Annotated in this window: 76 protein-coding genes; 26 read left to right on the top strand and 50 right to left on the bottom strand. The window is 58.5% G+C overall.

All coding sequences use genetic code 11. The features are described from left to right. The first annotated feature begins 505 nt into the window (after positions 1–505). Positions 506–2,542, top strand: a complete 2,037-nt coding sequence (uvrB, locus tag ABD937_RS23055) for an excinuclease ABC subunit UvrB (protein WP_345258401.1) — start codon at positions 506–508, stop codon at positions 2,540–2,542. Positions 2,543–2,682: 140 nt separating this feature from the next. On the opposite strand, the gene ABD937_RS23050 is transcribed toward uvrB, so the two are convergent. From ABD937_RS23050 to ABD937_RS23040, 3 genes are all read right to left on the bottom strand, one after another. Next, entirely contained in the window at positions 2,683–3,555 is an 873-nt protein-coding gene (locus tag ABD937_RS23050) for a hypothetical protein (RefSeq protein ID WP_345258400.1), read from the bottom strand. 256 nt (positions 3,556–3,811) lie between these two features. Then, on the bottom strand, positions 3,812–3,994 hold the full coding sequence (locus ABD937_RS23045) for a Thivi_2564 family membrane protein (RefSeq protein ID WP_345258399.1): 183 nt from the start codon (positions 3,992–3,994) through the stop codon (positions 3,812–3,814). 196 nt (positions 3,995–4,190) lie between these two features. Continuing rightward, the gene (locus ABD937_RS23040; protein ID WP_345258397.1) at positions 4,191–4,844 is read right to left on the bottom strand and encodes an alpha/beta fold hydrolase; all 654 of its coding nucleotides are present in this window, start codon (positions 4,842–4,844) and stop codon (positions 4,191–4,193) included. Positions 4,845–4,996: 152 nt separating this feature from the next. Here ABD937_RS23040 and ABD937_RS23035 point away from each other — a divergent pair, with 152 nt between their 5' ends. After that, positions 4,997–5,824 carry a DUF3667 domain-containing protein gene (locus ABD937_RS23035; protein ID WP_345258396.1) on the top strand — a complete coding sequence of 276 codons (828 nt, stop codon included), beginning with the start codon at positions 4,997–4,999 and terminating at the stop codon, positions 5,822–5,824. A gap of 114 nt (positions 5,825–5,938) precedes the next feature. Here the strand turns inward: ABD937_RS23035 and ABD937_RS23030 are convergent, their stop codons facing one another. The 22 genes from ABD937_RS23030 to ABD937_RS22925 form a co-directional block, all read right to left on the bottom strand. Further along, positions 5,939–6,745, bottom strand: a complete 807-nt coding sequence (locus ABD937_RS23030) for a class I SAM-dependent methyltransferase (RefSeq protein WP_345258395.1) — start codon at positions 6,743–6,745, stop codon at positions 5,939–5,941. Positions 6,746–6,858: 113 nt separating this feature from the next. Beyond that, complete coding sequence (locus ABD937_RS23025; protein WP_345258393.1) at positions 6,859–7,542, bottom strand: hypothetical protein; 684 nt, start codon at positions 7,540–7,542, stop codon at positions 6,859–6,861. Positions 7,543–7,892: 350 nt separating this feature from the next. Beyond that, positions 7,893–8,648: a hypothetical protein gene (locus tag ABD937_RS23020; RefSeq protein WP_345258392.1), complete on the bottom strand. Its 756-nt coding sequence runs from the start codon at positions 8,646–8,648 to the stop codon at positions 7,893–7,895. Positions 8,649–8,671: 23 nt separating this feature from the next. Beyond that, positions 8,672–9,169, bottom strand: a complete 498-nt coding sequence (locus ABD937_RS23015; RefSeq protein WP_345258390.1) for a hypothetical protein — start codon at positions 9,167–9,169, stop codon at positions 8,672–8,674. A 50-nt stretch (positions 9,170–9,219) separates the two neighbouring features. Next, positions 9,220–9,645 carry a hypothetical protein gene (locus ABD937_RS23010; protein WP_345258389.1) on the bottom strand — a complete coding sequence of 142 codons (426 nt, stop codon included), beginning with the start codon at positions 9,643–9,645 and terminating at the stop codon, positions 9,220–9,222. A gap of 98 nt (positions 9,646–9,743) precedes the next feature. Then, positions 9,744–10,091 carry a penicillin acylase family protein gene (locus tag ABD937_RS23005; protein WP_345258388.1) on the bottom strand — a complete coding sequence of 116 codons (348 nt, stop codon included), beginning with the start codon at positions 10,089–10,091 and terminating at the stop codon, positions 9,744–9,746. 104 nt (positions 10,092–10,195) lie between these two features. Further along, positions 10,196–10,597, bottom strand: a complete 402-nt coding sequence (locus tag ABD937_RS23000) for a hypothetical protein (RefSeq protein ID WP_345258386.1) — start codon at positions 10,595–10,597, stop codon at positions 10,196–10,198. Positions 10,598–10,857: 260 nt separating this feature from the next. Continuing rightward, on the bottom strand, positions 10,858–11,880 hold the full coding sequence (locus tag ABD937_RS22995; RefSeq protein WP_345258385.1) for a WD40/YVTN/BNR-like repeat-containing protein: 1,023 nt from the start codon (positions 11,878–11,880) through the stop codon (positions 10,858–10,860). A gap of 95 nt (positions 11,881–11,975) precedes the next feature. Next, positions 11,976–13,211 carry a DUF418 domain-containing protein gene (locus tag ABD937_RS22990; protein ID WP_345258384.1) on the bottom strand — a complete coding sequence of 412 codons (1,236 nt, stop codon included), beginning with the start codon at positions 13,209–13,211 and terminating at the stop codon, positions 11,976–11,978. A 52-nt stretch (positions 13,212–13,263) separates the two neighbouring features. Then, positions 13,264–13,734 (bottom strand): hypothetical protein, encoded by a 471-nt coding sequence (locus tag ABD937_RS22985; RefSeq protein ID WP_345258382.1) that lies wholly within the window; start codon positions 13,732–13,734, stop codon positions 13,264–13,266. A 115-nt stretch (positions 13,735–13,849) separates the two neighbouring features. After that, positions 13,850–14,470 (bottom strand): hypothetical protein, encoded by a 621-nt coding sequence (locus ABD937_RS22980; protein ID WP_345258381.1) that lies wholly within the window; start codon positions 14,468–14,470, stop codon positions 13,850–13,852. Positions 14,471–14,472: 2 nt separating this feature from the next. Further along, positions 14,473–14,802, bottom strand: coding sequence for a hypothetical protein (locus ABD937_RS22975; RefSeq protein WP_345258380.1), 330 nt, complete (start codon positions 14,800–14,802; stop codon positions 14,473–14,475). Positions 14,803–14,839: 37 nt separating this feature from the next. Next, a complete protein-coding gene (locus ABD937_RS22970) occupies positions 14,840–15,370 on the bottom strand; it encodes a dihydrofolate reductase family protein (RefSeq protein WP_345258379.1) in 531 nt (176 codons plus the stop codon). A 45-nt stretch (positions 15,371–15,415) separates the two neighbouring features. Beyond that, complete coding sequence (locus ABD937_RS22965; protein ID WP_345258378.1) at positions 15,416–15,934, bottom strand: hypothetical protein; 519 nt, start codon at positions 15,932–15,934, stop codon at positions 15,416–15,418. Positions 15,935–16,212: 278 nt separating this feature from the next. Next, positions 16,213–17,097 carry a CE1 family esterase gene (locus ABD937_RS22960; protein ID WP_345258376.1) on the bottom strand — a complete coding sequence of 295 codons (885 nt, stop codon included), beginning with the start codon at positions 17,095–17,097 and terminating at the stop codon, positions 16,213–16,215. 116 nt (positions 17,098–17,213) lie between these two features. Then, positions 17,214–17,648, bottom strand: coding sequence for a hypothetical protein (locus ABD937_RS22955; RefSeq protein ID WP_345258375.1), 435 nt, complete (start codon positions 17,646–17,648; stop codon positions 17,214–17,216). Positions 17,649–17,792: 144 nt separating this feature from the next. Beyond that, positions 17,793–18,359: a hypothetical protein gene (locus ABD937_RS22950; RefSeq protein ID WP_345258374.1), complete on the bottom strand. Its 567-nt coding sequence runs from the start codon at positions 18,357–18,359 to the stop codon at positions 17,793–17,795. A 345-nt stretch (positions 18,360–18,704) separates the two neighbouring features. Further along, a complete protein-coding gene (locus tag ABD937_RS22945; protein WP_345258373.1) occupies positions 18,705–19,142 on the bottom strand; it encodes a hypothetical protein in 438 nt (145 codons plus the stop codon). 11 nt (positions 19,143–19,153) lie between these two features. Beyond that, complete coding sequence (locus ABD937_RS22940) at positions 19,154–19,792, bottom strand: hypothetical protein (RefSeq protein ID WP_345258372.1); 639 nt, start codon at positions 19,790–19,792, stop codon at positions 19,154–19,156. A 36-nt stretch (positions 19,793–19,828) separates the two neighbouring features. Next, positions 19,829–20,059 carry a hypothetical protein gene (locus ABD937_RS22935; RefSeq protein ID WP_345258371.1) on the bottom strand — a complete coding sequence of 77 codons (231 nt, stop codon included), beginning with the start codon at positions 20,057–20,059 and terminating at the stop codon, positions 19,829–19,831. 56 nt (positions 20,060–20,115) lie between these two features. Continuing rightward, complete coding sequence (locus ABD937_RS22930; protein WP_345258370.1) at positions 20,116–20,391, bottom strand: hypothetical protein; 276 nt, start codon at positions 20,389–20,391, stop codon at positions 20,116–20,118. A 688-nt stretch (positions 20,392–21,079) separates the two neighbouring features. After that, entirely contained in the window at positions 21,080–21,556 is a 477-nt protein-coding gene (locus ABD937_RS22925) for a hypothetical protein (RefSeq protein WP_345258368.1), read from the bottom strand. 316 nt (positions 21,557–21,872) lie between these two features. Between ABD937_RS22925 and ABD937_RS22920 the strand changes: the two genes are divergently transcribed. Then, complete coding sequence (locus ABD937_RS22920; RefSeq protein ID WP_345258367.1) at positions 21,873–22,490, top strand: DUF4142 domain-containing protein; 618 nt, start codon at positions 21,873–21,875, stop codon at positions 22,488–22,490. Positions 22,491–22,815: 325 nt separating this feature from the next. Here the strand turns inward: ABD937_RS22920 and ABD937_RS22915 are convergent, their stop codons facing one another. The 4 genes from ABD937_RS22915 to ABD937_RS22900 all read right to left on the bottom strand — a co-directional run bounded on the left by ABD937_RS22915 (position 22,816) and on the right by ABD937_RS22900 (position 26,008). Further along, positions 22,816–23,535, bottom strand: coding sequence for a hypothetical protein (locus ABD937_RS22915; protein WP_345258366.1), 720 nt, complete (start codon positions 23,533–23,535; stop codon positions 22,816–22,818). Between the two features lie 192 nt (positions 23,536–23,727). Beyond that, the gene (locus ABD937_RS22910; RefSeq protein ID WP_345258364.1) at positions 23,728–24,435 is read right to left on the bottom strand and encodes a DUF4397 domain-containing protein; all 708 of its coding nucleotides are present in this window, start codon (positions 24,433–24,435) and stop codon (positions 23,728–23,730) included. Between the two features lie 171 nt (positions 24,436–24,606). Further along, positions 24,607–25,113, bottom strand: a complete 507-nt coding sequence (locus ABD937_RS22905) for a carboxypeptidase-like regulatory domain-containing protein (protein ID WP_345258362.1) — start codon at positions 25,111–25,113, stop codon at positions 24,607–24,609. A gap of 94 nt (positions 25,114–25,207) precedes the next feature. Continuing rightward, positions 25,208–26,008 (bottom strand): class I SAM-dependent methyltransferase, encoded by an 801-nt coding sequence (locus ABD937_RS22900; protein WP_345258361.1) that lies wholly within the window; start codon positions 26,006–26,008, stop codon positions 25,208–25,210. A 340-nt stretch (positions 26,009–26,348) separates the two neighbouring features. Between ABD937_RS22900 and ABD937_RS22895 the strand changes: the two genes are divergently transcribed. Next, complete coding sequence (locus ABD937_RS22895; RefSeq protein ID WP_345258360.1) at positions 26,349–26,516, top strand: hypothetical protein; 168 nt, start codon at positions 26,349–26,351, stop codon at positions 26,514–26,516. A gap of 153 nt (positions 26,517–26,669) precedes the next feature. Here the strand turns inward: ABD937_RS22895 and ABD937_RS22890 are convergent, their stop codons facing one another. Continuing rightward, positions 26,670–27,200, bottom strand: coding sequence for a four helix bundle protein (locus ABD937_RS22890; RefSeq protein ID WP_345258359.1), 531 nt, complete (start codon positions 27,198–27,200; stop codon positions 26,670–26,672). A gap of 47 nt (positions 27,201–27,247) precedes the next feature. On the opposite strand from ABD937_RS22890, the gene polA reads away from it, so the two are divergent. The 6 genes from polA (at position 27,248) to ABD937_RS22860 (ending at position 34,683) form a co-directional block, all read left to right on the top strand. Next, a complete protein-coding gene (gene polA, locus ABD937_RS22885) occupies positions 27,248–30,055 on the top strand; it encodes a DNA polymerase I (protein ID WP_345258357.1) in 2,808 nt (935 codons plus the stop codon). 85 nt (positions 30,056–30,140) lie between these two features. Continuing rightward, positions 30,141–30,785 (top strand): DsbA family protein, encoded by a 645-nt coding sequence (locus ABD937_RS22880; protein WP_345258356.1) that lies wholly within the window; start codon positions 30,141–30,143, stop codon positions 30,783–30,785. A 331-nt stretch (positions 30,786–31,116) separates the two neighbouring features. Next, positions 31,117–31,464 carry a phage holin family protein gene (locus ABD937_RS22875; RefSeq protein ID WP_345258354.1) on the top strand — a complete coding sequence of 116 codons (348 nt, stop codon included), beginning with the start codon at positions 31,117–31,119 and terminating at the stop codon, positions 31,462–31,464. Positions 31,465–31,714: 250 nt separating this feature from the next. Beyond that, entirely contained in the window at positions 31,715–33,700 is a 1,986-nt protein-coding gene (locus ABD937_RS22870) for an alpha-ketoacid dehydrogenase subunit alpha/beta (RefSeq protein WP_345258353.1), read from the top strand. A 120-nt stretch (positions 33,701–33,820) separates the two neighbouring features. Continuing rightward, positions 33,821–33,979 carry a hypothetical protein gene (locus ABD937_RS22865; RefSeq protein WP_345258352.1) on the top strand — a complete coding sequence of 53 codons (159 nt, stop codon included), beginning with the start codon at positions 33,821–33,823 and terminating at the stop codon, positions 33,977–33,979. A 152-nt stretch (positions 33,980–34,131) separates the two neighbouring features. Then, entirely contained in the window at positions 34,132–34,683 is a 552-nt protein-coding gene (locus tag ABD937_RS22860; RefSeq protein ID WP_345258351.1) for a DUF4269 domain-containing protein, read from the top strand. Positions 34,684–34,799: 116 nt separating this feature from the next. Here the strand turns inward: ABD937_RS22860 and ABD937_RS22855 are convergent, their stop codons facing one another. The 4 genes from ABD937_RS22855 to ABD937_RS22840 form a co-directional block, all read right to left on the bottom strand. Then, positions 34,800–35,345 carry a hypothetical protein gene (locus tag ABD937_RS22855; protein ID WP_345258350.1) on the bottom strand — a complete coding sequence of 182 codons (546 nt, stop codon included), beginning with the start codon at positions 35,343–35,345 and terminating at the stop codon, positions 34,800–34,802. Between the two features lie 200 nt (positions 35,346–35,545). Then, a complete protein-coding gene (locus ABD937_RS22850; protein WP_345258349.1) occupies positions 35,546–35,941 on the bottom strand; it encodes a response regulator in 396 nt (131 codons plus the stop codon). 473 nt (positions 35,942–36,414) lie between these two features. Continuing rightward, positions 36,415–36,612, bottom strand: coding sequence for a hypothetical protein (locus tag ABD937_RS22845; protein ID WP_345258348.1), 198 nt, complete (start codon positions 36,610–36,612; stop codon positions 36,415–36,417). Positions 36,613–37,633: 1,021 nt separating this feature from the next. Beyond that, positions 37,634–38,494: a MerR family transcriptional regulator gene (locus ABD937_RS22840; RefSeq protein ID WP_345258346.1), complete on the bottom strand. Its 861-nt coding sequence runs from the start codon at positions 38,492–38,494 to the stop codon at positions 37,634–37,636. A gap of 258 nt (positions 38,495–38,752) precedes the next feature. On the opposite strand from ABD937_RS22840, the gene ABD937_RS22835 reads away from it, so the two are divergent. From ABD937_RS22835 to ABD937_RS22825, 3 genes are all read left to right on the top strand, one after another. Next, on the top strand, positions 38,753–39,868 hold the full coding sequence (locus ABD937_RS22835) for an alpha/beta hydrolase (RefSeq protein ID WP_345258345.1): 1,116 nt from the start codon (positions 38,753–38,755) through the stop codon (positions 39,866–39,868). Positions 39,869–40,189: 321 nt separating this feature from the next. Continuing rightward, entirely contained in the window at positions 40,190–40,591 is a 402-nt protein-coding gene (locus ABD937_RS22830) for a response regulator (RefSeq protein WP_345258344.1), read from the top strand. 100 nt (positions 40,592–40,691) lie between these two features. Further along, the gene (locus ABD937_RS22825) at positions 40,692–41,252 is read left to right on the top strand and encodes a DNA/RNA non-specific endonuclease (protein ID WP_345258343.1); all 561 of its coding nucleotides are present in this window, start codon (positions 40,692–40,694) and stop codon (positions 41,250–41,252) included. A gap of 169 nt (positions 41,253–41,421) precedes the next feature. Here ABD937_RS22825 and ABD937_RS22820 read toward each other — a convergent pair whose 3' ends face one another. Both ABD937_RS22820 and ABD937_RS22815 read right to left on the bottom strand, forming a co-directional pair. Then, positions 41,422–42,096 carry an AbiV family abortive infection protein gene (locus ABD937_RS22820; RefSeq protein WP_345258341.1) on the bottom strand — a complete coding sequence of 225 codons (675 nt, stop codon included), beginning with the start codon at positions 42,094–42,096 and terminating at the stop codon, positions 41,422–41,424. A 1-nt stretch (position 42,097) separates the two neighbouring features. Beyond that, on the bottom strand, positions 42,098–42,328 hold the full coding sequence (locus ABD937_RS22815) for a hypothetical protein (RefSeq protein ID WP_345258340.1): 231 nt from the start codon (positions 42,326–42,328) through the stop codon (positions 42,098–42,100). Between the two features lie 260 nt (positions 42,329–42,588). On the opposite strand from ABD937_RS22815, the gene ABD937_RS22810 reads away from it, so the two are divergent. Then, the gene (locus ABD937_RS22810) at positions 42,589–45,804 is read left to right on the top strand and encodes an N-6 DNA methylase (RefSeq protein WP_345258339.1); all 3,216 of its coding nucleotides are present in this window, start codon (positions 42,589–42,591) and stop codon (positions 45,802–45,804) included. 545 nt (positions 45,805–46,349) lie between these two features. Here ABD937_RS22810 and ABD937_RS22805 read toward each other — a convergent pair. Then, positions 46,350–47,081, bottom strand: a complete 732-nt coding sequence (locus ABD937_RS22805; protein WP_345258338.1) for a PKD domain-containing protein — start codon at positions 47,079–47,081, stop codon at positions 46,350–46,352. 382 nt (positions 47,082–47,463) lie between these two features. On the opposite strand from ABD937_RS22805, the gene ABD937_RS22800 reads away from it, so the two are divergent. Together ABD937_RS22800 and ABD937_RS22795 are read left to right on the top strand one after the other, a co-directional pair. After that, positions 47,464–48,096, top strand: coding sequence for a hypothetical protein (locus tag ABD937_RS22800; RefSeq protein ID WP_345258336.1), 633 nt, complete (start codon positions 47,464–47,466; stop codon positions 48,094–48,096). Between the two features lie 641 nt (positions 48,097–48,737). Further along, positions 48,738–49,070: a hypothetical protein gene (locus tag ABD937_RS22795; protein WP_345258335.1), complete on the top strand. Its 333-nt coding sequence runs from the start codon at positions 48,738–48,740 to the stop codon at positions 49,068–49,070. Positions 49,071–49,155: 85 nt separating this feature from the next. Here the strand turns inward: ABD937_RS22795 and ABD937_RS22790 are convergent, their stop codons facing one another. The 5 genes from ABD937_RS22790 to ABD937_RS22770 all read right to left on the bottom strand — a co-directional run bounded on the left by ABD937_RS22790 (position 49,156) and on the right by ABD937_RS22770 (position 54,711). After that, positions 49,156–50,022, bottom strand: coding sequence for an IS1 family transposase (locus ABD937_RS22790; RefSeq protein ID WP_345258334.1), 867 nt, complete (start codon positions 50,020–50,022; stop codon positions 49,156–49,158). 584 nt (positions 50,023–50,606) lie between these two features. Then, positions 50,607–51,497: a hypothetical protein gene (locus ABD937_RS22785; protein ID WP_345258332.1), complete on the bottom strand. Its 891-nt coding sequence runs from the start codon at positions 51,495–51,497 to the stop codon at positions 50,607–50,609. A gap of 193 nt (positions 51,498–51,690) precedes the next feature. Then, entirely contained in the window at positions 51,691–51,936 is a 246-nt protein-coding gene (locus ABD937_RS22780; RefSeq protein WP_345258331.1) for a hypothetical protein, read from the bottom strand. A gap of 359 nt (positions 51,937–52,295) precedes the next feature. Continuing rightward, entirely contained in the window at positions 52,296–53,468 is a 1,173-nt protein-coding gene (locus ABD937_RS22775; RefSeq protein WP_345258330.1) for a dipeptidase, read from the bottom strand. 508 nt (positions 53,469–53,976) lie between these two features. After that, complete coding sequence (locus ABD937_RS22770) at positions 53,977–54,711, bottom strand: carboxypeptidase-like regulatory domain-containing protein (protein ID WP_345258328.1); 735 nt, start codon at positions 54,709–54,711, stop codon at positions 53,977–53,979. A 511-nt stretch (positions 54,712–55,222) separates the two neighbouring features. Here ABD937_RS22770 and ABD937_RS22765 point away from each other — a divergent pair. From ABD937_RS22765 to ABD937_RS22755, 3 genes are all read left to right on the top strand, one after another. Beyond that, positions 55,223–55,996, top strand: coding sequence for an inositol monophosphatase family protein (locus ABD937_RS22765; protein WP_345258327.1), 774 nt, complete (start codon positions 55,223–55,225; stop codon positions 55,994–55,996). Positions 55,997–56,490: 494 nt separating this feature from the next. After that, a complete protein-coding gene (gene thiL, locus ABD937_RS22760) occupies positions 56,491–57,534 on the top strand; it encodes a thiamine-phosphate kinase (RefSeq protein ID WP_345258326.1) in 1,044 nt (347 codons plus the stop codon). A gap of 131 nt (positions 57,535–57,665) precedes the next feature. Then, positions 57,666–59,177: a S41 family peptidase gene (locus ABD937_RS22755; RefSeq protein WP_345258325.1), complete on the top strand. Its 1,512-nt coding sequence runs from the start codon at positions 57,666–57,668 to the stop codon at positions 59,175–59,177. A 654-nt stretch (positions 59,178–59,831) separates the two neighbouring features. Here ABD937_RS22755 and ABD937_RS22750 read toward each other — a convergent pair. Next, positions 59,832–60,629 (bottom strand): amidohydrolase, encoded by a 798-nt coding sequence (locus ABD937_RS22750; protein ID WP_345258323.1) that lies wholly within the window; start codon positions 60,627–60,629, stop codon positions 59,832–59,834. 38 nt (positions 60,630–60,667) lie between these two features. Continuing rightward, a complete protein-coding gene (locus ABD937_RS22745) occupies positions 60,668–63,622 on the bottom strand; it encodes a VIT domain-containing protein (protein ID WP_345258322.1) in 2,955 nt (984 codons plus the stop codon). Positions 63,623–63,691: 69 nt separating this feature from the next. Here ABD937_RS22745 and ABD937_RS22740 point away from each other — a divergent pair, with 69 nt between their 5' ends. Then, positions 63,692–64,195 carry a DUF1801 domain-containing protein gene (locus tag ABD937_RS22740; protein ID WP_345258321.1) on the top strand — a complete coding sequence of 168 codons (504 nt, stop codon included), beginning with the start codon at positions 63,692–63,694 and terminating at the stop codon, positions 64,193–64,195. A 516-nt stretch (positions 64,196–64,711) separates the two neighbouring features. On the opposite strand, the gene ABD937_RS22735 is transcribed toward ABD937_RS22740, so the two are convergent. From ABD937_RS22735 to ABD937_RS22715, 5 genes are all read right to left on the bottom strand, one after another. Beyond that, positions 64,712–65,185, bottom strand: coding sequence for a regulatory protein RecX (locus ABD937_RS22735; RefSeq protein WP_345258319.1), 474 nt, complete (start codon positions 65,183–65,185; stop codon positions 64,712–64,714). A 147-nt stretch (positions 65,186–65,332) separates the two neighbouring features. Then, positions 65,333–67,801, bottom strand: a complete 2,469-nt coding sequence (locus tag ABD937_RS22730; RefSeq protein WP_345258318.1) for an Ig-like domain-containing protein — start codon at positions 67,799–67,801, stop codon at positions 65,333–65,335. 196 nt (positions 67,802–67,997) lie between these two features. Next, positions 67,998–71,534, bottom strand: a complete 3,537-nt coding sequence (locus ABD937_RS22725) for a PKD domain-containing protein (protein WP_345258317.1) — start codon at positions 71,532–71,534, stop codon at positions 67,998–68,000. A gap of 226 nt (positions 71,535–71,760) precedes the next feature. Beyond that, the gene (locus ABD937_RS22720; protein ID WP_345258316.1) at positions 71,761–72,864 is read right to left on the bottom strand and encodes a trypsin-like peptidase domain-containing protein; all 1,104 of its coding nucleotides are present in this window, start codon (positions 72,862–72,864) and stop codon (positions 71,761–71,763) included. Between the two features lie 183 nt (positions 72,865–73,047). Continuing rightward, entirely contained in the window at positions 73,048–74,400 is a 1,353-nt protein-coding gene (locus ABD937_RS22715) for a type III secretion system chaperone family protein (protein WP_345258314.1), read from the bottom strand. Between the two features lie 381 nt (positions 74,401–74,781). On the opposite strand from ABD937_RS22715, the gene dnaN reads away from it, so the two are divergent. Both dnaN and ABD937_RS22705 read left to right on the top strand, forming a co-directional pair. Next, positions 74,782–75,897, top strand: a complete 1,116-nt coding sequence (gene dnaN, locus ABD937_RS22710) for a DNA polymerase III subunit beta (protein WP_345258313.1) — start codon at positions 74,782–74,784, stop codon at positions 75,895–75,897. 421 nt (positions 75,898–76,318) lie between these two features. Then, a complete protein-coding gene (locus ABD937_RS22705; protein WP_345258312.1) occupies positions 76,319–76,717 on the top strand; it encodes a putative signal transducing protein in 399 nt (132 codons plus the stop codon). Positions 76,718–77,469: 752 nt separating this feature from the next. On the opposite strand, the gene recA is transcribed toward ABD937_RS22705, so the two are convergent. Beyond that, positions 77,470–78,471, bottom strand: coding sequence for a recombinase RecA (gene recA, locus ABD937_RS22700; protein WP_345258311.1), 1,002 nt, complete (start codon positions 78,469–78,471; stop codon positions 77,470–77,472). Positions 78,472–78,669: 198 nt separating this feature from the next. On the opposite strand from recA, the gene ABD937_RS22695 reads away from it, so the two are divergent. The 4 genes from ABD937_RS22695 to ABD937_RS22680 all read left to right on the top strand — a co-directional run. Further along, positions 78,670–79,272: a YdeI/OmpD-associated family protein gene (locus ABD937_RS22695; RefSeq protein ID WP_345258310.1), complete on the top strand. Its 603-nt coding sequence runs from the start codon at positions 78,670–78,672 to the stop codon at positions 79,270–79,272. 60 nt (positions 79,273–79,332) lie between these two features. Beyond that, positions 79,333–79,902 (top strand): hypothetical protein, encoded by a 570-nt coding sequence (locus ABD937_RS22690; protein ID WP_345258308.1) that lies wholly within the window; start codon positions 79,333–79,335, stop codon positions 79,900–79,902. Between the two features lie 142 nt (positions 79,903–80,044). Beyond that, positions 80,045–80,518, top strand: a complete 474-nt coding sequence (locus ABD937_RS22685; RefSeq protein ID WP_345258307.1) for a DUF4920 domain-containing protein — start codon at positions 80,045–80,047, stop codon at positions 80,516–80,518. A gap of 633 nt (positions 80,519–81,151) precedes the next feature. Then, on the top strand, positions 81,152–81,460 hold a 309-nt coding region (locus ABD937_RS22680), incomplete at its 3' end, for an IS110 family transposase (protein WP_345258306.1).

The raw sequence follows: 81,460 nt of genomic DNA, 5'->3' as shown, positions 1-81,460 counted from the left end.
CCCGACACGCAGTTCAATCAACCCTTATCCTAAAATCCAAATCCTTTTGAATAACCCTCCAAACAACCCGAACTGTCAGATCAACTCCTAACTATTACAGCTCTCCTTCCTTCCTGTCCGGCGTCAGCCCCCTCTGTTATTCGCGTACTCATGTACTCAAGTACTCAAGTATTCCCCCTCCTCCCCTTCCCCTCCTCCCTCCCCCCTGCAGGCGACAGCCCCCTCAAGTATTCAATTGCTCATGTACTCAATTGCTCAAGTATTCCACCTCCTACCATCACCCCTCCTCATCCGGCGTCAGCCTCCCTCTGTTCCTCAATTGCTCATGTACTCAATTATTCAAGTATTCCACCTCCTACCCTCACCCCTCCTCCCCCCTGCAGGCGTCAGCGTCCTCAGGTATTCAAATGCTCATGTACTCAATTATTCAAGTACTCCTCCTCTCCCCTTGTTAAACTCGCTCCTCCTCCCTCCGCAACGCTAATTCCTTTAGTATCTTTACGGCATGCCCTTTCAACTTCAGGCTCCCTACCAGCCCGCCGGCGACCAGCCAACGGCCATCAAACAACTAACGGAAGGCGTGCTGGCCGGCGACACGCACCAGGTGCTCCTCGGCGTCACCGGCTCCGGCAAGACCTTCACCATGGCCAACGTCATCCAGAACGTGCAGAAGCCGACCCTCGTACTCACGCACAACAAGACCCTCGTGGCCCAGCTCTATGGCGAGTTCCGGCAGTTCTTCCCGGATAACGCGGTGGAATATTTCGTGTCGTATTACGACTACTACCAGCCCGAGGCCTACCTGCCCACTACGGATACCTATATCGAGAAGGACCTCAACATCAACGAGGAGCTCGACAAGCTGCGCCTCCGCGCCACCACCTCCCTCCTCTCGGGGCGCCGCGACATCATCGTGGTTGCTTCCGTATCGTGTATCTACGGTATGGGTAACCCCACCGACTACGAGAGCGGCATCATCCGGATCCAAAAGGGCGAGCGCAAGTCGCGGCAAAGCTTCCTCCACGACCTCGTCTCCTCGCTTTATACCCGCACCACCATCGAGTTCAACCGCGGCACCTTCCGCGTCAAGGGCGATACCGTCGACATCAACCTCCCCTACCTCGACGTCGGCTACCGCGTCACCTTCTTCGGCGATGAGATCGAGTCCATCGAAAGCATCGACGTGCAGACCTCCAAGCGCATCGGCTCCTTCGACAACTGCGCCATCTTCCCCGCCAACCTCTACGTGGCCCCGAAAGACATTATGCGCGACGTCATCTACGAGATCCAGGACGAGCTCGCGGCGCAGGTGGAATACTTCAAGAGCGTCGGCAAGTTCATCGAGGCGCAGCGCATTAAGGAGCGCGTGGAATACGACCTCGAGATGATCCGCGAGCTCGGCTTCTGCAACGGCATCGAGAACTACTCGCGCTTCTTCGACCGCCGCAAGCCGGGTACGCGTCCCTTCTGTTTATTAGATTACTTCCCGAAAGACTTTCTCTGCCTCCTCGACGAGAGCCACCAGACGGTGCCGCAGATCTCCGGCATGTACGGCGGCGACCGCAGCCGCAAGCTCACCCTCGTCGACTTCGGCTTCCGCCTCCCCTCCGCCCTCGACAACCGCCCGCTCAACTTCCACGAGTTCGAGAAGCTCGCGCACCAGGTGATCTACGTGAGCGCTACGCCGGGTGATTATGAACTGGAGCAGACCGGCGGCGTGGTGGTGGAGCAGGTGGTACGCCCCACGGGCCTGCTGGAGCCGCCCATCGAGATCCGCCCCTCCGTAAACCAGATCGACGACCTGCTCGAGGAGATCGACAAGCGCGTGAAGAAGGGCGACCGCGTGCTCGTGACCACCCTCACGAAGCGCATGGCCGAGGAGATGGATAAGTACCTCGCTAAGATCGACATCAAGTCGCGCTACATCCACTCCGACGTGGACACGCTCGAGCGTATCGAGATCCTGCGGCAGCTGCGCCTCGGCACCATCGACGTGCTCGTGGGCGTGAACCTGCTCCGCGAAGGCCTCGACCTCCCCGAAGTGTCGCTGGTCGCGATCCTGGACGCCGACAAGGAAGGCTTTCTCCGCAACGAGCGCTCGCTCACGCAGACCGCCGGCCGCGCGGCGCGGAACTCCGAGGGCCTCGTCATCTTCTATGCCGACACGATCACCGAGTCGATGCAGCGTACGATCGACGAAACGAGCCGCCGCCGCGAGAAGCAGGTGGCCTACAACCTGAAGCACGGCATCACGCCCACCACGGTGCGCAAGTCGATCGAGCAGGTGATGGCGCAGACCTCGGTGCTCGACATCAAGGGCTACGACGAAAACTCCCCGCTGGCCGTGCCCGAGATCCCGGTGTCGAAGGCCGCCGACGACGGCTCCGAATACCAGACGATCCCCCAGCTCGAAAAGGCCATCAACAAAACGAAGAAGGACATGGAGAAGGCCGCCCGCGACATGGACTTCATGGAAGCCGCCCGCCTCCGCGACGAGATGTTCTCGATGCAGAAGCAACTGGAAAGCATGAAAGTGAAATAGCAATGTGCTAATGGGGTAATGTGCTAATGGGGTAATCCTGCATGCTGCGGTACAGGTTGTGCTGATGTTCATGAGTTAATTAGCTGATAGGCAGATCAGCGCAAAGCCGCCCGGAGTTCCGGCGGCTTTTTCGTGTGCGGTCATCGCTTTGCGTGTGGTACCCGGGGATAACCCCACCAGGCAGCCTCCCGGTGGGCGATACGCTCCCCCGCTAACAAAGGCCCGAGCAGCCATGCAGCCAGCGCTGGCGACAGGTAGCTTCCATGTGCCTTGATGACCTGGCCACCGGCGTAGATCGATAGGGAGAAGGCGGGGTTATACAGGCTTTCTGGATCCAGCGGGGTTTCGAACACCGGACCGGCTTCCAGGCGGCGAATCAGCTCCTGCTCCCGGGCCGGCGTCATGCGGATCTCGTCTGTGCCCTGGACGGTGGCCGCGTGCCCGGCACTGTCGCGTATATAGTAGCGGCTCAGGCTGTAGGAAAAAACAAGCGGCTTGCCGCGCGTGAAAAAGAGCAGCTTGCTGCCGCCCGTCGAATCGCCTGCGATCATATAATGAAGGTGAAGGGAATCCAGCTGCTGCCAGTTGATGCGGTACCAGGTCACCACTTCGTTACTTCCGCCGCCAATGAACTGCACCGGGCCTTTGGAGCGCAGGTGCGGCGTGCCGGTGCGCAGCAGCGTGTCGTGGAAAGGTGCATCCATAGGATCATTCGGGAACCAGGGTTTCGGACGCTTCGTACTGTCCGGCTCGAACCGCAGCTCGTGAGCGCCGGCAACGTACCGGCCTGTAGTCAGGTGCTCGGTGGAGTAATCGCCCTGGTCGTTGAGTCGGTAATACCGGAAGCGGCCGGCAGTATCCAGTTGCAGCACCTCATTGAGGGTACAGCAGTTGTCGTATCCGATATCGTCGCGAATGAGCGCCACGTACGTACCGGCGATCAGGCTGCGCTGGGCTTCGGCAAGGCCAGCAGAAGCACACAGCACAAGGATCAGGAAAACAAAGCGGGCCATCGTCAGGGGCGGTTGGTCTTTTAAAGATACGCCTGCCGAACCGTATCCACCGGAAAAGCCGCCCTTGATACCACCGGCATTCCCTTGGCTGGTGAGGTGGAACGAGGATGCGTGCGCGCCGGATACTGATCCGGGAGCCCTTGCCCCGGAGGGGCAATATGCCGGTAACCCCGGGCTTCAGCCCGGGGGTCAGGGACGCACGCGGAACAGCCGCCCCCTCGCAGGAGGAGACGTACCTACCGGCAAGGCCTATGCGCTAGAGGCCGGGTGTGGCGCCGCCCCAGATGCCAAAGGCCTTGAGCAGCCAGAGGATGACGCAGATGATCACCACCACGTTGAGGATGGTCTTGATGGTACCCTGCATCGGGATGAAGCGGTTGATGAGCCAGAGCACGACGCCGACCACGACCAGTACGATAACGATGTTGATGAGACTCATAGATGGCTTTTCATCCACCCATGCAAAGAGCGCGCCTGAGCAATGTGCTAATGTGCTGATGGGGTAATGGGGTAATGGAGGGAAAAGGTTTTGGGGGTTCTCGGGTTTTAGGGGTTCTCGGGTTTTAGGGGTTGGCTGGCGCACGCAACCTATCTGAACTCCTCTGAACCATCAACCTTCCAAAACCCTAAGAACCTTAAAAACCTCCCAGAACCTTTTCGAGCGCGGCGGAAACTTCCGCCGCGTGGGTAACGAGGCACAAGTGGCCGGCTCCCTCGATGCGGTGGTGTACCTCCGGCAGGTTGCGGATCGGGATGAGGTGGTCGTTGGAGCCGTGGATGCGTACGAGGCCGGGCGGCTCCGCCTCGTTGGTCCAGTCGAGGATGGCGCGGAGCGACCACTTGAAGTGACCGGGGTCGGCGTCGCCCTGCATGGCCCGAACGAGGTCGCGGGCAGTATCATCGTAAGCGCCGAGCAGCCAGAAGTGGATGGGTGTCGGCTGCTTCAGGAGGATGCCCGGGAAGAGCGCGTCGGCATGCAGGCGCCCGAGGGCGCGCTCATAGGCCGCAAGCTGACGGCGGGCCGTGGCGCTCGAGATGAGGATGGTGCGCGCTGCCGGCAGCACCTGCGCGATCTCGGTGGCCACCATGCCGCCCATCGAAAGCCCCACCAGCGCAAAGGGCGCGCTGCGGTCGATGCGCTCGGCCATCCGCAGCGCATACTGCCGGAGGTCTTCGCCCTGCTCCTGCGGGATCCAGTCGAGGTACACGATGCGGGCGCCTTCGGGGAAACGGAGCCGCCCGAACACGCGGTGGTCGGCGCCAAGGCCGGGAATCAGGTAAAGGGTCATTGGGTGCAAGGTAATGGGGGAATACGAACAAGGTTCAGGAGAGTTCAGGAAGGTTCAGTGAGGTTGGCTGGCGCCGGCAACCTTCCTGAACCCTTCTAAACCTTTCTGAACCTCCCAAAACTCCTACCTTGCCGGCTGCTAAACCAACTGACGTGCACGAATCGCCTGCCACCTGCCTCAATTGCGCTGCCCCGCTGTCGCCCGATTACACGTATTGCCCGGCCTGCAGCCAGCGCACGCGCCTGCACCGGCTGTCGCTGCACGAGATCGCCCATGAGGCCTGGCACTACTTCACCCATGCCGACCGGAGCATCCTCTCCCTGGTACGCAACCTCGCCACCCGCACCGGCGCCGTGGCCCGCAGGTACGTCGACGGCCGGCGCAAGGCAACCTTTCCGCCCCTCAACTTCTTCCTGATCGTGGGTACCCTTTTCGTGCTCGTGGCTTCTACCATCGCCCCGAAGCCCAGCTTCGACGTGCTGAAGGCGCACCCGGAGGTAGCCGCCATCACCGACTCGGTGAAGCAGGCGAAGTACATCATGGTCTACGAGCGGCAGCACCGCGTGATCACGTTCATGAGCAAGTACTCCAACGTGGTGAGCATGGTGGCGGTGCCGCTCACGACGCTGCTGTTCTGGCTGTTTTACCGGAAGGGCCGCTACAATTACGCCGAGCACCTCGTGGCAGGGCTCTTCATGGTCGGCTTCACCAACCTCGTGTATGCCTTGCTGATGGTGCCGGTAGCGGCGCTGCTGGGCGTGCGGCTGGGCGGCAGCGGGTCGCTGCCCCTGGTGTCGCTGCACCTGTGCCTGCAGGTGGCCTACGGCGCCGTTTTCTACTACTACTTTATCAACCGGCGCGGCGCCGGCGCCGCCTGTAAGGCCGCCTTCGTATCGCTGGCCGCCACGGCTTTCTGGTTCTTTCTCTCCGGCACCGCTATCGGCATCTATATCGCCACCGGCTTCAAAGCGCTGCGATGAAATAATGTGGTAATGTGCTGATGGGTTAATGTGCTAATGGCTGGCGCCAGCAACCTTCCTGAACCTCCTAAACCTTCCTGAACCCTCCTAAACCTTCTAAACCCCCTAAACCCCCTAAACCTTCCTCTTCCTCCCCCAAACCTGGAACACGCGTGGCAGGCTGATGATGCTGTTGGGGTCGGCGGTGAAGGCCTTCAGCTCGTCGAGGGTGGCCTGGAGTTCGCTTTGCGTGGCGAGGCCCTGGCGGAGCACGGCGCCGGAGATCTTGTCGAGCGTATAATAGCCCATCCACTTGCCGGGACCTTCGTGAAAGGCCGGCTGCGTTACCGAAAAGCCGATGTCCTCGAGACCGGCGTCGTGGAATAACCGGAACAGCCGCAGCCCGATGTCGGGGTCCTGCCCGTTGTTGCGGGCGGCCCTTACAAACAGCTCGAGGTAACGGGTAAACGCGCTGCTGGCGGGCGCGCAGTAGTGGCCGGAGAAATCGATGTCCTCCACGAGCACGAGCCCGCCGGGGCGGGCGGCACGGGCCATGCGTTTCAGCGTGTCGGGCGGATCGGTGAGGTGCGAGAGCAGGAAGCGCGCGTACACGACATCGAACTGTTGGTGGAGGTCCAGTGCCGTGGCGTCGGCGGTTTCAAAGCGGATGTTCGTGAGCCCTGCCTCCGCTGCATCCTGCCTGGCGAGCTCGAGCACGGTGGCGTCGAAGTCGGCGCCGGTAACGTTGCGGGCCAATTCACTTTGCGCTACGGCAATCGCCACGGTGCCGCCGCCGCAGCCGAGGTCGAGGAAGTGCCCGATCGGCTCCGGGTGCAGGCGCTGCAGGAGGCTCAGCGTTCCGGGATTGAGCACGTTGCCGAGCACCGCGAGGCGCTCTTTGCCTTCGGCGCCGCCGGCGATGATGTAGTTGGAGTGGGTCATGGAGGAGAGCACCTGTTTCGATGCCCGCGTCAAGGTAAGCACTCCGGCGTAAAGAAGGGAAGTATGGCAGCCGATTGTGAACATCACCCAACAACGGAGTCGCCGCAAAGCGGTCAGACGATGTGGAACCACTGTGGGTCCGGCACCTCGTTCCGCAGTACGTTACCGAGGGCATCAGCCAGCAGGCCTTCACAAACGCTGAAAAACGAAGCGATCGACATGTGGCCGCAGTCCTGTGCCACTTCGTCCCAAAACAACGTGTAATGCAAGATCCCCGGCTCCATCAGGGCTGTTGAAAAGGCTTGCGCCTCCCGTGTGGCGAGTGCACCGTGCAGCGCTCCCGGGTAAAGCGAAACAAGGGTTACCGATGCGCCGGCACCAGCAATGGCGGGGAGCACGCCGGGTCCCCAGCTGCGGGTGAGGGGAGCGGAGAGGTCGGCCAACACAATCAATTGATCCACCCCTTGGAGTTCAGACAGCACGGAGGTCAGGTGCGCTTCCCGCTCGGTATGCAACAAGCGTTGGTAATCCGGGCGGAATCGAATGATGTCCGCCGTTTCAGTGTACTGGTATTTGTCGGCGCCAAAGCGCACCGCTACGGCCGGCTCCTCAATAAAAAAGCTGTGGTCGGTGAAGAATGTGGGTGCGTCTTCATCCACTTTCTCTTCGGGTATTTCCAGCTTTTGAACTACCGACCAGCAATCCAGCACACAAAATTTCCAGTCGGAATGAAGCGGCTCCCATGCCTTCAGCGGAGCCTTGCTGCTGTTGCCAAAGCCTAATACTACTTTCGTCATGATACGATCAGGGCTGCACTTTGTTTTTGGGCTCGATCCTGTTTTCACACACAGCAGGCAAACCGTCCATTTCGGTCTTGAGCTGATTCACTGCGGCGGGAAATGCCTGAAGCGATTGATTCGATCTCTTCGTATTAAAAATAAAGAAAGCCGGGCGTGTAGCCCGGCTTTCCTGTTCATCCTTCCGTCACCGCCTTCTTTCTCGGCGTATGATCCACTATCAGCCCGAAGTCGCGGAGCTTCTACGGGTTCTTGGCATACACGCCGCCTGATAAACTCCGACTCTTAGTAACGGCGCCTAGGATGCCGCGGAGGAACCGGTTCCGCTCGGCATGGAGCGCCTCGGCCTTTTACTCTTCGTCCCGATCCCGGTTCACCACCAGCGGCTTGTAGTTCTTGTACCGCACATACTGCGCTTCCTCCTTCGGATCGCGGAAGATCACGGTTTCGTTGCCCCGCGCGTCGTACTCGCTCACGGTAAGCCCACCGCCCAGGTCCACGCTCGCAAACCGCTGCAGGCTGTCGCGGCGCAGGCGGAGAAAGAAGGTCGTGCTGGCGCCGTGCAGCGCAAAGGCGTCGAGGCAGCGGAGGTCGCGGTTGTAGCGCAGGTTGGGATAGTCGTCCGAATTCTTTACATAGGTCAGCGTATCGCGGCCGGGATGGTACACGAAGAGCCGGCGTACCTCGTTGCCGCCCCGCGCCGCCACGGCCGACACGTAGCTAAGGTCTTTATGACCGTCGCCGGTCAGGTCTTCAAGCCGGACCGCCGCCGGCAGCACATCGTCTTTCGGAAACACGTACTCGTTCACGAGGCGCCACCGGCGTCCCTCCCTGCGGAAGTAGCGGAGCACCACGAAATGACTGTCGGGCAGCAGGAAGTGCGTGAACCCGATCTTGCTGCGCCCCGGCCGTCCTACCGTGCTGCTATCCGCCAGCTGCTCCGCGATCGTGTCGGTTACATACTCGTCTGCCAGGCCCGGATAGGGCTGCTGCACCGGGCTGTCGGCCGGCGGCGGCACGGCAGGGAGCGGCGGCACGCGCGGCACCTCGCGGCAGGCAAGGAGCCCTCCGCAGAGAAGGCAGCAAAGCAGGAGTGCGGTACGCATAGACCCTTAAAAGGTACGAATACCTACAGCAGCTTGTAGAGCACAACGCCCCATACGACAGCCAGCGTCAGCAGGTTGACCACGTTGGCCAGGCGCGGCACGGGCACCACCGCGGAGAGGCGGCGGTTGTCGAGAACGCTCACCAGCGTCACCAGCGTAAACCAGGCGGCGATGGCCCAAAGCGCCACCGGTTGCCGTACGAAGCAAAGCGCGATCAGCAGCGCCATATTGATGGCTTGCAGCGGGCGCTGCGCCGCCAGGAACCGGCTTTGACGGATCACCGGGCCAACCCTTCCGAGCGCAGCCCGCAGGGCATCGGGGTCGCTCATGTCGGCCGGAATGCGGATCTCCGGCAATGTCGTGGACGTGTCGATCAGGTAGCCGCCACTGCGGTACTGCAGGATATAGCGCACATAGGGCGCTTCTACCCGCACCGGGCGGCCCGTGTGTTCGGTTACCAGTGTGCTTCCGTCGATGCCGATCCGGAAATCACCGCTGCGGTTCTGAAAGGCCTGGGTCATAAATTCCCTCAAGGTTACCGCATTTCTACGATACGGGGGGCGCCGTTCGGTTACTCCGGCTTCGCGGCAGCCCTACGGAGCACTACCTTGAACTCCGGCGCCTGATACCGTCGCCCGTCCACTTCGATGTTGATGTTGTAAAACATCAGCCATCCCCAATCGCCGATCCTATTGAAGAACGCCGGGTATTTCATCGGGTCGGCCTTCGGACCGCAAACCGTCACATCGACGATGTCGCAGCCGTCACAGTCTTTCATCACCGTAAAGCCGATCACCTTCGCCTTGCCCGGCGATCCGAGCTCGATGCCCTTGCGGAGGTACGCAGCATCCATCGTGGCGCTGTCGCGGAAGGGCAGGCCCTTGAGGTAGATCGGGTAGTTAATGGGCTTCAGGTCATGGCGGGAGCAGGAATCAGGACGCTGACCCGCGGCGCTCATCCCGCATGGGCCGATCGCTAACAGAAGGATCCATTTCATCATCCGGGAGTACGCATTTATCGAAAGCATCAGAAAAAAGGTGGTTACAAAAGGTTGACCCCGGGCTACAGGGTGGTTCGGTAAAGAGCCGGCGCCCGCTACCGCGCCCCGTGCCCCGGATGATAGCTCCGCACCGCGCGCTGCTGCACCTCCTCCCGGTAAAACGGTGCCTCCTTGAATTTCCCTTCGGCATAGCGCGGCGCCTGGTCGAAGTAGTGGGGCGAGGCGGGGTCGCCGCTCTGGCCGTAGGGGAAGATGGAGCGCACGCGCAGCTTCGGGCCTAGCTCCACCACCGCCACGTAGGTATTGCCGCTCGTGCCGTAGCCGTTGCGGGTGCCGTTGCGTGCCGCCGAGTAGGCGAAGAGCGAGCCCATAAAGCCGGGCATCGCTGAAGCGCTCGCCCGGGCGAAGGCTGGCAGCAGCAGGGTGAGGGCGAGCAGGCGCAACAGGTGGTTTTGGTTTCCGGTGCAGCAGGAAGATACGAAGAAGGCCGGAAGTACCTACGGGCGCCAGACAGGAATCCGGTAGCCTCTAAGTCCGGGAAACACTCCTACGGAGCTGCATGCACCCCCTCCCTTGGGGAGGGGGCCGGGGGGTGGGCCGGGTGGGCCAGCACATTGAACCCGAAGAGCCCGAGCAAGGCCAAGACCCAGATGGTGAACAGCAGCAGGCAGCGCGTCAGGGGCCAGCGGGCCACGGGGCGCCGTTCGGCGTAGGTGTCTTTCCAGCGGAACTCGCCGAGCGCGAGCAGCACCGCGATCGGGATGAACCCGAAGGGGGCGAGCTGGAAGGCGCTCCGCAGCACGTCGGGACGCAGTGCCGCCGGCAGCACGGCCCAGCAAAGGGCCTTCACCACCGCCGTGAGCACGCTCATCACCGTCATGGCCAGCAGCACCCAGCCGGGGAAGGGTGTGCGGAAGATCCGGTAAGAGAGGGCGAGGAGGAAACGCATTTCGAATGTGCTAATGGGGTAATGGGGTAATGTGCTAATGGGGTAATGGGGCTCTGCCCGCTATTGTCCTCCTGAGGGGAGCGGAGGGGCAGGGGCGCAAAGTAATTCAGTAACAAGCAGCTGCAGCCGTTAGTTGCCTATATGACAAACCGCCCCGGAGGGGCGGCCTGTCTGTAATACCTGGGCTTCAGCCCTGGGGCGGAGGGGCAACGGGTAGCTACCCGCGGACTGCTGCCCGGGGACTCCCTGGCGATAGGTGCTCAGGGCTGCTGGAAGCGGAGCATCGTGCCGTTGAGGCCGCAGGCCCAGCCGTGCTGCGGGTCGGTGAAGTGCAGCTCGACGAGGGGTTGCGCCGTACGGGCCACGAGCGTCCAGGTGGCGCCGCCATCGGAGGTGCGGAAGATCTTGTTCTGCACGGATACATAGCCGTTCTGCGCGTCGAAGAAATACAGGTCGGCGAGGCCGCTCTGGCTGGCAGTAATGCCCGGAAGCGACAGCGGGATGCGGGTGCTGCCGCCGTCGGTGGTCTTGAATACAAAGGAGCCGACCGTAAAAAAGCCCGTTTGCCCGTCGGGGAGGAAGTGGACGCCGCCGGCCGTGCCGCCGATATTCGATACGCGGGTCCAGGTGACGCCGCCATCGGTGGTCTGGTGTAGTCCGTCGAGGCGCGAGATCCAGCCGCGGTTCGCATCGAGGAAGAACAGGGCCGCGTTGTCGGGGATGTTGCTGGCGAAGCGGTGGACCGTATCGAAGGTGACGCCGCCGTCGGCGGAGCGCCAGAAGTGCTGCTGGCTGGCGGCGTAGCTGTGCGTGGCCGAAATGAAGAATACGTCGCGGAAACTGGGATTGCCGCCGCCGGTAGCCACCTGCGCGGTGCGCACGGACGAGCCGGGGTTGATGGTGCGGGTGAGTTCGTTCGACAGGTCGGCCACCACCGCCAGGCCGTTCCAGGCACCGATGTTGACGAAGGGGCGCGTGCTGCCGCCGGGCACGGTCACCGGCGTCCAGCTGCGCCCGCCGTTGCCCGAGTAGAAGATACCCATGTCGCTGCAGGTATAGCCCCGTAGCGAGTCGGTGAAGAAGACGTCGGCCAGGTTCCCGCCAAGGCCTGTGGACTGGCGGCTCCAGCCGGCGCTGAGCGTGTCGCCGGAGGCCGGGTTGTTGCCGCCACCGCCGGGCGGGTTCGGGTTGTTGGGATCTTGGGGGCTGTCGTCGTCGTTGCGGGAGCAGGCAAGGAGGGCCAGCGACAGGAGCGCGGTGGCAAGGAAGGTGCGCAGGTTCATGGTCGGTGTGGGTGTTTTGATTACCGTAATGATACGGAAAATCAAGTTCAGAAAGACTCAGGAGGGTGGATGGGCCCTGCCGGTGTTCCCGGGCTTCAGCCCAGCGCCACGCGGCGGAGCGGGAGGCGGCGGCCGTAGGTGAGCTGCCGCCACACCCACTCGAGCGGGCCGAAGTCGAAATAGCGGAACCACAGGTGGCTCCACGCCACCTGGAGGCAGAAGAAGGCCACGGCCACCGGCAGGAACACCGAGGGGCCCACCTTGCCACCCAGGCCGGCCCCGATGCCGTAGTAGAGCGCCACGCCGAAGGCCGACTGCGCGATGTAGTTGGTGAGCGCCATGCGGCCCACGGGGCGCAGCAGCCGCAGCAGCGGGGCCTCCGGGCGGCGTGCGTACCACAGCGCGAAGGCGGCGGCGTAGGCCAGCGCAAGCGGCGCGGTGTTCAACGCATACGTGAGCGTGTCGAGAAGACCGGCGGCGGCGGGAAGGCTGCGGCCGTCGCCCTCGGCCCAGGCATGGGCGGCGCCGGCCGGGAGGCCAAGGAGGAGGCCGAAGCGCAGCACCCTCCGGAACAGTGCCGTGTGGGCCTTCGGCTCCGCGTAGATGCGGTTGCGCCCGGCCCAGAGGCCCAGCAGGAAGAGGGCCAGCACTTTGGGCGCGCGGTTGCTGTCGAGGCGCAGCTGCAGGCTCCACCAGAAGCCGGAGCGGTTCCAGGTAAGCAGGTCGCCGTAGCGGTCATGCTCCAATGCCCACTGCCCTACGTTGGCCTCGGTAATGCCTGCGGCCGCATCCTGCGCCTTCGCGCGTTCGAGCGCCCAGCCCGACAGGTTCCAGCGCCCCTCCGTCAGCACCTTGACGGCATCGAACAGGAGCGGCGAAAGCAGCAGCAGCGCCGCCGTAAGCAGGAGCGTGCGGTCGGAGCAGCGGCGGAACAGGGGCAGGAAGGCGCCTAACACGGCATAGAAAAGCAGGATGTCGCCATCCCACAGCAGCAGCGTATGCGCTATCCCGAAGGCCGCGAGCACGGCGAGCCGCCGGTAGAAATACCGGAGGCCGCGGCCGCTGGCGCCGTTCCGCTCAAAGAAGATGATGGCGAAGCCCAGCCCGAACAGCAGGGAGAACAGCGAGTAGAACTTGCCGTCGATGAAGGTGAAGTGGAAGAAGCGCGCCCAGGTGTCGGTGACGGCCGTGGGCAGGGCCGCCTGCGCTGCCGGAGGCTGGAAGATGTAGAGCGACAGCACCGCTGCGTTGGCGATGCAGATGCCCAGCAGGGCAAAGCCGCGGAGGATGTCGGGCAGGTCGGCGCGGGGGCCGGGAGCGGGTGGGGGCATAAGCAGGGGTTGAGGCCGAACATCAAGGTACGAAATAGTGCCGGCCGCGCGCTTAGCCGTCGATGAGCAGCGAGTCGGGCGTGCCGTCGGTAAGCTCGAAGGTGGCCCAGTGGTGGATGGACCGCACCACGTAGCAAAGCGACCATTGCACCGGTCCGTCGCTCACCGCCGGCAGCGTGATCGTCTCGAGCTCCAGCTCGCGGTCGAAGTCCCGGATGGGCCCGGCCTCCCAATCGGCGAGCTGCTCATCGAGCAGGGGAATCAGCTTCGCCTTCAGGCTGTCGTAACCGGCTTCGAGGCTGCGGAAAAAAGCGCGTTGGGCCTCCGAGGGACCATCCGGCCCGGCCTCCATCGTTACTTCCACCGGCCGGCCGGCAAAGCGGGTGCGGCATTCGAGATAGCGGTCGCCCGGCTGCCGCGCGTCGAAAAAGGTCATCGTGCCGAACAGGGCGTCCTCGATCACTGGTCGTTGCTTTTTCCTGAAGAGTCCGAAGAAGGCCATGGTGAAACTTGTAGGGTTCAAAATAATGGTCGGGTGCTGCCGGTCCGGCTTTGCCCCGAACGCCGCGTCAATCCGGGTCGCCCAGGTAGTAGTACGGTACCCGTCTTCCCGCTAACTGGAAATTTATCGCGCTACGTTACCAGAACTTCCACCAGGGCTTGCCTGCCGTGGCGGTAGGGACGGCCGTGGGCACTGGGGGGAGGGGTTGTGGGCCATGAAGCTTCAGGTGGCGGAGCGTGGTCCACGGGGACGCCTCATCGATTTCCAATTCAAGACCGAAGTGGCGGCAATAAGCTTCGATGGCGTCATAGTCGAAGATGTAGCCGTGCGCCGTTTCGATGCCGGGCTCAGGGCCTTCAAAGGGCAGGGGGGCGCCGGCATTGACTTCGTCGGAATCGTCGCTCGAGCAGATCGCGATCTCCCGCAACTGCTCGCCCTTCTCGTAAAGCGCGAAGTAATAAGAGCTCGCGGTGCTCTGCGCCTGTACCACAATCACGCGCGTGGCAAGGTCGCGGGAAAGGGAGATGCCCCATTCGTCAAGGACCTCGAAGCTGTTGTGCGGCACTGCCGTCCAGCCCGGACCGGCGCGCCCCACCGCCAGGTGCGTCGGTGGCTCGGACGAGAAGGCCCGGAACGTACCGAGGTCATGGGGGTAAGGGCCGGTGCTCACGCCGAGTCCCGGTACGAGGTCGCTGATCGCTGCTACCACGCGGTCGGTGTCGTCGGTTGCTACGTATAAAGCGGTCCAGGTAGACATGGTCAGTTGTTTTTGTTGCGGGCCTTTTTCGATTCGATAAGATAGTGTTGCCACACGTCTCTCTGAAGTATACGGTTCAGCCGGTTGGGGGGATACTGATCGTGATCGGCCAGCAATAGTCCGGTAATCTCTGGTTCTTCGTTGCGGATCGCTTCGCGCAAATACATGCTGCTTCGTTCAAAGGCTTCGGGAAACATACCATGAGCCTGAAGGGTATCGAATTCGAAGTATTTGTGTGCCAACGATCGAAACTCGGGAAAGGAGTATTCGGAAAACAGGTCGCCCGCCGATTTCTCAGAATCGCGGATCGCGATCAGAACTTGTTTTTGCATAAGCAATATTGTGGTCTTCCAAAGTAAGCCCTCCCGATCACTCCACCAATGCGCTCTTTTTCACCCGGTAGCGCAGCACCACGAGGCCCGTATCGTAAGCCTGCGTGCCGGTGAGCTCCAGGTGCAATCGCTCTTTGATGCCGCGGAAGAGGGGCGTGCCGCCGCCGAGCAGGATGGGGTGCACCGCCAGCTGCAGCTCGTCTACGAGGCCCAGCTTCAGGAGGGAAGCCGTGAGCGCGGCGCCGCCGAAGAGCCAGAGGTCCTTGCCCGGCTCCGAGCGGATGCGGGCCACCTCGGTGGCCGTGTCGCCCCGCAGCAGCGTGGCGCCGTCGCGTACTTCGGTGAGCGTGCGCGAGAACACGTATTCCTTCATGCGCGGCAGGCCGCCGTTGTCGGGCATCGTGCACATCAGCTCGTAGGTCTTGCGGCCCATCAGCCAGCTGTCCACACGCGCCAGCAGCTCGTTGAGGCCATAGTCCTGGTCGGTAAGGCACCAGTCGTATTCGCCCTTGGGCCCTTCGATGTAGCCGTCGAGCGACACGGCAAGATTGAGGATGATGGAGCGCATCGGAAGAAATTGTAGGCCCTAATGTACGGCATGCAGGGAACGCGATCAGCGCAGGTATTGCGCAACGTCCTTCAGCGGAAACGTTATGATGGCGCCGCCCACTGCCCGGCAGGCCATCGGCACGTCCCATTCCACCGAGAACCAGATCGCGCCGTCATGAAAGGAGATGGCGAGGTCGTTCATCCCGTAGCGGGGCGGCGCCGCAACGCCTTCCATGCAATCGCGGGTGTTGCTGTCGGCCCGGAAGCCCTCCCATTCCTCCCGGATGCCGCGGTTGATACGCGCCAGCAGCTCGCCCTGCCGCCCGTTGAACACGCGGCTGTTGGTGGTGCGCTGCCAGCGGCCCTGTACCCGTACAAATACGGAATGCTCCCGCTCTACGTAGCGACCGGCATAGTCCGGAAACGCGGTCTCGATAAAGCGATACGAGCCCAGGTAGCAGGTCGTGCGAAGCACGGGATCCTTGATCTCCGGGTCGTTGCTCTTCACCTGCCGCTCGGTGCAGCGCACGCGGGGCGCCTGCGCGCCCGCAGCCGTCGTCAGCATCAGGAGGAAGAAAAGCATCAGGACATGCATACGACTTACTAATGATCCATTAAACTTGAGAGGCGCGCGCGTCGTTTAGCGAACTGGTCATTGCGCGTCCCACCGGCTGCAGAACAAACTTCGTGTCCCTAATTTACAGGACAATTTCTACCTGACAGGGGTTTCCGATAGCAGTAGCTGTATTGATCACTCCGCGTAACGGAGGAGATTGTCCCGAAGCTTCGGGACGCTGCGCTCGCAATGACGGCCTCCGGCCGTTGCAGGACACGCCTCACAACAAACGGCAAACCCGAACCTCATTTCCGCATCCGCTGCAGCGCACGCTTGAAAAAGGCCCAGGACTCTTCGAACACGTCGAGGTCCTTTGGGTACGCGTGGTCGCCGCCTTCGACGCGGAGCAGCGTCACCTCGGGCCGCCGGCCCTTTCGGTGGGTATAGCGCATCACCGACTGCCCGTTGGCGGGGTCGGGGTCAGGCACCGCCGCGGCAACCGGCTTGCCTTTATAGCCGGCGAGGCGCGCCCAGTAGTCGAGGCTGCCCCAGGTGGAGCGCACACGCCCCCAGGAGGCGCCGTTGATGGTCATGATGCCGCCTCCATCTGGGTTCACGCCGTCGGCGGTGCCGTTGGTGATGAGCACCGACACCGGCGTTCCCGAGGGCGTGCAATCGAGGTTGGAAGGATCGGGCAGGTTGGCCACGATGGCACTGATGGCGGGGAAGCGCCGCGGCAGGGTCATCGCCAGCTTATAGGCCATGTGCCCGCCTCCCGACAGGCCCACCGCAAAAGCATAGTCCTTCACGGTACCATAGCGCGATGCGAAGTGATCGATGAGGGCTTCGAAAAACGCCCCCTCGTTCACATCCTGTAGGTTGGCAGGGCTCGTGGCATAGCGGCGGCACTCGTTCCAGTAGCGGCCCCAGCCGTCGGGGTATACGAAGAGTACTTTCTCCCTGGACGCGCGGGCCTCGAGGCGGGCGAGGGGTGGCATCATGCCCTTGCCGTTGCCGCCCGACCCGTGCAGTACAAACACGAGGTGAAAGCCGCGCGAGGGGCCCTCCGGCTCGAAGTAATGAAAGCTGCGGGCGCGTCCCCCGATCAGCAGCGAGTCGGACATCATCGGGCGCTGCGCGCTGGCAGCGGCCGTCCAGAGCAGCAATAAGAAAAGCAGGCTTTGTTTCATGCGGGCGTTTGTTCAGGCGGTAGCCGGTTCCGCAGGCGCCGGCAGGGATGGGCGCTGCGGGTGGCTGTTGCGGGCTTATGCCGGGATCCATCAAAAATAAGCGGCAGCGGGGGCGGTCATTTCGGGTCCTGGATCCGCGTGGAGTGCATCATCCGGATCTTCCAAACTCCGTTGATGCGCAGCAGCACCACGCTTTCGAGCCAGCGTATCGTTTGCTGCTGGCCGGCAGCCGTGCTGAAGACAGCCGTGTTGTGGTAACTCGCCCAGGCACTGTTGCCCTGTTGCTCGGTGCGCAGGAAGGAGAAGTTGTTCTCGCGGCGGATGCCCCTCCCGCGCATGGGCGCCATATGGTGCAGTAAGGTGTCGAGCGTCCAGACTTCGCCTACTTCCAGCAGCTGGAAATCGCCGGTGACCGTGCTGCGCACGAGCGAGTCGTTCAGCTGCGACAAGCCTTCAAAAAAGCGGCGTACGGGGGCTTCGAGGGCGGCGTCCTGCGCAACGGCGGGGCTGGCCAGCGCAGACCATAGCAAAAAGGTAACCAGTGGTTTCATGATGAGGGATTGTGCTTTAAGATACGAATGCCGGCCCGTTCCGCCATACAGCCGCGTGTGCCGCGAAAGCTTCGGCGGGGTGAAACAGGCGGAGGAGCAAGGCAGATGGAACATACGTCATTCAGCATGATTTCATCGAGAAGATCAATGCATGCAGCCCATGTAGATCTCCGACTTCAGCACGAAAGCCCCGGGGCGCAGGGGCCGCAGCACCCGGAGCGCGCTGTCGGCGCCGGCCTTCGACTCGTAGATACCGGCCACTACGGCGATGCGCTTTTCGGGGGCCGCCGTATCGTAGAAGTCCAGGTACTCGAGGCTAAGGGTCGTGGTCGGGTAGCGGCGTGGGTAGTAGTCGCCGGCGTAAATCTCGTCCTCGTCGTTGTCGGGCAGGGCAATGAGCGCTTTTGCGGCGTTCCAGCCGCGGCCCATGGTGTCTACCTCCTGGCGCAGCGGCCCGCGCAGGTCCATCATCGACGCACGCAGCGGGGCATACTGCATGCCGGTATCCGCCACCAGCACGTAGCAGGTCACGTATTCGTTCCCGGCCGGCACCGTGGAGTCGGCAGCCCGCGGTGGTGCCAGGGCCGGGGTATCCGGGGCAGCGGAACCGGGGGCGGCCGCCACCTTCGGGGGCTCCGTAGCGATACGGCCTTCGCTGCCGCCGCAGGCAGCCAGCACGAACAGCAGGGTGTAGGGGAAAAGGCGTCTCATGCAGGATAAAGTTAGGAAGTCGTCCCGGAAGCGATCGCCCCGCCGCGTGTCGTGATCCGTGAGGAATGAAGCGTGAGGTAAAGTGTCCGGCAACAGAACTTTCCTCCTCGCAGTTTACTCCGCCCCGGCGGGGCCTGACGCTTTAAACTTCACGTATTCTCAGTGGCTGTTTGAGTGATTCACCATCTTGATAGCTAGCCGTGCAAGCACGGGAAGCGGGGCTTTCGCCCCTTTGCACTACGACACGACGGCGCTCCCGAAGCTTCGGGAGCGCCGTTGCGCGCAGAGGCCGCCTGCGGCCGACCATTTTAGCGCTTTTGGAAAGTACATTATTCAAATAACCGCTCAGGCCGCGCCCGATCTCAAAACGGCTTCCAGCTCTTCATAGCTCCCTTCGTGCACCGCCACGCACTGCGGAAAGCCGGCATCGGAGCTCCAGCGCTCGTAGCGGCGCACGGCGCGGGCCTCCGGCGCTGCCAGGAACCAGGCCCGCAGGGCGGCATCGCCGCTGTCGCGGAAGCGGTAGAGAAAGCCGCGGCGGAAGTCGGCGAGCGTCACCGCATCGCCTTTCGGAAACCCCCAGGCATCGCGGTATTTGGCAAAGACGGCCTTGCCCCCGAAGCCGGCACACTGGTCGCGGATAAAGGCGGCGCGGCCCTTGGCGGCATGGGTGCCGCCGCGTGCGAGCTCGGCGGCGAGGGCCGTATAAACGTCTGTCGGCTCGGAACCGTCGGCGCGGCGCGCGGCCAGCATCGGGGCAAAGGAGGGGAGTTGATCGATCATGGTTACGGGTGTCAGGGGTGAGGGGCGCTGCCTTCGGCCGGGGGCACGAGCACGTCGCCGAAGGTTTCGCCGGGGTAACGCTCTATGGAGCGGTCGGTGCCGAACTGAAGTCCCTTCTTCCGGAAGAAGCGGCGCAGCTCCTCAATCTTATCGCTGCAGGCGTCGCCCCAACGCACCTTGCCTGACGAAGGCTCGTAGTTGTGACAGTGAAAGCAAAGCAGGATCCACGCCGTTACATTGCCTGCGCGGTCGAGGAACACGAGGGCATTGCGCGGCACGAAGCAGCCCGTTACCGAAAGGATGTGGATCCGCCCTCGGTAGACGCGGTTGTAGAGCAGATCGGTGAGCGCGTCGGTTTCGGCGCGCGTCAGCGCCACGCTTTCCACGAGGCTGTCGCGCCGGAGGCCGCCGGCGCCTACCGGGTAGTTACGGCAATGATACCGGAACGACACGAGGCGCACCGTATCGGCGTTGCGGAACGGGTAGAAGCGGCGGCGCTGGGCGGTGGTATACCGCGCCACGTGGCGGCAGCGGGGGTCGCCGTCGGCACTCGTAGGCGGGGGCGGTGGAGGCGGCTCGCGGCGCGGCGCCTGCGCGCCGGCAGCCACGGTGCTGCCCAGTAAGAGGCAAAGCAGGAGGAGGCGTTTCATAGCGTGTCTTAAAGATAGGCATTCGCCCCGGCGGCATCAGCGTTTCCCGGTCCCCCCGGCACGGCGCTTCCGCAACAGCCCATACCAGAGCCCTGCGGCGGGCAGGGTGCAAAGCAGGGCGAGCACGAGAAAGAACGAATAGAATCCATATTCCTCGTTGCCCATCGTACGGCCGCGCGCCGAAAGAAAGCAGTCGATCACGACGCCCCACAGGAGGGCCGCCACCAGGGTAACGAGCAGGGCGAGTATGCGGGTGAGGGTACGCATCGATGGGTGAGCGGAGCGGTTGTGTGCGCTGCCGACGGCAAGATACGCCGGCCGCCTCAGGGCCGCAGCCACCCGAGCAGGAGGCGCAGCAGGCCCCACAGCAGCAGGAGCACCACGGCCTCGGTGAGCAGGGTGTAGGGAAGCGGATTGCGCTCAGACCATAGGAATAGCCCCACGGGCATGGCGGCGGGATAGAAGGAATAAAGCAAGGCGTCGGTAAGGGGGCCACTGTCGTCCAGCGCGACCCAGTAGCGGTAGCCATACACCGTGCCGGCTACCACGTAGGCCAGGGCAATCAAGAAGGAGAGCCGGGTGTTCGTGAGCCGCTTCATGAGCGTGAATATAAGCTGTCGCGCAAGTCGGTTCATCCCATCCATCGGGATTTGGCAATAGGCGGAGTTGCCGGTAAAGCAGTGGGCGCATCAGGAGGGCATCTTGAAACGTCAGCGGGACTATCCCTAAAAACCGATAGACACTCGAATTGCCGTCTCCCACCGGAACGCCTTTCGCATTACCTGCATCCTCTTGCAGACGGCTTCGTTCCCGGGGCAGGGGATGCGTTGCCGAAAGCGGCGTTACACAGACAAATCCGGCATTCGCATTCGGGTTGCTGCACCCCGGGCGTTTGCGCCCGATGATTTGCCGGCAACGCAAGGGATGCGCGTTACCCAAAAGGGCAGCACCCGCAAGATGACCCATCGGAAGAAAGATGCTTGCGTTGCGGATGATGGGACGGAAGGCAAAAGATCGTTTGCCTGTTTGCCCCCTCCGCAATGCCTTTAACGCGCACCCCTACTGGGTGCTGTTCCCTTTAACCGTACGTTTTTCTACCAAACGTGCACCCCTACGGGGTGTGGCGTCATCTGATGAAACCTATTGCTGCCAGGCGCGCATCCCTTGCGCCCGCAACGAAGCATCGGCACAGTTCCTAGGGATGCATTCACTACCGGGTTTTATTGCATTGGTGGCGAAGCCGTTGCCGTCGGCACCCGGGATGTATTCAATACTGGCGTGCTCCTGCTATGCCCACGGCTCCCCTCCCGCTCCGGGAGGGGCTGGGGGTGGGGTGCTGAACCTCCGGATGGCGGCGATGATCTCCTCTTCGGCTTTGTCTTGCGTGTTGGTGAGCGGGAAGCGGCGCTTGTAAACGTTACCGTCTTCGCGGGTATACTGCACGTAGAGGTGAAAAGAGTCGGAGAACTTGCCCGTGGCCTCCTCCTCCACCACGCGGGCACTTACGAAATGATCCCAGTCGGTGACGAGCTTACCGTAATAATACAGGCCGTGTGTGTTGATGCGGAACACCGTGCCCCCGCTTTTGCGGCGGAGCAGGAACACCAGCAGCGGCGGCCCGAAGATCAGGAGCGCCAGCCAGCCGAGAAAGTTGAACACCAGGGCAATGAAAATAAAGCCGAAGGCGATCGTGATGAGCGCGTTGAGTACCCGCGACTCACGCACCACAAACTCGGCTTCGGTATGTACGGTTGGCGTCGGCATGAATACAGGCAAGATACAACATCGATTGGAGCCTGTGCACCGACTCTGGTGATACCCATCCGGGCGCTTACCGGCAGCGGCTCATCGGTGTGGCGCCTGTGCATACCGATCGCTCCCGGTGGCCTGGGTTCTTTCCTGCCCGATCTGCGGCGGCACCCGGGCCGTAGCCAGGAAGCGGCAGCGCGGCATTAGGGCACTCTTTGTTGAAGCCTCCGGCAGCACGCCCGCGCTTCCCGTTCCACCGGCACCAATTTCTGCTCCTGCTGAGTGCGGCTTGGCAAAGGGTTTGCGCCGCGGTTTTCCTAAACAAAAAACCATGAGAGCACTATTGATGGCAGCAGCGCTGCTGTGCGCAGGAGCAACGGTACAGGCCCAGGGCGAGATGCCCGACCAGGTCGGTAATGTGCCGACAGAAAAGTTCCGGAAAGCGAATGAGAAGGGAGCACAGAAGGTGGCCGAAATCAAGCCCGATACGGACAAGGCCTCGGCCACAGACCGCGAGTTGATGGAGCGCGTGGCCATGGGTGGCATGCGGCAGCTCCTCATCAGCCAGGCGGTGGTGGCCCGCGCCACCAACCCGACGGTCAAGATGCTGGCCCAGTCGGAAGTGGACGAGCAGACCGGCGTGAGCAACAAGCTGAAGGAGATCGCCGCGGCGGCCGGCGTCACGCTGCCGGCGATGCCCGATGCTACGGCCCAGGCCATTACGAAGCAGGTGGAAGCGCTTTCGGGCACCGAGCTCGACCAGCTTTACCTCGACGAGAGCGGCGTCAAGGGCCACGAGGCGCTGCAGCAAACCATGACCACCGTGTCGGCCCGCGCGAAGAACAAGGCGCTGCGCAAGCTCGCCGAGGCCACGCTGCCCGTGATCAAGATGCACCTCGAAATAGCGAAGGCCGAGCGCGCCGAATTGAACAACGGGGCAAGCCGCTAAGAGTCTGTTCAACTTATTCGATCCCTGTTCATCGGACCGCTCAAGCGCGGAGAGCGGGGCTGACGCCCCTGTCGCGACGGCACGACGGCGCTCCCGAAGCTTCGGGAGGCACGACGAAAAGTAAAAAGAACAGATTGTTTTTGCACGTCGCGCCGTTGTGCCGTCGTGCATCAAGGCCGCTTCGGCCTCCGCGCTAAAGGCTTCAGCCGACGGCGTGCGGCCGACTATCTCAGTGTTTTCTGAGGCTCATTTAACTCAAACAGCCGCTAAGCCTTGCCTCAACACCCACGAAGCCACGGATCCCTCCGTGGCTTTTTTTATGCGCTCAGGTAAAAAGCCCGTATACGATCGTGCCCAGCTGCCGCCATACGGGACTGTCGAACAGGTAGACCTCGAGCGACTGCTCCAGGATGATGAGGAGGCCGCCCCAAAGCAACACCGGGTGGATGCGGCGATACCGGTAGTACTCCCAGGCCCAGGCGATCACGATCAGGCTGTCGGCCAGCACGAGGGCAAACCAGATCTCCGGGTGGGGCACCGACGGGAAATAATGACGGAAGCGGAACCAGGCAGGCCACAGCACCACGATGGTGGCGAGCAGCAGGTAGCGCTTGTGATGGGCCCCGCGCCGGCGGTGCACGATGCCGGCGATCACGAGGCCGAGAAAAAGCGCTCCCGAGGTAAGGATGCCCAGCATCGACGAGTAGGCGGTACCGCCGAGGCCGAGGCGCAGGTCGCGGTCTACCTGGAAGAGGCCTGCCGGCACCATGGTCACCGAAACGCCGAGGGCAACGACGCCCCCGAGGTAGCCGATCGTGCGGTGGGCCTGGAAGCGACGCGCCTGCACCAGCGCTGCCTGCAGCACGAAGAGGAGCACCCAGGCAAAGGCGAAGGCCCCGTGGATGTGCACGCCGATGGGCGCAGTGAAGGTGCCCGCGGCCAGGGGCACGAAGAAGGTGCGGGCGAAGCCCACCAATGTGGCTGCGAGGCCTACGAGAGCGAAGACCAGGAAATAGGAGGGCTTCCGGAGCGTAGCGGCACGCATAAGCAGGACGAGGGTTTTGGACAGTATTAAAAGGCTTTGAGCGGTTCTGGCCGGCTATGGAAGATACGAAGGGCTGCCTGATTGCGGGTGTGGCCCTCAAGGCTTCCGGGGCCTCCACACAAAAACCACCCTGCCTTCCAGCAAAAATCCCCGGCGCATAGGCCGGGGATTTTTGTTGTAGGGATGCTTTGCTTAGTTGTGGGTGAACATGCCGGCGCCAAGGGCCTGCGCACCGGTGCCGCCGAGGAAGCCTTTGGCATACACGGTGTAGATCTTGCCCGACTCCAGCGTCACCGGCGGGAGGGCGAGCGCAGCCGCCGACTGACCGGCAAGGCGCACCTCGAGGTTGTAGGTACCCGCATTCACCGACGTGAAGCCGGTGACGGCGGCGTTGGTGGCCTGGTCGTTGAAGGAGCGGTTGGCAAACAACACGGCGCCACCCGTCACGGCAATGTCTACCGCCGGGGCATTGGGGCTGAAGTGCAGGAAGCGCACATGCGCCTTGCCGGCGGCGGGAGCGGTGAGGTCGTCGCCGACCACGGCAGCTTTGATGCGGCTGACGGAATCGACGGCGAACACCGAGTAGCTCATATTGGCCGCTAGGTTTACGTTCGCGTCGATCACGTAGGTAGTGGTGCCTGTGGGCGACACCTTGATGTTGGTGTTCCCGGCCGTCACGGTCTGGTACCCTGAGGCGGCGCCGTAGGCCACGTTGCTGAGCGCCACCGCATTGTTGACACGTACGTCCACGTTCGGGCCGTTGGGAGAGGCATGTACCACGTTCACACGCGCGTTGCCGGCGGCAGGGGTGTCGTCGTCGTCATCGTCGTCTTTGTCGCAGGAGGCAAAGGGCAGGCTGAGCAGGAGTACGCCCAGCGCGGTTTTCAGAAATGATCTCATAGTGGGGTGTTTTTGCCGGGAACAAACAACAGGGCGATTCGAATGGTTGAAACGGCCAGGCAAAATAATGTGCTGATGAGGTGAAATGCCGATGTGCCGGAAGCGGTTGCTGAACCGGAAACGTCGATCGCTGCAGGAAAGGGCCGCCTCCGGAGGTCGGCGACGAAGCGATCAGAACCGGGTCTGGTCGCGGCGGCAATACCAGGCCGGGTCGCAGCCCGTGACCTCGCAGCCCGCCAGCAGGAAGCGGGTGCCGTTGCCGCGGGCCGGGTCCTTACCGGTACGCGAAACCGGCAGGCCGTAGCGGATCGGGATCACCTTGTCGGTGCGGCGGCAGGCGGGGCAGGTCTTGTGTTGGCGCGCAGCCGCATACACGCAGTAGTCGGCGTAAAAGAGCCGGAGCGTCGTATCGCCGCCAACACGGATGCCGGTGAACGTGGTATCGCGGTAGCCGATTGCAGAAAAGCGAAGCGAATAGGTTCCCGGCGCCACGCCGTCGAAGCGGAACCGCCCGTTGCCATCGGCGCTCGTGCCGCGCGCCGGCCCGCCGGCACCCTTCAGGTAATAGCCCGCAAAAGGCACGGTACTCCCCGAGCGCGTGTCGGTAAGCGTGCCCTGCAGGGCCTGCGCCGTCGCCCGCACCGGCAACAGGAACACTAGGAGGAGGAACGGTTTCACGCTCCCAAGGTACACCGCCTTAACCAACCGCTCAAAACCTCCCGAAGCTTCGGGACAAAACCCATCAAAACCCTCCAAAACCTTCTAACTCCTTCTAAATCCTTTTCGAAACCGCTTCCAGCGCATACACGAGCGGAATCTTGTTGCCGAGGTGCGCCACCCGGAACCGGCCGGGCTCTTCCTCCACCATGTTCCGGAGGCAGTTGTAGGGTGCGTAATCGTACTCCCGCAGCGTGCGCAGCTCCAGGCCCGCATCCAGCAGGCTCGTGATCACTTCGGCCAGCCCGTGGTTCCAGCACACGTACGAAAGCTCCATATCGGCACCCCGCTCGGCATAGGTACCGCTCTCGGTCTCTACGATCGGGCCCGAGTTGAAGTAGCGGTAGCCCACCGTTTCCAGCGCGTCGTCGAACATCCAGACCACGGGGTGAAACTCCGCGAACACGAAGCGGCCGCCGGGCTTCAGGTAGCGCGCGATGAGGGCCGCCCAGCGCTCCAGGTCGGGCAGCCAGCCGATGGTGCCGTAGGAGGAGAACACGACGTCGAAGGATTCGTCGAGGTGGGCGGGCAGGTCGTAGAGGTCGCAGCACAGGAAGCGGGCGTCGGCGCCGGTGGCGTCGGCCGCGGCCCGGGCGGCGTCGATGGCGGCGTCGGAGAGGTCCACGCCGGTAGGCGCCGCGCCGAGGCGGGCCAGCGAGATCGTGTCCTGCCCGAAGTGGCACTGCAGGTGCAGCACGCGCTGGCCGCGCAGGTCGCCGAGCAGGGGCAGCTCGATCTCGTTGAGCGAGGAGCGTCCGGCGAGAAAGCTTTGCTGGTCGTAGAAGCTGCTCTCGAGGTGCACCGCGGTGCGGCGGTTCCAGGAGGCGCGGTTGACGGAGATGTAGTCGGGTTCCATAAGCTTTGAGTAGATGGCTTCCCCGAAGCTAGTGCATCCGGCGCAGGCGGAAGCAGCGCAGCTGTTCGGGTTGGATGATTTCGCAAAAAGACGAAGGGGCCGAAGCGGCCTCCTGCGCCGCGGCATCGTGCTCAGGAGCGCCCCGCTGCCGTGCCTGCACGGTGGGCCGGGTAGCGCCCGCGCGCACCCCCTTTCGTAAGTTCCCGGAAGGCGGCCTCGTAGATCTACGAAGCGCCCAGCGAACAACTGCCCGATCTTTCAAAAAAGCGGCGCGCAAACTTGGCCGCCGGTGGCCGGGCGCTGTAGTTTTACGTCAATCGATATCCAATACCAAATCTTTATGAGAACCGTTCCTTACCGCTGGCTCAATGCCGTATTGCTCCTGGCCCTGATGGGCGCTCTGTACCTGATCTCTTTCTATAAGGAAGAAGACGTCCAGGGATTCTATCACCAACAGGCCCTGCGCACGGCCTCAGCGGAACACTCAGGCTCCATCACCGCCCGTTAAGGGTGTATGTCTTTATTCGTTTTTAGGTAATCAGGGCCCCCTTTCCAGGGGGCCTTCGATTTGAGGGTGGAGGGAAGAGGGATCAGGGGAGCGGGGAATACCCGATTACTTGAGTACATGAGTATCCGATTACTTGAGGGATGGGTAGAGGGGTCATTTGCCGGAGGCCGTTTTTATAGAGGCGACGAAGATCGAGATGAGTTCATCGTTCTCTTTAAGCAGCGGGGCCAGGTCTGCTTGCGCCACCCAGGCCATCTGGTCGATGAATTTCAAGCCAACGAATGTTTCCCGGAGCTCCTTCAGGCCCATTTTCATCTTGTGGAGAAAATCGGCTTTGCTCTCTGCCGACTGCGCCTCCGCATAGATCAGCGCCGGGGCCGTACCGCTACGCACCAACTGGCCTTCGATGTGCTTTGCTGCCTTGTGGTCCGGTAATAATTCCGTCACCTTAAGTAAGGATACCCCGAATTGAATGAGGCGCTGTTCCAGGGCCTGTACTTTTGCTTTTTCCATATCTTTTTTCAGACAAAGCTCCGCCACCCCGGCGCCGTCAACCAAAGGTGTTTTCTCATCAAACGCTGTTTTTTTCCTCACCTTTTCCGTTAGAATAATCCAATCAGGTAGACGTAGCCTACGCTCTGTGTTCCCTCTCTCAACCTTCCCTTCGGGTATTCGGATACTCATGTACTCAAGTATTCAAGTATTCCCCCTCTCCCCTCTACCTTCGTAACATGGAACCTCAAGAAAAGAAGCTTTTCCTCCTCGACGCGATGGCCCTCATCTTCCGGGCCTACTACGCGCTGCTGCGCAACCCGCGCATCACCTCCAAAGGCAAGAACACCAACGCCCAGTTCGGCTTCACCAATACGCTCATCGATCTCATCAACAACCAGAAGCCCACCCACATGGCCGTGTGCTTCGAGGGCGGCGCTCCGGCGGGCCGCATCACCGACTTTGCCGACTACAAAGCCAACCGCCAGGAAGCGCCCGAGGACCTCTCCGCCTCCATCCCCGACATCAAGCGCATGCTCCAGGGCTTCAACATTCCCATCCTCGAATCCGAAGGCTTCGAGGCCGACGACGTCATCGGCACCCTGTCGAAGCAGGCCGAGAAGCTGGGCTACACCGTGTACATGGTAACGCCGGATAAGGACTACGGCCAGCTCGTGTCCGAGAAGGTGAAGATCTACAAGCCCGGCTACCAGGGCGGCGAGGTCGAGATCATGGGCCCCGAGGAGGTGTGCAACAAATGGTGCATCAAAGACGTGAGCCAGGTGATCGATATGCTCGGCCTCATGGGCGACGCGGTAGACAATATCCCCGGCATCGCCGGCGTGGGCGAAAAGACCGCCTGCAAGCTGCTCGCCGAATACGGCACCCTCGAGAACGTGCTCGAGAACGCCGACAGCATCAAGGGCGCCCTCGGCGAAAAGGTGCGCAAGGGCCGCGAGTCGGCCATCATGTCGAAAAAGCTCGCCACCATCATCTGCGACGTGCCCGTCGATTTTCACGAGGAAGACTTCCGCCTGAAAGAGTGGAACAAGGACGCGCTCCGCGAGGTGTTCACCGAGCTCGAATTCCGCACCTTCATCAAGCGCCTGCTGGGTGAGGACGTACCAGACACGCCGGGCACGCCCGCAAGGAAATCGGCCGGTACGCAAGCCGGTTTGTTCGATACCGTTCCTGGCGAAGAGACCGAGAACAGCGTGGTGACGCCCGGCAAGAACATCCACAACACGCCGCACGATTACACGCTCGTGGAAAGCGAGGGCGAATGGAAAGAGCTGCTCGATGCCCTCACCAAAGCCAAAGAGATCTCCTTCGACACCGAGACCACCGGCATCGACGCCAATACCGCCGACCTCGTGGGCATGTCGTTCTCCGTGGAAGTGGGCAAAGGCTGGTACGTGCCGCTGCCTGTGAAGAAAGAAGAAGTGCAGGCGATCCTCAAACGCTTCGACGCGCTCTTCGCCAACCCCGACAAGCTCTGGATCGGCCACAACACCAAGTACGACCTGCTGATGCTGAAATGGTACGGCGTAGAAATACAGGGCAAGCTGTTCGACACGCTCCTCGCCCACTACGTGATCGAGCCCGACGGCAAGCGCAATATGGACTGGCTTTCGGCCAAGTACCTCGGCTACGAGCCGGTCCACATCGAGGAGCTCATTGGCAAGAAGGGCAAGAACCAGGGCACCATGCGCGACGTGGAGCCCGAGAAGGTCAAAGAGTACGCCGTCGAGGACACCGACGTGACCCTCCAGTTCAAAGGCGTGTTCGAGCCGCAACTGGAGCAGTACGGCGTGCGCCGCGTGTTCGACGAAGTGGAAGTACCGCTCGTGCCCGTGCTCCGCGATATCGAGTTCGAGGGCGTGCGCGTCGACACCGGGTTTCTACGGGAGTACTCCAAGCTCCTCGAGCAGGAAGCCAGTACCCACGAGGAAAAAGTATACGAGCTCGCCGGTCAGAAATTCAACCTCGGCTCGCCCAAGCAGCTCGGCGAGATCCTCTTCGACCAGATGAAGCTCGACCCGAAAGCAAAGAAGACCAAGACCGGCCAGTACGCCACCGGCGAAGATGTGCTGAGCAAGCTCGCCAAGGAGCATCCCATCGCCGACCACATCGTGGCCTACCGCGAGCTCACCAAGTTGCGCTCCACCTACGTAGACGCACTGCCCGAGCTGATCAACCCGCGCACGGGCCGTATCCATACCAACTTCGCGCAGGCGGTGGCCGTAACGGGCCGCCTCTCGAGCAACAACCCCAACCTGCAGAACATCCCCATCCGCACCGACCGCGGCAAGGAGATCCGCAAGGCCTTCATCCCGCGCGACGAAGGGCACGTACTCGTGTCGGCCGACTACTCGCAGATCGAGCTCCGCATCGTGTCGGCCCTCTCCGGCGACCCGGTGATGTGCGATGCCTTCCGCCAGGGCAAGGACGTGCACACGGCCACCGCGGCCAAGGTGTACAAGGTGGCCGAAGAAGAGGTAACGAAGGCGCAGCGCTCCAAAGCGAAGAGCGTCAACTTCGGCATCATCTACGGGCAGGGCGCCTTCGGCCTCGCCGAGAACCTGCGCATCCCGCGCGCCGAGGCCAAGGAGATCATCGACGCCTACCGCGCCGAGTTCGCCGGCATCGTTGCGTATATGGACGAGACGATCAACTTCTGCCGCGCCAACGGCTACGTGCAAACGGTGATGGGCCGCAAGCGCTGGCTCCGCGATATCAATTCCGCCAACTTCACCGTAAGAGGGCTCGCGGAACGCAACGCCATCAACTCGCCCATCCAGGGCACGGCCGCCGATATGATCAAGCTGGCGATGGTGAACGTACACAACGCGTTCAAAAAGCACGGCTTCAAATCGAAGATGATCCTGCAGGTGCACGACGAACTCGTGTTCGACGTTACGCTCGACGAGGTGGAGCTCGTGAAGCCCGTCATCCTCGAAGCCATGCAGTCGGCCATGGTGCTGCCCAACGGCATCCCGGTGATCGCCGAGGTAGGACAGGGCAGCAACTGGCTGGAGGCCCACTAAGTAATCGCGGATCGATGATCTCAGATCTGTGATCTTTTTGGATCGCATAAAGATCTGAGATCTCAGATCCTACATCTGAGATCTTATGACGATATACTATTGCTACGACGCATACTGCGGCTGGTGCTACGGCTTTTCACCGGTGATCAGGCGCATTGCTGAAGAATACAAGGAGGGCCTGCAGTTCGAGGTGCTGTCGGGTGGGATGATCCGGCCCTCGACCCCGACGCCCTTCGGGCCGATGGCGACATACATACAGACCGCGTACACGCGTGTGGAGGAGCTGACCGGCGTCAAATTCGGCGAAGACTTTCTCTGGCACGTGTTCCATCCCGAAGAAACCGACTGGTTCCCGGATTCCACGATGGCCGCCATCGCGCTCTGCATCATCAAGGAGGCGGCACCCGGGCGGCAGGTGGAAGCCGCCGCCGACCTGCAGTACGCCCTCAACTTCGAAGGCCGCGACCTCACCGACCCCGAGGCCTACCGGCACCTGCTGCCGAAGTACGGGATCGACGAAAGCGAGTTCTACACGAAGCTTTCGTCCGACACCTACAGGGAGCAGGCACAGTACGAGTTCGCGCTCGTGCAGCAGCTGCAGGTGACGGGCTTCCCGGCGGTGCTGTTGCAGGCGGACGAGCTGAAGTTCTACCTGCTGGCGAGTGGCTTTACCGATTACGATACGCTGAAGGGCCGCATCGACGCCGTGCTGGCGGAAGCGGGCCGGTAAGAGGCTGTTTGAGTTATGGTGTTGTGCCTAATGAGACCGTGCGAGCACGGTATACGGGGCTGCCGCCCCGTGTCACGACGGCACAACGACGCCCTGAGCTTGCCGAAGGGCGGCACAACGACAGGATAGAAAAACCGTTGTTTTTTTCTTCGTTGCGCCGCCGTGCCGTTGCGCCGTTGTGCATAAAGGACGCTTGCGGCCGACGATTTCAATATCTGCGGAGGCTCTATTAACTTAAACAGCCTTTAAGGGTGACGCGCTTCCAGCGAGGCGTTGACGGCGGGCGGGGAAACTTGTAGAATCCCGGATTACTCCTATTTTCACCGCTACCATGAACTTCCTGCTTCGCTTTGTTCTCTCTGCCCTGGCTGGCTACGGGATGATCCTCTACCTGCTCAGCACCGACGTGCGCGACCGCGCGGCCGCCCTGCTTGCCGCCTGCTTCATCGCCATGGTCAACAGCTTCGTCAGGCCGCGCGCCATCGTGCGCCGGCAGCCCATCACGGTCTTTACCCTCAGCCTCATCATGATCGCCATCAACTACGGGCTCCTCTACCTCTGCGACCGCTATATCCCCGGCTTCGCCATCCGGACCTGGTGGCACGGGCTCGCCATCGCCGCGGTCATCACTGCCGTCAACTTTAGCATTGATCGCTTCGTGCAAACTAAGAAAGACTAAACCCGGGAAGTCGAGGGCCGCAAGCGGCCTGTTCACACGGCGGCGCGGCGGAGATTAGGTCAGGGGCATCATAATGTGCAGCATCATTCGCTTCCCAATGGTAAGCCGCCGCTATAAGTCCTATCGCCACGCCGTTGCGCCGCCGCGTGAACGTCCTGCCGCAGGCAGGACCTGAAGGAAGCCGCACCCTGTCGGGTAAAGTCCGCGCACCGCCGCAAATACCCATACATTTGGCCCCAAATTTCGCCCCATGGATTTTCAGCGCCGGGACCTCCGCAACGAGCAGTTGCTGCACCTCTACCGCCACCTGCTCTGGCCGCGTATGATCGAGGAGAAGATGCTCGTATTGCTGCGCCAGGGCCGCATCTCCAAGTGGTTCAGCGGCATCGGCCAGGAAGCCATTTCGGTGGGCGCCACCCAGGCCCTGCGCCCCGACGAGTGGATCATGCCCCTGCACCGCAACCTCGGCGTGTTCACTGGTCGCAACATGCCGCTGTCGCGCCTCTTCAAGCAATGGCAGGGCAGCGGCGACGGCTACAGCGCCGGCCGCGAGCGCTCCTTCCACTTCGGCGCGCGGGAGCACCACATCTGCGGCATGATCTCGCACCTGGGCCCGCAGCTCGCCATCGCCGACGGCGTGGCGCTGGCCCACAAGCTGCGGAAAGAAGATAAGGTGTCGCTGGCCTTTACCGGCGACGGCGGCACCTCCGAAGGCGACTTCCACGAGGCGCTCAACACCGCCGCCGTGTGGGACCTGCCGGTCATCTTCATCATCGAGAACAACGGCTATGGCCTCTCCACGCCGGTGCGCGAGCAGTACCGCTGCGCCCAGCTGGCCGACCGCGCCAAAGGCTACGGCATGGAGGCGGTAACCATCGACGGCAACAACATCCTCGAAGTGTACGATACGATCCGCGGCGTGCGCGACTACTGCATCCGCGAGCAGAAGCCCTTCCTGGTGGAGTGCATGACCTTCCGGATGCGCGGCCACGAGGAAGCGAGCGGCACCAAGTACGTGCCGCCCGCGCTCTTCGAGGAGTGGGCCGCAAAGGACCCCATCGCCAACTACGAGCAGTGGCTCAAAGCCGAGGGCATACTTACCGACAGCGCTATTGAAGAAATACGGGACGGCTACCGCCGCACTATCGAGAGCGAGCTCGCCATCGGCTTCGCCTCCGAGCCCATCATCGTGAGCACGGCGCGCGAGGTTAAGGACGTCTTCGCGCCGCGGGAGTTGGCTCCCCTCTCCCCTGGAGAGGGGTCGGGGGTGAGGTCGGGGGTGAGGCTGATCGATGCCATCAAGGAAGGGATGCAACAGAGCATGGAGTGGCACCCGAACCTCGTGCTCATGGGGCAGGACATCGCCGAGTACGGCGGCGCCTTCAAGATCACCGAAGGCTTCGTGGAGCAGTTCGGCAAGGAGCGCGTACGCAACACGCCGCTCTGCGAGAGCGCCATCGTGGGCGCCGCGCTCGGCCTTTCGCTGGAGGGCTTCAAGAGCATGATGGAGATGCAGTTCGCCGACTTCGTGACGGTGGGCTTCAACCAGATCGTGAACAACCTCGCCAAGATCCACTACCGCTGGGGACAAAATGCCGACGTGGTGATCCGCATGCCTACGGGCGGCGGCGTGGGCGCGGGGCCCTTCCACAGCCAGAGCAACGAGGCCTGGTTTACGCACGTGCCCGGGCTGAAAGTCGTATACCCGTCGTCTCCCGAAGATGCGAAGGGACTGCTCATCGCGGCCTTCAACGATCCCAACCCGGTGCTCTTCTTCGAGCACAAGGCGCTGTACCGGAGCATCAGCGGCCCCGTGCCCGAGGGCTACTACGAAACGCCCATCGGCAAAGCCCGCACCGTGCGCACCGGCGACGACCTCTCCATCATCACCTACGGCGCCGGCGTGCATTGGGCCGAGGAATACGCGGCCGCGCACCCCGAAATCTCCATCGAGATCCTGGACCTGCGCACCCTGCAACCGCTCGACTACGACGCGATCCGCGGCGCGGTCACCGCTACGGGCAAGGTGCTGGTGCTGCACGAAGACACGCTCACCGGCGGCCTCGGCGGCGAGATCGCGGCCTGGATCGCGGAGCACTGCTTCACGCTGCTCGACGCGCCCGTGCTGCGCTGCGCCTCGCTCGACACACCGGTACCCTTCAACATGGAGCTCGAAAAGAACTTCCTGGCAAAGGCAAGGCTGGGCGAAACGATCGGGAAATTGCTGGCGTATTAGAAGCGGCAGTGGTTCATCATACACTTGCTGTACAGACGCATCATGATGCGTCTTTTTTTATGAGCATCCGCCCATGTTGGACACGGAGAGAAGGAACGCAGATGACACGGATTGGATACGATGAACGCGGACGATCGCTCGCAGCGCATCGAATTCGCGCATGTGGAGCGCATCTGCGGTAAGATCGTTCGGTACGATAAAGTAAGCCGCACAGAAACGACTTCCGGCGCTTCGGCCGGCATCCCGACAAGCTTCGCCTCGTCGGGACCTTACCAATAAACAAATAGACCAATAGACTAATAAACACCCTCCTTAGCGAATACCTTAGCCCCTTCTTTTCTTAGCGGTTCAAAAACACTTCTTTTTCTTTTCCTGCCTTACTTCCGTGTTCCCTGTTCCTTATTCCCTGTCTCATTGTTCCTTTGTCCCCGATGCATCCCTTCGAAACCATTGCTTATCTGCAACACGGCAGCCCGCGTCAGCAAGAAGCGTTTCTCTGCCTGCATTCACTCGGCATCATGACCACCCTCGTTCCGTTCGACCCGCTGCTGTGCGGCACGGTCCCGATCGGCATCGACGGGCCGGAAAGCGATCTCGACATCATCTGTTGTTATGGCGAAGCGAAGGGCTTTATCGAAACGGTACGGGCACACTTCGGCAACTGCAGCGGGTTCCTTCTTTCCGAAACGGAGGTGGGCGACCGGCGCACCGTGCTCGCTTCCTTTACGTATGACGGCTTTCCCTTCGAGGTATTCGGGCAGGCGCGGCCGGTGCGCGAGCAGGAGGCCTGGCGGCACCTGGTCGTGGAAGCGCACCTGCTGCAGGTGCACGGCGAGCCGCTGCGTGCGGCGGTGCTGCAGCTACGCGCCAACGGCCTCAAGACGGAGCCTGCGTTTGCACAGGCACTGGGCCTTCCGGGCGATCCGTATGCGGCGCTGCTGGCGGTGTATGACACTATCGATCCGGTACACGATGCATCGTGATGCGTCGGGCAAAAAAAGACCCCACCATGGCGGGGTCGCTACATACGTATGCGGTACCGGGAGACGCCTGTGAATGCGTCTCTACTTCGTTATTCGATATTCCTTGTTCTGCTGTTCTACTCCTTTCCTTTCTCGCCCACGAACCACTGCTCCTTGTTGCGGAACAACACGTTGAAGGTGGTGAGTGTGCCGTAGATGCGGGTGATGTATTGCTGCAGGTTCACCTTGTCCTCATCGCTGAGGATCTTGTGCGCGTTGATCTGCTGCTCCATCACACGGAGGCGGTCGCGGAGCATCACGATCTTGTGAAAGAAATCCTCGATGGGCACCTCTTTGCCTTTCAGGGTTTTGTCGGCCGGCTGCAGGATCATCATCCCCTTCTGCCAGCGGTCGCCGAGGGGCACGGGCTCGGTGATGCCGCCCCAGAGCCGCAGGATCTTCAGCAGCGAGCGCTCGATGTCGGAGCTCGTTTCCACTTCGGCCGTTACGTTTTCCGGGATGATCTCGTCTAGGTTCGTGTCGGTCTTGTCGACCTCCTTGATGCCCTGGTGGATGAAGGAGATGAGGTAGGTGGCGTAGCGCACGCCCACGATGACGCCGGGCCCGTAGTGCGTGTGCTGCAGCCGGGTGCCGATGCCGAGGGTCAGTTGATCGGGTTCCATGCCGGAAAATTAATACTTTGAAGGGGGAAGGCAGATGAAGGAACAAAGTGTTTTTCACCGCTAAGAAAAGAAGGGGTTAAGGGTTTCGCTAAGAAACGGTCCGGCTGACGCCGGACTCTGGTAGTGTGTCATTTTGACTGCTATTGCATTTCAGCAACTTAGACCAAATAGTGTGTCATTTTGAAGTCAGCACTTGATAACTATGACTGCCTAAAAAGTTCGGAAATTTGGTCCACAACAGCCTTTATCTGCTGAAAGGTGTTAGGCTTCTGGATGAATCGCCCATTGAAGTTTAGCGGCCTCCTATTGCTGCCTGTGAACTCATTTGTGGAATATACTATCGCCGGCGTACTCTGGAAGGCCTGCCTTTTGCGTATTTCCAGCAAGGTTTCCATTCCGTCCATCATCGGCATGTTCTGGTCGAGAATAATTCCGCAGATTACTTCCCGGTCCACATGGTCCAGAAAAGAGATAAGCTCTTTTCCATTGGAAAACGTAAGCAATTCGAGGTCGGAATGGGCTTCGAACATACTTGCCATAATGTAACGATCATCTGCATCGTCATCGGCATACAGCACAAGTTTTGGCGGAGTCATTTTGGGTGCACAAGGTACATTTTTAGTTTCATTTGGATGAAACTATTTATAAACAAGAACTTTAATGTGTGCGCTCTGGCTACAGAAGTGTATGCTGTGGGAATGATGTATTTGAATCACTCGAAAAGGTCAATAACTTAGCCTGCTTCAAGGATGAAGTAGCCGCAAAAAAGGAGCGCAAGCAGCAACAAAACAAGTGCAAATACGTACAAAGGCTGATTAGGCGGTCTGCGGTATTTATCCTTAGGCATAGTATAAATATCGTGTATCTACGACACATTTCCTCGTAGAAACACTAATTTCATATTCCGAACTAACCGCTATGAGCAAAGTGGAGATTATAGAGAATTTGAGCGCCTTGGAAACTGCTTATGCCGAACTACTTATGGATAATGCCTCCGTCCGATTGCTAAAGGACTTATGGCGGGAGATAGTGAGTTTGCGAGCCTTGGCGGTTGCGTGAAATACACTTGTCACCTCTTTTCCTGCCCCTTGAGCATACTTTCAAAATGCTCGCGGTATTCCTTCATTTGTTTAAGCAGTCCTACGATCCGGGTATTCAGTTCTCGCAAATGAGTAGCTGAGCGCTTTTCGCGCACACCATCCGCGAACTGCCTGGAGAGGTCTGCCAGTTCTGCATTCATTTCATGCCACTCCTCCAATCGATCCATAAATAAGTAGGTTTCAGGCTTCTAAAGATAGAGAGATAATGATCTGGACGGATTACACGGTAACTTGATTCGAAGCAATAACAACTCCCGGCCACAAACTGCCGTCCTTTGCGGTGCATGTTATGAAGCGGCACCTTTATCTCATTCTGTAAACGAGTCAAACAGGCGCGGCAATATCCACAATTGAGATAAAACTCTTTCTTATGGAATGGAGCCCGCTTGGAGTGGATAATAAATGGCTGCAGGGAGGCAACTCTGTATAAATTTTGCTCAAAAAATTGCCATGGAGTCTACACTTTATTTCCCAAGCACGTTCAAAATGGCGGAGTTTATCGTGTGTCAAAGGGTACGAGGATGCGAGTCCGATTCGCGTTCTTGCACAGTAAATGGCGAGCTGAGTGAACAGGATATCGAAGTGGCAAGGGTGGATTACGATGCAAGAATAATCGTATCTATTTCAGAGGAAGAAAATTCAGCGGAATCGTAGCTACTTGCGGAGGGCCTGGAAAGGAACAAGCGAGCACTGCAAATATGTTCTGGAGTGGAAAGGACTGTGCGCTCGATTGAAGCATGAGTTATCATCTTGGAATTGGTCTTTTGAAATCCAAGTTTGCACTCGATAAAAGCGGCGAAGAGAATCACCATTTTGATCTTAGGAGTATTTAACGGAGCGACCAATTAGGCAGTGGTCGTTCAATTCTATCGCTAAGGCTTTAGCATACAAGCTAATTGCTATGGCACTTTTGGCTTAGAGACTTCCGAATGCCGGTTTTGGAGCTAACTTTCCTGCACAATTGGTTCAAAACAATTGGTTAAGGTTAAGCCCTGACCCGTCGAGGCCGGGGCTCTTTCTTAAAAACAAGATTGTAGTAATCCGGCTAAATTGATTGATAAGTCCAAACCGCTGCGTACCACCCTGGGCCAATAAGCTGCAATGCTAACTCGTTCCGTTAAACAAGTGCCCCCCAAATAAGCCTTTAGAAAGCCTTCATATCGGGTTTACGTTGGAAGCTTCAATAGCTCAGGCCCATTCAAGTTTTGCGCTCAACAAGTCAGCATAGTACATCACGTGAATAACGGGCTCGGTTTGCAAAGATTCCGCTTTGCCGTATACGATTGCCGCATCGCCACTGATTGAGGCGCTTTTATCAAGGAAGAAATAATCTCCACTGATTTTTTGACCCGGACAGAGGTATGTACAAATTAGGTCAGGCTTTTTTTGCTCTATTGCGTTGTGTAACGACTTCGCGGGAACATTAGTCCCGAGATAATACGTCTTCATGCCCCTCTGCTTGAAGCGGTAGCTGGTGTAGAGCAACATCAAGTCATAATGCTCGCCTTTCTGCAAAAAGAGAAGAGCAGATTGCGCGTTGACCGATGGTGCCGGGACACTTTCAATACCCAAAATGAGCTTTCGCCTTAAAGCGGTCACGGCAAAGTGAACGTCGGCCTCGCTGCTTGCGTAGGAAAAAAGTTCTGTTCTTCCTATAAAGGGAAGCACAATCGAGCCAAGCGTTATATGTATTCCGAATTTGAGTACACAGTCATCCAACGTATGCTCAATTGATTCGATATCACACTTTGCCATTTGAATGACCAGCCGACTTACAATTAACTCTTGAAGTGTCTCGGGATCGTTCGTCCGCTCAAGCCGCTCCACCATTTCGAACTGATTCATTCCCACAACCTTGGAAATCTTGAAGCCTCTTTTCACCAATAAAGCGACGTGGGACAAATGTTCGAGTTGTTCAATGCTATAGAGACGGCGGTTGTGCGAAGTTCTCAATGGCTCTACCACTCGATATCGAGCTTCCCACATTCTAATATTCCCAGCACTTACGCCGGAAAGCTTTGATAATTGAGAAATCGACATGGTGGGCATAAGGGGCAAATTACTATTACTCTGAGCATTGAAATAACACAGCAATAGAATAACCGCTCCTGTGGAATCAAATGACATAAAAGACAACCAAATTATTAGACACAACTCTACCAAGACGGAAATTGGATTGTCTGTTTGAACGTCTATAACACAATCTAATGCTGAGATGGGCGCGGTTATTTGACGATTGAATGCTTCTCAAGGGCATGCTTTCTTTTCCACCCTTGAAGAATAATACGCTCACTAAAACCTGAAATAATGAAACAAATGTCGATGTTCACTGGGCAATGCATACTTGGCGCAATTGCGCTTGTAGTTGGCCTATGTGCCTGTAGTGGTACACGAAGCGGTTCCACACTGAACAGTACTTCAACTAATCAGGCTCGGCTCAGCCCGGCAGGCGCAAAGCCATCCTGGGCGCCCGATATCACCAACAACATGCAGGTAGTAGTGGAAAAGCTCCAGAGCTATGGCGCTCCGCCGATAGAGACCCTCACTCCGCAGGAGGCACGGAAACAGCCAACCCCTACTAAGGCAGTCATGGATGTAATGAAGGCAAACGATATCGCGATGCCCGCGCCGATGGTGGATAAATCCGACCGCACTATTAGCGTCAACGGTGCGAATTTGCCTATTAGAGTATATACGCCCAAGAACGGCAATACAGCCAACCCTATGATCGTGTACTACCATGGCGGTGGCTGGGTAATTGCCAACCTGGACACTTATGATCCATCAGCACAGGCACTGGCAGAAAAGACGGGGTCGGTCGTGGTTTCGGTGCACTACCGCCAAGGCCCGGAGCATAAATTTCCGACAGCCCACAACGACGCATTTGCAGCCTATCAGTGGGTACATGACAACGCAGCATCCCTGAAAGGCAATCCGGATCGGATCGCGGTCGCTGGGGAAAGCGCTGGGGGAAACCTTGCCTGCAATGTCAGCATCATGGCCCGCGATAAGGGAATCAAGATGCCGGTAGCTCAATTGCTGGTATACCCGGTGGCAAACAACGACATGAACAACGAGTCTTATACTCGCTATGCCAATGCAAAGCCCCTCAACAAGCCAATGATGGAATGGTTCGCCAAACACTATTTGAACGGTATGCAGGAGGCGGCCGACCCGCGTATTTCGCTGGTAAAGGCTAATCTTCAGGGCCTTCCGCCTACCATAGTGATCACGGCGCAGATCGACCCGCTGCACGATGAAGGGAAGATGTTGATGCAGCGCCTTAAGGACGCTGGCGTTACCACCGATTATGAAGACTTCAAAGGTGTTACCCATGAATTCTTTGGGATGGCTGCCGTGTTGCCGCAGGCGGCTGAGGCACAACGCGAGGCCACAGAGTTCCTTATGAAGCGCTTGAAATAGTTGCGGTTGTTCATTAAAAGACCGCAAATACTGTTCTATAAATCTTACCCGCTGGCTCGACCAGTGGACTGTGGTTAAGAAGCAGGCCCCCGTTTCAACGGGGGCCTTTTCATACAAGTGATCCGTTTGAAGTCTACCCTTGGCAATCAATTGGGATTTCTGCCTAAGTAGCCGGTAACTAATCGAAGGACAAGCAGTTCGATGGACTTGTTACGATGCCCTCCGTGGCTGGATCCAAATTGCAAAGTCGCCGTAGTCGATATCGAGCGTGGGAATCAAAGTTGGATTCCTGTAGTACATGTTCTATCTTTCCTAACCTTTATGCCGCCCGCGAAGCTTGTACTATACGCTGACGATGACGAGGACGACCGCCTTTGTTTTCAGGAGGCCTGGAATTCATATGCTGACTACGAGCTCAAGATTTTTGAGTCCGCCATTGGGCTTTTGGAGTTTATGCAACAAAATCCATCGCTTGACCTCTGTGTTGTAGTGCTGGACCAGAATATGCCTCAACTCAGTGGTATCGAGGCGCTTGAACGTGTACGTACAATGAACCCCTATGAAGAAACTCCGGTAGTCCTTTATTCTACCAACATTTATGGCGGTCAGCTTTCACGTGCGGCATCTGTCTATGGAGCTCACTTAGTCCAGAAATCGAATACGTTGGCGGAGATTCGTACCGATGTAGAAAGAATCATAGGGCTCTGTGATCCTCCTTTATGACATCGGGTAACCTTCCAATCAAAAATTAGCCGTTACGATGAGTGTTCAGCATCACCCGATAAACTATCATAGTTGGGCCCTTCAGCGGAAGGCCACAGGCATGGCTGATATCAAGCAGCATTTTTGGGACGACATGGTACACCGCTGGGCTGGTTTGTACGCAGAGGCTTTCCCAAAACACGGCGATATCAGCACACAGAACTTTTGGGGCTATGCCTTTGTCATCGATCATGTGTGGGACCCGCCACCCGGCGAGGATGCCGACCCCGAGCTTCCGGAGACAAGAGTACTCGGCGCATTCGGTATTTCCGGGTATCCGGTAAACCCGAAAAACCGGAATATAATGAGACGATATTTAGGAAAGTCCAGCCGGGTTTATGCTGAATACGGACCCAGCTATGACAAAGGACATTTTATCGCCCATGCGACCGGTGGGCCCATTGACGCTAACTTGTTTCCCCAAAAACGGGAGATCAACCGCGGATGGTCAAAGGAAGGGAAGCGGTATCGGGAAATGGAGCGGTTTGTTGCCGCACATCCGGGAATCTTCGTTTTTTCAAGGCCTATCTATTCCGACTTGGGCTCCTGTCCGTTTGAAGTGGAGTTCGGATACTGCGACTCTAAAATGAATTGGCGAGTCGAAGTATTTCCCAATCGATAGTTTCAATCCTTTGCCCGGAGCACTGATAAATTAGGAACGGAACCTAACTTCCTAAACTGCGGTAGCTACCAACTTGATGCGGAAACTGTTTCATTTGAGATAAACAATCTTATAAATCAATAACTTACGCGGAAAGGAATTGGGGTAATTTGGTATATAAGTCCCCCATTCAAATCCATCTACCCTCTAAGAACCGTTGCAAGCGATCATCAGTTATCGGAAGTTCAAAAATAGGTTTAATAAACCCTGTCAGTTTGGTTGCAAGAGTATTGAATTGTAGGTACTCTTTCTCACCTAAGTCCTCAGGATTTTTCCAGTCATATCGGTAGTCAACATAAAATCCTCTATTCTTATAGTCATTCGCTTCGTTTAAAACACTAAGTAGTTGACTTATTTCACTGTCGTCAAGTCCGCCAAGCATTAGGCCTTTGCCTAAAAAATGAGCTGTAGTTTGAAATTTGTTGTTGCAACCAGAATCTATCGATTCAAATGGATTCTGGTGATGTGATTCTATTCTTAGTTCAGATAGCGAAGTAAGCAGTTCCTTGATATTTAAATGCTTGAAATCATGGCGTGAGAAAATCTTCTCTTTCTCGTCTGTACTGAGAAAGTATCTATTTGCATGTGAGCACAAGAGCAATATTGACTTAATCATCTCCTCCGTGCCCAGCACTAAATGAGAAATAGCAAATCCGTAATCTCCTTCATTCGCAGAAAGATCACTGTACTTAAAATGCTTCCGAGCGTTTTCATAAGCAAAGCACGATCCTGACATAAAATCACAATCAAGCCAATACCAATCTTTCTTAAGAGCTTCCGCCGCTTTTTTTGATAAACCTTCCATCTTACGTTTCCTCCAACATTTGTCTTATACCACGCACCAGTGATTCCTGCTGATCTAATTTGTTCTTTATACTCGCCAAGATTTCATCTTTGTCACTTGCTATATGCTGTTTCAACCGGACCTCAAGCTTCATAAAGTTATTGGCGCAGTCGGTTCCTAAAATACCTACTTGCTCGCGTAAGTCTCTTAGCTCAGACAATATCTGATTAAGCTTTTTTTCTATTCCCTCCATTCTGAAACATATTTGAATAAAGCTACTGAAATAGTTCATTTACGAACGCGAACGAAGGTGGGTTCCCAACAGTTAATAGCATCCTCAAGCTCTCATTGTCTGCAAAATTTTCGCTTAGGAAACATCACGCCCGGCCGCTCGATGGCCAATAACCCTACAAATAACCACTCTAAATTGTTAATTTATAATCTTTTGCGTATATTTTTACGCGCGAATTGCACCATTTTTCTTTAAGACCACCATAACTAAATGCGTTGAATATGCCGAAGTCAAAGAAAGAAACGGCGAAAACATCTATCCCGAAAAAGGATGTTCTTTCGTTGCTATCTGCCTTAAATTTTATGCCGATTGATGGAAAGATCGACATATACCAGAAAGAATATGACGGTTATATCATTCTTTTGGATTTGGCCAAAGGCGCAATTGTTTATCAGGACCCAGCCGCCGACAAATATATTCTCGTTCACGACAAGTCAACTTCAAATTTAAGTAAACCTGAGAATTTGGTCGTCCTGGAATGTGTTGATAGACTCCTCAGAAAAGGATACAAGCCGCATAGTTTAGAACTTGAACGGAAATGGAAAGTAGGAACTACCAAAGGGCGCCTCGACATTTTAGTGAAGGATAAGCATGGTAAGCCCTTTCTAATGATTGAATGCAAGACATGGGGAAAAGAATACAATCATGAAAAGGGAAATATGTTCTCCGATGGAGGACAACTTATATCTTATTATGCACAGGCAAGAGCAGCAAAATATCTTTGTTTATATACATCGACTGTAAGTAACGGGCAAGCAAAATACTCAAATGAGATAATCAACATTACCTCTGACTATGCCAGTTGCTCGGATAGCAGCGAGATATTTGAGAAATGGGATAAGACATTTAAAACGAAGGGAATTTTTGATGAAGGAGCGACTCCCTACAGAATTGAGTTCAAAGGCCTGTTCGACAAAGATTTACAAGATCTGGAAGGTAACAGTTCCAGTCTAATCTTCAACCAGTTTGCAGAAATCCTTAGACGTAACGTTGTCTCTGATAAATCAAACGCTTTCAACAAAATTTTCAATTTATTTATTTGTAAGATCGTTGATGAAGACGCTAAGTCAGGAACTGATGATCAACTCGATTTTCAGTGGAAAGGAAGCGATACATACGAGACGTTTTTCGATCGCTTGAACTCCCTTTATAAGAAGGGGGCGAAAGAATATATAAACATTGATGTAGAGGATTTGAATACTGCCGAGCTGGACAATTTGCTCACTACAACTTCAAATACTGATAGAATAAGGAAAGCGTTTACGAAGCTTCGCCTGTACAAGAATAATGAATTTGCATTCAAGGAAGTTTATAACGAAGAGACTTTCATAGAAAATGCGTACATAGTTAAACAGGTTGTTGAACTGTTGCAGCCGTATCGGCTAAAGTACAACCAGAAGCAACAATTTCTGGGTGACTTCTTTGAACTATTGCTGAATACTGGCTTTAAGCAGGAAGTAGGACAATATTTCACACCTTTACCACTGGCCCGGTTCATCTGCAAATCGCTTCCCATTCAGCATGTGATCGAAGCTAAGAACAATAGGAAGGAAAAATTTTTTCTGCCGTATGTGATCGACTACGCTTCCGGCAGCGGTCACTTCTTAACGGAGGTGATGGACGAAATAAATCACTTTGTTACTGAAATCGAAGCCAATCCAAACTTTATTAAAGGAGGAAAAGCAGCAAAAGATGAATTTTTGAGCTATTGTCACTATTATAAGTGGGCGCGGGAATACGTTTATGGAATCGAAAAGGATTACCGATTAGCTAAGACAACTAAAATCAATACGTTTCTTAACGGTGATGGAGAGGCAAACATCATAATGGGTGATGGCCTCGACAACTTCAGGAAAAGCCGTACGTATGTGAAAAAGCTAAAGGAAATCAAGGATAACGAGGGGCTATTCGATATTGTTACAGCCAATCCGCCGTACTCAATCAAGGAGTTTAAAAACACACTAAACTTCGGGAAAGAGTCTTTTTCGCTTTTCAAATATGTAACAGAAAAGAGCGGTAGTATAGAATGTCTATTTGTTGAGCGCACAAAACAATTGCTGAATGAGAATGGTGTAGCTGGAATCATCCTTCCAGTAAGCTTCTTAACTAACTCTTCGGACGAAATAAATAATCAAGCAAGAAGTATACTATTCAATTTCTTCAAAATAAAAGCGTGTGTCTATTTGGGTGAAAAAACATTTATGGCGACGAATGTATATCCTGTTGTACTCTTCATCCAAAAACGAAAGGAAAACGAACTGCAAAAAATCAACCAGATAATAGATAAATTCTTTATTGATTTTGCAGACTTGACGTGCAATGGAATTGAAAATGCTTTTTCAAAGTATGTACGATACGTATATAAGAACTTTTCTCTCGCAGACTATAGTGCATTTTTAAGCAGCGGCGAAATAAACGCTGAATTATTGGAGAATGAGATTTACGTTGAGTATAAAGAAGAACAGTTGTCGCTTGAAGAAATTAGGGCCTTGGAAAAGCGAAAGATTTTTCATTTCGTAATCTCTTATGGTCAGAAAGTTGTGGTAGTTGACTCTGGATCTGGAAACAAGGAACTTGATTTTCTGGGCTATGAGTTTAGCACGCGACGGGGGAATGAGGGCATTAAAATGAAGAAGGACTCCAACGGAAAGTTCAAAACTAAGCTCTTTAGCGATAACGACCTTATGGACGAAACGCGAGTAAATTCATATATCATTCGCAGTTTCACCAACTCTTTACCGAGCAGCGTAAATGCGGAAATAAAAGACTATGTCGAGATTGTTGACCTATCTGAACTTTTTGACTTTAATAACTATACGTTTGAAAATACGGTAAGATATGGTTTGCAGCACACTCGTTTTGTGAATACAAAGACGGTTAAACTTAAGACCCTTTTTGAACCAGTAAGTGGGGTGACATATTCAAAGGCAGACCAAGAACGTATATCAACTTCTAAGAGAGTTCTTACTTCTACTCATATTGACCTTGAGAAAGGAGGCTATACATTAGAGAAGCCAATCTATTTAAGAACAGATTTTGATCTTCCTGAAACAAGCAAGCTCCAAGCTAACGACCTATTTGTAAGCACATCAAATAGCTTAAAACATTTAGGCAAGGTTGCAATGATAGACGAAAATTTGGACTATTACGCCGGTGGGTTCTGCACTATTTTGAGACCTAAGGCAAATCAATTTATGACTCCCCATGACCTATCAATTTATGTAAGAGATATTCTTCAAAGGTCAAAAGAGTTTAGAGCGTTTATTAGCTTGTACAAAAACTCAAGAATTTCAAATATCGGCACGGATCTTTTGAACTTTAGAGTTCCTTTGCCTCTAAGCGCCACGATAAAAAAAGAGGCTGTGGAAAAGGCAAAAAAGCCGGTGCTGAAATCTAAGGCGAAAACAAAGGGAAAAGTAGCAAGCCTGCCGGAATAATCATCTTGTGAGATCATCCGCATAGAAAAGGGCCTGAATAACAGGCCCTTTTCTATGCGGATGACTTCTAAGTGTTGAACTCATACTAAACTGAATCCAAGTCGATAAAATCAAAGTTTACTACGAAACTCTTTTTTCCCTAATTTAAGATTGCAAACTGAAAAGTCTATGCCAACATCGCGTAAGTATATATCCGTTCCTAAAGTGATTAAGCCGATTCATTACAATAGACGTAGGACTCCACGCCTCGTCATTGGAAAAGGTTATTTCATATGCTTTGGAAATAACAAGGTCCTCCCTTGTACATTAAAAGAAATTGTGGATAAGGAATTCATTATTGTAAATGCACCAAGCGAATTTGGTGATTGGACTAACTTCAGAATATATGCTGATGAAATCGGAGAAACACCCGAAGAGGCTGTGGTAAATACAGTTACAATGTAAATTAGCTGATTAGCTATTGGCAATCGTGAACCTTAGCATACAGAACACGCGAATAATAAAGGGCCCAACAAGGGCCCTTTATTCAAGGGTGATAATGCGTGCTATTGCCATTGAACTACCAGTTCCACTCTAAGTTGACCGTTGGCACTTTGAAGGAGGAGCGTGGTAGGATAACCATTTGTAGTAGCAGAAGTAAAATTGAAGTTAGAGAAAGCCCCAATTACGTCATTTGATAGTGGTGAATCGTTGTCGTAGATTTCTAAACTGTAAGGGGTTGCGAAGTTCGTTACTTGGTAGGGAGTGCTTAACGTCCAGGCTATCGGCAAACTTGCTGCCGTCGCATCGTTAAGAGGGCTGCCACTGAAGAGTACACTGCCTGCACTGCTTTTAAACTGGAAAAATACATCGGGGCCTGAGCCTGGGTCCCACGAACCACCTGAGGTGGTTGTAAATGGCATAGCCGCCAATCTTACTTTGGTGATCTTCAATGAGGTTGGGGTACCGATGTTTACTGTTTTGGATACCGTGTTAGACCCGCCAGGACCAGTAGCTGTTAGCCGTACCGTATATACCCCGCCCTGTGTATAATTATGCGAAGGACTGCTCGATGACGAGGACGGGGTGTTATCGCCAAAGTCCCACTGGTAAGAAGTGGCTCCACTGGAGGAGTTGGTAAAAGACACCGTAGCCGGTGCAAGTCCCGCCCCTGAGAAAGTGAAGTTTGCGACTACAGGGGTATTGTCGGTTCCGCCTTTTTTAGAGCAGGAAAGTGCGGATGCTGCCAGAGCGGCGCAGCCCAGGAAGAGAGCTGTAAAGCGTTTTTGAAAGAGCATTGTGGTTGTTTGAGAGGCTCCCTCTATCTCCTGAAGGGAAATGGTTGTAAAAAACGGCGTGGAGACTAACACCTACCGCCTCTCGCGCCAACCACGGCGCATTGCAAATAAGCGCAGCTCCACGCCTTTCGGGTGGCTGCTACTGCTTTTTGCAATGAATCTGCTTTACGTGTGGTTGTTCGAGAGGCAGAAGAAGTTACGCAGTCAATAAGATATGTCCCAGCGAAAGTAACCGTTTCCTTCAAATGAAACAATGTAGGAAATACGATATTTCCAGGCATTGACGAACCAATTTAAGCGATCTCACCCCTTTTTAATAAGTTTCGTTCATGTCGGGCAATTGCGATAAGAAATGATACCTTGCCTTTCAAAGCTAACACCTATGACAATTAAAAACACAAACCTCTTGTGGGCCGGAGGCATGGCCCTTGCAGCTGCCGCAGCCTGGTACTTCATCAGAGACAAAAAACATCCTCCCGAACCATCGGGCACCACACCGGGCTCAGCGCCAGTAGCTACAATTCCCGCAACACTAAGCCCTGGAGGAGCAAAAGAAGCATCTACACCTCCAGCTTCGACTGGGCTATCTGCCGGCGATGCCGAGCGTAAGGAGAGACTTGAAAACGCTGCACTAACGATCCTAAGCCATTGGGAGAGGCAGAACCGGGAAGATGTGTTAGTGCAATTCAAAGCCTTGGTTGCCGGCGGGCACATGCCGCTGCAAGACGTGCAGGTGCTGCATGACCACTTGCAAAATCTGCTCATCGTGCAGAGTAATAGTGGCGTTGGAGAAGTAACACTACTGTCAGCACAGCAGGATTCAACTACCAAGGCAGTAAATGAGATGCTACTCAAATACAAACTCAGGAAGCTTTCGTTGAATGACTTGAAGAACAATCCGCATCTAACAACAGGACCCGTCATTGCACTTGCCACGGCAGTTCCCAGTTCCGGGGTGCCAACAGTAAATGAGATACGTCGTCGCGCAGAGTTTGCAGCTAATATTAGGAATTAAAAAAGGGACTATGATTATCCAAGCGAATAGGCGGGGTGGCACCCCGCCTATTCGCATTTCCTATTCCATTAACTTTATTTAATAGCAGAGAGGCTCGATCAAAGTAAGAAGTTGATACAAATCGACAGCTGGCTGTAAGGCTTCATCTGCCGGTCTTGTCGATCTACCCGTTTCAGCCCCGTCTAAAGCCGGTAATGAGAGATTCAAAATGAAGGATATATGCGAAAACATTTGGTGAACCTGCTGTTTATAGAATACAAGCACCTGCGCTTGGTAGAAACAATCAACGAAGTTGGATTTGTTAACTTAGAATGGGTACACGGGAGTTATGACAATTTTGAAATTGTTCTGGACATTATAGGATTTCCGAGAGACAGCGCACATTTGCGGAAGGGCGAAGAGTAGAAAAAAGGTGACTTTTGCAGGGGTTATTTGTCAGAAGAGTGGTTCAACGTTCTCAAAGCTGTACCGGACGCTGATATAATTTTCGATCTGCATGGATTACGTGTCCAGAGCGTAGTTTGCTCGAATTCGGTCCAAAAGCGCATCGGGGAATATGTGGAGTGCGTGTTTTCTGAACATACTGAATGGCAGAAAGGATGGGCCAACCAAGTTCTTAAATCAACAAGCGCAGAAAATATATGATAGTAAAGTTATTAGAAACGGAAATCGAGCTTTCCCCACAAATGAAATGGCACCGGGCAGACCAAGATTTCAAGGCATGGAGCCATAAAGATTTGATGAAGTATGAAGCTGTATATTTTGCAAATGAAGAGAATCAGCAGGGACGCTCAGTTTATTGGGTGAATGAAAGCGAACTCGGAATGACGGATGATCCGAAACAAACTGCTCTGTTTCTAAAGAACAATGCAAACATTGTAGCAAGAGCATTGCAGGAGATCTATCCTCAAGAGGAAATTTTGAAGACCCCCCTCAAGCTACTGCGCTTTGTGTTCCAAAACACGAAGTTGTGAGCGCCTCATTTCGCTTCGCGCTTTTTCTGAGTTTGGTTCGCGAGATAATGGTGTCAAATAAAAAGAGCCGTAATTACGGCTCTTTTTATTTGGGAAAGGCAAGGCGGACCAAATCATCTAAACTCATGATCCTACGAGCCAACTTTGCTTTGATTGCGGGAGTTACCTTCAACGTCTGATGAAACCGCACGAAGTTGTAATAGACAAAGTATAGTGAGATAGCATGCTTGTGGTTTTCGAGCTTCTTTGAAAAGGCATTAGTGAGGCGTGTAAACCGGCGCATGGACATACGCATGGTCAGGTTCTGACGCTCTATGTAACTCGTGGAAATAAAGTCAGCATCGGGCCTGCCCGAAATAATTGTCTTTATAGCTCCCGCATATTTCTGCGGGCTGTACCGTCGTTCAGGGTTAGGCGCGTCAGTATTCATATCCTGATTTTTCTTCTGAGTGTATGCACCATATTGCTTAACGAGCTGAGCATAGTCAATTTCTCCGTCAAAGGCGAAGTCCACAGCTTCGATATACATCTTCAACCCGTCTGTAGTGAGTTGCACGCGGCTCTTAAGCCGAGCTGCCAACCCTTGCATGAACGCATAGGCTGAACCAACCTCCCTTGTTCCTACATGCCAGTCAATAACCATCTTGGTTTGTGCATCGATTCCCACCCAGGTCCAAACACTTCCTGCTCCACCGACTTGCTGCATGTACTCGGGCACATTCTTCTCTTTCGAGTAGACAAAAGACCAGATTTCATCGCACTCAACTCGCTTTGCATCCACATGAACCACATGCGTATCGTGAAACTCCTTGCAAGCAGTGCCAACGGCGATCAAGGTTTTACTGATTGTGTTCATGGAACAGCCAGTGATCCGCGAAATAGAGCGCAAACTTGCGCCTTCCACGAGTAACTGGACGATCTGGACACGTTTGGTGAAGGGAAGGTGGTTCATAGTTCGAATGTAGACTTTAGCAATTACGGTCAAGCATAAGGATGAGCTAAAACCCGCTCTGTGCCTGGATTTTCTTTCTAACTAATTCATTAAAAAAGCCTTTTGAATTTGTTCTGACAAGTTCATAGTTTTGAAAAAAGCAGAGAGGTCCGGACCGGAATTGCACCGGCATCTCCAGCTTCAAGGGCTGGAATCTTAACTGTTAGACGAGCCGTACTCCTCTCCACTTTTGTTTCAGGTGGTCAACTACTTTCCCTGCGATGTTCGGTAGTGATTTCCTGGTTATAGAAAAAGAGGATCCGGTTCGGATTTGTACCGAATCTCCAGCTTCAAGGGCCAGCATCTTGTTCTTTAGACGAGCCGTACTCCCTCTCTTTTCAGAATGGTTAGCCCACTTGCTTTCAATCTGTTTGAGTTATAGCAAGTGGGCTCTCTGTTTCCCGTATGATTAAAGAGCTGCACCGGTCGGGCAGCTTTTCATTTTTTGCCCGTTGGTAGACCAAAAGTAGCCGAGGTTTTAGGGGGGCGTGGCGGCGCAACTATTATCGTCCCTATTATCGTCCTATTCTCGTTTTAGGTGTTGATCATTTATTTTCCAGTGCGATCAATGAACGAACTACAGCCAACTGTTTCGAGAAATCAGCGCTTCTTCTATTGTAAATTTCGTAAATACGTTTAGCCATAAATTCTTCGCTGAAGCTTCCCGGTCTATTGTCGTAAAAAAGGGCTGCTGCCACCTTCCAGATTCCCCTTCGATGGTTCACTTTCATAAGACGTTTGTCACTATGCGGGTCTGTTAATTCGCGGATGAGAATTAGGAGCTCATCCACACGGTTCGGATTCCAAGCGCATGGGCGCCGCGTACTGATGGCCCTGTCAAAAGTATAGGGGCCACGGGTCCAGTCCCGCTCATAGATTTTTTTCGAGAGCCTGCGAAGCTGACTTACCGTCCCATTCCAGATGAAGAACCGGCTTGTTGACGGAGGATAGGTCGAAAGGCTGTTGGCAGGAAGTCCCTCCATTCGATCCTTCGTTTTTGTAATCCAATCCATTATACGCTCCATCCGACGCCTCGTTTCGACAATACTCGCTTCCCGGATTGAGTTGAAATGGAGATATTCAACCTGCCCGACAAAAGACTCCTTGTCAGGATAGTTTTTAAACAGGTGGTCCAATATTTGGCCAACAGTCGTGTAGTCTGCAAGAGCGAGGTGTAGCTGAAATAATAGCCAAAATGGCGGGGAAGTAGCAGCGACAAGAGTAGCGGGGGAAGGAAAGGGCGGCAATTGCTGATCTGGGAGGTAGGAGCAAATGATGGTTTGAAAATGCGTCTTCCGCTGAAGTAAAAGCTTTTCTTCCTGCGGACGCTGGCGCACCGCGCCTTCGATCACGTCTGCTACTTTGCGGTAAAGGCCATGCAACTCAATGTCGTAATGATGATAGCGAAATGTTTCCTCGCTTTGCAGTTCATCCATTCTATGCTGTTACTTTCAAAAGAAACGATCGGTTTCATTTGAAAGTAACTGAAATCTGAACACTGCGCTACTTACGAATCTAAAATGATGAAGAAACCCAAGCTGCCGAATTATGCGCCATAGGTCCATTCCCTATTTTGAGTCTCAAACAAGTCAAGAGTAGTTTTAATTCTCGCTTTAAAATCGAATAGGGCTACAAGCGATTCCAACGGGCTTTCGCAGCATTACGGGCAATCTCGGATCGCCGCTCCGGAGAAAGCGCCTTCGCCCTGGCCGGGCCGCCTTTTTGTCCTCCACGGCGTCCCATCGCAGCGGCCGCGGCAGTTAATGTATCTACCGGCGCTTTCTGCAATAAGGGGTCTTGGACTTGTCCGGTCGCAATGTCTCCTATCAACTTCGCCAGTTGGTTCACATCAGAGGGGCGTTTGAAATTTGCCATACTCCAAATTTACAAAAGCACTTTGTAATGAAACTGGCAAAAAGCCCAAAATGACACACTCTTCTATCTTACTCGTTGAGACTCAATTAGGATGAAAATGATACACTACCCCGGACTCTTTTAATTTCAGATTTCAGATTGGTGATTTTAGATTGCCTTCTAGTGGCGCTGGCTTCACTGCATGGCTTGTTTCCATAAGCAGCGAAAGGGGTGACGTGTATACTCCTAAGCCGGCACGCTTCCACTTATCAATAGACCAATAGACATTACTCCTATACTCCTTAGCGAATACCTTAGCCCCTTTTTTTCTTAGCGGTAAGAATCGCTTCTTATCCTTCCCATCCTTGTTGCCACCAGCCCTATCGCTCATTTGCCTTCAGCAAGCGGAGAAAGTTGCCGCCGAGGATCTTTCGGATCTCCGCCGACTTGTACCCGCGTTGCAGCAGGCCTTCGGTGATCTTCGGGAAGGTGCTGACATCGTCGAGGCCGAGCGGCGGGATGATGGAGCCGTCGTAGTCGGAGCCGAGGCCCACATGGTTGATGCCCACCAGCTTCACGATATGGTCGACGTGATCGAGCAGGAGCGAAAGCGGCGGGCGCGCGGCATCTACTTCGGCCTTGTATTTCGCAACAAGGAAATCCTGGATGTCGTAGTCGGCCCACTTCAGCGCCACGAGCGAGTCGATCTCTCCTTTATGCACGGCCGACAGTACGTTAATCTTGCGGTCGAAGCTGCTGTCGACGAAGCTCGCGTTGAAGTTGAGGTGGATGACGCCGCCATTCTTCCCGATCGCTTTGATCTGCTCGTCTTTGAGGTTGCGGCGGTGCGGCGCGAGGGCCCAGGCATTGCTGTGCGACACGAGCACCGGCCGGCGCGTAGCGGCCATCACGTCCCAGAAGGTCTTTTCGCCGGTATGACTGAGGTCGATCAGCATGCCCAGCGTGTTCATGCGCTGCACCACCTGCCGGCCGAAGTCGTTGAGGCCCGGCGCCGCGTTGGGCACGGTGCCCGACGCCTCGTCCCTGGCCGAGGTAGCCCAGTCGGTGGAGTTGTTCCAGGTAAGGGTCATATAGCGCACGCCGCGGCGGTAGAGGGCATCGAGCTTCGAGAGGTCGCCCTCGATCATGTGTCCGCCCTCCACGCCGAGCAGGCAGGCCATGCGGTTAGAAGCGGCGGCGCGCCGGATGTCGCGGGCAGTGGTGGCCTTCATGAGCGTTTCGGGGTGGCGGCGCAGGATCGATTCAAACGAGTCGATCTCGATATTGGCGTATTTGAAGGCTGTGTCCTTCCCGAAGCGCTCGTCGCAGAACACCACGAACACCTGCGCGTCCACGCCGCCCTGGCGAAAGCGGGCAAGGTCGCTCGCCGCCGCGCCGCGCAGGTCGGTGCCGATGTCGCGGCCCCGCATCGTAACGGTACTGAGCAGGTCGTTGTGCGTATCGATCACGATGGCGCTTTCGTGGAAGGAGGTCTGCGCGAGAGCGGACTGCACGGCACACAGGGTCGCCAGCAGGATCAGGGAACGAAACATGGAAGTCAATTGAGTGTTGAAAGTAGGCATTCCGGTGCTACGCAGCACGCGCCGGTTTCACGCAAAGGCGCAAAGTGCGCGGAGCCCGCAAAAGCAGGTCCTGCCTGCGGCAGGAGGGTATCACACGGCGGCACAGAGACACGGCGATACTTTTAAAACCCGGCGCGGGCGCCTGGCCGGCATGGAGGTGCAGCGGGGGTTCACGCGGCGGCGCGGCGATACGGCGACGCAGCGATCGGTTGCTACTACATGCAGGCTTGTCCGTGTCGCCTTTTTCTACGGGACGCCTTTTTATGCCGACGATGCCTGAAGAGCATCAACCAATAGAGGAAATAGTGCCGTAGAGGGAACACCCGCCGCGTGGCCGTGCCGCTGCGTCGCCGCGGGAACTGTATTCGTGAGCAACGCGAACCCGAATTTGCGTACTCCGCGCGCTTTGCGGCTTTGCGTGAAACCGTTCACCCCGCCGTGCCGCCGTGTGAACCATACCCGTGAGCGCAGCGAACCCCTAGAACCCTACCGGCCGCTGCGGCGTCTTGCCCTGCCACACCTCGTGGCACAGCTTGATGTACAGCTGGAAGTCGTAGTCGGAGCTGTACCGAGTGAACTCCAGCGTGGGCCGGAAGCGCTCCTGGAAGCGGGCGAGGTCCTCACCTTTAAGCCCCGTAAGGCGGGCGATGAGGGTGCGGCTGAAGCGGTTGTCGATATACTTCTCTTCTTCCTGTTGCAGGAGGCGCGTGCGGAAGCGCTCGGCGCGCTTGTTCTTGCGAAACTGGAAGACGCGGATCAGCTCGTTGATGTCGATGCCCGCGCCGCCGGGGCCCATGGAGGTCATGGTGCTCAGGTTGGGCCGCTGGAAGTCGAAGGCCTTCGCATAGGCTTGCCGGTTCGCGATCGAGTCCTGGCGGTAGTCGCGCTTCTTCACGATCACCTCCTTGAGCAGCTTCATCGGCACGCGGAGCGAGATGTCGAAGTGATCGGCGTCGCGGATGTCGCGGACCGGAAATTTCTGTGTGGGCTTACCGAGGTAGGAGAACCACACCGAGTCCCTGTTGGATACCTCGATGCTGTAATGCCCGCTGCCATCGGTTACGGTGCCACGCCCGTTGGTGGCCTGCACCGTTACGGCCTCGAGCGGGTAGGTGCGCGACGAATCGTACACGGTGCCCTGCAGCTTCCATTGGGCGGAGGCGGCAGGTGCGAGCAGTACGATCAGGAGCAGTACGAGGACGGAGCGGGGCACGAAGGCAAGGTAACGCAGGAAAATGCAAAGAAGATGGTAAAAGGAGGGAGCGTTTATTAGTCTATTGGTCTATTGGTTTATTGGTAAAGGGGGGCCGTCTTCGGTGCGGACTTTCCCGCAATGCCAGCCTGCAGCTATTCAAGCGACGGCGCGATGTGCACGCAGCATTCGTTTCACCCGGTCGTAAAAAGCGAAGGGAGATCCAGCTTCGGCATTCTCGGAACCCCCGATCGGCAGGGCACCCCATGATAAGCACCAGGCCGCCCGCGGCCTTTCCCTTGGCGCTCTTGAAAAAAAAGACCTTGGTATCGTACGCGTCGCTACCAGTATTCGGAGACTCCGGCTGTGAACGGCCTCGTTAGCCGGGCTGGTGAAAACACCTTCGCGCCTTCGCGTACAATCGGATCCACCCGCCCGACACTGCTCAACCATAACGCCCACCGCCACCCGCCCGGCGCCCAACGACCTTACCAATAGACAAATAGACCATTAGACCCCTTACCTTCGCCTTATGCTCAAAAACACCCTTCTCCAGGCCATCGAAGCCGGCGCCGCGGCCATCCGCCGCTACACCGGCGAAACCTTCACCATCAGCAACAAAGAGGGGATCAACAACCTCGTGACGGAGGTCGATCATGCCTCGGAGGAGGCGATCATGGCCGTGATCCGCGCGGCCCATCCCGACCACGCCATCCTCTCCGAGGAGTCGGGCGCCAACGACCAGACCTCACCCTACCGCTGGATCATCGATCCCATCGACGGCACCGTCAACTTCGCCCACCACATCCCCATCTGCGCCATCTCCATCGGCCTCGAGCACGAAGGGAAGATGATCCTCGGCGCGGTATACAACCCCTTCATGAACGAGCTCTACGTGGCCGAGCGCGGACAGGGCGCTACGCTCAACGGCGAGCCGATCCACGTCAGCAAAAAAGAGAAGGTGGCCAACGCCTGCCTCGTCACCGGCTTCCCGTACACCTACCTCGACGAGCCCAACGGCCCGCTGCAGGTGTTCGAGCGCTTCATCCGCCGCGGCATCCCCGTGCGCCGCCTCGGCTCCGCCGCCATCGACCTCTGCTGGGTGGCCGCCGGCCGCTTCGACGGCTTCTACGAGCACAAGCTCCAGGCCTGGGACTCCGCCGCGGGTTACCTCATCGTGGAAGAAGCGGGCGGCAAGGTCACCAACCTCCACGGCGCCCCCTACGACCCGCACCAGCCGGGCCTCATCGCCTCCAACGGCATCCTGCACGACGAGCTGCTGCAGTGGATCAAAGGAGAGCAGTAATCTCAGATCGGTGATCTCGGATCGGTGATCTGGGGGCAGCGATACCGTCGGGTCTACCTTCCGCTGGAGAAAGACAGGTGCTCTCCATCAAGCGAGCGTAACGACGCATCATGATGCGTCGCCGATGCTGCCCGCTCCGGGACGACTGCTCCGTGTGCCAGAGACTTCTGCACACACGCGACCTTACTAATAAACCAATAGACCAATAAACAAATAAACGCCTCCCCCTTAGCCCCTTCTTTTCTTAGCGGTTAAAAAAACCTTCTTCCACTTATCTGACCTTCTTCCACAAAAGGACGAGTGGTACCCAAAACGTTAATCCTCCGCAAAATCTCCCGTTCTTCCCGAGCCCGCCGGGGTACTCTTCTTTTCTTAGCGGTGAAAACACTTCTTTTCCTTCAGTTACCTTTACGCAAGCCGGTGCTGTGGTGCAAGCTGAACCGTAGTTCGCTTTCACCAATAGACCCATAAACAAATAGACCAATAAACTTTTCATGTCTCAAGAACGTACCGAAGTAGGCTCGCTCGGCGAATTCGGCCTCATCGAGCACCTGACCAAGAACATAGAATTCCAAAATGCCTCCAGCCTGCTCGGCGTGGGCGACGACGCCGCCGTGATTGACCATTATGGCAAGCAGACGGTGCTCACCAACGACCTGCTCATCGAAGGCGTGCACTTCGACCTCATGTACACCCCGCTGCGGCACCTGGGCTACAAGACCGTGGCGGTGAACGTGAGCGATATCTACGCCATGAACGCCACGCCCACCCAGATCCTCATCGGCATCGCCTTCTCCAACCGCTTCTCGGTGGAAGCGCTCGACGAGTTCTATGAAGGGGTTTACGCCGCCTGCGCCCGCTACGGCGTCGACCTTATCGGTGGCGACACCACGTCGTCGCAGAAAGGCTTCATCATCTCCTGCACCGCCATCGGCGAGGTGGCGCCCGACCAGTACGTGCAGCGCAGCGGTGCCCGCAAGGGCGACCTCCTCTGCGTGAGCGGCGACCTCGGCGCGGCCTACCTGGGCCTGCTGCTGATGGAGCGCGAAAAAAAGATCTACCTCGAGAACCCGCAGATCCAGCCCGACCTCGAAGGCGAGAAGTACATCGTGGGCCGCCTGCTCAAGCCCGAGGCCCGCAAAGACATCGTGGAGTTCTTCGCTACGGCCGGCATCCGCCCCACGGCGATGGTGGATGTGAGCGATGGCCTCTCCTCCGAGGTGCTGCACCTCTGCAAGCAGAGCGGCGTGGGCGCGGTGCTGTATGAAGACAAGTTGCCCATCCACGACGACACGCGGCAGGCGGCCTTCAAGTTCAACTCGGAAGCCACGGCCTGCGCACTCAGCGGCGGCGAAGACTACGAGCTGCTCTTCACCATCCCGCAGGACGACTACGAGAAGATCGGCAATATGAACGACATCTCCGTGATCGGCTATATCACCGACGCCGAGGCCGGGGCCCATATCGTAACGAAGGGCGGCAACAAGCACGCGCTCACCGCCCAGGGCTGGAATGCCTTCGGGGGACACGGATCCTGATGCTCCCAGCTGTTACGACGCACCATGGTGTGTCGCGACCTATAGTCGGATCGCGATTCCCCTCGTAAAGAGGGCTTGCCATCCGACCACCTGTAAAGACGCACCATGGTGCGTCTCCTAAAGAAAGTAAAATGCCGAACGCACGCGCCTGTGCTTTGTGGGGACTGATCGGGATGTTGCTGTGCAGCTGCGCGGCGCGCAAGGAGTTCGTGGCGGGTAAGAAATACGCGCCCGAGACGCTGCGTGCCGACTACCGCGTGTTCCGGGCCGTGCTCGAAGACAGCCACCCCGGCCTCTACTGGTACACCCCGCGCGACAGCATGGACGCCTACTTCCGCAAGGGCTACGACATGATCACCGACTCGCTCACCGAAACGCGCTTCCGCGCCGTGCTGAGCTATGTGCTGGCGCAGGTGCATTGCGGCCACACCTCGGTGCGCCCCTCCAGAGCCTACGCGCGCTCGGTAGGTGGCGGCATCTCCTTCCCCGTCAACATGAAGTTCTGGCCCGATACGGCACTGGTGACGAGCAACACGCGCGACTCTGTGCTGCCCCGCGGCTCGCTCATCACCGCCATCGACGGGCGCCCTATGAACCGCATCGTGGACTCGCTCTTCCAATACCTCTCGGGCGACGGCTGGAACCGCACGCACCTCTACCAGACCCTGAGCAACCGCGGCGGATTCGGCGCGGCCTTCATCCCGGTGTTCGGCTACAAGCCGCGCTACCAGGTAAGCTTCATCGACACACTCGGCGTGCCGCGCACGGCCTCCGTCAACCTCTTCCTGCCCGCGCGCGACTCTGCCCGAGGCGCCGACCCCGAGCGGCCCCGCACCCGCACGCGCGAGCGGGGTCCCTCGCGCCGCGAGCGGCGGAAGCTGATGCGCGACTTCAACCGCAGCCTCCGCATCGACGCGGCCACGCAGACGGCGTACATGGACCTCGCCACCTTTACGAAGGGCTACGGGCTGCGCGGCTTTTTCCGGCGCTCGTTCCGCCAACTCAAAAAAGAAGGCGTGCCCCACCTCGTGATCGACCTGCGGAGCAACGGCGGCGGATCGGTCACCAACTCCAACCTGCTCACCAAGTACATCGCCAGCAAACCCTTCAAGATCGCCGATACGCTCTACGCCGTGCAGCGCAACAGCCGCCTCCGCGACTACCAGGCGCACGGCTTCTGGAACAACCTCTTCCTGCACTTCATGACCCGCAGGGAAAAAGACGGCAACTACCACTTCAAATATTTCGAGCGGCACTATTTCAAGCCAAGGAAGCGCTGGCATTACGACGGGCAGGTGTATGTGCTCACCGGCGGCAACACCTTCTCGGCAGCGACGCTCTTCGCCGGCACTGTGCGCGGGCAGGACAACGTCACCGTTGTGGGCGAGGAAACAGGCGGCGGCGCCTATGGCAACAATGCCTGGCTCATCCCCGACGTAACGCTGCCCAATACCGGCGTGCGCTTCCGCCTGCCGCTCTTCCGCCTCGTGATCGACCGCACGCAGCGGAAAGGCTACGGCGTGTTCCCCGAAGTGTATGCAGGTCCCACGATGCCGGCCATCCGCGCGGGCCGCGACTTCAAGCTCGAAGTGGTGAAGGAGATGATCCGCAAGCGGCTCGATACGATGGCGCGAAAACCGTAATTGTTCTCCTACTCCAGCATCCGCCGCAAGCGGCTACGTGTCCTAAAGTGGAACGGGGGTTTCATCCCGCTGTTGGCGGGACAGGTTGCGGCGACGCTCCCGAAGCCTCGGGAGGCGCGGAGCACGCAAAGCCATTATCCTGCCTGCGGCAGGACGTTCACACGGCGGCACGGCGGCACGACGTTGCTTGATTGAAAAGAGAAAACTTCAGTATTAGTGGCGTCGTCATGCTTACACGTCCACCGAGCGGAGCGCCCGGGGCGGGGCGTCATTGCGAGGAAGCAGGCGCCGGCGTTACGCGTGAGGCCAGAACGAAGCGGCCCACTGCACCTAATCGCTACACTGTAACCGGCACTTGTTCTTTCGAACACTCCGCGTAACGTAGGAGATTGCTTCGTTGATGTCCGCCTCCGGCGTCCATCTGACTCGCAATGACGGTACTCCACGTAGCGCATTGTTTCCCGCGTGCCCCGCGCCTCCCGAGGCTTCGGGAGCGTCTCTGCGAGAAACCCGCGTTGTTCTTTGAAGTAAGCCAGCCGCTTGCGGCGGGAAGTGTTAGGCTCCACGGTTATGACCTTGCACTCCCGAAGTCACAGGAGCGAGAAATCCGCGTTGGAGGTAAGCCGGCCGCTTGCGGCAGATGATCGTAGAACGTTACACCGGCAGCGAAAAATCATCCGCGTCCTTCCAGAACGGCAGCTTCTGCCGCACGGCCTCGAGGTGGGCTTTGTCGAGCGTAATGCTGAAGACGTCCTCCTCATGGGCCTTGTGGTAGAGCACATCGCCCATCGGGTCCACCACCATGGAGTCGCCGCTGTGGTAGATGCCATTGCCGTCTTCACCCACGCGGTTGACGCCAATGACGTAGCACTGGTTCTCGATCGCGCGTGCCTGCAGCAACGTTTTCCAGGCCCCATTTCTACGCTCGGGCCAGTTGGCCACGTAGAGCAGCACGTCGTACTCAGGGGCCGCCGCCTCGCCGCGGTGCACCTGCTGCCGGCTCCACACCGGGAAGCGCAGGTCGTAGCACACCTGCAGCTGCACGCGCCAGCCGTTCACCGAGGCAATGAGGCGCTCGCGGCCGGGCGTGTAGTGCTCGTGCTCGCCGGCATAGGCGAAGAGATGCCGCTTGTCGTACTGCCCGATGGTGCCGTTGGGCAGCACCCACAGCGCACGGTTGAAATAGCGGTCGCCCTCTTTGATCATCAGGGAGCCGGTGAGGATGATGCGCTGCGCCCGGGCCGTATCCTTCATCCACTGCACCGTAGGGCCGTTCATCTCTTCGGCGAGGGCCTCGGGCCGCATGCTGAAGCCGGTGGAGAACATCTCGGGGAGCACCACTACCTGGCCGGGCTGGCTATGGGCGCGGATCTTTTCTTCAAAAGCGAGCAGGTTGGCGGCACGGTCTTCCCAGTGCAGGGCGGCCTGAATCAGTGTGACGGGGAGTGACATGACTGCAAGTTAAGCGGGGAGCAACAACCGGAAGCTGCCTAGCTGTTGCCGAAAACGAGCTTGCCGATGCGGACCACTTCTTTCTGGTCGGTGAGGCGCAAGGAGATCACTTTTCGCCGCTGGTTCGGCCGGCCGAAATCCGTGAACAGCTCGGCCTTGATGGTGATGGGGCCGCCGAGTGTCTGGCGGCTGTCGCCAAAAAGGTTCGCCTCGATCTCGTAAGCGCCGCCGCCCGCCTTTCTCAGCAGGAATTCCTCCGGACCGTAGCCCTGCGTCGCATCCCGGGAGATGCGCCCGCCGAGTGCCGTACCGGTGTTTTCGTACGAGCATTTCTCGCCCCGCGGGTCAGTGACCCAGAGGTCGATGTCGGAGTTGTCGGCACTCCAGCCGATCACGATCCGAACATCTACGGGCATAGCGCGCACGAACCGGGGGTCGATGCCGGTGAGGTCGATGGCCTTGCCGTGGATGCCGATCAGGGCATTCATCTCGCTCAGGGCCACCTGCCGGATCCCCGCGAAGCGGTCGTCCCAATCGCCGGTGGCCACCTGGTAAAGCAGGTGCACGGCCTTGTTGTGATCGCCGGCGGCACTGCAGGCGAGGGCCAGGTCGCGGTAGGCCTGCGGCTCCTCTTCGCGCAGCTCGAGCAACTCCCGGTACGTAGCCAGGGCCAGGGCCTGCTGCCCGAACTCCTGCAGCTGCTCGGCCATCACCCGCAGCAGCTCGGGATCCTCCAGCCTCAGCTCCGCGATGTTCGAAAGCACCTGCACCGCGATCGCTTCCTCGTTCTGGGCAAAGAAGAAGCGGGCAACGTCGACGTAAAAAGAGGGCTGCCGGGCGTATCTGGTTTTGAGCGCACGGTATCTTTCGAAGCGGTCGGCGGGCGCCGTGGCTTCCAGCTCGGCGAGGTAGGGCGCATCGGCCTTCCATTGCTGCACTTCGATGGCTGAAGCGGCTACGGTGGAAGACGGCTCCGCCACCTTGCTCAACTCCACCCGATCAAGGCTCACTGCCTCCAGCTGCACTTCCTCGACCTTGGCGTCCTGGGTATAGTTGAGCATGGGCTCGTGGGGCCGCGCCGGGGTCGGAACAGCGTTGGCCGCCGCAGCGGTGGTGGTGCTATCGGCGACGACCGCCGCGTCGCTGATCACCGGGGGCGTAAAACGGGTTCCCGTTTCAACCTGCGCGTCTGCAGGGCGCTCCTTGCGCGGGGGCGCCTGCCACCAGGCCACCAGCTCCTGCATCGCCGTTTCGGCCGCCGCCACGCCCTCCTTCCGCCGGTCCTGCGCCACGCTCTTCTTCTCTTTCATCAGGGCGAGGTACTCCGGCAGCAGGTCGGCCGGCGGAAGGATCTCGTGCGTCACATAGTCTTCCACCCGGTCGAGCACCAGCAGCGAGGTATTCCGGGTAACGATGGAGAACTGCTTGCCGAGGCGGGTGATCGCCTCCTTGTTGGCTTCGGGGCGCAGGTCCAGCTCGTTGATCTGCATACCGGCCCAGATCCTGCCCACCCCGGGCGCCGGCGCTTGCTCTCTGCGGAGGAGCACCGTTTGCCGGCTGCTGCGGGTGCTGCCGAAGCCGAAATGGAGCGTAAGGGTCGCCGTGTCGCGCTTCAGGATGCCCGCCACCGCAAAGCCGCGGCTGACTCCGGATTGCACCGGCGTCACCAGCGAGTCGATGGCGCCGGCATCGTAGTCGGCGCCGAGAAACTGCCGGTATTCATGCACCAGCTGCACCGCCGCCGCTTCGGGCTCCGCTGCGCCAAGGTCCACGAAGCGGCCGCCGCTTTGCCGGGCGATGTATTTGAGGTAGGAAAAGTCGGCGCCGGGCGAAGAGCTGACAACGGTCACCGGTGTCGCGGAAAGACGGACCTCCTTTTCCCCGAACGTAGAAATACCGTCGGTCAGCAGCCAGTGCTCGTCGGCCGGGAAGCGCTGCAGGTCGAGCGCGCCGAGCTGCGTGCCGCCGTCGTTGGCCGCCGTCTTTTCCAGGTGGGCGATGAGGGCCGCCGCGTCGCCGTTCCGGACGGTGAAGACCGATTCGGAAAAAGTGCGGACGGCGAAAGGCACCACCGTTACCCGTACGTTGCCGATCGCCGACAGGTAGCTCCGCAGCAGGGCGATCTCTTTTTCGGTGTTGCGTTGCGCCGCCGAGGCCGAAACGTCCCAGAAGAGCGTCAGCGACCGCGGCAGGGCCCGGGCCCGCAGTGCGCTATCGGCCGGCAGGTAGGCGTAGAAATACGTTTCCTTGCCGCGGGCCTCGGTATAAACGAGCGGCGCCTCCTGGCCGAGGGGGATGTTGAAGGCGAGGCCATTCGTGGGCTGATAGTTCTCCCGCTGCAAAGAGGCCTCCCAGCCGGCGTCGCCGCTGCGGAAGGCGAAGCCGTCTCCTGCTACCACGCGCGGCCGCGCGGCGGGCAGTGCCACGGTGGCGGTGACCGAGAACTGGTCCAGCGGATGGCCGGCGGCGAGGGGCAGTGCGTAGGCGAGGCCGGTGGCGGATGCCGGAAGCGCCTCCTCGATGCCGATCAGGACGCGCTTGTAGCCGCGGGCGGGGATCGGGTAGATGCGCGTGCGGAAATGGTTGCCCTTTGTTTTTTCTACCAGCCCCGGATCGATCTGGCCGCGCACGGTCTGCTCGAAGGCCACCCGCGCTTTCGCTTTTTCCACGACCACGCCCTCCCGGAGCTTGTCGTCGATTTCCAGGGCATAGCGGCTGATCGATTGCCCGTCGGCCAGGGGGAAGTCGAACTCGCCTTCCAACAGCTTGTCCTGATCGTTATAAAAGGTGATGTCGTAGGTGGTGGTGGCGATATGGCCCGTTACCTGCACATGCACCAGCAGCCGGCTGAGCCGGAGGCTCCGGCTCCCGCTGTCGTGCGCGACCTGGAGCATGGGCAGGGTGCCGGGCACCGATTGATGCACTTTGGCCACATCGGCACAGGAGCCGAGGGCGAGCCAGGCGCACAAGCAAAGACATAGGAGGCGATTCATATGCGGGTGTTTTGGATGTAAGGCTTAGATGTAAAAGCGCGCCGATTACATAAACACGGGGCGCAGGCTATGACGTACCTCCCCGGGGGCTTGCCCGAAACCGGCAGCCAGGAGCACCACGCCGGCCCTCGTGGCGATCTTTTTTCGCCCGATCTTCGCCGGGCCATGAACCGCTTCCAGCCTTTTTCTTTCGATACGCTCGGCGAGCTGACGGAGTTCCTGCCGCCGGATCAGCGCAAGCTGCTGGAGCGCCTCCGCGCGCTCGTGCTCGAGTGCATCCCCGACGCCACCGAGAAGCTGTCGTACAACGTGCCGTTCTACAGCCGCCGCACGCGCATCGTCTTTATCTGGCCGGGCGCCGTGGGCTGGGGCGGCACCTCCGAAGGCGTGCAGCTTGGCTTCTGCCGTGGCAACGAGCTCGCCGACGATGGCTACCTCGAGAAGGGTACGCGCAAGCAGGTGTACATGAAGACCTTTCACCGTACATCCGACATCGACGCCGACCGGGTGCGCGCCCTGCTCTTCGAGGCGCTCGACGCCGACGAGGCCGCCTGGCGGCGGAAGAGGAAGTAGCACGCAGAAGGAGTGGCACGCGGAAGGCGCGGAAAACGCAGAAAATTATTGGAGGGAGGCACTTTGTTTTGGGATCATTTCCTGAGTGCCAGGATTGCCTAGGATGGATCTTGGTTTTTCCATTCGCGGCCGTCTCCAGGTGGCCGTTTTTTTAAAACGCGGAAGGAGCGGCTGCCGGGGCAGCCGGTGGGTGAGGTTGCTTCAGGAGGGAGGGTGATCGTTGCGTGATTCGGATGGGCACTTTGAACTGCGCTTGCCTTCGCTTTTATTCTTCCCTCAAATCCTACCGTCCATCTTAATCAGGAGCTCGCGGCTGTGAAAGATTGGTGCTATCCTATCGGCGCGCATCGTATGGATCATAAAAGATCTGCGTTCCTTCTCTGGCTGCTCCATTAGCTCCGGAGCACACTTGTCCGGCTGGGCGAGCCCCTCGCCGCAACCTCCATTTGACAACACTCTTTTGTCAGGCTGAGCGAAGTCGAAGCCACCCCATTCTCCCATTACCCCATTAGCACATTATTTACTTGCCAGCCGCTTCACGAGGGCGCCCACGAGCTCGTATTCATAGCCTTTCTGCATCAGGTAATCCTGGGTCTTTTTCTGGCGCACGAGGTATTGCTCGCCCTTCAGGCTTTCCCAGCGCTTTTCGGCCACGCGCTCGAGGGTGCGGTGGTAGTCTTCTTCAGGGATCTCCTTCATGGCGATGCGGATGCAGTAGTCGCTTACTTTTTTTTGCTTCAGCTCGTACAGGATCTTTTTGCGCCCCCAATCCTTCATGCGGAACTTGCCGCCCGCAAAGGCCTTGGCAAAGCGCTCCTCGTTGAGGTAATCGTCTTCCACGAGCGCCGACAGCACCTCGTCGTGGTCGGCGCGGCGCACGCCGAGGTCCCACAGCTTCTGCTGCACCTCGCTGTGGCTCCGCTCCTGGTAGGCGCAGTATTGGCGGAGCTTCTGCAGCGCCTCCTCTTTGCTGAGCAGCTTCTTTTGCATCGGGATAGCTGTAGAAAATTCAGGGCCAAAGGTCGCACCGGGCCAGCAGCGCCGCAGGCTTTCTTAAAAAAATGGCTGCCTTCACGGGCAGCCATTTTGTTCTATCTGCGGACATCCTTTAGATCATAAGAATCTGCGTTCCTTCTCTTAGCGCAGCAGGTTCACCGAGCCCTTGCGGGTGAGCACGGCACCGTCGGTCATGGTGGCGCGGAGGGCGTAGATGTACACGCCTTGCGGCTGGCGGACGCCGCGCACGGTGCCGTCCCAGCCCCGGGCAGGGTCGGTACTTACGAAGAGGGCGTTGCCCCACTGGTCGAACACGCGGAACTCGATGGAGGCGATGGAGGTGCTGTAGGCGCGGAGCTCGTCGTTTTTTCCGTCGTTATTCGGGGTGAAGGTGTTGGGCACGTACACCTGGTTGTCGGCAGGCGTGGCCGATGCCGGCGCAGAGAAGGGGCTGTTCTGGCAGGCTTGTCCGCCGAGCGCCTTCACCACGAGCGCGACCACCTGGCCCGGGGTGGCACCGGTAACGGTGTGCGTGGTACCGGTGGCGCCGGAGCTCGGCGCTGCCGTGGTGGCGCCGCCGTTGGTCGACACGAGGTAGCCCGTGGCGCCGGGAACGGCGGTCCAGCTGAAGGTGACGCTGTTGCTGGTCAGGGAGGTTACGGTCACCACCGGGGCCGGCAGCACGGCCAGGGGCGTCACGGTGGCGGCGGCGCGCGAGGGGCTCGTGCAGCCCGCGCCGTTCGCCGCCTGTACGTAATACGTGGTCGGCGCTGTGATGCCCGGCGTGGTAAACGAACTACCGGTAAACAGGGCAGTGCCGCCGGTAGCGGCCGCAAACCAGCTGTAGGTGATGCCTGCCTGCGGCGCCTGCACGTCGAGCTGGGCAGCAGCTCCCGGGCATACCAACACGTTGCCCACCGCGGGCGCGGCCGGCTGCGGCGTCACGGTAACGGTGACGGGCACGCGCGCTGTGAGGAGGCAGCCGGCGCCGCTCATCGCATCCACGTAATACGTGGTCGTAGCCGACAGTGCCGGTGTGGTAAAGGCCGTGCCCGTGAAAAGCAGGGTGCCTCCGGTGGCCGCGTTGTACCAGGTATAGGTGGCGCCCGCCTGGACGTTCGTGATCGTAAGTGTCACAGTAGCCCCGCCGCAGACCGTGGCCGCCGTCACCGTGGGCGCGGTGGGCTGGGGATTCACGGTAACGGTAACGGGGGTACGCGTAGCGGCGCTGCAGCCGGCGCCGTTCACGACGTCGAGGTAATAGGTGGTGGTGGCGCCGAGCGCGGGTGTGGTGAAGGTGGTACCGGTAGCGAGTGCGGTGCCGCCGGTAGCGGCCGCATACCAGTTGTAGGTGTTTCCGGCCGCGGCTCCCTGCACGGTAAGGGTAGCGGTGGCGCCGCCGCAGATGGTCGTGCCAGTGGCCGCGGCGGCCGCCGGCAGGTCGTTCACGGTAACGGTTACGGAGCCGGTGTAGGGGCAGCCTGCCCCGTCGGTGCCGGTGACGGTGTAGGCGGTGGTAGCGGTGGGCGATACCGTTACGGTAGTGCCTGTGAGCCCGCCGGGGTTCCAGAGCGCGGTGGCGATGCTGCCCCCGGTGCCGGTAACGCTCAGCTGGGTGCCGGCGCCGCGGCAGATCGTGGCCGGGGCCGCGGCAACGCTCGTCGTTACGGTGGAGGCATTCTGGGCAATGGTCACGGTTTGGGTGCTGCTGCAGCCGAACGCGTTGGTGATGGTGGCGGTGTAGCTGCCGGCGGCGAGGTTGCTGGCGCTGAGGCCCGTCTGCACCGGCGTGCTGTTCCAGCTTACGGTGTAAGGACCCGTGGTGCCGGTGATGAGCAGGGTGGCGGAGCCGTTGGCCGTGCCGCAGCCCGCATTCACGGTGGCCACCGACACGCTCTGGCTATAGGCCTGCCCCGACACGGCCAGGATCACGGCGTTGGGGAAGGGCGCGTTGCTGCCGGTAGTGGTATTGTTGGTCAGAACTACCTCGGTCACGTTCTTGAGCTGGTCGGTGCAGTTCAGGTTGAAGTCGACGTAGTAAAAGCGCGGGTTGCCCGGAAGCCCGTCTTGCCCATAGGGCGCGGCAGCCACGCGGTTGATCCGGCCGAAGCCGGAGGTTACTACGTTGGTAGTGGCGAAGAACCAGTCCGACACGGAGCGGCTCGCGGCGTACACGGCAGACGTGCCGTCGGCAAAGCGCAGCGTGATGTTGATGGTGCTGGCGCCTTCGGTAGAAAAGGCCAGCAGGCTGAGGCGGCTGTAGGCGGCCGGCGCCGCGAGGGCGAGGCTCCGCGATACGTTGCGCATCAGCGTGAGCGCATTGTTGCCGGTATACGGCGCAAGCTGGTACTGCCGCACGTTGCCCGGGTCGGAGATGAGCCCCGAGCTCACCACGCCGCCCGGGATGCCTGCCGCGGTGGCGAAAGCCTGGGTATACATGATGTGGTTGGTGGCGTCGAGCACCGTGTCGGTGGTGGCTACAACGCTGGGCGCCGCTTCGGCAAAGATGTCGTGGTTGAAGCCGGTCACCGGGATGGGCGTATAGGTCTGTGCGCCGGCGGCCACGACGCAGCAGAGGGCCGCGCCGAGAAGAGGCAGATGCTTGCTCATGGGCAATTAGTTGTTAGTGGTGTGTTGAAAACGCGATTCGGGAGTTCGCAAGCAGACGTTCTAAGGTAGGGAAAAGCAACTTACCGGGCATGCCTGACCGTGAGGCGCCGCTCCGCGCCGTCGCCCGGAAAAGCAACTGCCGGTGCACCGGCAGCTTCATCGTTCGCCGGGAGCTCGCGTCCTCACCTGCCTGCGGCTACCGGATCACCGTCACCGTGCCCTTGCGCAGCACGCGCTGGCCCTCTTGTCCGACGCCCTCGGCGATCCACACAAAGCTGAAGCCGCCCTGGAGCGTGCCCTTGTATGTGCCGTCCCATCCGCGCGCCGAGTCGGTGGTTTCAAAAACGAGCGCGCCCCAGCGGTTGTAGATGCGGAAATACCGGAAGGCGCGGATGCCGCGCGGCACCGCGTGCAGGCGGTCGTTGCGCCCGTCGTTGTTGGGCGTAAAGCCGTCGGCTACGAGGATGTCCACCTCGCTGTATGCCTTCGCCTGCAGGGTGTCGGTAACGACGCAGCCGTTGGGCAGCAGCATGCCGATGCGGAAAAGCTCGTCGCTGTCGGTAAGCAGCACCGGGTTGGCACTGGCAGGATCGCTGAGCGGGGCGCCGGGCGTCCATGTATAGCGGGCGCCGGCAAGCAACCGGGCTTCAAGCTGCTGCGGCCCGCCGGCGCGCACCCACACGTCGGGGAGGCGCTGCGCCGCGGGCGCCGGCAAAATCGTTACCGGCCGCGTCAGCGAGGCCGTCGCTGCAGAACAGGCGGGCAGCGACACCTGCAGGGTCACGGTATAGGTGCCGGGAGTGGCGTAGCGGTGTGCCGGTGCCTCGGCCAGGGAGCTGTTGCCGTCGCCAAAGGTCCAGCTGTAGCGGAGGGCGCTGTTGCCGGCCGGGTTGCGGAAACGCGCTGTCGCATGCTGGCAGGTATCCGCCACCTCAAAAGCAACTGCCGGCGTCGGCGGGAGCCGGAGCGTTACAAAGCCGGGCGCCGGCGCGCTGCAGCCGGCGGCATTCGTCACCTGCACGGTATACCGGCCGGGCCCGGTGGCCCCGAACAGGGCGCCGGTAGCGCCCGCGATCGGGACCCCGTTGACGCTCCATTGGTAGGACGTCCCCCCCGTAGCATGGAGCGGCACCGGCGTGCCCGGGCAGAGCACCGAATCGGCAGGGCGGAGGAGCAGGCCTTGCGGGGCGGGATGCACGGTAATGCTGAAAGTGCGCGCCGGCCCGGGGCAGCTGCTGCCAGCACTGGTTACGGTGATCTGGGCACTTGCAGGCGCATTGCTGCCGTTGCTGGCCACAAAGGCCGGCAGGTGGCCACTGCCAGCCGCGGGCAGCCCGATGGCCGGGTTGCTGTTGGTCCAGCTGTACGCGGTGGCGCCAGTAAAGGGAGGCGGCGTCGCCAGCGCGCCCGCGCAATACTGCTGGTCGGCCACGAGCCCCACGGCTTCGGGGGCCCGAACGGTGACGGTGGCCGTGCCGCTGCCGGCCGGGCAGGCGCCACCGGCGGGGAGCGCATACACCACGGAGTAAGTGCCGGGAACAGAGCCGCTGAGATCGATGAGCCCGGTGGCGGTCGAAAGGCTGAGTCCTGCAGGGGTGGCACTGAAGCTGCCGCCGGCAGGGCCGGTGAGTGCTGGCGCTGCCGTGCCGCTGCCCGCGCAGAGGGGGCCGCTGCCATAGTCCAGTGTAACCGCGGGCCGTTGCTCGATCTGTACCGTGGCCGTCGCCGCCGTGCCACCACAGGGGTAGGCGTACGAAACGGTATAGGTGCCGGGAAGCGAAGTGCCGAGGTTGATGACACCCGTGGCCGCATCGATGGCGAGGCCGGAGGGCGCGCTGAAGGTGCCGCCCGGGGTGCTGGTTATGGTTGGTGCCGCCGTGCCCGGCCCGCCGCAAAAGGGGCTTCCGTCGTAGCGGAGCGTAGCCGCGCCGGCCGGCTGTACGGTGATGGTGAAGGTGCGGGGCGTACCGGCGCAGCCGGGCACACCGGCCATGGTCTCGCCCAGGTTGTAGGAGTTGTCGCCCGACCGGAGTACGGCCGCCAGCTGCCGCTTTTCCGTATCGAAGACGAGCGTAGCGGCGGCGTTGCCCGAGGTGCCGGCATAAAGGCGGCCGGGCTCCCCGGGCACTACTCCAAGGCCCGCCGGCGTGGTCGACCACGGGGTCGACATCTGCCCGAGGTGCGCCCCGGTAAGCGCGTCATGGATCAGCACGCGGTACTGGTCCCATGAGGAGATGTACAGCGTATTGCCGTCGGGCGATACCGTAAGCGCGCCCAGCCAGAAGTCGCCCACGTCGATGGTTTGCTGCACCGAAAGCGTTGCCGTGTTGATCACCCGCACAATGCCGTCGTACACGATCGGTACGTAGAGGCGCTGGCCGTCGGGCGACAGGGTCATGTGCTGCGGACCCGAGTTGAACACCAGCGGCCGGTTGCCCACGGTGATCCTGCGCTCCACCAGCAGGGTGCTGGTATTGATGGCGGCCACGTAATCGGACGCCGGTACCGAGGCAAAGGCATAGCGCCCGTCGGGGCTCAGACGCACGTCGTAGGCTGCGCCGCCCACGGGCACCACGGCTTCAAGGGTGAGGGGCTGCGCCCCGTACACGTACACGCCGTCGAGGCAGGCCACGAACAGGCGGCGCCCGTCGGGCGAAACGCGCACGCCGGCGGGCTGATCGCCGAGCAGCGTCGTTCCGATGGTGGCGCCGGTCTCGGTGTCGAGGCACAGCAGCTGGCGGTGAAAGCGCGTAACGAGGTAGAGGCGGCTGCTGTCGGGCGACAGCGCGCTGAACAACGGCTGGAAGGGCACGGTCTGCCGGCGCTCCACGCTGTCGTTGGCGGTGTTGTACACGGTGAGCGACGTACTGCCGTAAGCCGGCGCAAAGGCAAGCACCTTCCGGGCACGGGGCGTTACCGTGATGGTGGCCGTGATGGCCGCGCCGGTGGTATTGACCGGGGTGAAGGCCGGTATCGGGCCGCGCCCGGAGGCCGGCAGCCCGATGGCGGGGTTGCTGTTGGTCCAATCGTAATAAGCCGCCGACCCGGTGAACACGACCGGCGCCGTGGGCGTGCCGCTGCATACGTCCTGGCTGGCGGGCGGGTCGGCTTCGGGGCGCGGGGTGATGGTGAGCTCGGTGTGCGCTTCGCTGCAGGTGCCGCCGGGGTAGGTATACGTGATGCGGTATTTGCCGGGGACCGACAGGCCGAGGTCCACGACGCCCGTGGCGGGGTTGATCGACACGCCGGGAGGCGCGCTGAAGACGCCGCCGGCGGTGCCCGTGATCACGGGGCTGACGGTGCCGAGCGCGCAAAGCGGCGCCGGGCCGTAGCGGATGAACGTGGCGACGGGGCGCACGGTGATGGGGCTGGAGAGCGTCCACGAGCTCCAGAGGGTGTCGTTGGATTGGATCTGGATGCGGTAGTTGCCGGGGGCGATGACGTTAGGCAGGCGCACCTGCATGCTGCCGGAGCCGTGGGCACTGAGGGTGCCGATGATGTGCGGGTGGTAGGTGTTGCCGGTGGCGGGAATGAGCCAGGCGGCAAATACGTTGCCCGGCTGAAGCCCGGTGGCGGTGTAGGTAACCGTAAGCGGCGCACCCGGGCACACGGTGGTGGCCGACACGCCGGTGACGTCGATGCCCGGAAAGTTGAATTGGGCGTTGGAGCTACCGCAAAGGGCCAGGGAAAGGGCAAGCAGGCACCAGCGTTTCGGCAGGAAGCGTCGTCTCATAACAGGAGGCCGCAAGGCAGGAAGCGGCGTCCAAAACTATTCATTCAGGCTCTTCGGCCACCCCGCCGGCCCCGCTTTCTACGCGAATTGCGGCAGCGACGGCTTAACCGGGTAAATACGGGAATGAGATGCCCGTCGGAGCACCGCTTTGAGCACGTGGCCGCCATCGGCGGGCGCGCTCGCGCGCAATACCGCGGTTGCCGCGTCCACACGCGTCCCTGCCGGGCTATGCTTCCTCGAGCAGCTCGCGGCAGCCGTACTCTTTTTCCAGCAGCTGGTCGTAATAGTCGGCTTTCTGGAACAGCTTGCGGAACATGGCCACGCCGGATTCCTTGGTCATATCGAGGTCGTACATGATGCAGCTCAGCACGATGCTTTGCTTCAGGCAGCTCAGCACGAGGCCGTCGAGCCCGAAGTTCTCCTGGAGCAGGAACTGGTAGAGGGGCTTGATCCGGCCGGTGTCCGAAGGTAGCAGGCAGAGGTAGGCATCGCCCGCCACGAAGAAGTTCTCCGGGTTGTAGTTGATCTTGATCTTGGCCGTGCCTTCCTTCACCGTCCAGTTGTTGACCCCGTCGCGCGCGAGCTTCACATCCTTGCCGAGCTCCTTCAAGATCTCCTCCACCGTTTTGGCTACGCCCACGGGCTTTGCCTCCTTTTCGGGCAGCTGCGGGAGCTTCACCTCCGTGCCGCAGAAGGGGCAGTACTTGGTGGCGTCGATATTGGTGGGCGTTACGAGGGTGTCGCAGCTATGACAGCGCGTGGAGGGGTCGCCGCGATGCGGGTTGTAAAGGGCCAGCGCTTCGCGGAGGTAGCTCACCGGGAGGGCGAAGCCGAGGTTGTCGCCGCCACGGATGATGAACGAGTTGACGCCGATCACCTCGCCGCTCTTGGCCACGAGCGGGCCGCCCGAGTTGCCGGGGTTGATGGCGGCGTCGATCTGGATGTACTTGATGCCGTCGCGGATGCGGTCAGCTTTGGAGATCACACCCTGCGTGGCCGTGTAGTTGAGCCCGAACGGGTGCCCGATGGCCACCACCACGGCGCCGTCGTGCACGTCTTTATAGTCGCCGAGGCGGATCTCCGGGATCTGTACCTCGGCGGGCGGCTGCAGGAAGGCGAGGTCGTGCTTCTTGTCGGTGTACCACACGCGCGCCAGGCGCCGCTCGAAGTTGCGCCCGGCGATGGTCACCTCCGCGTTCTTGCCCACCACGTGCTCGTTGGTCACGATGAGGTCGAACTCCTTTACGTAGAAGCCTGTGCCCGTGCTCGTCTGCGTCGCGATCTGGATGATCGCCGGCCGGTAAAGCTCTATGATCTGCTGCGTGTTCAAAGTCTGTTTATTTGTCTATTGGTCTATTAGTTTATTGGTAACGCGGTACCTACCAACCGTCCAAAACCTTTCAATGCTCTATTGCCGGGTACCTACCAACTGCCCTGAACCTTTCTAAACCCTCCTGAACCTCTCTGAACCTTTCTAAACCTTCATCAGCACATTACCCCATTAGCACATTCGCTATTTCGTTTCCATATTCAGGAACTCGATCTCGCCCGTGAAGCTCTGGTTGAAGCTCACCAGCGAATCGAACTTGAGCTTGTCGGGGCGCATCTTCATATCGGGATACTTGCCTTTCCAGGCCTCCTCGATCGATTCCACGGCCTTCAGGATAGCGTCCTGTTTGAATTCCTGGGTCTCGGGGTTGTAATACTGCACCGGGAAGCCGAGCTCGGTAAAGAACGTCGGGTAGTTCACCATCATGAAGAGCTGGAAGAACTCCGTGAGCGGGCGGGGCAGGCTGTAGGAATACTGGCAATAGGCAAAGCCGTACTCCGAGATCTTGGCCGCGATGGCGAAATGCTTGTTCTCCTTGTACCAGCCGATATTCTGGTTGGCGTTGTAGATGGCGTCCGACACCGTCTTGTGCGCCTGCGGCAGCACGATGGAGAAGGTATACTTGCTCCGGAACAGGTAGGGAAACACCTCCTCGCGGCTGCGGGCGGCCAGCTTCCCGAACTCGTCCACCATGTCCTGGTTCTTCTCGGTCACGGGGCGGTCGTCCTTCTTGAAGTAGATGTCCACGATCTTCTCGATGTTCAGTAACAGCTTGCCCTCAGGCACCAGCAGGAAGTCGATGCGGTAGGCAAGGGCCAGCAGGAGGTAGGCGATGCCGCCGGAATACTTGTCGGCGTCCACCGTCTCGATGAGCTCGAGCGTCTCCTTGATCCAGCCCTGCAGGTGCCGGTACTTGACCTCCTTCTCTTCGTCGGGGATCGTGACCACGTGCTCTGTTTCCACCGGGAGCAGGGCCGTGAAGTCCTGCACCAGCAGGTCGTCCTGCTTGTCGGCCTTGGTGGCGAGCTCCTTCAGTCCGTAGTAGAGCTTGGAGGGTGAGGCCGTGGCGATGTCGGAGTCGAAGAGCATGCAGAGGCGCTCGTCTTTGAGGGCGTAGCGCGTGTAATAGAGGGTGAAGTTCATCTCCAGCAGGCGCCGCATCACGGGCACCGAGGGCTGGGGCATGGCGGCGAGGGGCACCTGGGCCTCGAACAGCTGCCCGTTGTAAAAGCCGCGCACGATCTTGGAGCCCTGCTGGATCACGAAGGTACCGCTGCTGCCGTCGGCGCCGGGGCTGTGCTGCACGTTGTCGGCCAGCTCGTCGCGGAGATAGTCGAAGAAGGCCTGGATGCTTTCGTAAACCTTTTTCTCCTTGAAGAGGGCCTCGGCCTCGTTCCAGCGCTCCACCTTGGCGAGGGGCTTGTTGTTGTCGGAGTAGCGGCCAAAGGTGATGGCAGGGGCAGGGGCGGCACCCGGTGGGGGCAGCGGCTCCTCTTCCTCCTTCTTCCGTTTCCAGCCGAACATTTTCTCCAACATAGAATCCCTGCTTTTTCCTGGTGACCAAGGCCGTGCCGTGCGCGCTTCTGAAGGCCCGGATGCTAACTGCTTCAAAATACGGGCCGTACGTGGATTAAATGTACGGCGGCGGCGCTCATTTTGATTGGCGGAGCTTGCGGAAAGAAGGGTTTTAAAAGGTTTTGGGGGTTTTATACGTTTTGAAGGTTGGCAGGAACCCCTCTGCAGGATGCCGGAGGGGCGATCCGGTCCTGAAACGGGCAGTGGCCGGGCGGTTCGTTGCCGGTGCCGGAGGCGGCTTTGTTGATAAAATCATGTTCGCGCCCGGATGCCACCATCGTACTTTTACTTAGCTTCGCCCATCCCGATAGCCTGCCCGTCGGGGATAAAATCTCTGATCCCATGAAGTTTATTGTTTCGTCTTCGCAACTGCTGAAACAACTCCAACAGATCTCCGGGGTGATCAACGCCAACACGGTGCTGCCCATCCTCGAGGACTTCCTGTTCGAGGTCGACAATGGCAAGCTCACCGTGGTGGCCACCGACCTCGAAACAGTGATGCGCATCCAGCTCGACGTGGAGGCCCGCGAGACCGGCAAGGTCTGTATCCCTGCCAAGATCCTCATCGACTCGCTCAAGAACATCCCCGACCAGCCGCTCACCTTCACCATCGACAAGAACTTCGGTGTGGAGATCACCTCCGACAACGGCAAGTACAAGGTGATGGGCGAGAACCCCGACAACTTCCCCAAGGAGCCCGCCGCCGAAGACGCGACCTCCTTCACCATGCCCGCCGAGGCCCTGGTGACGGCGATCAACAAGACCCTCTTCGCCGTGAGCAACGACGACCTGCGCCCCGCCATGACGGGCGTGTTCTTCGAGCTCAATAAAGACTTCATCCAGTTCGTGGCCACCGACGCCCACCGCCTCGTGCGCTACAAGCGTACCGACGTGAGCTGCCCGCGCAACGACTCGTTCATCGTGCCCCGCAAGCCGCTGAACCTGCTCAAAAGCGCCCTGCCCGACAACGAGGACGAGCTCACGGTTTCCTACAACGGCAACCACCTCTTTGTGAAGCACGGCACCACGCAGATGAGCTGCCGCCTCATCGACGCCCGCTTCCCCGACTACAAGGTGGTGATCCCCGCCGACAACCCGTACAAGATGGTGGTGAGCAAGGCCCTCTTCCAGAGCGCCCTGCGCCGCGTGAGCGTGTTCTCCAACAAGAGCACCAACCAGGTGGCCCTCGCCATCACGGGCTCCGAGCTGAGCCTGTCGGCCCAGGACATCGACTTCTCCTTCGAAGGCAACGAGCGCATGAAGTGCCAGTACGACGGTGAGGACCTGACGATCGCTTTCAACGCCCGCTTCCTCATCGAGATGCTGAATGCCTCCGAGGGCGACGAGGTACGCGTGGAGCTGTCGACCCCCACCAAGGCCGGCATCCTGCGCCCCACGGATGCCGACGACAACGAGGACCTGCTGATGCTGGTGATGCCGCTGATGCTCAATCAGTAACCTCACCCCCAGCCCCTCTTCGGGAGAGAGGGGAGAAGTAACATAAAGAGTAAGGGTCGCTTTCGGGCGGCCCTTACTTCTTTTGGGAACCATTCTGAAAGCGGGTGCCGGAGAGAGAAGGAACCCCTAACGGGGCAAGCTCCGGATTATACGGATTTGATACGATGAACGCGGATGATTACTTGTGCGTGGTCGCGTTGTGTCCTGCTTCATGCCGGCTGTAAGTAAGAGCTGTTTGTACGATATCGGGGGCTGCGTCGAAAACAGCCTTACCAATAGACATTAGACATCTCCCCTTAGCGAAACCCTTAGCCCCTTCTTTTCATAGCGGTAAAAATCCCTTCTTTCCTTGTCCTGCCTTCTTCCTCCCGGATCTGTTAAACCGCCCACTGCCCATCTTTAAAATCGGTAAATTGCTCCTATGAATTTCGTGGCCGTATCCGCTTACCTCAATTACATCGATGCCCACATCGCCCAGGCGCAGCTGGAGGATGCCCACATCCGCTGCTGGCTGAAGGACGAGCATACGGTCACCACCAACCCGATGTTCACTAATGCCGTGGGGGGCATCAAGCTGATGGTGGCCGAGCCCCAGCTGGGCCGCGCGCAGGAGTTGCTGCAGGCCATCGAGGCGGAGCGCCGGCGCCATGCCCGCTGCCCGCTCTGTGCCGGCGGCAACATCGAGTGGGTGCATACGCCCCGGAAAACTGCCAACAATGTGGTGAGCGCTGCGCTAAGCTACCTGTTCGGCAATATGGCCCTCGCCCCGGATAAGGTGCAGCATTGCTTCGATTGCGGGCACGAGTGGGATGAGATCTGAAAACAATTAAGAGTGCGATAACGGGTCCTGCCTTGCGGCGGGACTTTTTGTTGCGTGGTACGGCCGCAAGCGGCCTGCGTTTCTCAAAGCGGCACGTGGGTTTCACGCGGAGACGCAAAGACGCGGAGGCGCAAAGATTCGGTCCTGCCTGCGGCAGGATTTTTTTTGCTGCATGATATGGCTAAGCGGCCTGCCTTTTTCAGAGCGGAACGTAGGTTTTATTTCGCCACTGGCGGGACAGGCTGCAAAGACGCGGAGACGCAAAGGCGCAGGAACACCAGTTTTGCAACAGGCGGAGTGACCGAAGCTGGGCGTCATTGCGAGGAGGGTGAGCGCGGAAGGCGAACACCCGACGAAGCAATCTCCTACGTTACGCGTAAGGCAAATAAGGAGCCCGCTGACCTACAGACGACACCGCGTCGCAAGCTTCCGCTTTCCAGCACCCAGCGTAAAGCGTGGTTGCGAACACTCCGCGTAAAGCGGGAGATTGCTTCCTCACGCCTCCCTTCGGTCGTCGCTCCTCACAATGACGCAGAGTCCGCAATGACGGCCGGTGGGCCAATTGACAAAACGAGGCCGCCTGCGGCCGGTACAACCATTATTGGCGCCGTATGAACCCAGCAAGCCCGCTTCAGCGGGCGAAACTTGACGAGGCGGACAAACACGAAAAAGTCCCGCCTCTTTCGAAGCGGGACCTCTTTTTATCACACTGCCCAAATTCCCTCCCTCCTGGAGAGGGCCGGGATGGGGTGTTACGCGTTCTGGAGTTCCTTGATCTTCTCGCGGATCTTGCCTTCGATCTCGTCGGCAAGGGCGGGGTTGTCTTTCAGGAGCGACTTCACGCCTTCGCGGCCCTGGCCGAGCTTGTCGCCATTGTAGGAGAACCAGCTACCGCTCTTGTTCACGATGCCCATTTCCACACCCATGTCGAGGATCTCGCCGATCTTGGAGATACCCTCACCGAACACGAGGTCGAATTCGGCCGTACGGAACGGGGGCGCCACTTTGTTCTTCACCACTTTCACCTTTACGCGGTTACCGATGGCCTCTTCGCCGTCCTTGATCTGCGTCATACGACGGATATCGAGGCGCACGGAAGCGTAGAACTTGAGGGCGTTACCGCCGGTGGTGGTTTCGGGGTTGCCGAACATCACGCCGATCTTCTCGCGCAGCTGGTTGATGAAGATACAGATGGTGTTGGTCTTGGAGATGGTAGCCGTAAGCTTCCGCAGGGCCTGCGACATGAGGCGGGCCTGCAGACCCATCTTGGAGTCACCCATCTCGCCTTCCAGTTCGCCTTTCGGAACGAGGGCGGCCACGGAGTCGATCACGACCACGTCGAGGGCGCCGGACAGGATGAGGCGGTCGGCGATCTCGAGGGCCTGCTCGCCGTAGTCGGGCTGGGAGATCAGCAGGTTGTCGATGTCGACACCCAGCTTTTGTGCATAAGCAGAGTCGAAGGCGTGCTCGGCGTCGATGATGGCGCACATGCCGCCCTTCTTCTGGGCCTCGGCAATGACGTGGGTGGCCACCGTCGTTTTACCGGAGGATTCAGGACCGTAGATCTCGATCACCCGGCCACGGGGAAGACCGCCGATGCCCAGGGCCGCGTCGAGGCCGATGGAGCCGGTGGAAACAACCTCCTGGGTCTGCTCACCACGTTCGTTCATCATCATCACGCTGCCCTTACCAAAATCCTTGTCGATCTTGTCCATGGTAAGCTTCAGCGCCTTTAATTTTTCAGCGTTTGACATTGTAGTACTCGTTTTGTAGTGTTAGTGAAACAGGACTCCGAAAGTGCACATTCCGCAGCCGGTTCCGGGATTGATTAATTGATTGTAAAGCTAATGAATTTAGCAAAGGGAACCTTGTTTTTTTCCGGGTTTTTTGGTCAAAAAAATGGTAAAGAAACCGCTGGGAAAAACACTACTTTGTGGTGAGAAAAACAACACATGCCGTCTGCCAGCAAACCCGCCACCAGCAACGTTTTGGACTACCTCGACTCGCTCCCGGAATGGAGCCGCATGCTGTGCTCGGAACTCCGCCGTATCATCCTGGCTGCCGACCCCTCGCTCACCGAGGAATGGAAGTGGGGACCGCACTACTCGGGCAACGGCATGGTCTGTGGCTGGGGCGCCTTTCAGAAGCACGTGAAGCTCACCTTTTTCAACGGCTCGGCGATGCCCGACAGCGCGGGCCTCTTCAACCACTGCACCGACAACGAGTTCAGCCGCAGCATCAAATTCAATCCCGGCGATGCCCTCGACGAGGCCCTGCTGACGGCCTATGTGCGGGCTTCCGTGGCCGTCAATAAAACCGGCTTCCGGCGGGTGGTGGCGCCCCGCGAAGACGCCGTTCCCGACGACCTCCTGGCAGCTCTCCGTAACAACAAGGCTGCCGGCGCCTTTTTCGACGCCCTCACGCCGGGCTACAAGCGCGAATACATCGAGCTGGTCACCTCCGCCAAACAGGAAAAGACCCGCCTTGCCCGCATCGAAAAGGTCCTGGCCGCCTGCGCCGCCGGCCGCAAGCCCAATGATCAGTATAAGAAATAATGGGGTAATGGGATAATGGGGCGATGGGATAATGCGTTCTTGTGATGACCCTGTCGGCATATGTTGAAAACGAGCTTAATCCTCACCTTGCTCTTCCAGGCGCTTTCCGGAGCCGCACAATTGTTTTCATACGCTGAGCTTGTTCGCGATGCCATCTGCAGCATCAGGGACGAGCCTGTGATCACATATGTAGATAGTTCTCTCGGCTACTACCAGCCGTTCAGCTACTTTGCCCGGAAGGGGCGGGTGGAGGGCCATTTGCAACTGCGGGCACCCGAAAAAACGGCGATGGTGTTTACGCGGGCAGAGCTGGCTGCCATCGACCACCAGATGGCTTCGGCACCGCCACGGCTTTGGCCCCTGCAATTGTTCGCAAATTCAGTGCGCATACCCACCGATTCAACACATGTCCTTCCTCACTACATGAGGACAACCGAATTTGCACGAAATCGTCAGTACCGGTACTATTATCACCTGAGTGCACCGGTATCGATCCGAAACGGAAGCGTAGTCATTTTCCGGATGGCCGAAATGATCCACCATTCTGCGGGCTACGACTTTCTCTTTATCTATGTGTGTGAGCAACAGGGATGGAAACGCCGGATGACCATTAGGGCAGGCGCCTGGTAAGCTCCGCCGACACCTAAAAAAAAGGACAGCGCAGCCCAACCTTTCTAAACCTTCCTGAACCCTTCTAAACCTTATTACCCCATTAGCACATCACCCCATTAGCACATTCTTCCTTATCTTTGGTATCGACAAAAACTGCAATATGAAAAAACTGCTCTTCTCTGCCCTGCTGCTTGCTTCCCTCGGCGCCACCGCTCAGGAAGCCACCGAGATCCCTTCCGCCGCCAAAGGCGTGACTTATGGCGCCGCCCTCAGCAAAGCCGACGCCGTTCCAATGGACCAGCTCGAAGCCAAGCTCACGAACGGCTCGTTCGAAGGCAAGATCCAGGGTAAGGTGAAGGAAGTATGCCAGACCATGGGTTGCTGGATGAAGGTCGAGAAGGCCGACGGCAGCACCATGATGGTGAAGATGAAGGACCACTCCTTCTTCCTGCCCAAGAACATCGTGGGCCACACGGTGCAGATGGACGGCGTTGCCCAGGTGAAGACCGAGACCGAAGCGAAGCGCAAGCACTACGCCGAGGACGCCGGCAAGAGCAAGGCCGAGATCGCCAAGATCAAGGGCGACAAGTCGGAGCTCCAGTTCACCGCCTCCGGCCTCGTGGTGATCGACTAAGGCTTTGGAAGGTGAAGTAGTGTTTCTTCACCGCTAAGAAAAGAAGTAAAGAAGGTATTCGCTAAGATAGAGCCCCGCTGACGCGGGGCTTTTTTGATAAGCCGATGCCGGGCCCCATCCAGAGGCAGAGCCACGCTCTTTAGAAACGGACAGTGCCGGCGAAGCGGACGCCGGAGAGAAGGAACGCGGATGGAACGGATTTGATAGGATAAGCGCAGGTGGATGCATCAGACAGCGTCACCTTCCTTACTCTTCCGAATCATAGCCTTAAGATCTTTTGGTACGATAAGAAAGGCTGCGTCGAAAACAACCTTACTAATAGACCAGTAGACAAATAGACCGTACGCTTAGCGAAACCCTTAGCTTCTTAGCTCCTCCTATGTTTGCTTTTTGGTTGTTTGACTAAGTTAGTGTGTTATTTATGAAGTGAGAGGCGGGGGAGCGATTTGCGTCCAAGTAGCTCAGGAAGCATGCTGTCGCAAAGAGTTCGCCCCCCGCTTTTTTCCTGCCCGGAGTCTGAACAGAATGTAAGGACCTGCCTTTTGTGGCCGGATCCTGGATACCGCATCGGGAGAAAAGGCGTCAGGTGGGTATACACTTCATCTTTTACCAACCCTTTCATCCTTATTTCTTATGCAACACGTACTCAAGCAGGCCTGCGGCATCGATGTCAGCAAAGACGAACTCGTGGTCACTTTAGGAAGACTCACCGACACCCTGAAGGTGGAGCTCTACGCCCGCAAGACCTTCCCCAACACCGGCACGGGCTTCACGGGGCTACAGCACTTTGTAGCCAGGCATACCCTCCCCGATCTTCCCACCCGCCACGTGATGGAGGCCAGGGGCTGCTATCACGAGGAGCTCGCCTTCTTCCTCCACGACAGGGGTGCGGAGGTCTCCGTGGTGCTGCCCAACCGCATGTCGGCCTACCTGCGCACGTTG

It is taken from the genome of Flaviaestuariibacter amylovorans (assembly GCF_039541815.1).
In the GTDB taxonomy this organism is placed as follows: Bacteria; Bacteroidota; Bacteroidia; order Chitinophagales; family Chitinophagaceae; genus Flavisolibacter; species Flavisolibacter amylovorans.
The sequence above is the reverse complement of the archived record's forward strand: the minus strand, read 5'-3'. Positions and strand labels throughout refer to the sequence as shown.

Coding starts and splice junctions, on each gene's coding strand:
- uvrB (WP_345258401.1), top strand. CDS start 506: ATGCCCTTTCAACTTCAGGCTCCCTACCAGCCCGCCGGCGACCAGCCA.
- ABD937_RS23050 (WP_345258400.1), bottom strand. CDS start 3,555: ATGGCCCGCTTTGTTTTCCTGATCCTTGTGCTGTGTGCTTCTGCTGGC.
- ABD937_RS23045 (WP_345258399.1), bottom strand. CDS start 3,994: ATGAGTCTCATCAACATCGTTATCGTACTGGTCGTGGTCGGCGTCGTG.
- ABD937_RS23040 (WP_345258397.1), bottom strand. CDS start 4,844: ATGACCCTTTACCTGATTCCCGGCCTTGGCGCCGACCACCGCGTGTTC.
- ABD937_RS23030 (WP_345258395.1), bottom strand. CDS start 6,745: ATGACCCACTCCAACTACATCATCGCCGGCGGCGCCGAAGGCAAAGAG.
- ABD937_RS23025 (WP_345258393.1), bottom strand. CDS start 7,542: ATGACGAAAGTAGTATTAGGCTTTGGCAACAGCAGCAAGGCTCCGCTG.
- ABD937_RS23020 (WP_345258392.1), bottom strand. CDS start 8,648: ATGCGTACCGCACTCCTGCTTTGCTGCCTTCTCTGCGGAGGGCTCCTT.
- ABD937_RS23015 (WP_345258390.1), bottom strand. CDS start 9,169: ATGACCCAGGCCTTTCAGAACCGCAGCGGTGATTTCCGGATCGGCATC.
- ABD937_RS23010 (WP_345258389.1), bottom strand. CDS start 9,645: ATGAAATGGATCCTTCTGTTAGCGATCGGCCCATGCGGGATGAGCGCC.
- ABD937_RS23000 (WP_345258386.1), bottom strand. CDS start 10,597: ATGCGTTTCCTCCTCGCCCTCTCTTACCGGATCTTCCGCACACCCTTC.
- ABD937_RS22995 (WP_345258385.1), bottom strand. CDS start 11,880: ATGAACCTGCGCACCTTCCTTGCCACCGCGCTCCTGTCGCTGGCCCTC.
- ABD937_RS22990 (WP_345258384.1), bottom strand. CDS start 13,211: ATGCCCCCACCCGCTCCCGGCCCCCGCGCCGACCTGCCCGACATCCTC.
- ABD937_RS22980 (WP_345258381.1), bottom strand. CDS start 14,470: ATGTCTACCTGGACCGCTTTATACGTAGCAACCGACGACACCGACCGC.
- ABD937_RS22975 (WP_345258380.1), bottom strand. CDS start 14,802: ATGCAAAAACAAGTTCTGATCGCGATCCGCGATTCTGAGAAATCGGCG.
- ABD937_RS22970 (WP_345258379.1), bottom strand. CDS start 15,370: ATGCGCTCCATCATCCTCAATCTTGCCGTGTCGCTCGACGGCTACATC.
- ABD937_RS22965 (WP_345258378.1), bottom strand. CDS start 15,934: ATGCTTTTCTTCCTCCTGATGCTGACGACGGCTGCGGGCGCGCAGGCG.
- ABD937_RS22960 (WP_345258376.1), bottom strand. CDS start 17,097: ATGAAACAAAGCCTGCTTTTCTTATTGCTGCTCTGGACGGCCGCTGCC.
- ABD937_RS22955 (WP_345258375.1), bottom strand. CDS start 17,648: ATGAAACCACTGGTTACCTTTTTGCTATGGTCTGCGCTGGCCAGCCCC.
- ABD937_RS22950 (WP_345258374.1), bottom strand. CDS start 18,359: ATGAGACGCCTTTTCCCCTACACCCTGCTGTTCGTGCTGGCTGCCTGC.
- ABD937_RS22945 (WP_345258373.1), bottom strand. CDS start 19,142: ATGATCGATCAACTCCCCTCCTTTGCCCCGATGCTGGCCGCGCGCCGC.
- ABD937_RS22940 (WP_345258372.1), bottom strand. CDS start 19,792: ATGAAACGCCTCCTCCTGCTTTGCCTCTTACTGGGCAGCACCGTGGCT.
- ABD937_RS22935 (WP_345258371.1), bottom strand. CDS start 20,059: ATGCGTACCCTCACCCGCATACTCGCCCTGCTCGTTACCCTGGTGGCG.
- ABD937_RS22930 (WP_345258370.1), bottom strand. CDS start 20,391: ATGAAGCGGCTCACGAACACCCGGCTCTCCTTCTTGATTGCCCTGGCC.
- ABD937_RS22925 (WP_345258368.1), bottom strand. CDS start 21,556: ATGCCGACGCCAACCGTACATACCGAAGCCGAGTTTGTGGTGCGTGAG.
- ABD937_RS22920 (WP_345258367.1), top strand. CDS start 21,873: ATGAGAGCACTATTGATGGCAGCAGCGCTGCTGTGCGCAGGAGCAACG.
- ABD937_RS22915 (WP_345258366.1), bottom strand. CDS start 23,535: ATGCGTGCCGCTACGCTCCGGAAGCCCTCCTATTTCCTGGTCTTCGCT.
- ABD937_RS22910 (WP_345258364.1), bottom strand. CDS start 24,435: ATGAGATCATTTCTGAAAACCGCGCTGGGCGTACTCCTGCTCAGCCTG.
- ABD937_RS22900 (WP_345258361.1), bottom strand. CDS start 26,008: ATGGAACCCGACTACATCTCCGTCAACCGCGCCTCCTGGAACCGCCGC.
- ABD937_RS22895 (WP_345258360.1), top strand. CDS start 26,349: ATGAGAACCGTTCCTTACCGCTGGCTCAATGCCGTATTGCTCCTGGCC.
- ABD937_RS22890 (WP_345258359.1), bottom strand. CDS start 27,200: ATGAGTATCCGAATACCCGAAGGGAAGGTTGAGAGAGGGAACACAGAG.
- polA (WP_345258357.1), top strand. CDS start 27,248: ATGGAACCTCAAGAAAAGAAGCTTTTCCTCCTCGACGCGATGGCCCTC.
- ABD937_RS22880 (WP_345258356.1), top strand. CDS start 30,141: ATGACGATATACTATTGCTACGACGCATACTGCGGCTGGTGCTACGGC.
- ABD937_RS22875 (WP_345258354.1), top strand. CDS start 31,117: ATGAACTTCCTGCTTCGCTTTGTTCTCTCTGCCCTGGCTGGCTACGGG.
- ABD937_RS22870 (WP_345258353.1), top strand. CDS start 31,715: ATGGATTTTCAGCGCCGGGACCTCCGCAACGAGCAGTTGCTGCACCTC.
- ABD937_RS22865 (WP_345258352.1), top strand. CDS start 33,821: ATGAACGCGGACGATCGCTCGCAGCGCATCGAATTCGCGCATGTGGAG.
- ABD937_RS22860 (WP_345258351.1), top strand. CDS start 34,132: ATGCATCCCTTCGAAACCATTGCTTATCTGCAACACGGCAGCCCGCGT.
- ABD937_RS22855 (WP_345258350.1), bottom strand. CDS start 35,345: ATGGAACCCGATCAACTGACCCTCGGCATCGGCACCCGGCTGCAGCAC.
- ABD937_RS22850 (WP_345258349.1), bottom strand. CDS start 35,941: ATGACTCCGCCAAAACTTGTGCTGTATGCCGATGACGATGCAGATGAT.
- ABD937_RS22845 (WP_345258348.1), bottom strand. CDS start 36,612: ATGGATCGATTGGAGGAGTGGCATGAAATGAATGCAGAACTGGCAGAC.
- ABD937_RS22840 (WP_345258346.1), bottom strand. CDS start 38,494: ATGCCCACCATGTCGATTTCTCAATTATCAAAGCTTTCCGGCGTAAGT.
- ABD937_RS22835 (WP_345258345.1), top strand. CDS start 38,753: ATGAAACAAATGTCGATGTTCACTGGGCAATGCATACTTGGCGCAATT.
- ABD937_RS22830 (WP_345258344.1), top strand. CDS start 40,190: ATGCCGCCCGCGAAGCTTGTACTATACGCTGACGATGACGAGGACGAC.
- ABD937_RS22825 (WP_345258343.1), top strand. CDS start 40,692: ATGGCTGATATCAAGCAGCATTTTTGGGACGACATGGTACACCGCTGG.
- ABD937_RS22820 (WP_345258341.1), bottom strand. CDS start 42,096: ATGGAAGGTTTATCAAAAAAAGCGGCGGAAGCTCTTAAGAAAGATTGG.
- ABD937_RS22815 (WP_345258340.1), bottom strand. CDS start 42,328: ATGGAGGGAATAGAAAAAAAGCTTAATCAGATATTGTCTGAGCTAAGA.
- ABD937_RS22810 (WP_345258339.1), top strand. CDS start 42,589: ATGCCGAAGTCAAAGAAAGAAACGGCGAAAACATCTATCCCGAAAAAG.
- ABD937_RS22805 (WP_345258338.1), bottom strand. CDS start 47,081: ATGCTCTTTCAAAAACGCTTTACAGCTCTCTTCCTGGGCTGCGCCGCT.
- ABD937_RS22800 (WP_345258336.1), top strand. CDS start 47,464: ATGACAATTAAAAACACAAACCTCTTGTGGGCCGGAGGCATGGCCCTT.
- ABD937_RS22795 (WP_345258335.1), top strand. CDS start 48,738: ATGATAGTAAAGTTATTAGAAACGGAAATCGAGCTTTCCCCACAAATG.
- ABD937_RS22790 (WP_345258334.1), bottom strand. CDS start 50,022: ATGAACCACCTTCCCTTCACCAAACGTGTCCAGATCGTCCAGTTACTC.
- ABD937_RS22785 (WP_345258332.1), bottom strand. CDS start 51,497: ATGGATGAACTGCAAAGCGAGGAAACATTTCGCTATCATCATTACGAC.
- ABD937_RS22780 (WP_345258331.1), bottom strand. CDS start 51,936: ATGGCAAATTTCAAACGCCCCTCTGATGTGAACCAACTGGCGAAGTTG.
- ABD937_RS22775 (WP_345258330.1), bottom strand. CDS start 53,468: ATGTTTCGTTCCCTGATCCTGCTGGCGACCCTGTGTGCCGTGCAGTCC.
- ABD937_RS22765 (WP_345258327.1), top strand. CDS start 55,223: ATGCTCAAAAACACCCTTCTCCAGGCCATCGAAGCCGGCGCCGCGGCC.
- thiL (WP_345258326.1), top strand. CDS start 56,491: ATGTCTCAAGAACGTACCGAAGTAGGCTCGCTCGGCGAATTCGGCCTC.
- ABD937_RS22755 (WP_345258325.1), top strand. CDS start 57,666: ATGCCGAACGCACGCGCCTGTGCTTTGTGGGGACTGATCGGGATGTTG.
- ABD937_RS22750 (WP_345258323.1), bottom strand. CDS start 60,629: ATGTCACTCCCCGTCACACTGATTCAGGCCGCCCTGCACTGGGAAGAC.
- ABD937_RS22745 (WP_345258322.1), bottom strand. CDS start 63,622: ATGAATCGCCTCCTATGTCTTTGCTTGTGCGCCTGGCTCGCCCTCGGC.
- ABD937_RS22740 (WP_345258321.1), top strand. CDS start 63,692: ATGACGTACCTCCCCGGGGGCTTGCCCGAAACCGGCAGCCAGGAGCAC.
- ABD937_RS22735 (WP_345258319.1), bottom strand. CDS start 65,185: ATGCAAAAGAAGCTGCTCAGCAAAGAGGAGGCGCTGCAGAAGCTCCGC.
- ABD937_RS22730 (WP_345258318.1), bottom strand. CDS start 67,801: ATGAGCAAGCATCTGCCTCTTCTCGGCGCGGCCCTCTGCTGCGTCGTG.
- ABD937_RS22725 (WP_345258317.1), bottom strand. CDS start 71,534: ATGAGACGACGCTTCCTGCCGAAACGCTGGTGCCTGCTTGCCCTTTCC.
- ABD937_RS22715 (WP_345258314.1), bottom strand. CDS start 74,400: ATGTTGGAGAAAATGTTCGGCTGGAAACGGAAGAAGGAGGAAGAGGAG.
- dnaN (WP_345258313.1), top strand. CDS start 74,782: ATGAAGTTTATTGTTTCGTCTTCGCAACTGCTGAAACAACTCCAACAG.
- ABD937_RS22705 (WP_345258312.1), top strand. CDS start 76,319: ATGAATTTCGTGGCCGTATCCGCTTACCTCAATTACATCGATGCCCAC.
- recA (WP_345258311.1), bottom strand. CDS start 78,471: ATGTCAAACGCTGAAAAATTAAAGGCGCTGAAGCTTACCATGGACAAG.
- ABD937_RS22695 (WP_345258310.1), top strand. CDS start 78,670: ATGCCGTCTGCCAGCAAACCCGCCACCAGCAACGTTTTGGACTACCTC.
- ABD937_RS22690 (WP_345258308.1), top strand. CDS start 79,333: ATGTTGAAAACGAGCTTAATCCTCACCTTGCTCTTCCAGGCGCTTTCC.
- ABD937_RS22685 (WP_345258307.1), top strand. CDS start 80,045: ATGAAAAAACTGCTCTTCTCTGCCCTGCTGCTTGCTTCCCTCGGCGCC.